Raw genomic sequence first — 112,623 nt, 5'->3', positions numbered from 1 at the left:
GCATTTACTTATCCTGTTTACGAGAGCGGTCGGGAGCTCGAATCAGTCGGACCAGACGCAACCCTTGGAGCGCATCATCTCATAGCGGTCCTCGATCGACATTTGACCCTTACGGTGCATCTCGATCAACTGGCTTTCGGTATCCTCGCGATCCTGGCAGGCCTTGGCCAGCTTGGCGACATTGTCGGTCCGCACTACCACGACGCCATCGTCATCGCCGACAATGATGTCGCCCGGACGGATCAGTTCACCGCCGACAACCACCGGATTGTTGATGGTGCCCAGCGTGTCCTTGGAGGTGCCCTTGATGCACAGGCCCAGCGAGAACACCGGGAAGCCGATGGCGCGCAGGCCAACGCCATCGCGCACGCCGGCGTCGATCACCAGACCGGCAATGCCCTTGCCGATGCAGGCCGCCGCCAGCACGTCGCCAAAGCCCCCCTGATTGGGATTGTTGCCGGCGCTGAGCACCAGAATGTCGCCGGGCTGGGCCAGGTTGATGGCCTCGAAGATCATCAGATTGTCGCCGATATGGCACTGCGCGGTTATCGCGGGGCCACAGAATTTCAGGCCCGGCTTGATCGGCTTGATCTGCGGATCGAGCGCACCCAGCTTGCCCTGCGCTTCGTGAATCGTCGCCGGGCTGAACTTGCCGATGGCTTCGAGGTCGGCTTTGGCGGGGCGCTCGAAATTACGGATGACATGGGCCATTTGGAAAACCTTGGGGTTGGATTGGGGGAGGCAGGAACGAGCGCAGGACAGGGAGACGACGCGATGGTCGCGACGGCCTGATTGCGCCGGTTTCGCCCCCATTTCGGTGTTGGTATTGAGCGAAGTCTGGCGGGATCGCAGGAGGCTGACCAATACCGAATGTCCAATCGGGCTATAGAAAACGGCTATGGCTTGGCCGCCCCTATCGCTGGTCCTTATGGCCTAAGAACAAGACGCGCTTGGCCGTGCCCGCCGTTCATTCCTAAATTGCGGGCCACTTCCCCAGAGATGAAAACCGTTGAGCATGGACGCCACGACAATCGCCCCGCCCGCGACCCATGCAGCAGAAAGCGGGCTGACGCTGAGCTTTGTCGGCTCGCGCGCCCTCATGCTGGATGCGCCGGGCGACTTCGAGATCACCGTGCAGCAGCGCGTCTGGGGCCTGGCCGAACATCTGGCCGATTGGAGCGAGGTCGCCGAAGTGGTCATCGGCGTCACCAATCTGCTGGTTATCCTGACGCGCAGCGGCTGCGCCGATATCGAGGCGGTCAGCCAGCGGGTTCGCCACGCCTGGGCCAATCTGCCGCCGACCCGGATCGCGGGCCGCTGCATTGAAATTCCGGTCACCTATGGCGGGGAGCTTGCCATCGACCTGCTGGCCGTCGCCAAACGCGCCGGCCTGACGCCGCGCGAGGTCATCGAAATTCATGGCGCGGGCCACTATACCGTGGTCACCGTCGCCAGCTCGCCCGGCTTTGGCTATCTGCATGGGCTGGACCCGCGCATTCACATGCCGCGCAAGACCACCCCCTCGCTGAGCATGCCGACCGGCTCGGTGACCATTGGCGGCATGCTGACCGGCGTTGCCGTCACCACCGGGCCCAATGGCTGGAACGCCATCGGCCATTCCGAGATGAAGCTGTTCGACGCCACCCTGGCCGAGCCTGCCGTGCTGCGCTCCGGCGACCGGGTGCGGTTCCGCGCCGAGAGGATTTTGCTGTGATTGAGATCGTCGACTGCGGCACGCTCAATACCGTGCAGGATCTGGGCCGCTTCGGCCGCCGCTCCATCGGCATCGGCACCTCCGGCGCCATGGATGAGCTGGCCCTGCGGGTCGGCAATATCCTCGTCGGCAATGAGGAAGGCGCCGCCGGCATCGAGCTGCAGACCTTCCCGTTCCGCCTGCGCTTTACCCGGACCACCCGCTTTGCCGTGACCGGCACCGACGCGCCGGCCCAGCTCGACGGCACCCCCCTGCCGCCCTGGTGGACGAGCCAGGCGCAGGCCGGCCAGGAATTGCTCATCGCGGCGCCCGAACGCGGCGCGCGGGTCTATGTCACCATCGCCGGCGGGCTGGCCGTGCCGCTGGTGATGGAGTCGCGCAGCACCCATCTGCGCGGCGGTTTTGGCGGCCTCGACGGCCGGGCCTTGCGGGCGGGCGATCACCTGCCGCTCGGTCCGGCGGCGGCGTCATCGGCCTGGGAGATCGGCGCCTTGCCACCGGCCTATGCTGCCGGCCCGGTGCAACAGGTTCGTGCGATTGTCGGCGCCGAATTCACCCTGCTGCCGCTGGCGCTACAGGCCGAATTCTGGTCGGCAGACTGGACCATCTCGGCGCAAAGCGACCGGGCCGGTTATCGGCTGCGCGGGCCGGAGCTGAAATTGCCCAAGCCGGTGGAAATGCGCTCCTATGGCGTGGTGGCCGGCATCGTGCAGTTGCCCCCCTCGGGCCAGCCCATCGTGCAGTTGAGCGACGCCAATACCGCCGGCGGCTATCTCCGGCTGGCCGGCATCATCGAAGCCGACCTGCCCCGGATCGGCCAGGCCCGGCTCGGCAGCCGCATCCAATTTGTCGAAGTCGACTTCGCCACCGCCCAGCAGGCCATGGCCGACATCGACGATTATCTGACCGACCTGCGCCAGACCCTTGGCGCGCTGCACATTGCCCACACTCGATAGACGGAGACACCAGTGAAGCTCGATATCAATTCGGACATGGGCGAAGGCTTCGGCAATTATTCGGTCGGCGATGACGCCGCCATTCTCGGCTCGGTGACCTCGGCCAATGTCGCCTGCGGCTTTCATGCCGGCGACCCCAGCATCATGGCGCATACCGTTGCCATGGCCAAACAGGGCGGCATCGGCATTGGCGCCCATCCCGGCCTGCCCGATCTACTGGGCTTTGGCCGCCGCACTATGGCGGTCGACCCCAAGGACATGCGCAACATGCTGATCTACCAGATCGGCGCGCTGCAAGGCTTTGCCGCCGCTGCTGGCCATGAGGTGACCCATGTCAGCTATCACGCCGCCTTCGGCAATATGGCGACCGCCAACCGCGAGCTGGCAGATGTGATGACCCAAGCCATCGCGGCGGTCGATCGCGATCTGATCGTGTTTTCCATGCCCGACACCGAGGTCGAATTCTCGGCCCGGGCAGCCGGGCTGCGCACCATCCAGATGTTCCTCGCCGACCGCGGCTATCGCGAGGATGGCTCGCTGGTGCCGCGCGGCCAGTCCGGCGCGCTGATCACCGAGATCGACAGCGTCAAGGCGCGCATCCACCGCTTCGTCGAATCCGGCACCGTGCTCACCGCCGACGGCCAGTCCATCGGCATGCGCGCCCAATCCATCCTGATCCACAGCGACACGCCGGGGGCCGCGCAGATCGCTGCGGCGGTGCGCCAAGCCATCGTGGAGGCCGGCGGCGCAGTAGCCCCGGCGACCGAGATTGCCGCCTGAGGCCGATATCTTCATTTGGTACTCAGCGGACCGCGCATGATACAGCACGCTGGACTAAAAAATGGGGATCGTCATGGACATCCGTCGCCTTAACGCCTTTGTCAAAGTCGTGGATCTGGGCAGCGTGACGCGGGCCGCTGGCGTGCTGCGCCTGGCCCAGCCGGCGTTGAGCCAGCAGATCGCCGGTCTCGAACTCGAATTCGGGGTCAAGCTGCTGGTGCGCAGCCCGCGCGGCGTGACGCCGACCCCGGCCGGCATGGTGCTGTATCGCTATGCCAGCGCCATCCACCGCCAGCTCGAAGAAGCCCGCCGCAACGTCAAGGACACGGCGGGGGGCCTGTCGGGCAATGTCACCGTGGGGCTGGCGCCATGGAGTTCGGCCTCGCTGCTCGGGCCGGCTTTGCTGCGCGCGGTGCGGCGCGAGCATCCCGGCATCCTGCTGCATATCTTCGATATTTTCGGCATGGCCTTCAGCGAAATGCTGCTGCGCGGCCGGATGGATCTGGGACTGCTCTATGGCGATTCCGCGCCCCGGGGCCTGCACTACAAGACGCTGTACCAGGAAGAATTCTGCCTGATGGCGTCGGAAACGCTGCTGCCGGCGGAGCCCGGTCCCATCGACCTGCAAACGCTGGCGAGGCTGCCGATGATCCTGCCGACCGAGGAATCCTTCCTGCGCCAGATGGTGGACCGCCACTGCCGCAGCGCCGGGCTGACCCCGACCATCGTCGCCGAAGTGCAGTCGCGCCACGTGCTGGCGGCGGCGCTGTCGGATGGGCTGGGCGCGGCGGTGCTGCCGGCCAGCGTCGCCCGCTCGATGGTGACCGGCGACAGCGTCACCCTGCGCCCGCTCGCGCCGGCCATGAGCATGCCGGTCTCGCTGGCGATCCCCGACAGCACCGGGCTGAGCGATGCCGCCTATGCGGTGCATGAATTGCTGGTCGGGCTGATGCGGGACAACTCATCCTTGCTGCTCGACGCCCGCCTCTAGCAGCGTCTGGACCACCCACCATCAGCGGGTGGTCCATTTTGGCGCTTAATGCATGCCCTTGCAGAAGCTGATGATCCGCTCGCAGGCCAGTTCCAGCGAGGCGGTGTCGGTGGCGTAAGAGATGCGGAAATACGGGCTCGTGCCATAGGCCGTGCCCTGCACGGTCGCCACGTGATGTTCCGCCAGCAGCGCAAACACGAAATCGGTATCGCTATCGATCTTGCGCCCGCCCGCCGTGGTCTTGCCGATCAGGCCGGCAATATTGGCGAACACGTAAAACGCGCCGGATGGCTTGTGGCAGGTGATGCCGGGCGCCAGCCGCAACTGCTCGACCACCATGTCGCGGCGGGTGCGGTAGATTTCGGCCTGCTCGGCCAGCAAGTCCTGCGGACCGTTCAGCACCGCCACCGACGCGGCCTGCGCCGGGGTGCAGATGCCGCCGGTTGCCTGCAACTGGATGGCGTTCATAGCGGCAATCAGCTCCCGCGGACCACCGGCATAGCCGACGCGCCAGCCGGTCATGGCATAGGCCTTGGAGACGCCATTGACGGTCAGCGTCCGCTCCTTGAGGCGGGGCTCCACCTGGGCGATGGTGGCGAATTCGGCGCCGTCATAGATCAGATGCTCATAGATGTCGTCGGTCAGCACCCAGACATGGGGATGCTCCAGCAGCACTTCCGCAATGGCCTCCAGATCCGCGCGCGGGCCGGCGGCGCCGCTGGGATTGTTGGGGAAATTGATGATCAGCCAACGCGTCTTGGGGGTGATCGCCGCGCGCAGATCCTCGGGACGGAGCCGGAACAGCGTCTCTTCCGGGCACGCCACCGCCACCGGGGTGGCGCCCGACAGATGCACGATATCGGCATAGGTGATCCAGCCCGGCGACGGGATGATCACTTCATCGCCCGGATTGCAGGTGCCCATGATGGCGTCGAAGATGATCTGCTTGCCGCCATTGCCGGTGAGGATTTCATCCAGAGCGTAATCGAGCTGGTTGTCGCGCTTGAACTTGGCCTGGATAGCCTTGAGCAGCGCCACGGTGCCGGTCTGGGGCGGATATTTGGTGTCGCCGGCCAGCGCCGCCTGATGCGCCGCCTCGATGGCGTGGGCCGGAGTCGGGAAATCGGGTTCACCGGCGGCCAGGGAGATGACTTTCACCCCGGCGGCGCGCAGTTCGCGGGCCTTGTCGGCCATGGCGGCCGAAGCTGAAATGGTGACGGACTTAAGGCGGTCGGCGGGTCTGAACATTTCGGGAAAGCACTCGCGGTTGAAGGAGCTATCCGGGTAAAGCGGGGATAGCGGGCCAGGGCGGCCGGCTCATAATGCCATGGCGGGAGGCCGGTCCCGGTAGCCCCGGAATTGCTCTCCCGCCATAAGCCAGAGCGATGGATGAAAAGAGCCAGCGATATGACTGAAGCAAATCGCCGGCTCTCATTCTCGTCGGAAGAGTAGTCGCCTAGCCGCCGAACAGCGTGTTGGGTAGCCACAGCGCGACCTGGGGGAACCAGACCAGCAGGGCGACCGCGACCACCATCAGCAACAGGAAGGGGATGGTGACCTTGGCGATATAGGACAGCTTGTCGCCGGTCAGTCCGTTGATGACGAAGAGGTTGAACCCGACAGGCGGCGTGACCTGGGACATTTCCACCGCGATGATGATGAAGATGCCGAACCAGACCTTGTCGAAGCCAGCAGCCAGCGCCAGCGGCAGAAACACCGGCAGGGTGGTGACGATCATGGAGAAGCCATCCATGAAGCAGCCCAGCACGAGATAGACCAGCAGCATCATGGCAATCAGCATGAAGGGCGACAGGTTCATGGTCTCGACCCAGCCATTGATGGCCTGGGGATAGCCCATGATGGTGCTGACCGTGCTCAGCACCGTGGCGCCGATCATGATCAGACCGATCATGGCGCAGGTCTGGATCGAGCCATAGGCCACCTCCTTGATCGCCTGCCAGCTCAGCGTGCGATCGATGGCCGCGACGATGGCCGCACCGATGACGCCGATGGCGGCAGCTTCGGTGGGGGTGGCGATGCCGGCATACATGGTGCCCAGAATAAGCAGGATCAGGCTGAACACCGGCACCAGATGCTTGGTGGCGGCCAGTCGCTCACGCATGGGCATCTTGCTGAGGGCGCGTTCCGATTCCGGCACCAGTGAGGGATTGAGCAGTGTCTTGATGATGATCAGGCTGCTGAACAGCATGGCCAGCATCACGCCCGGCACAACGCCGGCCGCAAACAGGCGCAGCACCGATTCCTGGGCCAGCACGCCATAGATGATCATGATGGTGCTGGGCGGGATCAGGAAGCCGAGCGTGCCGGCACCAGCCAGGCTGCCGATGGCGATATCGCGGTTATAGCCGCGCTTCAGCAGCTCGGTCAGCGACATGCGACCGACCACCTGGGTAGTTGCTGCCGACGAGCCCGAAATCGCGGCAAAGATGGTGCAGGCGATAATATTGACATGCAGCAGGCGGCCCGGCAGCAGGCCGGCCCAGGGCGCCAAGCCCGAGAATAGCGACTGCGACAGCTTGGTGCGGAACAGGAACTCGCCCATGATGATGAACAGCGGGAGCGCGACCAGATCGGGCGTGGTCAGGATGTTCAGCGAGTACTGTGCCAACAACCCGCCAAGCGGAATGCTGGTGAACAGCACGACCATGGCCGCCGCGGTGATCAGCAGGGCCAGCCCGACCCACACGCCGAGCGCCAGGCTGGCAAACAGCATACTTACGAATACGATAGATGACAGCGCCATGAGACGTCCTCGTCGACTTGCCCTGGCCAGCGCCCGGCAGCCTCGGTTCGATTTGCAGTAGGGGTTTATTCGCTCGGGGCGCCGACGAAACTCTTGTGTCGCTCCGGGGGCAGGCCAGCGATCAGCGCGATGATCCGCGCCAGCAATTGCAGGCTGAACAGACACGCCGAGAAGGCAAAGGCGCCCTCTGGTATCCACATCGGGGTCAGGCTCGCCGTGGACAGGCTGTTGCCGATGATCGACCGATAGGTCATCACCACCAGCGCCTGCGCCAGCAAGGTCACGATCGACAGCGCGATCAGCGACGCCAGCACGTCAAGCCAGCGCTTGTAGCGGTGTGGCACGTTGTCGAAGATGAGATTGACCCGGATATGCCCGCCCTGGAACAGGGTATAGGGCATGGCCAGCATGAAGGCAGCGCCCATCAGGTAACCGGCATATTCCCACGATACCGACATCGCGCCGCTGGCCGCCGGAAAGGTCCGGCTCAGCATGCCTGCCAGCGTCTGCGCCAGCACCAGGCCCAACAGGGCCACCAGACAGATGATGGCCAGCAGTCCGGCAAAGTCGGAGAGCCGCGCCGCCATCGCTACGAGGGTTTTCGCCAATCGCTGGAACGGTGTCGACTCGAGGGTCGACACGTCCTGATAGCTGTCGGCAACCCGGCTCTCCTGGCTCATTTTTAGCGTCCCATTTCCGTGAGGTATTCGCCAACCAGGGCCTGCGCACCCGGCATCTGGGCCAGCTTGCTATCGAGCAGCGGGCGGGTTCTGGCCAGCATGTCGTCGCGCATCGCCTGCGGATAGTCGACAACGATCATGCCGTTTTCGACAAGCGTCTTGAGCGCTGCCTCACCCTGAGCGGCCGACAGGCCCCAGAATTCCGGCTCAAGCCGGGCGGCGATCTCTTCGATCTTGGCCTGGTTCTCGGGCGAGATCTGGTTCCAGGTATCGAGATTGATGCTGACGATATGGCTGAGGCCGGTGCCGTTCACCAGATAGACGTATTTGACGAATTCCCAGAAGCGGCCATCGACCGCCGAAGTCGCCGAGGTCACCACCGCGTCGACACGATTGGAGGCCAGGGCCGGGATCAGCTCACCCCAGGGCAGAAAAATGCCAGACATGCCGAGCGCGGTGACCACGTCCACGCCGCTCTTGTCGCCGGCACGGGTCTTGAGGCCAGCGAGCGCGTCCAGATTGTCGACCTCGACCTTGGTGTAGAGGTACTGGGAGGGCGTCGGCACCATATAGAGAAACTTCTGGTTGAACTCGGCCGCGACGGCGTCGAGTTCAGGGCGCAGATAGCCATGCAGGGTGCGCAGCTCGTCCTGGTTGTTGACCAGGAAGGGCAGGCCCTCGGTATCGAACAGCGAGTTTTCGCCATTCTGCTGCACGCCGGGGATATTGGCCATCGGCACCAGACCGTCGCGCACCGCGCGGAGCAGTTCGGGGCCCTTGAAGCCGAGCGAACCACCGGCCTGAACCGTGATCTTGACGTCGCCAGCAGTGGCGACGGCCACTTCCTCGGCAAACTGGTTGGCGGCGGCCACCATGAAATTGCCGTCCGGCAGGATGTCGGCTAGGTTGATCTGTACTTGTTGGGCACTTGCAGGGGTGAGGCTCGTCGCCAGCATCGCGCCGGCCGCCATCAGACCCAGAATATGTCTGCGGGAAATCGTCATAGTTCAACTCCAGATGCGGGGTATGGCCCCAGTCGTTATGGTGAAAATCGCTACGATTGTCTGGCATGCCGGTGGGCCGGCAAATTCGTCATTCCTCCGTCAAGACCTGACGCTATTGTTCGCGGACGCCTTGCACCAAGAGCAATTCACACTTGGGGCATAAGCTGGGCCGCTGAATGACAGCGGCCCGCGCCATCACAGCATGGGCTCGTATTGGCAGTGCACCAGCAGCTCCGATACCGCAGCATTGTTCGGCAGGTTGATGGCCATTTCCACCAGGGCCGCAATGTCCTCGGGCTGGCTCATTTCGTGGCGGGCGATTTCGGTTTCGCCGATGGTCATATCAGTGGCGACATAGCCCGGACAGATCACCGTCGCGCGGATGCCGGCGTCACGGCCCTCGCGGCGAATGCCATGGGTCAAGGCGAGTACGGCAAATTTGCTCATGGCATAGCCGACATTGGACGCCACGCGCTTGGCCGATAGCGAACCCAAATTGATCACCCGGCCATAACCGCTTGCCGCCAGATGCGGGAAGGCGGCGCGAACAACCCGCAGCGGGCCCTTCACATTGACGCGCCACATCTGATCCAGCTCGTCTTCGCCATCATCGGTGACGCGGACTTTTGGGTTGATCCCGGCCGCATTGACCACCGCATCGATGCGCCCGAACCGCTCCATCGTCGCGGCCACCCAGGCTTCCGCCGAATTCTGCTCTTCCGCATCGAAGCGGCAGGAGAGGACGTTGTCACTCTCGGGCAGCTTTGAGGGATCGCGCATCCCGCCCGACACGCGAAAGCCGGAGGCCACCAGACGGTCGGCGACCGCCCTGCCCATCCCGCGCGATGCGCCAGAAATCATTACCACACGCCCGTCTGCGCTCAGCATTGTCGCCGTCCTCCATGTTCGCGTGGCCGCCAGGGGCCACTTGGCTGCCGTAAGCTAACCAGCCGGCCGCCAAAGCAGACAGACGAACTCGGTCTCCGGGCATAAGCCATGCCAATGGCCTCAGGCGAGCGCGACCAAAGCCTGACCAAAGCCGATCATCCCGCCCTCCTCCGCCAGGATCGCCACCACGCGCCCCCCCGCCGTCGCCCGCACCGCCGTCAACACCGGCCCGGCCGCCAGCATGGCGACGATCTGGTCGGGCTCCACCGTATCGCCGGGCCGAATATAGGGCTCGCCACCCGCCGGATGGCTCAGCAGCAGGCGACCGAAGCCCGAACTGACAATATTGCTGGTCGGCAGCGGCTGCTCATCCAACGTCAGCGCCAGCCTCTGCCCCTCAGACTCAAACGCGAGCTGGGCAAAGCCCCCCTCCCGCATCCATTGCAGAATGGTCTCGATCTCCCCGAGTTCGGGCGGCAGGTTCGTCACACTCATGATTGGGACTCCGCAGTCGCTGCGGCGCGCCGGGCGAGCCAGTGGCCGAGATAATGGATATCCTGGCTGCCCGCAGCAAAACCGGGATCGGCAATCAGATCGGCATGCAACGGGATATTGGTCAGGATGCCCAAGATTTCAGTGGCCTGCAGCGCTTCAGCCATGCGGGCAATGGCAGCCGAACGCGTCGGCGCATGCACGATCAGTTTGGCGATCAGCGAGTCATAATTGGGCGGCACCCGCTTGCCATTGCGCAGATGGGTATCCAGCCGAACCCCCTCCCCGCCCGGCGCCGTCAACGTCTCGACTATCCCAGGCGCCGGGGCGAAGCTGAACGGATGCTCGGCATTGATGCGGCATTCGATGGCGTGGCCGCTCACCACGATATCGGCCTGCTTGATGTCCAGCGCCTCGCCCAGCGCCACGCGCAGTTGCAGATCGACAATATCGAGCCCGGTGACCATTTCGGTGACTGGATGCTCCACCTGCAGCCGCGTATTCATCTCGATGAAATAGAACTCGCCCTTCTCATAGAGGAACTCGAAGGTCCCGGCCCCGACATAGCCAATGCGTCGGCAGGCCTCGGCGCAGCTCTCGCCGATAGCGGCGATGGCCGCCCGATCGATGCCGGGCGCCGGGGATTCTTCCAGCACCTTCTGGTGCCGCCGCTGCATCGAGCAGTCGCGGTCGCCGAGCCACAGCGCATTGCCGTGTTCATCGCACAGCACCTGGATTTCGACATGGCGCGGCTGCAACAGGAATTTTTCGAGATAGACCTCGGCATTGCCGAAAAACCGGTCGGCCTCCTCGCGCGCCGCCGCGACGGCGTCGGCCAGTTCACCCGGCGCTTGCACCACCCGCATGCCGCGACCACCACCACCGCCGGCCGCCTTGATCAGCACCGGATAGCCGACGGCCTCGGCCATCGCCGCCACCGCAGCGTGATCGTCCGGCAGCGCACCGGGCGAGCCGGGCACGCAGGGAATGCCGGCCGCCTGCATCGACAGCTTGGCCGCCACCTTGTCGCCCATGGTCTCGATGGCCGAGACCGGCGGGCCGACAAATACCAGGCCGGCGGCGGCGACGGCTTTGGCAAAGCGGGCGCTTTCGGACAGAAAGCCATAGCCCGGGTGAATGGCCCCGGCCCCGCTGGCCTTGGCCGCCAGAATGAGTTTGGCGGCATCGAGATAGGATTGCTCGGGCGACGCCGCGCCGATGCAGATCGCCTGATCGGCCTCGGCGACATAGGCGGCATCGGCATCGGCGGTAGAATGCACCACCACAGCTTTCAGCCCGAGCTTGTGGCAACTCGCCAAAATCCGGGCGGCGATTTCGCCGCGATTGGCAATGAGGACCGTATCAAAGCGAGGCCGCGTGCTCATTGGCCGGCCTGCCCGATGCTGAACAGCGGCTGGCCCACGGCGACTTCATCGCCGGCCACCGCCAGGATGGCGTCGATGGTGCCATCGCAGGCGGCTTCGACCTTGTGGAACATTTTCATCGCCTCGATGACGCAAAGCGTCTCGCCGGCCCGGACCTGTTGGCCGAGGCTGACATAAGGCGGCGCGCCGGGGGCGGGCCCGACATGGAAAATGCCATAAAGCGGCGACACCGCCTGCTCGCCACTGGCCGCTGCTGCGGGACTTGGACTCGGGGCGACGGCTTGCGCCCCCACGCCTGCAGCGGCTTTGCGCAGGTGAATCCGTGTGGTGCCATCCGACCACTCGAACTCCAGCAACGGACTCGCCGCAACCCAGTCCATGACGGTCTTCAAAGTCACCAAATCCACAGTTGCACCGCCGTGTTCGAGAGAGAATTCCGGCGCGTTTGCCGTCTCTCGGCGATATCATGGGCCGGGCCCGAACAGCCCAGAGCAACTGGCTATGGCCTAACAGGCCGGGCCAATGGCGCCCGGCCCCTGCTCAATCCTCGCCCTGGAACACCACGTCGCGGCGCTTGCTGATCGCCGGCAGCGCCATGGCGATCACGACGATAGCCGATACCGCCAGCAGCACCCCACTGATCGGGTTGGTCAGGAAGGTCAGGAAATTGCCCTGCGAGATCAGCAGGCTCAGCCGCAGATTCTGTTCCAGCAGCGGCCCCAGCACGAAGCCCAGCACCAGCGGCGCCGGCTCGCAGCCGATCTTGCGCAGGAAGAAGCCCAGAATGCCGAACATGCCGCAGAACAACACGTCGACGACGCTATAGGACAGCCCATAGGCGCCGATGGCACAGAACATCAGGATGGCCGGGCATAGATATTTATAGGGCACCTTGAGCAGCCGCACCCAGATGCCGATCAGCGGCAGGTTGAGCACCAGCAGCATCAGATTGCCGACCCACATGCTGACGATCAGCCCCCAGAACAGGTCCGGGCGGGTGTTGATGACTTCGGGGCCGGGCGTGATGCCCTGGATCATCATGGCGCCGACCATCAGCGCCATCAGCCCATTGGCCGGAATGCCCAGCGTCAGCAGCGGAATGAACGAGGTCTGCGCGCCGGCATTATTGGCGCTTTCCGGGCCGGCGAGGCCTTCGATGGCGCCATGGCCGAATTCCTCGGGGTGCTTGGAAATCTTGCGCTCGAGCGCATAGCTGGCGAACGAACTCATGATCGCGCCGCCACCCGGCAGCACGCCGAGGAACGACCCCAGCGCCGTGCCGCGCAACACCGCCGGAAATGCCCGCCGCAAATCCAGCCAGCTCGGCAGCAAGCGGCCGGTGGTCTGGGTGCGGATGTCGCGTTCGGCGCCCTGCTGCAGATTGATCAGCAATTCACTGACGCCGAGCAGGCCGATGGCCAGCACCACAAAGTCGATGCCGTCGAACAATTCGGCCTGGCCGAAGGTAAAGCGCTGTTCGCCCGAAGTGGGATCGATCCCCACGAGGCTCAGGCCAATGCCCAGCACCACCATCGCCACAGCCTTGACGGCGGAGCCGCTCGACAGCAGCACGGCAAACAGCAGACCGAACACCACGAGACTGAAATAATCGGCCGGCCCGAAGGCCAGCGCCACCAGCGATAGCGGCTGCGCCACCAGCACGATCAGCACCGTAGCTACGGTGCCGGCAAAGAACGAGCCGAGCGCCGCGATGGACAGCGCCACCCCGGCACGGCCCTGACGCGCCATGGCGTGACCATCCAGACACGTGACCACCGACGATGACTCGCCCGGCAGATTGACCAGAATGGCGGTGGTCGAGCCGCCATATTGGGCGCCGTAGAAGATGCCCGCCAGCATGATCAGGGCGGCCGTATCGGGCATGGTGTAGGTGATGGGCAGCAGCAGGGCCACGGTGGCTGAGGGGCCAATGCCCGGCAGGATGCCGATCATGGTGCCCAGGGTAACGCCGACCAGGCAATAGAGCAGGTTGACCGGCGTGACGGCGACCTGCAGGCCCAGGATGAGATTTGCGAACAGATCAATCATGGCAATAGGGGGATGCGCTGGCCGAGGCCGACGATGAAGATGAGGATGCAGGCCACGACCAGCACCAGTGACAACAGGGCCAGCTCCAGCAGCCGCACGCGGCCATAAGCGGCAAAGGCCGGGGTGATCAGCACCAATGCGGCCAGGATGAAGCCCAGCGGCTTGATCAGCAGGCCAAAGGCCAGAATGCCGAGCACGGCCAGGAACGGCCGCATCTTGGGCGCGGTAAACGCCAGCCCCCGCGTGCGGTCGAGCAGGTCAGGCCCGGCGATGATCAGCCCCAGCACCAGCAGCAGCGCGGCTATGCCGGTGGGCAGATAGCCGGCGCCGGGCTGGAAGCTGTTGCCGAGCGTCAGATTGCGGGAGAAGACGAAGATGGCCACCGCACACAGCACGAAGAAGCCGCCGGCGAGCATGTCTTCAGTGATCGGACGGCGTGGTGTTTGGCTGGCCATCGCTTCTCTCTCCCTTAAAAATTAAGCCTGGTCGGCCCAGACACAGCCCTTGGCCCGCATCATCTCGTAGCGGTCCTCGATATCCATCTTGCCCTGGCGATGCAGCGCCATCATGTGGTTCTCGAAAGCGTCCCGCTCATCGCAGGCCTTGGCCAGTTTGGCGATGTCTTTTTCGCGCACCACGACAATGCCGTCATCATCGCCCGAGAGGATATCGCCCGGCGCGATGGCCTGACCGCCGATGACGACGGGATGGTTGATGGTGCCCAGCGTGTCCTTGGAGGTGCCGGTCATGCACAGGCCGAGCGAAAACACCGGGAAGCCGATGGCGCGCAGGCCGGCGCCGTCGCGCACGCCGGCATCAACCACCAGCCCGACAATGCCGCGACCGATACAGGCTGCCGCCAGCACGTCGCCAAAGCCGCCCTGATTGGGGTTATTGCCACCGCTGACCACCAGAACGTCGCCGGGCTGGGCCAGGTTGATGGCTTCGAAGATCATCAGATTGTCGCCGATATGGCAGTGGGCGGTGATCGCCGGACCGCAGATCTTGAGACCGGGCTGGATTGGCTTGATGCGATAATCGACCGCGCCGAGCTTGCCCTGGGCTTCATGAATGGTTGCGGGGCTGTATTTGCTCAGGGTCTGGACGACGTCCTTGGAGGGACGTTCGAAGCTGCGATAGACATGCGCCATGGTCTGACTTTCCGGTCATGGGGCCGCGACCGGACACCGGTCCAGTTGGACCGGCGCCCGAGTTGCGAGCAGGGAGGAGAGGGTTGGAGGTTAGGCGGGACCTATTTGGTCCAGGGCTTGGTTTCCCAAAGCACCTTGAGTTCGGCAAAGCCCTTGTCGAGGGCCGCGGCATACTCGGCCTGCGTCATCGGCTGGGTGATCAGTTCGCGCTTGGTGGCGTCGGCGATATAGGCCGGGTCATTGAGCGCCGTCTGGAAAGCCTCGACCAGCGTGGCCTCGACATCAGCGGGCAGACCGGCCGGGGCGCCGAAGCCGGAGAGCAGGTTGAACTGCACATCATAACCCAGTTCCTTGAAGGTCGGCACATCGGGAACCAGCGGCGAGCGCGCGGTGCCGGAGGTGGCCAGCACGCGCAATTCGCCGGAGCGATGATCGGCGAACACTTCGTTCAAATTCATGAAGCCGAGCGAGACGTGATTGCCCAGCATGGCGATACGCGCCGGGCCACCGCCGTTGAACGGCACGAAGTTGAGATCGACATCGGCTGCGGTTTCAAACAGCAGCGCGGTGATCTGGCTGGGATGGCCAACGCCGGTAACGGCGACGACGATCGGGGTTTCCTTGGCCAGGGCGATGAACTCATCGACCGTAGTGATCGGCGAATTCTTGTTGACCGTCAGCACCAGGTCGCCACCGATCTGGTTGGCCAGCGGGGTGAAGGCGTCGAAATCATAATTGGCCGCGCCCTGCGCGATCGGCGCATACATGGACGGGAAGTTCAGCGCGCCAATGGTGTAGCCATCCGGGGTCGAGCCGGCGATATAGGTCGCGCCGATCAAGCCACTGGCGCCTTCGCGGTTTTCCACGATCACCGAGGTGCCAAGGGCCTTTTCGAGATAGGGCACCAGCGCGCGCGCCTGGATATCGGTGCCGCCGCCGGCGGGATAACCGATGACCAGCGTGATGGGGCGCTCTGGATAGGCCTGGGCCCAGGCTGGCATAGCCGACAGCATGGCCACGGCCGACAGCGAAGCTGCGACGAGATACGACAAACGCATATGGTTTTCCTCCCCTAACGTCTTTTTAACTGCCCCCACACTGGCGAGGCTGTGGGGCCATAACAAATACCGATTGTTGAGATGATCCATAATGGATCGCTATAGGTCACCGCTATCCGGCATGGCCGGCGGTGACGTCGCGCAGCATGTCCCGGAAGAAATCGAACAGGGCATCATCGGCCTCGGCGCTGCGGCGCAGGAAGACGGCACGATGGATTTCCGGCGCCACGATGCGAGAGACGAACAGGCTGCCCTTGGCGCATTCGTTGCGCACCGCATTCCACGACAAGATCGACATGCCGATGCCGGCCTCGACGGCGCGCTTGATGGTGTCCTGGCCTTCGATTTCCATGCCGACCTGCAAGGTCACGCCGGCTTGCAGCGCCGCGTCATCAATGGTGACGCGCAGCGGGTTGCTGCGCGATGGCAGCAGCAGCTTGGCGTGGGCCAGCTCGGAAAAATTGATCTGCTCTGGGCCGCTGGTGCCCGAGAGCGCATACAGCGCCTCTTGCAGGATCAGCTCGCGGGCCGGCTCATTGCCGGGCTCCAGCGTTACCGCCAGATCGACCTCGCCGGCCTCGACCATGCGCACCGCTTCGTCGTTGCGGGCCTCGAGAATATTCAGCGTGACGCCGGGCAGGTTCTCATGCACGGCGCGCACGATGGCCGGGGTAAAAATGCTGGCCCAGGACGGGATCAGCGCCAGCCGCACGGCGCGCGGGGCCATCGCCTCGCCGCGCTGCTCGCGCATCACGCGCTCGGCCTCTTCGACCTCGCGGACAATCCGCTGCGCATGGGCATAGAGCAGCGCCCCGCGTTCGGTCGGTCGCACACCCCGGGGCAGCCGGTCGAGCAAGGCAAAGCCGACCAGGCGTTCCAGTTCGGCCATGTGATGGCTCAGCGCCGGCTGCGCGATATGCAATTTGCGGGAGGCAGCCGACATGGAGCCGCTATCCACGATGCTGACAAAGTAGCGAACGCGTCTGAGATCGAGCATGTTACCTGCGATGACCGGGGCAAGCGGAGCGCACCCCACGTCGCAGAGTTAGTCCCCGCGCGAGACAACAGCAAGAAACTTGGCAGCATGCTGCCAGCAAAAGGGCCAAATCTGCCTTCAGATGACGGTCACGCTGGCGCCAGCCTCGACCCGCTCGTACAGGTCGATAACATCCTCATTCAACATGCGAATACAGCCCGAGGAGGCCTCGGTGCCGATGGTCCAGGGCTCGGAGGTGCCGTGGATGCGATACAGCGTGTCGCGACCACCCTGGAACAGATAAAGTGCTCGCGCGCCCAATGGGTTATGGGTTCCCGGCGCGATGCGCTGCGGCAGCCCCGGCGTCTGGTTGCGCATGTCATCAGTGGGAAACCAGGCCGGCCAACTGGCCTTGCGCTCGACCCGCGCGGTGCCTGACCAGGCATGGCCTGACGCCCCAACGGCGATGCCATAGCGCCGCGCCTGACCATCGGCTTCGTAGAAATAAAGATAGCGGTTTTTGGTGTCGACCAGGATCGATCCCGCCGGTCGCGGCTGCGGAGGCTGGACCAAACTCGGCCAGAAGCGCTGGTCGAACTTGTTGCGATCCACCAGAAAAACCTCATACGGCTCAGTGGCATAGGCCTGTTTGAGCTGCGTAAGCGACGGGGTGACGCTGCTGCAAGCCGCCAGCAGCACCAGGCTCGCCGCCATCAGGAGGCCCCTCACGGCGCGAGCAGTTCCCGCGTCCGCTCCAGCGCCTGGGTAAAGCCCTGCAGCGAGACCGGCAACACCATGGCGCCACCATCGACGGCCTGCAGATGCACATTCAGCGTGGTCCCGCCACGCAGACTGGAGAGGGTTTCCGCATCGAAGGCTAGTGGCGCGATACAGCCATCAGGCAGGCAGGTGGAGAAGCGGCGGGCGGCGCCGGCGGCGCCTTCATCGACCTGCAGTATCACCCCAGCATCCAGCAGGAGGCCGAAAGGCAGCACCAGATTGCCGGCAATGTCGGTGCCATTGGCCGCGGGCATCAGCTCAAGCGCCAGCACCCGCTGGCCATTCTGGTTGGCCTGCATCTGCGAAAATGTGCAAATCAGGCTGGCGCTGTCCGGCCGGGCGCAGAGCACCCGCCAGTCCTGATAAGTCTCCTGCAAGGAGGAGGCGCCGCCCGGCAGGCCGGCCCCCAGCGCCGGGCCGCCGATCAACATGGATAGGAGCAGACCAAAACCCGCAACGCGCCGTCTTACCATTTAACCCGCAACCCCACGGTGCCACCAAACTCGACGCTGTCGCCAAAACGCTCCAGACCGGTATTGGCCGAGACCTCGCCATAGATGGAATATTTGTCGTCGTTCCAATTATAGGTGCCGCCGAGCCCAAGGCCACCCCAGAGCCCGTTATCGCGGCTGACGAGTTCAAAGCCCGAAACGCTGACCCGGGTGCCGTCGAGCAAATCCTTTTCCAGATTGGCAATGCCGTAGGTGCTGACGCGCGACACGCTGCCGTCTTCGGCCTTCCAGCTCGACTGATATTCAGCAGCAAGGCCAAGCCGACCCCGCAGGCTCTGGCCCTGCAGCAGCGCCACAGTGGTGCCGAACGGATCGGTGAAGCTGTCGAAATTGACGTTGGAATAGGTCAGTTGCGCTTGCGGCGTCAGCGTCCAGTGTTCGCCCAGCGCCAGGCGCTGACCGGCCTCGACACTGAAAGCATAGCCGAAGCCCTTATTGCCATCGACCAGCGAGCGCCCTGTCGTCACCGACGACAAATGGCTATCCAGCCAGGTGAGCTGGGCCTGGCCATCGGCATAAAAGCCGTTGGCGCCATACCAGGTCAGCGTCCCGCCGAGGCCGTAAGCGCTGCTGGTGATATTGCCGGCACTGCCGGGAGCGGTGATGTCGGCGGAAGAGCGGCCGTAATTGACCGTCAAACCGGCGATCAGCGTGCCGGCCTCACCATCGGCGAGCAGCGCGTCCAAGCCCGCCTGCAACTGCCAGATATTGGTATCGTAGCGCGCGCCGCTGGTGGACACCGGCGGGATGTAGCGGCCGATTTCACCCTCGATACGGCCCCAAATGCCATGGGTTTCCGAGACAATCGTGCCGGATTCATCGAGGTAGTAGCTGGCCTGTGCGTCAGTGACCACGCATTGGTAGTTCTGCGACGGGTCCTTGCAGAACACCGTCTGCGGCAGGCGCGGCGTGGCCGCTTCGTTCCAGTGCCGATTGCCGACGCGCTGCTGCAGGGTCGGAAGATCGATCAGCGGCAGCAACACTTTGGGGTATTCTTCATAGATCGGCACAATCGGCGACAGGCCCAGATTGCGCAGATACCAATTGCCGTCGGCAATATCGCCAGCGACGCCGTTATGCAGCAAATTATAGTAATGCGCGCCCCGGATCAGGGCTGGGGCACCATTGGCAACAAAGTCGCCATTCAGGACGAAGACGCCGGGGGCGGATGCCGCCTTGTTGCGCACCTCGACCAGCAGAATGCCATTGCCCGGCGTGGCGGCGCCAGCGCCCTCGCGACGGTCGATGGTGATGGTGGTCGCGCCGGTGCCCATTTGCGTGCTGTCGACGACCAGAACGTCGGAGAATGAGCCAGTCTGGCCGCCCGCCGCCACGCCTTCATTCAGAACGCTATTGAGCAGTAACTGGCCGCCATCGGAGATGAACACACCGGTGCCAGCGGCCCCACCTGCTGCGGCATTGCCGGTCATGACCAGCGTATTGCCGGTGGCCGAACCCCGCAAATCGAGAAGGCCCGCGTGGTGGAAGCTGCCCAGATTGGTGAACTGCCCCTGCACGACGCCGGCCCGGCCCAGCGCGTAGTAGCTGGCTTCGAGCGGGCGGCTATCAATGCCGGTGGTTGGAACATAGTAGCCGGCCGGGTCGACACTGGCTTCGCCGACGACTGGAGCCAGCCGCACCGTGGCGCCCGCCGCATTGTTGAAACGGCTGGTCGGCGCGCCGAAATCGGAGATCGACACCCGCTTGGTATCGGGCACGCCATCGCCATTGGTATCGGCAAAGTGGCGCACGTCGAACAGAGCGGCGTTGTTGAAAATATTGCTGCCGCCAGCGGCGAGTTCGACAAAGCCGGTGATCCGACCGGCATTGCCGACGGTCAAATTGCCGGCAGTCAGGGTCTGCCGGCCAATATCGGCAATAGCGCGATCAGAAAGAGCGCTGATAGTGCCCAGATTGCTCAATTGGCTCGACAGGGCCGAGCCGATAAGAACGCCCGCCGATGGGCGGTCCGTCGTGGCGCCGCGCAGGGCAATATCGGCCTGCCAGCCGCCGCCGACGGTTGCGTTCGTGGCAATAGCAATATTGGCGCGGCCCGTGGCTCCGGCATAGGAGGATACACCGACGCCAAATTGGCCGGTGGCGGCAACTGCCCCGCCGACATTGGCAGTGGCCAGCGTCGGTAGCAGCGCATCGACCGCGGCCAGACTGACGCCGAACGCTTCCGCCCCTGACACCGTTATGGTGGTGCCGGCCGCCTGGTCGAGCGTCACAGTCCCCCTGCTCGTCCCCAAGACCCCGTTGGCCAGGCTGCCGGCCGTCGAGACCGCGCTACCCGGATCCATCGTCACGACAACGGCGCCGGTGCCCCAATGGTCGGACATGATGCCATGCGCCAATTCGCCTCTGGTGACGATACTGCCCGTGCCTTGCAGATGAGCCAGCGTGTTGGCTGTGCTGCCAAAATTGCGAATGTCGGCAGCGATACCGATGCCCCGGGCACCTTGGGTATCAATTTTCGCAGCAGAAGTGAGCGAGGCGTTGCCAAGCCCCCAAGTCAGCGCCCACCCGCCGCGCCCGCCGAGAGCGCTCGTCTGGATGGTAGCGGTGTCCGACAGGACGACCAGAGCATTGCCAACCGATGTCGCGTTGTCGATGTCCGCCAGCACGCCATAGGACCACTCGCCCAGGGTCGTGATATCGCCGCTAGCCGAAACAGTCGCGTCTCCGGTCCCGTAGTTCAGGCTATAGCCGCCAGCCGACCATGTGCCCTTGGTGAGGATGACGCTTTCTGCGCCCAGAATGACCATCGTGTTTTTGCCGTTGGTATTCCCATTGGTGGCAAGAACGGCATCTCCATTCTCACCGTCGGTGATGACGGTCCCCGATGAATTCATCAGGACGGAGCCAAGGCCATAATTGAGGCCATACATGCCGCCGCCGTCTTCACCTGTGACAGTGATGGTGCTGTTGGCCGCCTGGGTAATGGCGATATCGCCCGTTCCAGTGCCGAGGGTACTGTTCCAGGCGAGCAGGCCACTGGTGCCATTTTCTGGCCCTGGCGGGACCAGGGGCGTTGGAACAGCAAGAGTGATATTGGCCGCGGAATTAATGGTGAGAGCTCCGTCGCCGTATAATTCGACGCCGTCGGAATCCAGTCCACTGGCGGTGATGGTAACGCCCGTGGCAAGGTTGGCCGTGAGCGCACCAGTTCCGTCGAGGCGGATCGCATTATGGTTGGGCCCGTCATCCCGGGTGATGATGATGCCGGTGCCGACATTCAAAACAAGACCGCCAACCGGGTTGTAGAGGATGCCAGTGGTGTAGGGATTGCCGCCGGGCGCCACGCAGTTGGCAACGCCAGCAATCGCGACGCCGCAATCGGCTGCTACAGCCGCACTCCCCAGCCCGGCCCAGCCGAATAGCGGCATCATCACCGTCGCGGCCAGCCAAAGGCCGCCCGGCACTGTCACCGCACCGCGCATCGCCCGCTGCTTGTGACCAGTCCTGCCTCGTAGGAGTGCGTATTGATGTTGCATGGGGCGTTTTTGGGCCGAAATGTCCGCCGGACACCCGCATACCAATCGCAATTCCAGCACGAGGCATCTCCACAAACGAAACGGGATTAGCCAGAAAAAAGCTTTGGCAAGTATAATTTGATGAAAAACATTCTTAAGTGATGTGATTCTCGCTCATTAGACGGGAGCAATTCAGTTTTGTAAATTCGTAATAACACTGAAGCAAAGAGCAGCCGAAGCCAGCAAAAATATTCATGTGCCCTGCCAGACCGGAGCGTGATGCTGCCAGCCGCTTCGACCACGCCTAGCGGCCGAGCGTCAGACTGCCGGGCGCCCTGCCCGCTGTATGGCAAACCGCAACGGTGACTATCGGCCTGCCCGGCCAAGCGGGCCGAGGCAGGCTGGCGGCGCGCAGGGCGCGCCGCTTAATAGCTGGCGACGACGTTGAGGAACACGCCCTGATCGTCATAGCTCAAATCTGTCAAATCGTCGGTGAAGCGGCCGAAATTGTAGCCGAGGCCGACTTTGACGTTACTGCCGACATCGCGGTAGAGCGCGGCCAGCGCACCCCAATCGGTGTTGCCAGCTTCGGGCAGATAGAGCGCGCGGCCTTCAAGCAGCACCGCCCAATCATCGAGAATGTCGATATCGGCGCGGATGATGCCCAGATGCGCCGAAGACGCCTTGAAATCCTGCTCCAGCCGCGTCGTCGATACCGCCCCGAAGCGGAAGCCGTATTTGGCGCCGATGGTGATGAACTCGTTGATGTCGTAATTGGCATCGACGCTCAGCACATGGCTGCGCTGGGCCGGCCCCATGGACGCGCCAGCCGCATTGACCTGCCGGGGCCCGGGCAGATCGTGCAGATAGGTGTAGCGGAACAGCGCTTCGAGCCGCTCATTGTTGGTCGGGCGGTAAGCGTAGCCGAGATTGGCTTCGACATAGTCGCCATCGAGAATGACCGCCTGACCGGAGCGGGAAATCACCCCATCCAGATTGGCCTGTAGCCGCCAATCGGGATCGGCCTGCCAGTTGATGCCGGCGGCCAGCAGATAGCTCTGGCGGTCGCGGCTATCGTCGAGCGAGTCCTCGAAACGGACTTCGCCGCGCAGATGGGCCTGCACGTCCTTGTCGGCATAGCGGGTGCCCAGCGACACCGCCTGGCGATCGAAATCGCTGGCGTCGGGATCAAAGACCCGTCCGGTTTCCACGGTGCCGCTGATGGTCCACTGGCTGTCGGGGGTCAGGGTGACGCCGTAGCTGTTGATCAAGGTCTGCTTGCGGGTGAAGATCGAATAGGTGTTTTCGGCGTGGATCGAGACTGCCTCGCTGAGGCGTTGCTCGGTGCCGACCACCAGCCCGCTAAGGGCGGTATTGCCGGGTACGCCGAACTCGACCTGCTGCTCGGGCGTCAGGCGATAGCCGAAATAGCTGCGCTTGTCGGGGCCGTCCTGATGGCTGACCGAGACGAGGCCACCCAGGCCGGTGGTGCCATAGGACAATTCGGCCCCCAGCATCACCGCTTCGCTGAGCTGCCAATCGAGGCCGCCGCCCACCCGGTCATTGCGACCAAAGCCGGCACTGGCATGCAGGCTTGCTTGGGCAAAGCCATAGAGGCTGAGGTCTTCGCTGGCCTGATGGGTGATGCGCAGGCCGACATCGCTGCGTTCGCCATTCCAGGCGGCACCGCGCGCCGGATCATGCTGCACCAGATAGTCGACGCCGAGAGCGATTTCCCAGAACGGATCCAGTTCGTAGCGCCACTCGGCGGCGGCCAGTTGCTGGCGCCGACCGGCGCCGTCGTTCAGATGGGCATAGGACAGGTCGAGAGCGGCCGCACCCAGTTCCAGATTGGCAAAGCTGCGCCAGACCAGCTGATCAAATTCGTGGCGGCGCGACGCGGTGGCAAAGCCGGCCTCCTGATATTCGAGCGTGGTGCCGGCGGTGCCGGCCAAGCCGTCGTGACCGAAATCGGCCAGATCCAACTGGGCGTTCAGGCGATAGGCCGAAGCCACGCCGCCCGGCGCGCCCGCCTGCTGGACATAGCTGAGGCCGCCATCGGTCGAGACCCAGGCCGCTTGGCCGGTGCCCTGGCTACGCATGATCTCGGCTTCGACAAAGCTGGTCGGGGTGGCCTGCACCCGGATATTGGCGCCCAGCAGGGTCTGCTCGTCGCGCGCATCCTTTTCGCCCTGCGCGGTGGCGCCGATCATCACGTGATCGTTGAGCCAGACCGCACCATTGCCGCCCAGCGCATAGTCGTTGAGGTCGGGATTGATCGGGATATATTCGTACTGCACCACCAGTTCGACGCGCTGCTCGCCCTGCGCGCCCTGCACGGCGCCGGAGCCGCTGACGCTGGAATTGAGCGGCGCATTAAGAATGATGACGCCCTGCATCGGGTTGATGCGATAGTCCACGCCAGCCCGCAAATTGCGGCGCGAGACGACGAGGCCGGTGGTGGCGTCACGCAGTTCGACGGTGACGGTTTCCGAGCCGGGCGCAATGTCCTGGCGATGCAGGAAATAGGCCGAGCCGCCGGTGCCGCGCAGCACGTCACGCTGGGTCAGCGTGCCCGGATGAGCTGCATAGGCCGAGGCGCTGGCCTGATGGGCGCCATCAGTGGTGACAGCATCGGATTTGTAGACCGCCGACGCGCCATAAAGCGAACGCCCACCCTGCACGAAGGCGCTGTGGCCGGTTTCGGTGCGGAACTGACCCCACATCACATGGCTGGCGCCACGCTCGAGCCGGACATACAGCTTGCCGCGGGTCGGGGCGTCTTCCACGGCGGTCGAATCGTCGCCATAGACCGGATAATATTGGTTCGGATCGATGCGGCGCAGCAGCGCCTGCGGGTCCTTGGACAGGAGGCCGGTGAACATCTGGTCGAGCGGACCTTCGCCGGTATCGGCGGAGGCGGTGAGCAGATATTCGCCCTTGATCTTGCCCTTGAGATAGAAGGCGAGCTGCCCCTTGGCGTAGATGCCGTCGAACGCCGACGGATCGGCGGCGACAACCCGGCCACTGCCGAAGCGCCGACCCAGCGTCAGGTCGGCCATCGCCACATAGAACCAGTCGCTGTCGGGAATATTGATCGCCCGGCTGAACGCCATAGCGGCGCCGCCCGTTTCGGCCACCAGCACGTCGACCGCATGGTCGCCGGCCGGCAGGATGCGTTGTACCACGAAGGCACGTTCGCCATCGACGGGAATGGTCTCGCCCAAAGCTTGTACCGAGGCGCCGGCGGGCACCTTGGTGCCGTAAACCGTCACCGCACCACCCACCAGGGGAATGGTGCGGCTGCGGGTGCGGTCTTCGCCCCAGCCGGCCGCGACGGTTTCGGTTTCGGTTTCGTCCAGATCGCGCGAAGTGCGGCGCAGCGCCAGGGGCATGGTTTCGTCGAACCGCCCCTTCGCGTCATAGACGCGAGCGACATAGGCGAATTCGCCGTCGCCATCGGTCGGCATGGTCCAGCCGGAGACGCCATTGAGTGAAGCCGGCACGATAGCCAGAGGCGGGCCCGCGATATCCTGGCCAGCGGCAAAGATGCGCAATTCGGCCTTGGCAATGAAGGCTGGGTAGTTGGTGGTGAGCAGGAAGGGCACCATTTCGCCAGCGCGGCGATTGCTGCGCTGATCGGCCGGCAGCACGTTGAGCGTCGGCCGGATTTCGAGGCCATCGAATTTGACCTGGATATCGGTGCGCTGCAGTTCGACGTCGGTGCGGCGGATCAGGTCCGGCGCAATCGGATCGCCGCTGACATGCTCACCATCGACGCTGACCGAGAACCCCAGGGGCTCGGCCATGGCCGGGCTAGCCAATAGGGCCAGCGCAGTGCCGGTCAGCAGCAGGGCACGACGCAATGCGCCTTGGCGCGGGGACAGGTTCAATACCGAGGTCATTGCTGGCCTCCCTGGTTACCGGTGGTCTGGCGCGTAACGACCAGTTCATAGGGGGCGCCAGCACGACGCCACAGATCACGGATATGGCGTTCGACAGCGTCGAGCCGGACGAGGCCTGCCTCCAGCGCGGCCGGACCATCGCCATAGGTCAGCACCAGCGTGGCCTTGTCCGCTTCCAGCAGTTCGATCACCCCATCGAGGGCCGTCACCAGTTCGGGATGCAGTGCATCCGAGCCAGCGATGAAGGCCGTTGCATTGAGGTCGAGCCGCACCTGACGGCCGATTGAGGCACCGAAATTGACGTCGGTCATCTTGCCGGCGGTCAGCCGGGCGACAGCCGGATTGTCAGTGGTCAGGCCATAGCCGGTCGGCAGGGTGCGGGTATCGAGCTTCAACACGAAGTTGGAGGCGATCTCGCTATTGGGCAGCGCGGCGCAGGGGATGCTGAAGCGGCCATGCGCATCGGTGGTGATCAACACCCCGCGCACCGTGGCCAGACGCACGCCGGGCAGGCCGGGCTCGCCTTCATCCTGATAGCCGTCACGATCAAGGTCATCGAACACCTTGCCGACGATCTCGCTGCAATCGAGCATGGCCTCGGTCAACACCTCGAACATGGCGACGGCCTCGGGCGCCAGCGGCGTGCCGCTGGGGTCGAGCACGTTGGCGCGGTTCAGGTGGCGGCCGGGACTGGCGGTGGCCAGGGCCAGCAGATTGAGGCGGATCTCGAGCTGCGAGCTGGGTCCGAGCGGAAGACCGGCAAAGCGGATCTCCGAACCGGACAGGCTTGGCGTGGCAGCCGCACCATTGACCGTGGCCGACCCATCTACAAAGCGGAAGCCGGGCGGGATGGTGTCAACGACATCGATCACCCCAGCATTGGTCAGGGCCGTATTGGCCACGAGAATGGTGAAGTCGATGGTCTCGCCGCGCCAGATCTGGCTCCTGCCGGCCTGCTTGGAGATGGTGATGGCGGTCGGCGGCAACACGGGCAGCGGCACTGCCGCCAGTGCCAGCGGCGAGACAACCGGACGACCGTTTGGCCCAGTGCCGGTGGCGTCAGCAAAATTGTCCACCTGATTGCCGGCCTTGGCGGCGTTGTCGATATCGACCTGCGCCATGGCATAGGTGGCGGTGAACAACTGCTGAGCGCCCGGGAGCAGTGAGACCGGGGCGGGTGCGATGGCCGTCAGGGTATTGGCACCTGCTACGCCACCAAAGCGGGGGCCAGCATCACGCGGAGTTACACCGGTCAGTGTCACCGCGCCGCTATTGGTCACGAGGAACTGATATTCGATGATCTCCCCGACTTCGGGCACGCCATTGCTATTGGCGTCGGTCAGCGATGCGGTCTTTTGCACCTTGAGGCCCGGCGTCATGTTGGGCGGCACGATGACGGTGTCGGGCGGGCTCTCAATCGGCGGGCCAACAGGCGGCACGCCGGTCGCCGTTGCGGTATTTTCGACATAGCCGGCGTCGATGTCAGCCTGCACCGCCGTATAGCGCGCGGTGAAGGTGAAGCTGCCGCCGGGCGCCAGGGTCTGGGGCAGTTCGACGACGGTGACCAGCGGATCGTTGATCGTCACGCCGGTCAGCGTCACCATGCCGGTATTGGTCACCAGGAACTGGTAATCCACCGATTCACCGATATCGAGCAGCTTGTTGCCATCATTGTCGTTGAGCGTACCGGTCTTGATGATGCGGAGGCCCGACAAAGCGCCGGCCGGCACCTGGACGGTGTCGGGCGGGCTGATGACCGGCGGCCCACTGGGCGGCTGCCCAGTCGCGGTCGCGGTGTTGGTCACGCTGCCGGCATCGATATTGGCCTGGGTCGGGGTGTAGACGGCGGTGAAGGTGAAGCTGGCGCCGGGTGCCAGCGTCTGCGGTGCTTCGTTGACGGTCACCAGCTTGTCGATGACTGTCACGCCAGTCAGCGTCACCATGCCGGTATTGGTCACGAGGAAGCTGTAGGCAATGTTTTCGCCGCGATCGATCAGACCATCGCCGTTGCGATCATTGAGCGAGCCGGTCTTGACGATGCTGAGGCCCGGCACAGCGCCGGCTGGAACCTGAACGGTGTCGGGTGGGCTCGAAATCCGCCCACCGACCGGCGGCTTGCCGGTGGCGTGCGCCGTGTTGGTGACCTTAGTGGCGTCAATGTCGGTCTGGATCGGGGTGTAGAGCGCGGTGAAGGTGAAGCTACCACCGGGCGCCAGGGTCTGGGGCGGCTCGAGCACGGCCACCAAAGCGTCGACCACCGTCACGCCGGTCAGCGTGACCTTGCCGGTATTGGTCACCACGAAGCGATAACCGATGGTTTCGCCCAGATCGATCAGGCCATCGCCATTGCGGTCATTGAGCGTGCCGAACTTGTCGATAGCCAGCGCCGGTCCGTTTTCCGGCGGCACGGTGACGCTGTCCGGCGGGCTGTCAATCGGCGGGCCAGCCGGCGGCGTGCCGGTGGCATGGGCGATATTGGTAACCTGCCCAGCGTCGATATCGGCCTGGATCGGGGTGTAAATGGCGGTGAACTTGTAGGTACCACCGGGCTCCAGCGTCTGGGCCGGCTCGACAATGGTCACCAGCGGATCAACCACAGTGACACCCGTCAGCGTAACGCCGCCGGTATTGGTCACCTGGAAGCTGTAGCGAATGGTTTCGCCAAGATTGATCAGACCATTGCCGTTGAGGTCATCCAGCAGTCCGGTTTTGACGATGCTGAGGCCAGGCGTGACATTGGGCGGCACGGTGACCGTATCGGGCGGGCTTTCGATTTCAGGCTGGCCGGGCGGGGTGCCCTTGGCGGTGGCCGTATTGGTCACCGAGCCGGAATCGACCTGGGCCTGGGTCGGGGTGTAGGTCGCTGAAAAGGTGACGCTGGTCGTCGGCAGCAGGATTTGTGCACCGGGCGTGATCGCAACGCCGGCGTCAGCCAGCATCGGGTCGGCGACCACGACATTGCTCAAGGTCACCTGACCGACATTGGTCACCACGAAATCGTAAGTGACGGTTTCGCCGGCATCCAGCAGGTCGTTGTTGTTCAGGTCGTTGAGCGTGCCGGTTTTGACGATGCTGAGGCCGGGCGTCAGATTGGGCGGCACGGTGACCGTGTCAGGTGGGCTGAACACTTCGGGGCCGCTCGGTGGCGTGCCGCGCGCCGTCGCGATATTGGTGACGGTGCCGGTATCAATGTCGGCCTGCACCGGCGTATAGAGCGCCGAAAAGGTCACAGTCGCGCCGGGCGCGAGCGTCTGCGGACCGGGGCTGACCGCCACCGGAGGGACCGCTGCACTCAGCAATGCGTCGTCGATACCGACATTGGTCAGCGTCACCATGCCGGTATTGGTCACGGTGAAGTCGTAGCGGATGGTTTCGCCCAGCTCGATCAGGCCATTGCCGTTCAAATCGTTGAGCTTGCCGGTCTTGAGCAAGGTGAGTGCCGGGGTGGCGTCGATAGTCACGCTATGGCTGGCGCAGTGATCGGCATCGCCGCAAAGCGCGCCCGGCTTGGGCGGCACGCCGCCATTGTGCGGATCAAACCCGCCACCAATGCTCGCATGGTTCAGCACCGGCCCGGCCGGAACCGTCTCGGGAATGCTGACCGGCAGGGTGATGGTCGAGCTGGCACCGGCAGCCAGCACCTGCGTGCTGACGCAGGCGACGTTGATGCCGGCGAAGGTGCAGGACCAGCCATTGCTAACATGGGTGCCGGTCCATTTCGGCAGCAGCCCGCCGGGCAGCGTATCGAGCACGGTGATCGGGGCGCCCGGGATGGCCGGCAGGCGGCCAGTGGGTTGGGGGCCGATATTGGCCACGGAAAGCTGATAGCTGGCAGCAGGCTCGTTCACCGTCCAGGTGCCACCAACGGCATTGCTGGACTTGGTGATGCGCAGGCTGGGCGCCAGCACGGTCAGCAGATGGTCTTCGACCTCGCCCATGGTGGCGACGCCGGTGGGGCTGATGAGTTCGGCGGGGTCGGCGGCATAGCGCAGGCGCGCGAAAACCGTGCCCGGCGTCATACTGGCAGGCATGGTCCAGCTCAGAGGAGCCGAGCCTGCGGTGCAAACTGCCTCGGCACGCTCGTGAGCGTCAAAGGCACCGCTGCGGTCAAAATCGATCCAGCCCGCCACCGTACCCGCGCCGGCGCAAAGCGGCGCGTGGGTGATGACCCGCCCCGCATCAAGCACAGAAAGCGTGCTGCCGGCCGGCCATGCGTCCTCTTCGCGCGGGTTTGCCAGTGGAGAATTGTCGTCGCCCAGCGCATCGGCGCTGAAGCGGGTCGAAGGCTCGGTGTCCGGACCCTGCGTACCGAGATAGTTGGAGCCCGGCGGCAGCAATGCGCCCGATGTGTAGCCCGCGGCATTCAGGTTGAGATTGGTGTTGAAAGGGATGTTGTCCGACGCAAAATTCATGTCGGCAATGACATGCATGGCTTCGCCATAGCTGGCCGGAGCGTCACCAAAATCGGCATAAGGGGCGAGCAGGCCAATGGCGATTGCCGTGGTGCCGCCACCGTTGATCTTAAAATCCATGCTGACGGACGGCGCCGGCGTGTTGAAGGTCAGAAAGCTGATCGCCGCCGTGTTGTTGTCATTGCCCGGCCCGAAGCGGACCGTCTGGTTGGCGCCGTTCTGGGTCTTTCGCGCCGTATAGCTCCCGACGCCCAAGTTCTTCTGCAGTTCAACGACGGTCCAGGTTCCCTGGGCAGTCGCTTCGACATACTCGACACCAGTATTGATGGATTCAGCGTCGGCCATCACCAGACCGCGAATGGCGTAGGGCTTGCCGGCAAGTGTCGCCGAGCAATTGACGGTGAACTCCGCGAGGCCTCCCGTGCGGGCAATACCAGCGATCAATAGGTTAGAGCCGCCCGTACCGCCGATATTGTAGAGGTCGTCGAAGACGTCACCGCTCCAGTTACCGGGACGGTAGCTCAACAGGCTCTTGCCGCTGGCATTCGCCAGCGAACAGGTTACTTCCATGGTCTGGCCGGCAGCCACCGGAACAGACGCTGTGGTGCTGGAGCCCGTCGTTAGCGCTACACCGGGGGTTCCATTGGCACCGCCGCCGCCCCAGGTCAGCCAGAGGACCTGGTCGCGGTAAATGCTGTTGCCGCCGGTGGCGTAGGCGGCTGCGTAGGCATCACTGATCAGGAGGGGCGCACTGAGCGCCGCTAGCCCAATAAGGCGGGTCGCCGACCGCATGACTTGAGTGAATCCATGACGCAGCTGCGCTGCCCGCCCGAAGCATGGAGCCAAAATCTAATCCTCAAACAAACAATCGCTTAAAATATACGAATCGTAAGTATCTGATTCCGCTCAATTTACAAGCCTACCACCCTCGTACGCAAAAACGAGTATCCGCGCCGCCGGCCGACTTATGGGGCGTTGCTCGCGCACACTGGCTGTACCGTGGACAGCTTCAGGTCTTCACGATGCTCGTGCTGCAGGTGTTCAAATGAGTTGCTTGCCACTCGACCTGCAGCGTTGCTCAAAACAGAGCTTGGTCTAACGCCTGACCATCGCGGCGTATTGGGCACGGCTGGTGACACCAGATTTTTTCAGTATTCGCCGCACGTGAACCTTGACCGTTGAGGGCTCGATGCCGAGCCTGTCGGCGATGACTTTGTCCGAATGGCCTTGGGCCAATAACAGGGCCGCCTGTGCCTCGCGTTCGGACAGTCCCTGTTGAGGCCCCTCCTTTAGAAGTTCCGGTGGCACGAACCGTTGCCCATCGGCCATCAAGCGCAAAGCGTGGATCAGCGCTGCCGGCGGCAGGGTTTTGGGGATCCATCCCACGGCACCTTTGGCCAATGCGACGCGGACCAGCAACGGGTCAGTGGTACCTGACAGCATCGCAACATTGGCGTTGCCGTGCCGGGCGCGGATCAGCTCGAGCCCCTGCAAGCCATCGATGTCGGGCATGGCATAATCAAGCAGGACGAGGTCCGGTGCACCGTGCTGCTCCATATTGTCCAGCGCTTCGGCGACCGAGTTGACCGGATCAACCTCGATGCCCACGTCAGCAGATTTCAACAGATAGTGGAGTGCTGCGGCGAACATTGCATGGTCATCAGCGACCAAAATGCGCATCATCGGCTTGCTCTGCTCCCCAAAAACATCAAGACCATGGGATGCTTGGGGGACCATGTCAGCATGTTACGGGCAATACTCACAAACAAAGCCGTCCAGTTCGTCCTGATCATGGCGTTATGGCTGGCTGGTTACAAGCTTGCAACTCTGCTGGATGTCTTTCGCCCCTATTCGAGCCTGTGGTTCCTGCCAGCCGGCATTACCCTGTCGATTTTCCTGGCGGCACCGGGGGTGCTCAAGCTAGCGCCGCTGGCGGCAAATCTGCTGCTGGTTTCGCCCGAAATCAGCCCGTTCTTCATTGAAAATAACGGTGGCGCGCTGGCGCAGGCGCTCCATGCCATCCGCCATTGCGGCATCTATGGCCTGGTCGCCTATACACTGATCGGCTTTTCTGGCCCCACCCAGCAACCCCTGACGCTCAGAGCCACACTGGTCTTTGTGTCATCGGTCTTGCTGGCGTCTTGCGTTGCCGCAATTTCGGGCGTTTCGCTGCATGCCTGGGCGGGCAATATGAGCTGGGCTGAGGGCTGGGGCATCGTCTTTCAATGGGCCACCGGCGACGCCATCGCGGCGCTGGTTTTGCCACCCATTCTGGTGCCGTTGCTCCGCGCCGCTTTTGCCGAGCCCATAGCTGAATGGCGCTGGCCCAGGGCATCGAGCTGGCTGGTACAGATTGGCTTCATCACCCTGGCCCTGCTCATCGGTTCTCAGGCAGTGCGGCTCAATCCGCAATTGGGGAGCCTGTGGTATCTGATGCTCATCCCGCCCATCATTGCCGGCGTGACGGGCGGCCTGCCCACCGCAGCCATCAGTGTCTTCTTCACCAGCCTGGCGACACCATTGGCCGCCTATCTGCTGGCCTATGATGGCGAAATGCTGGCGCTTTCCCTGCTGCTCGCCATCGGCGCCATCGCCGCCCTGTTGATCGGCGCGGCGGTATCCGATCAGCGTCGCGCACTAGCCCAAGTCGAGGGGCAGCGTCAGTTTCTTGAGCAGACCGTCGCAGAACGCACAGTCGCGCTGACCGATGCCCATGCCTTCCAGAGCCATTTGGTGCGCTCGCTCGGGCATGATCTGCGGCAACCACTGCAGACCATCACCATGCTGCTCGATGGCATGGCGATGGGTTCGACCGCCGACCAAGCGGCACTCGTCCAGACCCGCAAAATCAGCGGCACTATGACGGATTTTCTCGACGGCATCCTCAATTACGCCCGGCACGATACCGGCGTAATCTCGCCCGTCTTGTCAGTCTTTCCGGTCAGCCGGGTATTTGCCAAGCTGAACGCGGTCTATGAGCCCATTGCGGCCAGCCGCTCGATTGATCTGGTAACCACCCCCTCCGATGCCCTGCTCGTCTCGGACGAAATGCTGCTCTCGCAGGCCCTGTCCAACGATCTGGACAACGCCATACGCCTGAGCCAATCCGGCATGGCGGTTACCTTGCTGCATGAGGTGCGAGACGGCCGGGATGCGATCGTGGTGGTTGATCAACTGCCGACAACCACGGCAAAGCTGCCCGGCTCTGCAGGCTTCGGTCAGGGTATCGTCAACCGCATCAGTGTAATTCTGGGTGCGGCACGCATCGAAAACCACAACGAATACGGGCTATCGCTGCCACCGTCCCTGCCCATCCCTACCCCCAAAGCGTCAGTGCATACGCCCAATTCGTAGGCCGTAAGGCCGGCAAATCACGTCACCCTGACGCACCGCCGTGTTTTCGCGTGGGTTTCAGCCGCTATCAGGCGGAGGCCCCGCCCATCATGGCTGCTATGGGGGCAAATGGCGTGGGTATTTACGGGGCTCTTTCCAGTGCAGTGACCGGTCTTCGGGCGCAGGCGCACGCGCTGGAGAACATTTCGGGCAATATCGCGAACTCGCAGACCACCGGCTACAAGCGCATCGAGACCGATTTCCTTGATCTGATCGCCGATGCGCCGATTTCGCGCCAAGTGCCCGGCGCCGTGCTGGCCCAGTCGCGCGGCACCAATGATATTGGTGGCGACATCAAGACGGTGTCGAACGAGACCTTCATCGCGCTCAACTCCAACGGCTTCTTCGTCGTCGAGCCCAAGATCGGCCAGTCGGACGGCAAGCCGATCTTTGCCGATACCAACTTCTTCACCCGTCGCGGCGATTTCGAAATCGACAAGGACGGCATGCTGGTCAATGGCGCCGGCTACTATCTCAAGGGCCTGCCGGTTGATCCAGCCACGAACAATATCTCCGGCTCGGTGCCCGAAGTGATCCGGCTGTCGAACAGTTTCCTGAAGGCCAATATCACCAAGGCAATCAACTACCAGACCAACCTGCCGCAGCTCCCCAAGCCGACCGCCTACAAGCCCAACATCCCGAATAGCGAGCTGATCAAACCCTGGACCTATGCCAATCCGTCACCGACGCCGGTGGTGCCCGGCGCCTTGGGCATAGAATTGCCGAACAGCGACCTTCAGCTGGTCCCCGCGCGCGCCATTGGTGCGGGCTCCTACTTAGGCACGCAATCGGCTGCACCACTGGTCAACGACGGCGATAGGCTGACGGTCACAGTCAACGGACAGAGCTATAATATATGGTTTGATACCAACGGTGTCCCGAGCTCAGCCGTCGAATTCGCCGGAGCAACTCCAGGCACGGACGCAGCCAAAGCCTATAGGGAAATTGTCATTGCCGACCTCACCGCGTTGCAGGCTGCGGGAGATCTGGAGATTGGCGGGGAGCCCATATCATTTGCCAACCCGACGAAAGGTGATCTGGAAGCGGCAATCCACGCCAAATTTCCGGGTACAACAGCACTCTATGACCCAGGCACCGGCGTCCTGAAGATCGAATACGACACCGCCGGGTATCAGGGTTTTGACACGATGCTTGACGGGCTTGGCGTCAGCAATGGCGGTTTGTCCCATGGCGCAGATGCCACATCCGCGAAAACGTTCATCACCATCGACGCGGGTGACGTTGCGGGGCTGATCCAAACTGGGCAGTTTGATATCAACGGCACAGACATTGTGTTCCCTGCCGTACCGGCGCCTGCAACACCAGCGGCGTTGAAAACCGCCTTGGAGACTGCTGTGCAGGACGCTTTTCCTGGCGCCACCGCAAGTTACAACGGCATTACGCTCCTGGTTACTTACCCCGCCGGCCTTCGCACCCCGATAGACGCCACCGCAAGCGGCGTCAGCACGTCGATTTCCGCCAGTGGCGACATCGATAGCGCGCTCGCCGCCATGCAGAACAATCTGCGCAGCCTGGCCGGCGATGACACGCTTTTCGTCAAGCTCAAGAACGGCAAGATTACCGTCTCCGCCGGGACAAACGACCCAAACCCGCTTGAGTTCTCCAGTTTGCGCGCTCCAGGCGCCATCACCGGAGACATATTGGGGCTTGGCGCCGGGCCCTACGACCCGATCCCCGGCAGCGCTATGATCGCGGGCAACACCTATGCCGACCTGATCCTCAATGACAGTGACGAGCTGGTCGTCAGCGTTGGCGGCACCAAGCGCAGCTACAGCTTCGATACCGACGGCAGGCAAACGCCGACCGCCGACCACATCGAAATCAACGCCACCGGATCGCTGGCCGATATGCTCGCGGCAATCCAGGCCGATCTGCGCGCCCATGGCGGCCCAGCGGCGACCAATGCGATCGTCACCTATGCCGGCGGCAACGTCCGTGTCGAGTTCCCCGGTAACTACTACTATGACGCCACCATTTCCGGGTCGGCGGCGGACAAGCTGAACATTGCCGGCATCCACAAGGCAGACACAGGCGGCCTAACCACAATCAGTGCCGCCGATTCCGACCGCTTCGTCTCCGAATCCATCTCTGGCGGCGCCATCACCGTATACGCCGAGAATGGCGCGCCGGCGAACGTGCAACTGCGCTGGGCCAAGATCGACAGCGACGCCGCCGAAGGGCAGGATACCTGGAACCTGTTCTACCTCTCCGATAGTACCGCCCAGGGCGGAGCAGCGATGTGGACCAATATTGGCCAGCGCTATGTGTTCGGCGCCGATGGCTCCCTGATGCCCCCCGGCGTATCGGCCACCACCATCAGCAATTTGACGGTCAACGGCGTCAGTATCGGCGACGTGCAGCTTCGCCATGACGTCAACGGCGTATCGCAATTCGCCGACGTCAACGGCACGGCCAATGTGTCGGCTCTCAGCCAGAACGGCTATGGCGCGGGTGAGTTCGTGTCCGTGGCCATCAACGATAACGGGCGCGTCGTCGCCACCTATTCCAATGGCGAGCGCCTTGATGTCGCGCAGGTCGTGACCGCGGAGTTCAAAGCTATCAACCAGCTCAAGCGGCTTGACGGCGGCGTGTTCAGCGCCACCTCCGAATCCGGCGAAGCAATTTTCGACATGGCGGGCGGCGGCATCATCGGCGGCGCGCTCGAAGCCTCCAATACCGACATTTCCGACGAGTTCACCAAGCTGATCGTGACGCAGCAGGCCTACGCCGCAGGTACAAGAATTGTCTCGGTGGCCGACGAAATGTTGCAGGAATCGTTGAATATGATCCGCTAAAAGGCGGCTCGGGACAGCAATCTTTGAGTGCCTCCTCAAGGGCCGATCCCGGCCGGCCAGTCCAGACCACGCCGAGGAGCTGGTCGGTTGGTACCAGCTCATGTGCTACCGGTTGGCGGCGGCCGCTGACTCTAAAAGTGTGTGTTCGCGGCGTGCTAGCGCAGGAACGTACTAGTCCCGCCCATCGAACTTGAAACTCCACGCAGTATAGCAGGATGCCATTGCGCATCATCAACTTCCGCCGCACGAGCGGCGTGGGTAGCCTGTTGCGAGTTTCGACCTTGAGGCAACGCCCGACATCACCCTCAACGATTGGCAATGCTGATATCTGAGCGAAATATGAAGCACATCAGTACTGTAACATTTTTTTCATAGCGCCAAATTTCCCGACGGCCATGGCTCTCGCTTCGTGCGAGTACTCGTCAGGTAGGCTGGCTGCCGGCCATTGCCTAAAAATAATTATCCATCAACCTATGAAACATCCAGAAGTTCTATTTTCTGTTATAAATCAATATATTACTGACGAAATAAGCTTATATCGGGATGCGCGATAATTATCCGATTTGCCAAAATTTCTCGTCAAAAATACGCAAATCGTGAATCCTGACCGATTTCGGACGCTTGCCGGGACGTTGCAAATTAAATTTCACCCGATAATCTCAAGTAGGTTTTAGCCTGCTGGATTGATGAAAAATGACCCTATCGCGGCCCGTCTTGGGTTCAGCCGTTTCGCCCGCATCAGATCGCCGATTTGAATCGTTGCTGGAAGGCTTTGAGCCGACATTCACTTTCGAGCCGGTCAATCCATTGCCGAGTTCGGAATTTGAGGAACGGCTGCGCAAGATACGCCGTGAGGCTACTGTTGCCGGGCACGACGTTATCCTGGTGCATGCCGACACCATCGGCTGGTATCACACCTCCAATTCCTATCTGCGCTATATCTGCGACTGGGAGCGCGAAGGCGTGCTCGTCATCCCCACCGATGACAAACCATTGGCGCTGTTCTCGTTCTTCAGCAGTTCCGTGCTGCTGCCGCCGAGCGGTGAGCCGCTGCTGGTCGATGACATCTGGCAAATCGGCACCTGGGGCCGCGAAACCTATGATCGCCCGGGCAAGGCCGTCGACAAGGTGGTCGAGGCCGTCACCCAGCATCTGATCAATCGGGGTTTGGCGTCTTCCCAGATCGGGCTGATGGGCGATGCCACCTCCGCCCCCTATTGGGCCGGCCTGCGGGCTGAGCTGAGCCGCTCGTCATTTGTGCAGGCCGAAGCCATCGTTGACCGGATGCAGCGCCGACGCTCCAAGGGCGAGCAGGCACTGGTGCGTGCGGCGGCCCAACTGGCCGATATCGGCATCCAGGCGGCGTATCACGTCACCCGTCCTGGCGTGACCGACTATGAAATCTATGCGGCCTTCACCTATGCCCAGATGTCGCGCGGCGGAGAAACTGGGGACGGCTACCAGATCGGTATCAATCGCTATGGCACCCATTGCGGGAAGCCTTATGGTCACGTCGTTCGCAATGGCGATCTGATCAATCTCTATATCTCCAACACGACCTATCGTGGTTACAACGCCCAGATTGCCCGGATGATTGCGGTCGGCGACATTACGGACAAGCAGGAAGACGTGCTCAACATGTGCGTGGAGGGCGTCAAGAACGCAGCCGCGCAGGTCAAGCCCGGCGTGCTGGTGTCCGAGGTCGCCAATGCCTCCTTCGAGCCCTATATAAAGCGCGGCTATCTGACGTCGGCCGATGGCCGGACCATGCCCTATAATTGGGAAGCTGGCGCCGATGGCGGCCCAAGGCTCATTCCGCAGCGCCATGTCTATGACGAGGATTGGGAACGGCAGGGCCGCAAGCTGATGCATGTCTATCCGGCGACGCTGGGGCCGCATAATCCAAACGTGGGCCACTCGGTGTCGATGGCCAAATTCGCCAACTACAACATTGCCTCGAACAATCATGACCGGCTCGAAGAGGGCATGACATTCGTGCTGCATTCGCAGTGGCTTGAACCCGAAGTTGCCGGCTGCAATGTCGGCGATTGCTATCTGGTGACCGAGACAGGGGCTGAAAATCTCAGCGCCAATACGCCTCTGGAGCCCCATCGCGTCAAAGTGTGAGTTGATCCCAAGGCGGCCGGCACCCTAGGGAAAGCTGCCGGACGCCTGGGTCTATTGCGTTTCATCTATCAAAAAGTGGAGGACTTTCTGATGTTTCTACGCCAACGACGTCTGTTTCTGGCCGGCGCCACCGCGCTCGCCACCCTGGTTGGGGCCGGCACAATTCCGATGGTCGGCGCTTATGCGCAAGCCAGCGGGGAACCGGTGACCCTGGTCATCGCCAACTCGCAATGGGTGGATGCGCTGCGCGGCGCCAATCTGTGGAACGCCATGCTGAAATACCAGGAAGTGGCGCCCAACGTCACCCTGGTGCAAGAAGCCATCCCCTCGGCTGAAATCGCCGACAAGCTGACCACCGAAATGGGTGCCGGACAGGGCCCCGACATCGCCATCATTCAGGAAGGCCTGTTCTATTCCCTCGCCGATGCCGGCTTTCTGGTCGATATCGACAAGGCTGCCGAGGGTGTGGCGCTCAACACTACCAACGCCAATGGCCTGGTCGACGGCAAGCGGCTGGGCCTTGCCTGGCAGCGTGCGGCCTATGCGCTGATCTACAATAGGCCGCTGGCCGATGCCGGCAAGGCCGAGGTGCCTACCGATGTCGACTCGCTGATCGCGTCGGCGCAGGCCGTCAATGCCGCCACCGGTGCCGTTGGCTTCACCGCGCGCCACCAGATGGCGGACTACACCAACTGGTTCATGGATTTCCAGAACTGGGCCTATGGCTATGGCACCAATTGGGTCGATGGCTCGGGCAAGCTGACCGTCAACACGCCCGAGGCGGTTGCCGCGGTAACCGCCTTCAAGAAGGTCTATGACGCCAATGTGCTGCCCATCGGCGACAGCATGCCGACGATGCGCACGCGCTTCAAGGAACTCGGCGTTGGCTACAGCTTTGACAATAGCGGTGGCACTTTGAACATCGTGTCGGGCGGCGCCCTGGCCAAGTCGGACCTTTACGCAGCCAAGCTGCCGTTTGTGAACCCCGGCGCCCACCAGCAGATTTTCCTCGCCGTCAGCACCCACAGCAAGCAGCAGGAAGCCGCCACCGCCTTTATCGCCTGGGTCGTCAGCCCCGAAGGTCAGATTGCGCTGCGCGAAGCCTCGGGTCCGGATGCGCTGGCCACTGATGTGCCGCTCACCGAAGCGTTCCGCGCCGAAAACCCCTGGGCCGACACCTTTGCCGAGGTGGCGCCTGCGTCCCGCAGCACGCTGATCCCGGGCTATGAAGTCGAAACCGCCCAGATCATGCGCTTCGTGATGGAAGCCATCGAACGGGTACTGGTCGCCAATGAAGATCCGCAGGCCGCCCTCGATGCGGCGCAGATCGAAGTCGACGAACAAAGCTTCTAAAAACTGACCGACAAAAACTGGACGCTGGGAGGGATAGCCATGAGCATATTATCGTCGAAACGGCTCGTGGGTGCGGGCAAGGCACTGGTGCCATACGCCTTCATCCTCCCTCCCATCGTCTATCTCTGCTTTTTCATGTTTGGCCCGCTGGCGCGCCAGGTGTGGATGAGCCTGACGGCAACCAAGCTGACCAACCCCAATGGCGGCTTGTTCATCGGCCTGACCAATTACGCCAAGCTCTTCGATCAGCCCGCTTTCTACAACACGATCTGGGTGACGGTGATCTACACCGTCTGCTCGGTGGTGCTGGCGGTGCTGCTCGGGGTGATTTCCGCATTGGCGCTGGATCGGCCGTTTCCCGGCCGCGACATCGCCCGTGGCATTCTGCTGTTCGGATGGGCCGTACCCAACGCGGCAGCGGCGCTAATCTGGCACTGGATGTATAATCAGCAGTCGGGCGTCTTCAACAAAATCATGCTGGGGATGGGATTTGATCCCCAGCGCTGGCTGACCACTGTCGATCTGGCACTTCCTGCCCTGATCGTCGTGACCGTCTGGCAGGCTGCCCCCTTTGTGATGCTGGTCGTGTTGGCCGCATTGCAGCTGGTGCCTGAAGAAGTGCGCGAAGCCGCGCGGATCGATGGCGCCGACCCGCTCAATATATTCCGGCTGGTTACCCTGCCGCACATCATGCCGGCCACCCAGCTTGCAGCCTTGCTGGTGACTGTCTGGTCGATCCGCCGCTTCGATATCATCTACCTGCTCACCGGAGGTGGCCCGTTGGGCAGTACCGGGACGCTAGTGGTCAAAATCCGGCAGATCGCCTTCGAAAATTATGATCTCGGAATGGCAAGCGCCTATGGCGTCGTCGGCCTCGGTCTTGCCCTCCTGGTCGCCCTCATTCACTTCCTGGCGGAGCGCCGCCGATTGAAAGCGATGGCCCTGTGATGATCCAGAGCAAAATTGCCTCAAAAATCGCCCACTATCTCTTCGTCTGCCTGCTGATCGTGGTGGCGGGGTTCCCGATCTACTGGATGGTCAACACCGCCCTGTCGCTGAATTCCCAGCTCTATGGCAGCGGCCAAGTGGCCTGGCTGCAACTGCAGAACCTGCCGAACCTGCTGGGCGAAGTTATGCAGGTGCCGATCGGCCTGTGGCTGTTCAACACGCTGTTGATTGCCACCGGCACCACGGTTCTCAGCCTGCTACTGGGCTCGCTGGCCGGCTACGCGCTCAGCCGCTTCCGCTTTCACGGCAAGGGGCTGGTGGGGTTCCTGCTGTTCATGACCCAGGTCGTACCCGAGGCGCTGATCCTGATCCCGCTCTACGGCATGTTCATCACGCTGGGTCTGCTCAACAATCTGTTCGGCCTGGTCCTCGCCAATGTCGGTTTCTCACTGCCCGTCGCCGCCTTCATCCTGAAGAACGCCATGGACGGCATTCCCTACGAAATCGAGGAATCTGCGATTATCGACAATTGCCCCCGCTTCAGCATCCTCACCATGATCCTGCTACCGCTGATCATGCCCAGCGTTGCGGCCGCTGCAGTCATCGCTTTCTTTGCCGGGTGGAACGAGTTTTTGTTCGCCTCCACCTTCCTGATGGACCGCGCGCTGTGGCCGGCCAGTGTCGGGCTCGCCTCGTTCATCGGGCAGTACGAAACCCCGCTGGCGGGTGTCATGGGGGCCGCGTTCATCTTCAGCCTGCCGGCGGTGGGCTTCTTCCTTCTCATTCAACGCAACATCGTTGCCGGACTGACTGCTGGTGCGGTTAAGGGGTAGGCCATGCCTAAACTAAGTTTCAAAGACGTCTCCAAATCGTTTGGCGCTCACCAGGTAATCAAGGCCTTCAGCACGGATATCGAGGATGGCGAATTCCTCGTGCTGCTCGGGCCCTCCGGGTGCGGCAAATCCACCTTGCTGCGCATGATTGCCGGGCTCAGCGAAACCAGCTCGGGCCAGGTGCTGTTCGATGGCGAAGTCGCCAATGAATGGGAGCCGCGCCGCCGCAATGTGGCGTTCGTGTTCCAGTCCTATGCGCTCTATCCGCATATGACCGTGCGCGCCAATATCGCGTTTCCGCTGGTCATGGATGCCTTCAAGAAATGGTATCACCTGCCCATCGTCAGCTCGATTGCCCGCAAGCGATTGATGCGCAGCCCCGATATCAGCGCCCGCACCAACCGCATCGCCGTCCAGCTCGAACTCGAGCATTTGCTGGATCGGCGGCCGGCGCATCTGTCCGGCGGGCAGCGTCAGCGCGTCGCCCTGGCGCGCGCTCTGGTGCGCAACCCGTCGCTCTATCTGCTCGACGAGCCGCTCTCGAACCTCGACGCCAAGCTGCGGGTGCAGATGCGCGCCGAAATCTCGGCCCTGCACAACAAGGTCGGCAAGACCTTTGTCTATGTGACCCACGATCAGGTCGAGGCCATGACCATGGCCACGCGCATCATCGTCATGGACAAGGGCGTCGTGCAGCAGATCGACACGCCCGAGGGGATCTACAACAACCCCAAAAACGCGTTCATCGCCCGTTTCGTCGGCTCGCCGCCGATGAATCTGGTGCCGGTCAACCACACCGGCCAGCGGCTTGCCGTCTCCGACACGCTGTCCTGGCAGCATGATGGCGACATCCCGACGACCGGATCGGTGATCTTCGGCATTCGCCCGGAAAAGCTGCAGTTCCAGCCCGAGGGCAAGGGCGCCATCCCCGCCCGGGTCGCCGTCATCGAGCGGTTGGGGGCCGAAACCGTCATCGGTTGCCGCCTTGCCAGCGACGAAAACGACACCCGCCTGCTCGACAGCAATCTGGTGTTTGTGCGCATCCCCGGCACACCCAAGGTGTCGATCGGCGAGCTGTGTTCGCTCGACTACGCCGTCGAGGACGTGTTCTGGTTTGACGCCGTCACCGAAGAACGCATTCCGACGCATAGCCGGAACCCCGCCTTGGCCCCCGTTCTGGTAGGTTGATATGCAGAAGTTTCACATTTCGGCCACCGGCCACAGCGTCAACTATCTCCCCGAATATGTGGCCACCTGGCAGGGCTTCTTTGCCGCCGAGGGGCTCACCATCTCGGCCGATGTGCCCAATCCCTGGGACGTCGTGCTCGATGATCTAGCTTCGGGCAAAGCCCAGGCGGCACTGGGCGGCATCTGGGTGCCGGCCATGCATTTTGGCCGGGGCGTCCGCTACACGCCCTTCGCCCAGATTTCGTTGCGCGCTCCATTGGCGCTGGTCGGGCGTGAGCGCGCCGACGAGTTCCGCTGGGAGAATACGCGCGGCAAGGTGATCTCGATGAAGGGCAGCAATGGCGCCAGCGTCGGGCTGTTCACCAAGCTGCTGCTCAAGGAAAACGGCGTCGATCCGCAGGCGGTCAACTTTATCCAGGACCTTGATGGCGGTTTGCTGTCGCGCACCTTTATGGGCGGCATGGGCGATTATCTGGTCATCGACCTCCCCTCCGCTCTGGCGCTGGAGGCCGCTGGCGGCGCGCATGTCGTCATGCGTTACGCCGTCGATGGCGGCGATGTGCCCTGGAGCGTCTATTACGGTCAGGGCGAGCCCGACAGCGACCAGCTCGACGCGCAACAGCGCTTTTCCCGCGCGCTTGCCCGCGCCATGGACTGGATAAACGCGCATGAAGCCGCGAAGTATCGTGATTTCCTGGCCAGCACCTTCGTGCGCTTCGATCCCGACATGCTGGTCGATCTGGTCGATCTCTACCGTGCCAATGGCATGTGGACGACGCCACAAATCGACAAACCCGCTTATGATCGCTGGCAAAATGGGATCGCCGATGGCTTTCTCACCGCAGGTCCGATCGCCTATGTCGATCTCGTGGACCCCCGCCCCACCATGGGGATGACAGCCGCCTGAAGTGCGGCCGCCCCTCCCCATCACTATGAGGCTGGCTGAGCCATGCGCATCTCCGTAATCAATCCCAACACCACCGCGTCGATGACGGCGCGTATTGCTGCGGCAGCGCGCGCCATTGCCCGCAGCGGCACCGAGATCGTCGGCAGCCAGCCCGATCGGGGTCCCGAGGCCATCGAGGGGCCGTTCGATGGCGCCATGTCGGTGCCGGGCCTGCTCCGGAAAATCGCCGCCAACGACGCTGACGGCGCCGATGCGCATATCATCGCCTGCTTTGACGATACCGGCCTCGACGCTGCCCGCGCCCTCTCATCGAAGCCGGTGATCGGCATCGGCGAGGCGGCCTATCAACTGGCCAGCCTCGTCGGCCACAGTTTTTGCGTCATCACCACGCTGTCGCGCTCGGCGCCGATCATCGAGGACAATATCCGGCGCTATGGTTTTGCCCATCGCTGCCGGCGCGTTTTTTCCAGCGACATCCCGGTGCTGGAACTGGAAAACCCGCAAAGCGGCGCGCTGGAGCGGATTTCCGATTTCATCATCCAGGGCCGCGCCCTGGGTGCCGAGGCCGTCGTCCTCGGCTGCGCCGGCATGGCCGAATTCGCCGCTGATTTGCAGCGCCAGCATGGCATTCCGGTCATCGAAGGCGTCGGTGCCGCTGTCGGTCTGGCCGAAGCCTTGGTGTCCTGCGGGCTGTCGACCTCCAAGACCGGTGTCTGGGCGCCGCCGACCCGGCTGCACACCCTGAACTAGCCGCAACGCCCCACGCCCAGGGGCTGGCCGCTCCGGTGGACGTGAACTACTATCGCCGGTGACGAACTCAAGGAGACCTCAGCGTGCCCTCCGGTCCAAACTCCCGAACCGAGCAGCGGCCACGCTCGCTTGAAGCGCGTATTTATGCGGTCTATTCCACCCTTTCGCCGTCCGGAAAACGCCTGGCCGACGTGCTGCTGCAGCATCAGATGGATCTGCCCAGCTACACCGCCAGCGAGCTGTCGGAAAAAGCCGACGTCTCCAAAGCCACTGCCGCCCGCCTGTTTCGCACGCTTGGCTATGACACCTATCCGGAGGCGAAACGGCAGATCAGGTCGGAGCAACATTGGGGCTCGCCCCGGGCAGGCCTGGAAAATCCTGACCAGGCGCCCACCGCCGCCGTTTCCCTGCGCCAGATGGTGAAGGTCGATCTCGACAATATCGCCACCACCTGCGAGAGCATCTCGGAAAAGACCCTTGCGGAAATCACCCAGGCCATCGTCGGCGCGCGCCGGGTCTGGATCATGGGCTTGCGCAGCGGCTACGGTCTGGCCCACCACGCCGCGCATTATCTGACCTTGATCAAGAATGACGTTCAGGTGCTGCCCAGCGGCGGCGGCAGCTATTCCCACGACATCGCATCCATTGCCGAAGGGGACGTCTTTCTCGTCATCGCCTTTCGCCGACGGCCGCGGCGGCTGGCTGACATTCTCAGGGAAGCGCGCGCCGGTGGGGCGACGACCGTGTTGATCACCGACATCAGCGCCGCCGCCAGTGCAAAAGCCGCTGAGTATGTGTTGCGCTGCCGCTGCCAATCGCCGTCGCCGTTCAATTCCTTCGCCGCGGCCGTCACCATCATCAACTATCTGGCGTGGAGCGTCGCCACCGCCATGAGCTACGAAAGCCTCGCCCGATTCCAAAAAATCGACCGCCTCGTCGACCTCCTTGATGATGTCTCCACGCCGCCGGCCTCTAATCGCCGCTAGAACGGCGATTAGAGACGCTGCCTGTCAGATATACTTCAGGCCCTTTTCGGCGAGACGCTCGCGCATGCCGTAAATGTCAAGGCCCAGCGTACCGGCGGCCAGGCGTTGGCGCTTGGTTTCTTCATTGGCAACACGTTGGCGCGAGGCCTCCAGCACCTCGACCGCTTCTTCGCGCCGCACCACGCACACGCCGTCATCGTCGGCGACGATGATGTCGCCGGGATTGATCAGAGCGCCGGCGCAGACGATCGGCACATTGACCGAGCCCAGCGTCTCCTTGACCGTGCCCTGCGCGGAAATGGCCTTGGACCAGACAGGGAAACCCATCGCGGTCAGGTCCACCACGTCGCGCACGCCGGCGTCGATGATCAGGCCACGACAGCCGCGTGCCTGAGCGGAGGTGGCCAGCAGGTCGCCGAAATAGCCCGCGTCGGAAGGCGAGGTCGGCGCCAGCACCAGAATGTCGCCGGCACGCAGTTGCTCGATGGCGACATGCACCATCCAGTTGTCGCAAGGCGGCGCCGAGATGGTGACCGCAGAGGCGGCCAGCCGGGCGCCCGAATAGATGGGCCGCATATAGGCGGCCAGTAGCCCCTTGCGCCCCTGCGACTCATGCACGGTGGCAACGCCGCATTCGGCGAGGCCGGCGATGATGGCGGGATCAGCCCGTTCGATGTTCTGGACGACCACAGCCATCAGAGTTCATCCACGGTGCGCGGGAAGATCGACTGGAAGCCTTCGGCATATTTGGCCGGACGTCCGCCAGACCGCCCGCCGGAATTGCGGGTGAAATGGTTGGCGCGGTTCTCGGCCAGGTTACGGTAATAGTGCCAAAGATGCTCCTGGCCTTCCATGCACTGGATGGCGGCCCATTTCTTGTCCCACACCTCGGTGATGTCGAGGAACACGTCGGGCTTCCAGTCCATCTGCTCGGTCTGGTGCGGTTCGAACAGATAGACCTGCGGCGCGCCAAGGATCTTCTGTTCTGGATTGTGCCCCCAGGCCTGCGCGATGGCGCGGCATTCCAGCGTCCACTGCGACACATACATGTGGTCGGTGTTGTAGGGGTCGTATTTGGAGTGGGTCATCATGAAGGCCGGTTGCACCGCGCGCATTACGTCGACCAGCCGGTCCTTGGCTTCTCGCGTCATCTCCAACGGATAGTCGCCCAGATCGAAGAACTGGATGTCATGCACGCCCAGCGCCGTGGCGGCGGCCTCGGCCTCGCGGCGGCGCTCGGTCTTAACCTTGTCCAGGGTCATGCCCGGTAGCTTCCACAGCTTGGCGCTTTCTCCGCGCTCACCATAGGACAGGCAGGCCACCGTAACGTCGTAACCCTTTTCGACATGGGCAGCGATGGCGCCGCCGCAGCGCCAGACGAAGTCGGCCGAATGGGCGCTCACAATGAGAGCGGTCTTTTGGGTCATTTCGAGAGTTCCGGACTGGATAGAATTTACAGGGACCCTGACCGATCAGCCCGATCGGTCAGAGCAGTGTATTTTGCCGGGATCAATCCTCGGCAAAGGCGGTGCGGCGGGCGCGCCGCAGCTTGGGCAAGGCGGCAAAGACCAGCATGCCGAAGGCGATGGCGAGCAGCGTGGCCGAGATCGGCCGGAGGATGAACACCGAGAAGTCCCCCTGCGACAGCACCAGGGCGCGGCGGAAATACTCTTCCACCATGGGGCCGAGCACGAAGCCGAGCAGCAGTGGGGCGGGTTCGCAGTTCAGCTTGGACAGGACGTATCCGGCCGCACCCAACCCAGCCACCATGTAGACATCGAGCAGCGAGTAGGAACTGGCGTAAACGCCAATGCAGCAGAACATCAGGATCGCTGGGAACAGCATGGTGTAGGGGATACGCAGCAGGCGGACCCACATGCCGATGAGCGGCAGGTTGAGCACCACGAGGAACAGGTTGCCGATCCACATGGAGACGATGAGCCCCCAGAACAGATCGGGGTTGTTGGTCACCACGCCTGGGCCAGGCTGGATATTGTGGATCACCATCGCCCCGAGCATCAGCGCCATGGTCGCCGACCCCGGAATGCCCAGCGTCAGTGTCGGGATGAAGGAGGTCTGAGCAGCCGCATTATTGGCGGACTCAGGCCCGGCGACACCCTCGATGGCGCCCTTGCCAAACTCGTGCTTGTACTTGGAGGTGCGCTTTTCGAGGCTATAGGCGAAGAACGAAGCCAGCGACACGCCAGCCCCGGGCAGCACGCCCAGAAACGAGCCCAGCGCAGTGCCGCGCAGGATGGCGGGCGTCATGCGCCTTATGTCCTCGCGGGTCGGCATGATGGAGGTGATCGGCGCGACCTCCGCGGCGCCATCCTTGTTCCGCTCCAGCGTGCTGACGATCTCGGAGAAGGCAAAGATACCGATCGAAATCACGATGAAGTCGATGCCCTCCCAGAGGGCCGGATTGCCGAACGAGAAACGGACCACGCCCGAATTGATGTCCATCCCCACTAGGCCGATTAGCAGCCCCAGCAGAATCATGCAGAGCGACTTCAGCAGTGGGCCGGAGGTGAGCGACACGGCGCCGACCAGCCCGAGGAACATCAGGGAGAAATACTCGGCCGGGCCGAAGCTGAACGCCACCTTGGCGATGGGGCCGGAGAACATGGCCAGGGCCAGCACGCCGACGCTGCCGGCGAAAAACGAGCCGATGGCCGCCGCCGCCAAAGCCGGGCCGGCACGCCCCTGCTTGGCCATCTGATGGCCATCAATCGTGGTGACGACGGAGGAGGCTTCGCCCGGCAGGTTGACGAGGATGGCGGTGGTGGATCCGCCATAGGCCGCGCCGTAGTAAATGCCGGACAGCATGATCAGCGAGCCGATCGGGGTGAGTCCAAAGGTGAAGGGCAGCAGCATCGAGATGGTGGTCAGCGGACCGAGGCCCGGTAACACGCCAATCAGCGTGCCGAGAAAGCAGCCGATGGCGGCGTAGATCAGGTTCTCGAAGGTCAGCGCTACCTGCAGGCCCAGAGCGAGATTTGAAACGAAATCCATGGTCTTGCTTTGCCCTAGAAGCCGAAGATCGTCGGCAGGAGTGGGATCTGCAGCTTGAGCAGAAGGTGGAAAATGCCCAGCCCGATGACCAATTGCACCGCGATGTTGGCCATAACGGTGCGGGGCCGGGCCGCGGGCGCGGCAAAGGTGGTGATGGCCGCGCAGGCCGCCAGGGTAAACAGCAGGCCCATGGGCTGGATCAACAGCGCGAAGGCACAGGTCGCCGCGACGATCAGAAACAGCCCCCGCAGGTTCAGGGCCTCCAGCTTGCCGTCCTCAACCGGCTCGCCCCGGCAGGCGCCGAGCATGACGCCGGCGCCCAGCAGGCCCAGCGCGCTACCCAGGATCAACGGGAAAAATCCGGGGCCCATGCGGCCCGGGGTGCCCAGCCGATACTGCGCCGATGCGTAGGCAAAGCAGACGCCGATAACGAGAAAGATCGTCCCGGCGAGGAAGTCCTTTTGACTTTTGATGGTCATGCTCCCTCCTCCTGTAATTGGCGAGCGGGCCGCCCGTTGCGTGGGCAGCCCACTGCTCAGTCGTGGTTTCTGTTGTTATTCGGGCTGGATGCCCTGTTCCTCGGCGACCTGGCGCCAGCGCGCATATTCGCTCTTGACCTGCGCGGTGAACTCTTCCGGCGTGCCCCAGATCGGGCGGCCGCCATCACGCTGCAGGAACTCGGCCATTTCGGGCGTCTGCAGCACGCTGTTGAGATCGGCATTGATCTGCGCGACCAGGTCGGCATCCATGTCCTTGGGGCCAAACAGTCCCCACCAGTTTTCGATGACAGCGTCCTCAAGCCCGAGTTCACCAAGCGCGGGCAGATCGGGCATGGCGTCGGAACGTTCGAGGCTGGACACCAGAATGCCGGTCATCAAGCCTTCGCGCACGTGCGGGATGACCTGGGTAATGCTGCCGTAGAACATGTCCGAATGGCCGCCGATCACGTCGGTCATTGCCGGCGAGCCGCCATTGTAGTGAACCGGCGACATCTGCAGCTCGGCGGCGGAGCGCAGGATTTCAGACGCGAACTGGTTCAGCGAACCCAGACCGACGGTCGCATAGTTCAGCTGGCGTTCCTTGGCCAGTGCCGCGAACTCTGCGTAATTGGTGACGCCCAGCGATGGGCTGACGGCCAGCAGCAGCGGCGTGGCGCCGATGCGGCCGATATGGGTCAGCTCGTCGGCCGGGTTGACCAGCGGCTGTTCCTGAATGGCAGCGCTCATGGTGACGGTCGCCGAGTTCACCAGCAGCGTGTAGCCATCTGGACGGGCATTGGCGACCTGGCCGGTTGCCAGCAGCGTGCCGGCGCCGGGGATGTTTTCGACCACGACGGTCTGCCCCCAGATGGCGCTGAGCTTGTCCCCGAGAAAACGGCCGACAAGATCCACCGCGCCGCCCGGAGCGAATGGCACGACCAGCGTCACCGGCTTGTCGGGATAGGTCTGCGCGACGGCCGTACCGCTTGCGGCTGCAAGCATCAGAGCCGAGGCGAAAAGGGCTTTGGACAGTTTCATGGTTTTCCTCCCAGTGATTGTAAAAATTCGGGGCCAGTCGACCCCAGGTGGCTAGACGAACAGGCTTTCGAGGCTGATCGATGCGGGCAGAATCTGCTGTTCGATCGAATAGTCGACGAGCATCTGCATCGAACTGCGGTTGGCTTCGAGGCCGATGCGGTAAAGGTCCAGCCCAGGCGGCAGCCCGTGCCTGGTGCTGTCAAGATCGCCACGCCGCCGGGCGATGTCGGCGGCCTTGGTGAAGACATCGGTGATGGCTTCTGGAAGCCATTGATTGGCTGCGAGCACGTCACGGCGCAGGCAAATGACATGATTGACCGGGAAAATCCCCGTGCGCTCATACCAGGCAGCGGCGGCTTCCCGGGCATTGTCGATCACCGGGCGGGTGCCCTCGGGAATGCCGTGCAACCCGGTAATCGCATCCACTTTCCCGGTGCGAAGCAGATCAAGCAAGCTCTCGTCGCTTTCCTCCAGCGTCACGAAGTCGGGATCGGCGAATTGGGGGACGTGCGGACCTTCCTGAATGATCCACTGCACCTGGCGCAGATCAATGCCGTATTCATGTTGCAGAATTCCCCGGATCCAGATGCCGCTAGTCTGCGGCCAGGAGCGCGCGGCAACGCGGCGACCGATGAGGTCCTGCGGTCCGCCGATGTCGGAGTCGATGCGGCAGAGGATCGAGGTGTGGTGCATGCGACGCGAGGCCGGGATCGGCAGACCGACGATGGGCACGCCCGCCGACAGCGCCTGGCCGAGTGTGGCAATGGGCATCTCGGACAGCTCAAATTCCAGGTCTCGCACCATGCGCCGAAAGGCCAGATGGAACGGCTCCACGGCAACGAGATCCAGCCCGACACGCTCGGAGAGCTGCGCGCCTTCGTGCAGCGACTGGACCTGAACCATATTGCCTATGGCACTTTTGAGATGCGGGACGGTCGACACCTGGTTTCCTTGCTTCCGGTTTGTGAGCTCCCGTGGAGCCCTTCAACTCGGCGCCAATCTTTAGCTTGCCGCCCATGCGGTCAAATGCGATGATTCTCTAATCCTATAACCAAACTGCATAGATACGCATGGCGTGGCGCTTCAAACTCCGGCACATGGAAGTCTTCCGGGCCATGATGCTCACGGGCAGTACGATCGAAGCCGGTCGCACCCTCAACATCAGCCAGCCGGCCGTCAGCCGAACCCTGGCTGAACTGGAGGGGCAGTTGGGGACGGTGTTGTTCCTGCGCACCGGTGGTCGGCTGGTGCCGACGTCAAAAGCGGAATGGCTGTTTGATGCGTCGCAAGAGACGCTGGCCCGCGTCGACTATCTCGATGCGGTACTGCGGGAAATCGACCGCATGCCGCAGCGCCCGATTCACGTCTTTGCCAACTCGGCCATGGCCCATTCCATCTTGCCCGACGCCATATTGCGCTTCCGGCGCCTATTTCCCGATATCAGCATCTCGACCGACGTGATCGCGCGCCGAGACAATCGCCGCTGGCTCAACGAGCAGGAGTTCGATGTGGCGCTGACCATGTTGCCGGTTGAGTATCCGGCGGATCTGATCACCACGCTCCCAGTCGTCGAGGGGGTGTGCATTCTGCCGCCCGGTCATCACCTCTGCAACGAACCCGCCATCGACCTTGCCATGCTGGACGACGAGCCGCTGGTGGTCCTGCAGAGCCACAATCTCACTCGCTACAAGGTCGAACAGGCCTTCGACAGCCTGGGGCTACGCTGCCGGATAGCCGTGGAAACCGCGACCGCCGCATCGCTGGTCATGTTCGTCACCGCCGGCTTGGGATGCGGGATCATTGATCCCTTTACCGCCTTGAAGCTCAAGCCCATGGGCTACATACGCAAACCGTTGCGGCCAAGCATAGAATTTTCATTCGGCATTATTCACCCCGTCCGAGTGCAAACAAGGCCCGAACTATCTGAGTTGGATCAGTGCCTGACATCAGCCTATCTGGAGGCTATGCACGAATCGAAGTTGTTCGATAGTTGACTTGCTTTTCGAGGACGCAAAGTATTTTGGCTTCAGCAGAACGCCGTTGCGCGCGAGCGCGCACTGCTCTTGCCAGATATCTTCAGCCATAGACTTGGCCGCCTGCTCATCTCGCGTCTTCAACGAAAACGAAGTTGGCTAGTCCCTTGACGGAGAACCGCTGGCGGCTTTGACTGCCTGTCCCATGCACGCATCATAGTTTCGATGGGCATCAAAAAAGCTGTGCGAATTTTGTGCAGACCAAACTCGGCAAGCTTTGGCACAGCAGGGTCACCACTGTTTCTTGTCAATCATTGATTTTAAATGAGAAAAAATGGTGCCCGGGACCGGAATCGAACCAGTGACACGCGGATTTTCAATCCGCTGCTCTACCAACTGAGCTACCCGGGCAACGGGGCGGAAGGGTCCGCCCGGCTGAAAGCCATCGGCCTTATAGGTGATGGTTTTTGAGGGTGCAAGCGGGAAAAGCGTATGTGGAAAAGGAGTTTGGGATCATGCACAGGGTTCGCTCGGTCCAAGCGAGCAGCGCGCGTGCCAAGGCGGGAGCAATCTGGCGTAAAACGCCGAGAACGCGGCGGTGACAGCAGCGAGGATGCCAGAAATAGCTGGGGCGCATAGTGCGACATCGCTACTGCGCATGTGGAAAATCCCTGCTGCTTGCGGCGCGACGGGCGGTAGCGACCGGGACGGCGTTGCCGCGATACAGGCAGTATGCGGGAGTGCGGCGGGGCGGGAATTAGAATTCGTCGTCGTCGCCTGAGTCGGCGTTGTTGTCGCCGACCATGGGCTCGTCATCGCGGGCCGGAATGACGTAGGCGCCGGTGAGCCAGCGGTTGAGATCGACGTCGGCGCAGCGCTTGGAGCAGAAGGGGCGGAAGGCTTCCACCGCCGCCTTGCCGCAGATCGGACATTTCTTCTCGGGTGCCATCAGACGCCCGACAGGGTGGATTGGTTGAGCCAGTTGAAATGCACCGGATAGCCCTCGCCGGCGAGCAGTTGCGCGGTTTCCATCAGCGGCAGGCCGACGACGCCGGTGTAGGAACCGGAGAGCTTGACCACGAAGGCCCCGGCAATGCCCTGGATGGCGTAGCCGCCGGCCTTGTCGCGCCATTCGGCGCTGGCCAGATAGGCTTCCATCTCGCGGGTCGAGAGGCGCTTGAAGCGCAGGCGGGTCTCGGTGAGGCGCTGCCGCTTGGCGCCGGAGGGCGTCAGCACGGTCAGCGCGGTATAGACGCGGTGGGAGCGGCCCGAGAGCAGGCGGAGGCACTCGGTGGCCTCTTCCATAGTCTCGGCCTTGGGCAGGATGCGGCGGCCGACGGCGACCACCGTATCGGCGGCCAGCACCAGCGCGCCCTGGCCAAAGCCGGCAGAGCGGGCCTTGTGCTGGGCGGTCAATGCCTTGAGGTCGGCGAGGCGAATCGCCAGCTTGCGCGGCAGCTCGCCCTTTTCGGGTGTTTCATCGACATGAGCCGGCACCAGATGCTCGGGCTCAATGCCGATCTGATTGAGCAGCGCCAGCCGGCGCGGCGAGGCCGAGGCCAGAATCAGGTCCGGGCGGCTGGCCATCAGTGGCTCACTTGAATCGGTAGGTGATACGGCCCTTGGTCAGGTCGTATGGCGTCATTTCGCACAGGACCTTATCGCCCGCCAGCACGCGGATGCGGTTCTTGCGCATGCGGCCTGCAGTGTGGGCAATGATCTCGTGCTCATTCTCCAATTTGACGCGAAACGTCGCATTGGGAAGCAATTCAACCACTACGCCCGGAAATTCGAGCACTTCTTCCTTCGCCATTCTGTCTCCTGAAAGGACCATGGAGCCTAAGGCGATTTGACAGATTCAAATCGCCGGCTCCAGTGTTTATTACCGCAAGGGGGTTTCCGAAAAGCCGGTTCCCAGTTTTTCGCCCCTTGCTCTAGGCATTGATTTGCCGACCGAAGGTCGGAATTTGGCCGGAACCTACTTCAATTCAACGGATTTGTGAACCACCGGAAACCAAGGGCTCCAGCCGCTCGCGGACGCGCTGGCGCAGACTGTCGCGCAAGGCGCGATAGGCGCTCAGCACCACCTCGCGATTACCCTCGACCAGCGAGGGGTCCGGCACGTCCCAGGACTCGATAGCGCCGGCCTCCAGCTCCTTGCGGGACACGGCCTCCAAGGCGTCGTCGGACAGGGTAATCACCAGGTCAAAGCGGTTGGCGACCAGCTCGTCGAGGATATGGGGGGTATGGACGCTCATATCAATGCCGATCTCTTCCATCACCTCATAGACGAATTGATCGGCCTTGCCGCCATGCACGCCCACCGAGCGGGCGATGATGCGACCGGGGAAGGCCTGCCGCGCCAGCGCGGCGGCAATGGGCGAGCGCACCGAATTCATCGAGCAGACGAACAGCACCGTGGGCAGCTCGCTGGTGGCCTCGTCAATGCGGCTGGCATAGGGCTGCACGGCGCAGATCAGGGTGAACAGGCGCCTTGCGGTGTTGAGATCGATCACCAGCTTGTTGTCGAGCCTTGTGCGCAGCAGTTCGGCGGCTTCGTTATGCATGCCGCGCCGCGCCATATCGACGGTTTCGATCTGGAACGGCATGGCCGAACGGATCGCCTCGTAATAGGCGTCGCGAATGCGGAAATAATCTCGGATCAGCCGGCGGAACGGGGTCAGCGACAGATAATGCGCCGCGATCGGCTGGAAGGTTTCGGGATGGCGCACGTCGAGCACGATGTAATTGCCGACAATCGACATATGCAGGGCGAACGGCCCCTTGGCCGTGACCCGCGCCGGGCGGAAACTATTGTCTTCGAGCAGGTCGAAAATGGCGATGCGCCACTCATGCACCTCGTCGGGATTGATCGAGGTGATGGTGTTGGGATCGAGCGTGACGGTGACCAGGCGATCGGTAGCAGTCGGTTTCGCCTGATTGTCCATCGCGATGCTCAATGGTTGAGCCTGATGGAAACCGAGCGACCGTGGCCGTCGAGCCCTTCGACCTCGGCCAGAATCACCGCCGCCTCGCTGAGCGCGGCCAGAGAGGTGGGGTCGCAGCCCAGAATGGAAGTGCGCTTGACGAAATCGAGCACGCCGAGCCCGGAGGCGAAGCGGGCGGTGCCGGCGGTGGGCAGCACGTGATTGGAGCCGCCGACATAGTCGCCAATGGCTTCGGGCGTGTGGTGGCCGAGGAAGATCGCGCCGGCATGGCGGATCAAGGGCAGGATGGATTGCGGGTCATCCAGCGCCAGTTCGACATGCTCGGAGGCAATGCGGTTGGCCAGGGCGACGGCCTCGGTGAGCGAGGCGACGGTGATGATGGCGCTGTGCTCGTCCCAGCCTTCGCGGGCATTGGCCGGATTGGGCAAGGCGTTGATCTGGCGATCGACCTCGGCGGCCACGGCGTCAGCCAGACCCTTTTCGGTGGTGACCAGGATCGAGCGGGCGCCGGAGCCATGTTCGGCCTGGGCAATCAGATCGGCCGCGACCCAGGCGGTGTTGGCCGAGCCATCGGCAATGACCAGCACTTCAGAGGGGCCGGCGATCATGTCGATGCCGACCTTGCCAAACACCTGGCGCTTGGCGGCGGCAACATAGGCATTGCCGGGGCCGACAATCTTGTCGACCGGCGCAATGGTGGCGGTGCCATAAGCCAGAGCGGCCACGGCCTGCGCGCCACCAACGCGATAGATCTCGGTGACGCCGGCAATCTTGGCGGCGAGCAGAATGGCCGGCGCAATCTGGCCATCGGGGGTCGGCACCACCATGGCGATGCGCTCGACACCCGCGACCTTGGCGGGCACGGCGTTCATCAGAACCGAGGAGGGATAGGTGGCCAGACCGCCCGGGACATAGATGCCCACGGCATCGACCGGGGTCCAGCGGGTGCCCAGGGTCACGCCCAAGGCATCGGTATAGATCTGATCCTGCGGCTGCTGCTTTTCGTGATGCGCCCAGATGCGGTCATGCGCGGTCTGCAAGGCGCCGCGCACGGCGTCGTTGACCTGCGCGGCGGCGGCGTCGATCTCGTCGGTGCCGATTCGCAAATCGGCGGCGGTATAGCTGGTGCGGTCAAACCGGTTGGTCAGCTCGACCAGCGCAACGTCGCCCCGCGCCTGCACGTCGGCGATGATGCCGGCGACCACATCATTGACGTCCCGGCTGGACTCGCGCTTGCCATCCAGCAGGTCCTGGAACCGCTGTTCAAAATCACTATCGGCGCTATCGAGGCGAATCGGCATGCAAGAACTTCCTGTAAATTTTCACCGGCCGGGGCCGGCTGCGCAAAGCAGCTGGGTTCAATCCAGCGCGTGAGCGGGCTTGGCAGTGGCGGCCCAGGTGGCGCCGAGATCCGACAGGCGGGCTTCGAGACATTCGACGCCGAGCCGCACCGTGCCGCCGCCGGCAAAACTGAGTTCGATAATGCCGGCCGGGCCATCGATGGGCATGAAGGTGATGGCGAGCAGGTTGAGCACGCCTTCGGGCGCCGCCGGATCAAAGCCATTGCTGACCACCGACTGCACCGCATCGAAATGCAGCGCGGCGCGCTTGCGCACGCCCTTGTCGCGCCGGCCGGAGCCCGATTCCCAATCGAAGCGGTTCATCAGCAGGGCAAAGCGGCGGTCGCCGCGCGCATAGCCCATGTCAGCCACCCGCACCACGGCGTCCTGCACATGGGTTGAGATGACTTCAAGGTCCTCGGTATCAAGCGCCAGCAGCTTGAGATCGCTCATGGATGGTCGGCCCTTTTTTGGCGTGCAAACGACCCTATCTGGTCACGCCCTTCCCGATCTACAAGTTTGAGCTGATAGGGGCAATGCGGCGGCGCAGAAAAGGCGTGCCAAAGCGCCGCCTGTGTGCGGTTTTCGAGCGATGATGGCGAGGCGATTGCCTCCATGGATAGTTAGATAGTGAGACAGCCGCCTCGCCATCATGCCGGGATTTTCGCAGGTTGGTTCAGGTACGCCAATGTTGCAGACGCAGCTGCCGGTTTCCTCTGCCCAATGGGAGCGACCTCCCATCCCCGACCGTCCCCACGCTCATCACTCGTCATGATCGCGCTCTGGCGTGGGCGATGAGGGGAGTATGCGGGAGGAATTGGGGGCGGGGATAAGATGGATAAGTCATCCAATCCACCGCGCGTCACCCTCGGGCCTGACCCGCGGGGACTGTACTTGCCGCACGCTCAACAAGTGAAGAGCCCTCGGGTCAAGCCCGAGGGTGACGGCTGGGGTGGTGGAAGGCGCACAGCCTTCTCAGTCGACACCCTCCCCCTTGCGGGGAGGGATCAAGGGTGGGGGTGGTTGGCCACGTTCATCGGGGCTCTCGCCCCCCTCCCGGCTCGATGACGGAGTTAGCAAGGGCTAACTCCTATCTCGCTCTCCCTCCCCGCAAGGGGGAGGGTGAAACCGGTGGGTGGGCGATACTTTCCATCCACCGTGTCCCCGTTTGTGGAAAGCTTTAGGGCGGCGACCGCCGCCCTACCCGGCCAGCCGTTCGATCTCGGCGCCGCAGCGGCTGAGTTTGTCTTCCAGGCGTTCAAAGCCTCGATCGAGGTGATAGATGCGGGTGACGATGGTTTCGCCCTGGGCGGCGAGGCCGGCGATGACCAGCGACACCGAGGCCCGCAGATCGGTCGCCATCACTTGCGCGCCCTTGAGGCGGGTCCTGCCGTGGACGGTGGCCAATTGGCCATCGACCGAAATATCGGCGCCGAAGCGGGCCAGTTCGGCCACATGCATGTAGCGATTCTCGAAAATGGTTTCGCGAATCTGGCTGGTGCCCGAGGCCATGGTCATCAGCGCCATGAACTGGGCCTGCAGATCAGTCGGGAAGCCGGGGAACGGGTCGGTTTCAACATCGACCGGCAACACACCATTGCCATTGCGCTGGACGCGCAGGCCCTCGGGCTCAACGGTCAGCTGGACGCCGGTGCGGGCCAGAATATCCAGCGCTGACTGCAAATGCTCGGGGCGAGCGCCCTTGAGCAGCACATTGCCGCCGGTCATGGCCGCGGCCATGGCGAAGGTGCCGGTTTCGATGCGGTCGGGAATCACGTCGACGGTGGCGCCATGCAGCTTTTCCACGCCCTCAATGGTGAGGGTGCGGGTGCCGATGCCGGTGATTTTCGCACCCATCGCCACGAGACACTCGGCGACATTGGTGATTTCGGGCTCCTGCGCCACATTCTCCAGCACCGTGACGCCCTTGGCCAGGGTGGCGGCCATCAGAATGGTGTGGGTGGCGCCCACCGAGACTTTTGGGAACACGATATGCGCGCCGATCAGGCCGCCCTTGGGCGCCTTGGCGACGACATAGCCCTCATCGATGTCGATTTCGGCACCCAGCGCCTTGAGGCCAAAAAGGAACAGATCGACCGGTCGAGTGCCGATGGCGCAGCCGCCAGGCAGCGAGACGCGGGCCTCGTGGCAACGAGCCAGCAGCGGGCCGATGACCCAGAAGCTGGCGCGCATCTTGGAGACCAGCTCGTAGGGCGCGGTGGTGTCGACGATATCGGCGGCAAGAAAGGTCATGCGCTGGCCGACGCCCTCCTCCTCACCGCGACGGCGGCCATGCACGGCGATATCGACGCCGTGATTCTCGAGGATGCGTTCGAGTTGCTTGACGTCGGCGAGGCGCGGCACATTCTGCAGCACCAGCGGCTCATCGGTCAGCAACGAGGCGATCATCAGCGGCAAAGCGGCATTCTTGGCGCCCGAAATCGGGATTTCGCCATTGAGTTCGTTGCCACCGATCAAACGGATACGGTCCATAGTCTTGTCCTATATGGCGGGCACAGATGCCCATCTACCTGGAAGGGGAGGTAGGCCAAGTCCTAGTTGCCACGTAAGCCAGACTCGCCGCACTCAGCGTCGATATGGGCATATTCACGTGAGGACGGCCTGCAACTCGTTGCTCTCTGCGCTTCCGGTGCTCACGTACTGCTGTACGCTCCGCTCCGGTTCTCGAAAGCCACGCCTTTCGTCTCGTCCTGACGTGAATCTTCTCCACATCGCAGTTCACTATCATCATAGTCGCCCGAAACTGGTTTACGGTTTATTGACCGTATCGGTTCCGGGGGGCGATTGGGGATCGGGCGCTTGCTGCTCGGATTGCTCGCGCGCCTTGGTCTGCCCCTTTCGCCGCTTGAGGTTTTCACGGAGCTTTGCGGCCAATCTTTGCTCACGTTGGGCGGCTTGTTGGGTTTTGGTCATCGCTGTGGGGAATCGTGTTGGCCGTTGAGATGGTTGATAGGCGTTTTTTGGCCTTGCGTCGAGGTTGGGCCTATGGCAAAGGAGCCCCGTCGCGCCGGGTAGCCCTACCCAACACCGCGCCGATGCTGCCGTAGCTCAGTGGTAGAGCACCCCCTTGGTAAGGGGGAGGCCGACAGTTCAATCCTGTCCGGCAGCACCAGTTTTCCCTTTGAAATCCTAGAGCTATCTGGTTTTACCAGGCAATCTGAAGCCGCCAGTGATTACACACGGGCGGTCCGCATGGGCCTTTCCATGCCTTGTCCTTTCAAGCATCGCAGCGCACTCCCTACGCGCTGGCTGAATTGGCACTTCCGGGCCTGCGGCCTATTGCTGGTCTTGGCGGGAGCGTGTCTAAGCCATGGCACAATGTAAGGGCTTGCCAATGCTTGATTCTTTCCTGCCGCGTGCGGCGCTTGGTGCTGGGTTGCTCGCCCTTGGCATGGTCGGTGGGCTTGCCCTGACCTCACCGGCATGGGCTGCGCCCGCAGTGAGCGGATGTTATGCCGGCAGCGAGGGCAACAGCGGGTTTGCTTACGGCGGGAACGCCTGTTCGGCGCCGACCGGATCGGCCGGTTCGGATCGGTGGGACACCACCGGCTTTATCGGGCTCAGCTTTTCCATCGGCGACGGCTTCAATCCCCATCTCGCCGTCGGCCTGCGCCACACCAACGTCAATCCCAGCAATTTCGTCTATGGCGGTGAAATCAACGCCTCGGTCTCCCTGATCAAGGGGCTCGAGGACATGCAAGTTCGTCTGCTCGGCATCGCCGGCGACGCCGGCACGCTCGGCGTCGGCCTGCTCGGGAATGCCGGCATCGGCTGGGATTTTGGCGCAAATTCGCTGTTGTTGAACGCCGGCCTGCAGGTGCCGTATGCGCGCTTCTTCATCGACTATACCGTTGATGACAGCGCGCTGCGCGCCTTCCTCGAGGCCAACTCCTACGGCAGAATCGAAACCGTGCAGAACACGCTGACCTGCGGCAGTGGCACGGTGCTGGCCAATGGCGCCGAAATGCTCCAGCAATGGGCAAGCGTCCTGCCCTCTACGGGCGTGTCGGGCGATATTTTCGCCGGATCTATCTTGTTTCCTGGCGCCTTCACCGAAGCCTTTGCCGGCGCCCCGTCGACTGCCTTCGTCAACGGTCAGTCCTGCTTCGAGGTGGGGCAGATACTTAACTAGCAGCAGTCCTGCGCCATATTGTACGCCTTGCGCCAGCGGCGGGGCGCACACTTACGCTTGCCCGGTTTTTGAACAGGCCGGCTGAGGCGTGGGCGCGGGCAACCCTAAATATGCCAACCCCTTGAATTCCCAAATTTATCCACCATGTATATTGGGCGGGGTCGCCCGCACCTCAATATAATAAAATATTTGGAGCACATGATGGGAAGAAAACCATTCATGCGGCCCGTTTTTCTTCGGCTAAAACAAAGCCGGACTGGAAACTATCAGGCTCGCAACGCCTCTGAGGCAATGGAATACTTGAAGCTTTTTTGGCCTGGCGCCAGAACCGGCGAGTACAGGCGTGCAAAAGCCATGTGTCGCAGCGCCTTGGACAACCTCGTATCGGCCGAGTCCGCGCGCAACTATTTGATTGCGGCAGCGGAGCGCGCCGGCATTCTCGACCGCGTCGTCAACCAGAGCAGCGTGCCGCCCGCACATGCGGCCGCATAGCACTGCCGGCGCATCACGCATATGCGCTCCCGGCATTTGAGGAACCTACCCCACCCAGCTAGAAGGAAATGAACATGACCAACATCAACTATTCCGCCCCCGCCGAACTTTTTCCCGGCAGGAACGCGAAAACATCGCGCCAGATCGGCTATCGGCGCTTCGCCTCGGTTGCTGAGGCTGTCCGCTTCGCCGTCGAGGATATGCCGGCCATCTTGCTGCGCGGGGCTTACCTCGAAGTGGAAGAGAAGCGTTTCGACGGCTCGCAAATCCGCACCCTCTACAACGCTGAAACCTTCCCACTGGCGCGTGCTGCGTAAGCTTGGAGCGAAACGCCGCAGGCTTTCGCCGAACGGTTGCATCCATGCCGGCAGAGCCTGGTGACTGAAAGACAGACCGCCCCGCAATGCAGCGGGCCGGTCCTTTCGCCGTTGGATAACAGACAACAACAACTCTGCCTTGCGGCTCAGGCCAGGATGGCGGTGCCGTTGGTCTTGTTGGCAGGCCTGGGGCTGTAGGAGCGGATGGCGGCGGCCGGTGTCACGTCGGCGGGAACGGCAGGGCGTGGCGCCAGGGCCTTGGTCTTGGGGACGCTTGCCGGCTTGGGTTTTGCAGCCGGGTTCATCGCGCGACTGGCGGCGGCGAAGCGGCGTTTCTGGCTGGGAGACATGTCGGCAAGCAGGCTGGTGATCAGCGGCAGCACCCGCTCGTCAAAATAGTCACGGGTAACGCTAGCCCCGACACTGATCCCTTTATTGGTAATATTGAAGTCGATGCGGTCTTTCACTCGTCCGCACCTTTTAAATATTGCCCATAGCAGTGTGATGACATGGCTCTGCCGTCAAATCATTGGCGAAATTCGATTCCCCGGCCGGTGTGCGTTCATTAGAATCGCGCCTTCGGCCGGCTCGACCAATTCATACAACTGAACCGCAGACGTTAACGACGACGGCGAGTTTGTGGTTAATATTTGGTTAATGAAATTGGTAAAGTTTTAGGCTTTTTGTCTGCTTTTCGACGGCTCCAGCAGGCCAGATCCCTTCCCCCAAACGGCGTGCCGTGCAGTAGCCACGAGAAAAATAGCTCGCCTCTAAATTCTGTAGGCCCTTATTTTTACTCAGCTAATTTCCTACACGCAGATTCACCCGCCGCGTTTTCCTGGTGCAGATGGCCAATGTGGTTTGGCCGCTAGCTCTGCGGCGGCGGCGTGTGATTGCGGCGGGCAGCGCTGTTAATAAGGGGTGATAACCACCCGCGGCGGTGGATGGCGGGCGTGAGATATGGCATGCCATGCTTAACGCTGGTAGTTAATGACTCCTTAACGGGGCCTATCGAGGTCGGCAGGGCGAAGGCTGAGGCGGGTACGGCACACGAAGATGCCGCGCTATTGCCGCCCAATATATCGAGGGGAATCGCCGAATGGTTGCGGCATGGGTTGAGACGCTGGCCGACAGGGTTGGGCTGAAGCCGAAGCGCGTGGCCCCGAGCCGGCGCCCGGTACCGCGCGCGCCGGCGGAGCGTCCACGCGGCGATGTGTTCGAACAGCGATTAGAGGCCATTTTCGAGGGCACGCGCCCGGTGGCGGGTCGCGTGGTCGGCGGCAGCCTGGAATTCGCTGGCCTGAGCGAGATCCGCTCCGCGCTGGGCGTGACCTGGGACCTGGTGCGCGAGCGCGTGCGCCAGATTACGGAAACGGAACTGCAGCGGCAGCTGCGGCCGCTCGACCTCTACCGCATCTACAGTAATTCAACCTATCTGCTGTGCCTGTTCGACCTGTCCGAGGCCGAAGCGCGCAGCAGAATCGGCCTGATTTCCCAGAGCATCTGCGACGCGCTGGTGACGGAAATTCCCTTCATTCGTGGCCGCATCCGGCCGGAACATTTCGTCGGCACCCTCAATGGCGGAGCCCTGCATGGCGTTGAGGGGACGCTGATCGACCGGCTGTTCAATTACACGCGGACGATCAAGGCCGAAGCCCAACGCAAGACCGCCGGCAGCACGCGCTCCCTGGTGGACCGTTCAAGAGTGCTGTTTTCGCCGTGCTGGAAGCGCTCCAAGAATGTCGTGGCGCTCAACCGCTGCATTCTGGATGCCAGAGGGCGCGGCCATGGGCAAAGCCGATTGGCCTATGGGGACTATGACGAAGCCGCCGCCAATCTGGACTTTCTCATGCTGTCACGGGCGGCAAAGTCGCTCTACGAGATGAAGCCGTCCGGACGCGCCGCGCCGGTGCTGATCCCGGTGCAATATGAGACGCTGAGCAATTCGCGCAGTTTTGCCACCTACGCGGCGCTGCTGGCCGCAATTCGCGGGCCATACCGGCGGCTGATTGCCCTGCAAATCGTGGATATCGACAGTTCGCATACGCCGCAGGCCATATTGGAGGTGGTGAACAGACTGTCGCCACAGGTCAAATGGCTGTCGCTGACCTTCGACCTGTCCGATCTGCGGATTGCCGAAGCCGCGCAGCTGCCGGTCTGGGCGCTGGCGACCGATCTCAGCAATTGGCGCAGCACCGACGGTTCGGTGTATCAAAAGCTGTGCCAGCTTCGCGCCGTCGCCTCCGCCGCCGGGCTGAACACGATTGCGCGCGGCGTCGACTCCGTCGGCCTGGCGCAATTGGGGGTCAAGGCCGGCATCACCTATATGGACGGCTCAGCGATCCAGCCGCTCTCCTATAGTCCACGCCCCATCAGCCCGCTAACGGCAACGCCGTTCGGCTTTTCGTCGGGCGATTTCATGAAGCGCTGGCATACCTGACGGCATTAGCCGTGGCTCGGGGTCAGCGTCGGGTCAGCTCGACCACTGGAATGACGTCGCGGGTGGTGGTCTCTGCATATTTGGCGAATTGCGGAAACAGGCTCGCCTGTTTGGCATAGACGCTGTCGCGCTCGGCCCCGTCCAGCACGCGGGCGCGCACCGGAATGCGCTCGATCGTGGTGCCATCGCCCACTGAGATATCAAACTCGGGCTGAGCGACAACATTGTGAAACCACGCCGGGTCCTTCGGGCCGCCGCCATAGGAGGCGAAGACATACCAGGGGCCGGCTGCCTCTTGCAGGAACATCAGCGGCTGAGTCCGTTCCAGGCCGGATTTCGCCCCGCTAGCGTGCAACAGCAGCACCGGGGCGTCCTTGAAATGGCCGCCGGGGTGGCCGCCATGGCGATTGAAGTCGGCGATAACCTGCTCGTTAAAATTGCTCATGCTGCCAACCTCATCTGCCTTGGGAAACAAGCCTTACAACTATCCGCCGGCCTGTCGAGGACGAAAGCGCGTCCCCTCTCTGAGCGGAGAGGGGACGCAGGCGCCTAGATCCAATAAGGCGGGACGCCATAATGGTCATAGACCTTGCGGCCATTTTCGGCGGTCCAATAATCGTCGTCTTCATCCTCATATTTCGGCGCGTTGGTGAGCTGCTCCTTGGTCACGTCGACCCGGTAGCCGCCCAGGCTCTCGTCGTAATTGAGCTTGGACCAGGGCAGCGGATAATGCTCGTTGCCGATGCCGAGGAAGCCGCCGAAGCTGAGCACGGCATAGGAGACCTTGCCGCTGCGCTTTTCCACCAGGATGCGCTCGATCGAGCCGATATGCTCGCCCCGCGGATCATAAACCTTGGTGCCTTCAACCTTGTCAGAGGCGATGAGATCGTGGGTTTCCTTGACGGTGCCGTCGCCAGCGCGAATGTCTTCGTAAGCCATCTCGTTCTCCTGTGTTGGGTGTGCTGGGTCAACGTCGCCCCGGCGCAGGGGTTCCGACAAAGAACGGGGGAACTCCCGGCGCAGCGGCGCATTTGATCTCTGAGCAGTCCTCAACCCCATATGCCAAGGAGAAGTGCCATGGTTTTTGACAGCCTCCGCGACCGCATCGGTGGGCACGACAAGATTACGCCGATGGGTATCGCCCATAACAGCCTATTCACCGCCAAGGAGAAGATCGACCTGCTGCAACAGCTCAAGGCGGATGTGACCGGCGCCAGCCATGAGGGCGAGGATTTCGGCTTCGACGCCGACGAGATCGATCGCGCCATCGCCGAAATTCGCGAAGGCGTGCAGAACGGCGTCGGCACTCAAACGGTCTTCAAGGGAGATTTCTGATGGCAACTGTCCCCAAACAACCCCTGCCCAATGTGGCGCGGGTCGATGCGCTGGTCGACGAAAATGGCTCGCGCATTGACGTGCCGGAAAATTCGCCCCTGCGGGTGGCCGGTGAGCATGACGCATCGGTTGGCGGCACCAGCCCGACCAATTGGTGGCTCTATGGGCTGATCGGCCTCGCCATCATCATCGCCGTGCTGCTGGTGATGCAGATGCTGCAGGGCGCGCCGGCCACCGATATGCAGCCGGGCACCCCGACCTCGGAAAGCGTGGTCACGCCGGCGACCGATCCGGCCATGCCGGTGGCCCAGTAAACCCACCGCACCACGAAAAAAGGCGCGACCCGGAGGTCGCGCCTTTTGTTGGTCTAGCGTCGCGATCAGCCGTTGATCGGGGCGATCTGGATTTCGACGCGGCGGTTCTGCGCGCGGCCCTGCTCGGTAGCGTTGGACGCGATCGGGCTCGTTTCGCCCTTGCCTTCGATATAGAAGCGGCGCTGATCGATGCCCTGATTGGCCAGAATGGTGGCCACGGAAACGGCGCGGCGCTGGCTGAGGCTGAGATTGTAATTATCGTCGCCCTGGCTGTCGGTGTGGCCATAGACGTCGACAATCGACTTATCAAACTTCTTGAGCACCAGCGCGACCGAGACCAGCGTCTGGTTGAAGCCGGGGTTCACCGTCGACTGATCGGTGGCGAAGGTGATGTTGGACGGCATGTTGAGCACGATGTTCTGGCCGACACGGGTCACCGAAACGCCGGTGCCCTGCAGCTGTGCGCGCAGCTCGGATTCCTGCTGGTCCATATAGGCGCCGATGCCGGCGCCGGTCAGGCCACCCACGCCAGCGCCGATCAGCGCGCCGACGCGCGGATCACCACCGACCGCCGCGCCGACCAGAGCACCAGCCACCGCGCCACCACCGGCACCGAGCAGGCCGCCGCCGGCGGTGTTGGAAAGCTGCTGCTGGCCAGTATAGGCGTTGGTCGTGCAGGCAGAGAGTGCCATGGCGGCCGCGAAAGCGACCAGAATCTTCGACTTCATCAAGAATCCCCCTGAAGGATTGGTATATGGCCAGTTGGTGACCACTGAATACGGCAGCATGGTGGTGAACGATAGCGCCTGAACGGCAGATGAACCAGTCTTGGCGATAATCAGCTATTCGCCCAGCCGCCATCGACCAGAAATTGCTGGGCCGAGATCATGGCGCTGTCTTCTGCGGCCAGAAACAGCGCCATGCGCGCCACGTCCTGCGGATGAGCGTGACCGGCCAGCGCCTGCTCGGCCTCGATGCTGCGCAAAGCCGCCTCGTCGATCCACAGCGCCAGCTGGCGCTCGGTGATGACCGCGCCGGGCACCAGCGAATTGACGCGAATGCCGGATTTGCCCAGCTCGCGCGCCATGGAACGGGTCAGGCCATGGATCGCCGCCTTGGCGGTTTCATAGATGGGAATGCCGGGCGACATGATCATCCAGCTGATCGAGCCGGTATTGATGATCGAGCCGCGCCCGGCCTTGATCATGCCCGGCGCCACGGCCTGGATGGCAAAGAACGCATGCTTGAGATTGACCGCCATATTGTCATCCCAATAGGCGGGCGTGACCTGACGCCAGTCATGGCGCTGGTCATGGGCAGCATTATTGACCAGCACCAGCGCATCGCCATGGGCTTCGGCAAAGCCGGCAATGGCGGCCTGATAGGCCGTGGTGTCGGTGATATCGCAGGCGGTGAAGCGCACGCTGTGGCCGGCTTGGGTCAGCTCGGCCGCCAGTTTTTTGCCCTCGGTTTTGGCGATATCGACAAAGCCGACCTTGGCGCCCTGCGCGGCAAAGTGGCGGACAAGACTTTCCCCAATGCCCGAGGCACCGCCTGAAATAACGACGGGCGTGCTGGACAGACTGGGATAATGCGCAAATTCGATCATGAAGCCTCCGGTTGACCGCGTGGGTAGCGCGGGCATGCCGGGGGAGCAAGTCTAGCGTTCCCTCTCCTCGGGGGAGAGCGGGAAGAGGGCTCGCGCTACCCGCGCGGGGCGACGTCGCGCGCCTCCATCGCCTCGAGCAGCGCCACCACCTTGTCGACATTGGCCAGATGCCGGGTCTCCATGGAGAAATTCAGCGTCACATGCTCGCGACCGGGGCAAAAGGTGACGATATTGGTGGCCGGGTGCCAGGCGCCGCAATAGATCGGCTCGATCAACCCATGGGTCATCGGGCCATAGGTGCGGTGCGGCGGCACCAGCGTCAGCACCACATGGATGCCGCCATTGAAGCGCCAGAAGCGTTTGCCCGGCAGCGCGGGCAGCACGCGGTTGAAGCCGCGCAGCGCCTTGAACATGGCGTTCATCATCACCTGGAATTTGGTGATGTCCTTCTGCTCGATGCTGGCCACGGTAGCGTCGACGGCGTGGACGTAATCGACGAAATCCTCGAGCACGGTGAATTTGGCTTCCAGCGCCCGCACCCGGAAAAACTCGTCATCGGCGTCGTTCCGCCGGGTATCGAGCATGGTATAGGCGGCGGCGATCACCTTCTTGCTCATCGCCTTTTCGGCGCCGGTGCCATTGAGCGCGTGGGTCACCAGCGCAAACAGCAAGGAGCGCTGCCGCACGCCGAGCTTGTTGGCCAATTGGCGCAGTCGGTGGCGCTGCAGCGCCAGGGTGCGGAAGCCCCAGGGCTGTTCCGCCGGTGCCAGCACGCTGGCGATGGCGATATAGAGTACCGCCATGAACCCACCCTGCAGCGCCCCCTTGCAGCGGGCGCGCCAACCCAGCCGATTAGAACGATCCGACATGGTGCCGTGGCTGGCCGATTGCGAGCGGGTCAGCAGCGCCGAATCCGAACCTTCAAGCAGCGCATGGCTGGAGCGGATCTGGATGATCGACGCCCGCCCCGCCGCATCCGGCCCGCCCCGGCGCACCGCCGCCATGACGCGGAATAGCGGCAGATCCTTGTGCTCGAAGATATCCAGCGATTTGCCGAGCCAGCGGTCGGGATAACCATCCAGTTCATCCACCAGCTCGACAGTGGTGATGGCATCGAGAATATGTTTGGGAAAGGGTTGGCCGGGGCGCGCGCCGGCAAAGCCATGCGTCAGCTGCGGCGCCAGCGCCACCATTTCGGCCACCAGATTGCCCAGCCGGTCCTGATCGAAGCTCTGGGTGGAAAAGGCGGTGAAAAACACCGTGTCCTTGCCCTCGAACAGGAACCACTGGAAATCGGTGAACAGGGCCTGCGGATGGCGGCGCACCGCGGCCTGGGCCAGGTCGAGAATCTCGGCCGGCTGACCAGCAAAGCTGGTCGACGAAAAACTCTTCACGGAACTCACCCCCTCATGAGACCCACGCAGCTTTCACGTGATGGTAATCCGGGAGCTGTTCGGCTTCAACTGGGCGCAACGCCGTCCGTTAACGCGCCGATAGCGCGGCGAACTGCTCTGGCAGACCCAGCCAGACAATCGACACAGACGCATTGGCAGATGGGTCGCTTCACCTTAGAATGACTCTGATGTTTCGTGCAGCCACCTGTTGCTTGAACGCGTTAGCAGGTCGCGCGGCGAATTGACCTATGTCAATGCGGTCGCCGCCAACCTAGATATTGCTCTCCTCGAAGCAGGGTTTTCGGCCCGGCAGCAGCGGGGCACGGAAGGATTTTTCGATGGATTATCGCGGCATATTCGAAGAGGCAGTCGACACGCTGCGGGCGGAAAAGCGCTATCGCGTGTTCGCCGATATCGAGCGTATTGCCGGCCGGTTCCCGCGCGCCATCTACCGTGATGACGCCGACAACCAGCGCGAACTAACCATCTGGTGCTCCAATGACTATCTGGGCATGGGCCAGCACCCCAAGGTGATTGCGGCGATGCAGGATACGGCCGGCCGCCTCGGCGTCGGCTCGGGCGGCACCCGTAATATCTCGGGCACCAACCGCCCGCTGGTCGAGCTGGAGCGTTCGCTCGCCGATTTGCACCGCAAGGAAGCCGCGCTGATCTTCACCTCGGGCTTTGTTTCCAATGAAGCCTCGATCGCCACCATTGCGCGGCTGCTGCCCGATTGCATGATTTTCTCCGACCAGCTCAACCACGCCTCGATGATCCAGGGCGTGCGCCAGTCGGGCATGGAGAAGAAGATTTTCCGCCATAACGATGTGGCCCATCTGCGCGAATTGCTCGCCGCCACTGACCGCAAGCGGCCCAAGCTGATCGTGTTTGAATCGGTTTACTCGATGGATGGCGACATCGCCCCGATCAAGGAAATCTGCGATCTGGCCGAGGAATTCGGCGCGCTGACCTATATCGATGAAGTCCATGCCGTGGGCATGTATGGCCCGCGCGGCGGCGGCATTGCCGAGCGCGACGGCCTGATGGATCGTATCGACGTCATCGAAGGCACGCTGGCCAAGGGTTTTGGCGCGATGGGCGGCTATATCGCCGCCAACAAGGCGATCGTTGACGCGGTGCGCTCCTATGCGCCCGAATTCATCTTCACCACCTCCCTGCCCCCGGCGCTCTGCGCAGCGGCCCACGCTTCGATCGAGCATCTCAAAACCTCGACCCATGAGCGCGTCATGCATCAGCGCCAGGCGCGGCTGACCAAGGCGATCCTGGCCGATGCCGGCCTGCCGGTGATGGACACCGAAACCCATATCGTGCCGCTGATCGTCGGCGATGCCCGCGCCGTCAAGGCCGCCAGCGACATGCTGCTCGACAAGCACAATATCTATGTGCAGCCGATCAACTACCCCACCGTGCCCAAGGGCACCGAGCGCCTGCGCATCACGCCGACGCCGCTGCATACCGACGAAATGATCTTCGCCCTGCGCCACGCGCTGGTCAGCGTCTGGACCAGCCTCGAACTGCCGCGCGAAGCCGCCGACGCCAAGATCACGGCGCGTAAGCTGACCTCGGGTGATCTGACGCTGCCGACCAGCGGCGGCTGAAGGAACGGGCAAACCGGCCCGCTATTATTGGGGCCGGTGCCCAATTCCAACATCGCAAACGCGGTGTCATCCCCCGCCTTGAGCCGGGACCCATCCTGAGATGGGTGTGCCGACTTGATCGGGGGATGGGCCCCGGCTCAAGGCCGGGGTGACATCGTGGGTGGGGCGTACCGCAACACACACACTGGCGAGCGCACGCCCCGTTCTTTCGTCATTGCCGGGCTGGTCTCGGCAATCCAGCGATGGATGCGCGCCCCCATGGACCACCCGGACAAGCCGGGTGGTGACGGTGGGGAGAACGGGTGTTGACGGCGTGTGGAATTGACGGCGAGCGAACGCCCTAGCTCGTCAGCACGATCCGCATCAAATCGGCGGTGTTCCTGGCGCCCAGTTTTTCCATCACTCGCGCCCGATGCACTTCGATGGTGCGGGGGGAGATGCCCAGTTCGCGGCCAGCTTCCTTGTTGGACTGGCCGTTGGTGATCAGCTGCAGCACTTCGCGCTCGCGCGGGGTGAGTTGGGAGAAGCCGCGCACCTCCACCGGACGCCGCCCGCCCTGCATCGCTCCCAGATGCACGTCGCGGCGGAGCGCGTCGCGGATGACGGTCAGCAGATGCTCGGTATCGATCGGCTTGGAGATGACGTCGGACGCCCCCAGCTTCATCGCCGTCACCGCCGCCTCGACCTGCGGCGCGTCGGCCAGCATGAAGACCGGCGTGCCGGTGCGCATCGATTTGACCCGGCGCAGCAGGCCCAGCCCACTCTCCTCGCCGACCCGCAGATTGAGCACGACGATGTCGGGTCGCCGTCGCTCCAGGCTGACGATGAAATGCGCCGCCTCCAGCGAAAAAATCGTCTGGAAACCTTCGAGGCGGAACAAAATGCTCAGGGCCTCGCAGGTGGCCGGGTCCGCATCGACAATGTGGATCATCCGGTCGCGGTTCAGGAAGGAATGGTAATAGATGCCGTCGCTCATGTTGCCCTCTGCCCAGTTCAAATTCACGCTGATCGTGACCACCCGGTTCGAGGCGTTGTCGGCGAGGCCTACCGAGGCAGGTCCGCTGGCGCGGCCAGCAGGTGAATCGCTAAGGTAGTTTGCGCTAAGTGTTCCTGCCGTCGACAAGGACAACGCGTAGGATAGACCAGGCGATTATATACTTCACACACCCATACCGAATCAGTGGGAGTGGTGATAAGAAGAATCGATGGACGCGATCAATTTCGCTAAAGAGAACTGGGCCGTGATTGAGCAAGCGCCGTGGGCGTTTGTGGTGTGCGCCGCGCTATTCCTAGGGATCGGCTTCGCTGTCTCTAGTCGTCTGACATCCGAACGATTGGCTTTAGCCGAGGATCGCGTAACCGACTACAAGGAAAAGCTTGAGGGTAAGTCCCCGGAAGAAGCGGCGCAGCTGATTGGCGCTCTCGAAAAGAGATTGTCTGCGATAGAACCCCTCACGCTCAGCGGGAGGCAAATGGACGAGTTGGCTGTTGCACTTAGCAAAGCCCCGGCGACCGTTGACGTTGTTCATGATGGAATTAGCGCTGGCTCAAAGAAATTACATGGGCAGTTAATGGCCGTTTTTCAGAAAAGCGGATGGGCTGTCGATCAAGGTATGATTGTGGGTATGGGCATGCAGCCTAAGTCGGCGATAGCAATTTTCGCCAGAAATGGCACCCCCGGTCTCCAGACGATGATTTCAACTTTCCACGAAGTCGGTTTGCAGTTTGAATATCAAGACGAAGAAAGAATCATAAGCGGGCGTCCCAACGCCATTTACCTGCTGGTCACTTCTCCGACTTCTTAGCCTCTGGCTTTGCCTTCGCCACTTTCTTCAACGCACGGTCAAAAGCCGCCTCGTCCTCGTTCGTTTCGAGTTCGCGGGCGGCTTCTTTGAATTTGTCGATCTGCGACTTATTGGGGTTCGAAAAGGCTGTTTTGGCGGTACTCACCGGGCAAGTTCCTCGTATCTCTGACCGCCCGTAGATCGCATTGTCCGATCTTTGAGCGGTCGAATTTCTTCTTCAGTCTACCGTCCACCGAAAGCATCTCATCGCACCCTAAATCGAGAGCCGTGGCGACATGAATGCGGTCTGCTGCCTTTTCGGAAAACCCTTCATTCCAATAAAGGTCACGCGCACGTATGGCCACGAAGGGCGACATGCCATGTACTTGCACACCGTCTTTGCCAGATAGAAGCAATCGCTCAATCCGGTTTTTCAACGCCTCGTCCGGCTCTTGCATTCGGTCCACGCGCAGCACTTCCGCAACGGTCATCATCGAGGTCCAGACCTCGATTTTTCCATCCCGGCTGGCGTTGAGAAGGCGCTTGGTCATATCTGCGTCTTCTGGATGATCTAGAGGGAGCTTCCGCTCCTCCTTCAACATCTCGATAAAACAGCAGGCGTCTAGGTAAACCCTAGTCATCGCCCCTCGTTCTGTCCAAAAAGGAAACTACGTCTTCGTCGCCAATCATGTCTTTGACGCTGCCTGGTAGGGCAGAAAACTCTGCGTCACTCAGGCGAGGATAAACCAGAACGTCACTCACCGTCATTTCCGTTGGGGAGCCAGTGAGGCGATCTGCCGTGATCATTCCGCCAAGGTGTACAACTGCGTCCTTGTCTTCGAATGCCGCATAGACCTTTGCGTAAAGACCCGCCGCGTATGCGCACTTCACCGTCGCAGCGGACGCGAAGTCCTTCAAATTGAAGTACCCATTTTCCTTATACCAAGTCGCGGGTCGCCCTTGGAGCGACCCTTGGTAGGTGAACGGCTCCTCTAGGGCTTCCTTCATCAGCACCGCTGCCGACTTGGTCAGTTTCTCCCACCTCGGCTCATCATCAGCGCCGGTCAGCAAGCCAATGCGAATTGCTTCGTCATTGTCCATTTCAGCGCCTAGCGCGACGAAGCTTTGGATGGTCTTCTTGGTGAAGTTGGAGGGAACCCGTTGCGGCGCCTTCGTCAGACCATAGGACGAGAAAAACTCAATACCCGCGTCAAATCCGGCAACTGCTGCAGTATCAAATTCACTGTAGCTCTCAACGGTGCTGCCAAAGGAGCTATCGTAGAAATCGGAGGCGACCAGATCGCCAATCGATATTTTCGCGCCAGCATCGTCAGCCAAGTTACGGAGAAACCGCTCCACGGAGCCCGACAGTTTTCCAAGCTTATCCAGTCGGACGCCATGGCCTCCGGGATTAATTTCTAGCTTGAATCGCAAACGGGCCATCTTCCGGCCTACTCGATACGCGCCATGTAAACGGGCCCCCTTACCTACCAACTGTTTGATAGGTCAACCGCTTGCCGACGATAGCACGGAGGGCGTGACCGGCGCGAGCCTGATCATCAACCCCAAGGGCAATACGGTTATTGTACCGGAAATCGAACTCAGCCAGATACCGGTGCAGGTGCTTTTCAGAACAGTGCTGGTACACGCCTTTCATCCCCCTCTTGAAGATGCTGAATACGCCTTCGATGGTATTCGTGTAGGCCTCGCCGCGAACGTATTCCTCAGCGCCGTGGTTGACCGTCTCGTGGCCAAGGAACTCGCGGGCAATCTTGGTGTAGAGGCGGCTTTCGTCGGTGTTCAGAATCGTCTCGCGGTTGACGTTGGCAGCGACGATGTTTCCCACGGTGGTTACGTCCGCACGGTCAACGTGGAAGGAACGGACAGAGCCGCCGCGCTCAACCAGAGCGACAACCGCGCGCTTGCCAGAAGGGCCGCGACGGGTCTTGGACTTGAATGGCTGGCCGCTGGTGCGAGTGGTCGGCTGTTCTTCGGTCTTGCCGAAGTAGGTTTCATCCGCCTCAACCACGGAACCGTTGCCGCCCATCGGGGACAGGTCGCCAGCGCGCATTGCTTCGCGGATGCGGTGCGCAAGGAACCAAGCGGTCTTGTAGGTGACTTCAAGCGTCCGGTGAATCTGGTGGGCAGAGACGCCCTTCTTGCTCGACACCATCAGGTGAATGGCCTGCAACCACTTGTGCAGTTCTAGGTGGCTTTCCTCAAAGATGGTGCCGATGCGAACCGTGAACTGGCTACGGCACTGGCCGCACTTCTTGAGGCCGTGGCGGATAACGCCTTCCGGGTTCTTCTTGGAAGGCTTGGTACGGACGTTGTTTAGGACATAAATCCGCTCGACACCCCCGCAATGCGGGCACACAGGACCATTTTCCCAAAGCGTTGCTTCAACATGAGCAAGAGCAGCGGCTTCATCGTGGAAATAGGGCTTGGAAAGAACGGACATAGAGGTAACTCCTTGAGATCATTAGACCTCAAGTACATGGGTTTGTCAAATACATAATCGCCATAGACCACCTATATATTAGGTTTATTTGCCTATCGCGCAAATGTTAACGGAATTCAATCCTATATTTTTGGCAAAGGAAAGGCCGGCGACCAGGGATCGCCGGCCGGTCTGGTTTAGCGCGGGCTGGCGCGCAGCGCGTCGCGAATTTCGGTGAGCAGCACTTCTTCCTTGCTCGGCGCGGGGGCTTCGACCACGGGCTCGGCAGCGGCCTGGCGCTTGAGCTTGTTGATGCCCTTGACCACCATGAACAGCACGAAGGCGATGATGGTGAATTTCACCACGGCGTTGATGAACAACCCGATATTGAGGGTGGCGATACCGGCATCCTTGGCGGCGGCGAGCGAGGGCACCGCAATGTTGTCGGGGTTGGACAGGACGATGAACAGATTGGAAAAATCGATGCCACCGATGATCAACCCGATCAGCGGCATGAACACGTCGTCGACGATGGAGGAAACGATGGCGCCGAAGGCAGCACCAATGATCACGCCGATCGCCAAGTCAATCATATTGCCTTTGATGGCGAAGTCCCTGAATTCCTTGAACATTGCTGGCTCTCTAGTTTGGTGTCCGTCCCTACCCAAGACGGCCGCACGATATGCGGGGATTAAGAATTCCTTAGCTGACGGCTAAATGCAATGGGTCCACAGTAGGTCTTGCGCAGGTTTCATGGCGAGCCGATAGTCCGGCCGCACCCCGACAGCCCAGGACTGCCACCAAAATGCCCGCTCACAAAGGCGATGAAGCAGCCCGTCTCAGACAGGCGCTCGACCATATTCCGCAAGGCGTTGCGGTGTTTGACGCCGCCCTGCGATTGGCCACGTCCAATAGCCGCTACAACACGCTGCTGGCGCTGCCGCCCGAGCTGATCAAAATCGGCACGCCGCTATTCGACATCGCGCTGTTTCTGGCCGACCGGGGCGATCTGGGCGTCGGCGACGCGGCGCGGCTGGCCATTGAGCGCATCAATGTGCTGACCGCGATGCCCAGCACGGTGACGCAGCGGCTGGGTAATGCCGGGCAGATGCTCGAATTTCATTCCAGTCGCCTGCCCGATGGCGGCCTGGTGGTCAGCTTTTCCGACGTGACGGCGCGGGTGCGGGCCGAGCGGGAACTGGCGGGGATGAACCAGTCGCTGGAAGAACGGGTGGCCGAACGCACGGCGGCGCTGACCAGGGTCAATGCCGAGCTTGAAACCGCCCGCGCCAAGGCCGATGCCGCCAATCACGACAAAACGCGGTTTCTCGCCGCGGCCAGCCATGACCTGCTGCAGCCGCTCAACGCGGCGCGGCTCTATACCTCGACGCTGATCGAGCGCTCCAAATCGACCGGGCTGGCCGATCTGGCCAATTCCATCGAGGCGTCCCTGACGGCGGTCGAGGAAATCATGGGCGCGCTGCTCGATATTTCGCGCATCGACAGCGGTGCGCTCAAGCCGATGCTGGCGCCAGTGGCCGGGCGCGATGTGCTCAAAAAGATCGAGCTGGAATTCGGGCCTATGGCGCGGGCGCGCAATATTACCCTGCGCGTTGTCGGCACCGATGGCTCGGTGCTGGCAGACCGGGCCTTGATCGGCCGCATCGTGCAAAATCTGGTGTCCAACGCCATCAAATATACCCCATCCGGCGGCAAGGTGCTGGTCGGCTTCCGACGGCGCGGCAGCCGCTTGCGGCTCGACGTGGTCGATACCGGCATCGGTTTCAATCGCGACCAGCACAAGCTGCTGTTCGCTGAATTCTCCCGGCTCGAACGCGGCGCCCGCATGGCGCAGGGACTGGGGCTGGGCCTATCCATCGTGCAGCGTCTGGTGACTGCGCTGGGGCTGACGCTCGAACTCGACAGCACCGAAGGTCGCGGCTCGCGCTTCTCGCTGTTCCTGCCGTCGACGCGCACCGTCCGCGCCACCGAGGAAGCCAGCATCGCGCCCACCGAAATCAGCTTCGGCACGCTGGGGCTGAAGATCCTCTGCGTCGACAATGAGCGGGCCATCATCGAGGCGATGGAGGGGCTGCTGCGGCATTGGGGCTGCGATGTGCGCAGCGCTCTGTCGCTCAAGCAGATCGACCGCGAGGGGCTGCTCGAAGGCTGGTATCCCGATCTGGTGCTGATGGATTACCATCTCGACCAAACTTCTGGCCTCGATGCCATCGAATGGCTGCGGCACAATCTGGGTGGCCATCTGCCGGCGGCGCTGGTCACTGCCGACCGCAGTCCGGCGGTGCGGGCGCTGGCCGAAGAGCGCGGCATTGCCGTGGTCAACAAGCCGGTCAAACCCGCCGCGCTACGCGCCGCGATCAGCGGGCTGGCCAATCAGAGCCGCACCACGGTCAAGCGCACCGGCTAGCCGTTGCGCCTCAGGCTATAGCGGTGAACAGCCCTGCCTTGCGCCGCTCCAGCGCCCACCAATAGATCGCGCCGCGCGCCACGAACCAGCAATGCATGGCGGCCCACAGCCCCCAATTGCCCAGCACCGGCTCCAGCGCCAGCGCCGCCACCAGGAACACCACTAGCGAAATCACCATGCCATTGCGCATGGTGGCATTGAGCGTGGTGCCCACCAGAATGCCGTCATAGACAAAGGCCGGCATGAAGGTGACGGTGCACAGCGCCGCGATCGGCAGATAGGTCAGCGCATAGGCCTGCACTTCGGCATTGGTGGTCATCAACCCGATCACCAATGGCCCGGCCAGATACCAGGCCACACCCAAGGTCAGCGTCAGGATCAGGCCCCACAGCATGCTCAGCCCATAGGCCTGATCGAAGGCCGGTCGCCAATTGGCGCCCACGGCCTTGCCGGTCAGTTGCTCGGCCGCCTGGGCGATGCCGTCGAGGAAATAGGCAATGATCATCAGCAGGTTGAGCAGCACCGCATTGGCCGACAGCGCCACCTCGCCCATGCGCGAGCCCTGTGCTGCGAACCAGCCATAGGCGCCCATCAGCGCTGCCGAACGGATCATCAGATCGCGGCTGAGCCCGAACATGCGCTTGAGCGCGACGGCGTCGAGCAATTCGCCCGGCGCGATCTTGCCGAGCACGGCGCGCAGCCCGCCATAGTGCCGCAGCAGCACGGCAAGCCCGACAATGCTGGCCACCACCTGCCCCAGCACCGTGCCCGCCGCTGCGCCGGCCACGCCCCAGCCCAGCCAATAGACAAAGCCGATGCTGAAAATGATGTTGATGCCATGCAGCAGCATCTGCAGCGCCATGCCGGTCTTGGCCGAGGCCCGGCCATAGAACCAGCCGAGCAGCGCGTAATTGACCAGCGAGAACGGCGCCGACCAGATGCGGACGTTGAAATACTCCGCCAGCGCGGTACTCGCCCCGGACTCAGGCGCCAGGGCAAGCGTCGCCAGCCATAAGGTCGGCGCAGCCAGCGCGATCATCAACACGCCGATGCCGACACCGAGCAGGATGGCGCGGCTGACATGCAGCAGCCCGTCACGCGGGTCGCGCGCACCAACCGCCTGCGCCGTCAGCCCGGCAGTGCCGATGCGCAGGAAATAGGCCAGCGAAAAAATGATGTCGAACAGCAGCGCGCCGAGCACCAGCCCGCCCAGCATGCCGGCATCGCCCAGCCGGCCGATGACGGCGATATCGACAATGCCCACCAGTGGCTCGGTGATGAAGGCCACCGAGGCCGGCAGCGCAATTTTCCACACATCGGCGTGGCGCACGTCGAACGGATGCTGCGGGCGGGGATTGGTGGGCATGGGAAAAACTCGGAGGGATCAGCGTTTCCTAGCACAGGATCGCCGCCGCCTCCCACAGCGGCATTGCAGCGCAGGGATCGTTCAAGTATCGCCCCTCATCCGCCCTTGGGCACCTTCCCCCAGGAGGGAGAAGGGAAAGGCGCTTTCAGCCGCGCCCCTTGCTGAGGCGGATGAGCAACCAGATCGGGACCACTAGCGCCGCGCCGGTGGCGATATAGCCGCCCAGATTGCGGAACAGACCGGCGCCATCGCGCAACGCCTCGCGCACCAGATCGATGGCCCCATTGACCACGCCCTGCACGTCGACGCCAAACACGCTCATGGCAAAGCCGACCAGCAGCGAGATGAACGCCAGCTTGAGCATGACATTGATGGGATGCCCGCCAAAGAAGCGCTCGATCGGGGAACGCCGCGTCTCGGTCTGGGGTTGATCGCTCATGCTGGCCTCGCCCTATTGTGGTGCTGGGGGATCATATAGGGTGTTTCTCGATTTGCAGAAGGTGTGACTTGCCAAGTTTGTGCTCAACCCACACCCCCTCCCGGCCTCCCCCATCAAGGGGGAGGTGCTGGGCCGGTGGGTTTGGTGAGATCGTGCCGCCATCACGGAACGACACCTCCCCCCTTGCGGGGGAGGCTGGAAGGGGGGATTTTTGACCCCGGTATTGCCCCCCATCATCGCCGACTGGTTCGCCCGCAAAGGCTGGTCCCCGCGGGCGCATCAGCTCGACGTTCTCGCCAGCTGGCAGGACGATGCCTCGGCGCTGCTGATCGCCCCGACCGGCGCCGGCAAAACCTTGGCCGGGTTCCTGCCGACGCTGGTCGATCTGGCGGAGGGCAAGTTCGAGGGGCTGCACACGCTCTATATTTCCCCGCTCAAAGCGCTGGCGGTCGACGTACAGCGCAATCTCAATACGCCCATTCTGGAAATGGGCCTCAACATCACCGCCGAAACCCGCACCGGCGACACGCCGCAATCGCGCCGCGCCCGGCAGCGGCAAAAGCCGCCGCATATTCTGCTGACCACGCCCGAGCAGCTCTGCCTGCTGATCAGCCATCCGCATGCCGATCTGTTCTTCGGCTCACTCAAGCGCATCGTGCTGGATGAATTGCACGCGCTGGTCACCTCCAAGCGCGGCGAATTGTTGTCGCTGGCGCTGGCCCGCATCGCCAAACTGGCGCCCGATCTGCATATCACCGCGCTCAGCGCCACGGTGGCGCGGCCCGATCTGCTGCGCGACTGGATTGCCCAGCCGGTGCCGCAGCGGCCAACCCATCTGCTCACCGCCACGGGCGGCGCGCCGCCGGTGCTGTCCATACTCGCCACCGAGGAGCGCCTGCCCTGGGCCGGGCATTCGGGCCGTTATGCCCATCGTGAGCTGTACGAAACCATCAAGCAGCACCGCACCACGCTGCTCTTCGTCAACACCCGCAGCCAGGCCGAAATGCTGTTTCAGGGGCTGTGGGCGATCAATGACGACATGCTGCCGATTGCGCTGCATCATGGCTCGCTCTCGGTGGAACAGCGCCGCAAGGTGGAAAGCGCCATGGTCTCGGGCAAGCTCAAGGCCGTGGTTTGCACCTCGACGCTCGATCTGGGCATCGACTGGGGCGATGTGGATCTTGTGGTACAGGTCGGTGCACCCAAAGGGTCTTCGCGCATGCTGCAGCGCATCGGCCGCGCCAATCACCGGCTCGACGAGGCGTCCAAGGCCGTGCTGGTGCCGTCCAATCGTTTCGAAGTGCTCGAATGCGAGGCGGCGGTGGAAGCCGTGGCCGAGAACCATCAGGATAGCGAAGACCCAGTGTCGGGCGGTTATGACGTGCTGGCCCAGCATATTCTGGGCATGGCCTGCGCCGCCCCCTTTGCCGCCAACGCGCTTTACGACGAAATCCGCCGCGCCTGGCCCTATCGCGACCTGCCGCGGGGCCAGTTCGACCGGGTGCTGGATTTCGTCGCCACTGGCGGCTACGCGCTGCGCGCCTATGAGCGCTATGCCCGCCTCAAGCTGACCGACGATGGCCACTGGCGCATCGCCAATCCGCAGGTGGCGCAGCAATATCGGCTCAATATCGGCACCATCATCGAGGAACCGATGGTGCGGGTTCGGCTGGTGCGAGCGCGCGGCGTCAAGAAGGGCCAAAGCAATAGCCCCATAGGCGCTGGCGGGCGGGTGCTGGGGGAAATGGAGGAATATTTCTTCGGCACGCTGCTGATCGGCGACACTTTTATGTTCGGCGGCGAAATCGTCGCCTTCGAGGGCATGCGCGACAACGAGGCCTTCGTGTCGCGCGCCCAGTCGGCCAACCCGAAAATTCCCAGCTACATGGGTGGCAAGTTCCCGCTCTCAACCTATCTGGCCGAGCGGGTGCGCAAGCTGCTCGATACGCCCGAAAGCTGGTCGGTGCTGCCGGATCAGGTGAGCGACTGGCTGCGCCTGCAGCGCGATATTTCGGTGCTGCCCAAGCGCGATAGCCTGCTGGTGGAAACCTTCCCCCATGGCACGCAGAACTATTTGGTGTGCTACCCCTTCGAAGGCCGCCTGGCGCACCAAACCCTGGGCATGCTGCTGACCCGACGGCTGGAACGCGCCCGCGCCCGGCCACTGGGTTTTGTCGCATCCGAATATGCGCTGGCCATCTGGGGGCTGGGCGATTTGTCCGGGCTGATCCGCAGCAAGCGGCTATCGCTGGATGAATTGTTTGCCGAAGACATGCTGGGCGACGATCTGGAAGCCTGGCTCGATGAATCGGCGCTGATGGAGCGCACTTTCCGCAACTGCGCCATCATCTCCGGGCTGATCGAGCGCCGTCATCCCGGCAAGGAGAAATCGGGCCGCCAGATCACCATGAGTTCGGACCTGATCTATGACGTGCTGTATCAGCACGAGCCCGATCACATTCTCATTCAGGCCACCCGCCGCGACGCCGCGCGCGGGTTGCTCGATATCGAGCGGCTGGGCACCATGCTGGCCCGCATTCGCAGCCACATCGTGCACAAGCCGCTGGCGCGCGTCTCGCCTCTCGCCGTGCCGCTGCTGCTCGATATCGGCAAGGAACCCATTTTCGGGGAAGGCCGCGAATCTGCTATGGCGGAAGCAGCCGACGAATTGCTGAAAGAGGCGATGGGCCAGAGTTGAATCAGCCCCAATATCAAGCCGAGGTCACGGAGACGCCGATCTTGCGCTTTGCCGGACATAATTTTGAGCCGCTGCCTTCGGGTGCCCTCTATTGGCACGCCGAGCGCACCCTGCTGGTCGCCGATCTGCATTTTGAAAAAATGGCCAGCTTTGCCCGGCGCGGCCAGTTGCTGCCGCCCTATGATACCGGCCTGACGTTGGCGCGGCTCGAAGCCGATCTGCGGCGCACTCATGCGCAGCGTCTGGTGTCGCTCGGCGACAGTTTTCATCGCGCTGATGCGAGCAAGCTGCTGACCAATGCGGACCGGATGCGGCTCGATGCGGTGACCGAAATGGTCGAGTGCATCTGGCTGTCGGGCAATCACGATCCGGCCCCGCACGCCATCGGCGGCATTTGCCTGCCGGAGCTCGAACTGGCCGGATTGACCCTGGCGCATGAACCGCAACGCGGTGCCAATGGGGTAATCAGCGGACATTTGCACCCCGCCGCGCATGTGCTGATGCAGGGCCGCTCGACCCGCCGCCCCTGCTTTGTCCACGACAACCGGCTCATGATCCTGCCCGCCTATGGATCGTCGACCGGCTCGATCAATATCCTGTCGCCGGCCTTTGTCGGCCTGTTCCACTGGCCGGCGCTGGAAGTCACCATGCTGGGCAAGGACCGGACGTATCCGGTCAGCCCCAAGCGGCTGGTGCGCGGTTAGCGCCGGAACACCACGCCACCGAGCCAGCCGGTGAACAGCGCCAGCAGCACGCAGACCAGGCCGTAGAGAAATGGCTGCTGCACCGAGGTCAGCGCCAGGAAACGCTCGAAGCCGATCTTGCGCACGGCAAAGCCTTCCGACTTGCGGGCGATGATCTCGCCATTCTTGAACACATAGGTCAGGGCGATATAGGGACCGGGGGGCGCGTTGCTGGGCAGGGTCAGGCGCGCCGAATAGAAATTGTCGGCGAGGAAATTGACGGCGTTCTCCTGCACCCCGAACAGGCCCTCTTCAGTCATCAGCCGCACCAGTTCGCGGCCGAAGATTGCGGTCTTCCACCAATCGGCGCTGGTGGTCGACAGCGTATAGGCCTCGGGCAGGATGGCGTTGGCGGTCAGGGTGGTGACATCGGTGATGTCGGTCAGCCGGCTGCTCGACAGCACGTGGAAATAGCTTGGGAAATTGCGGAACTCGACCTGATCGGTGTTGATCCAGGCGCCGAAATTATTGGTCATCTGGCGGGCGACGCGGTTCTGCGTCGGGCCCACCACCACCACCACGACATGGAACGGCCCCTGCACGAATTTCTGCTCGGAGCCGGCATCGGGGGCGATGGTGCCGAAGAACGTCATCCGCTCGCCATCAAAGCTCGAGGTGATTTCGACATTGTCGTTGGACAGCTGCGACACCAGCCGCTCGGCCTGGGCCGGCACGGTAAACAGCAGCGCGAGCAGCAGAACAAAACACCGGATCATCGGCTGATCCCCAGCACCGCCATGCTGAACGGATCGCTCGGCGCCAGCACCAGGGTCAGGCCGAAGCGGATGGCGACAGCCAGCACCAGCAAGGCCAACAGGCCCCGCAATTGTTCACCGCGCAGATATTTGCCGGCCGAGGCGCCGAACTGGGCGCCGACGGTGCCGCCCACCATCAGGCAGAAGGCCAGCATCATGTCGACGCTCTGGCTCTGCACCGCATGCAGGATGGTGGTCGCCGCCATCATCGCCACCACCTGGGCCAATGAGGTGCCGATGACGACATTGCCCGGCACCCGCAGCAGATAGACCAGCGCCGGCACCATGATGAAGCCGCCACCGACGCCGAGCAGCGAACCGACAAAGCCGATGAACAACCCGATCACCAGCACCGGCAGCACGCTGATATAGAGCCGGGATTTCTTGAACCGGACCCGCAGCGGCAGTCCATGCATCCAGTTATGCTGGTTGGGCAGGCGCTCGCGCACCACGACGCCCTGACGCTGCTTGAGAATGGCGCGGGTGGATTCGACCAGCATCAGAGAGCCGACCGAGCCGAGCAGAATGAGAAAGCCGAGCGAGATGACCAGATCGAGCTGGCCGGCGTCGCGCAGCACGGCAAACACCGCCACGCCGCCAAAGGCGCCGAGCACCCCGGACAGCACCAGATACAGCGCCAGATGCAGATCGACGGCACCGCGCCGGTAATGCGCCAACGCCCCCGAGGTCGAGGCCGCCACCACCTGGCCGGTGACCGAGGCCACCGCCACCGGAGCCGGCACGCCGGAGAAAATCAGCAGGGGCGTCAGCAGGAAGCCGCCGCCAACCCCGAACAGGCCCGACAAAAAACCGACCGCCCCTCCGATCCCCACGAGAAAGAAGAGGTTCACGGACAGCTCGGCGATCGGCAGATAGATCTGCAAGTCCCTGATCCGTTTCGAAAATCACTACGCCGCACGACCTTACAGGATCGTACGTCAACAATAGGTCAAAGGTTTCCGCCACAGGGTGGAAACTGGTGTTTTTGTGATCGGACGCTGAGAACCGGGTCCGGACGGTGTCAGATCTGGATTGGTGCTAGACCGGCTGGCTGCCCAGAACGGCCAGCAGACGGGGATTGATCGCACCGCTTTCACTCATGCCCGCGCCGCGCTCGAAGGCTTTGATGGCTTCGGCCGTCTTGGGTCCGGCCAGGCCATCGGGAACCCCGACATCAAAGCCCAGCTTGCCTAAAGCCAGTTGCACCTTGGAGACCACGTCCCGCGTGGAGATGGACTGGCCCGGATCGAAACTGCTCGACCAGGTGCCGATCGGCGCGAAATTGGCGGCCAGATCGATCGGCTCGGCCGTCCAGCCCGCCAACTCGCCGGTGACGCGACTCACCGCTTCGGCACTGAGCGACTTGGCAATATCGTCGCGCGCCTTGCCGGCATCGGCGTCGCCATTGTCGGCGGCCAGTGAGAACCATTTGTAGGACTGCTCGAAATCCTGCTCGACGCCCAGCCCGCGGGCATAGAGCATGCCCAGATTGAACTGGCTGTCGGTCATGCCGCGTGCGGCGGCCTGGGCGAACCATTCGGCAGCGGTTTCGAATTCCTGCTCGCCCAGCAGGCCCCCGGCATAGAGCGCCGCCAGATTATGCATGGCCATACGGTTGCCCGCCTCGGCGCCGCGCTGGTACCAGAGCTTGGCGATCTCCAGATCTTTTTCGACGCCCTGCCCGGCTTCATAGAGATTGCCGAGGCGATATTGCGCCGGCACGAAGCCCTGCGCAGCGGAGCGCTCATACCATTTGGCGGCCTCGGCATAGTCCTGGGTGACGGCGCGGCCTTCGGTGTAGATGGCTGCGACTTCGAACTGGGCGCGGGCGTCGCCATCGGCGGCGGCCTGGCGCAATTCGAGCGGTCCGGCGCCTTCGACCGGCAGCTCGAAGGTTTCGACGGCGGCGACAGCGGAAATGCTGCCGGTGACGTCGGGCGCAATGTCGGTCGGAACATCGTCGACCGCGTCGTTTGCCGACAGGGCGAGCAGCGATGCCGGCATCGGCGTGGTAGCGACCGGCACGGTGAAGCTCATGGTCTGGCGGGGACTGATCGAGGCCGTCGCGGTGTCATCGACCATGTCGATCACGCGCGGCTCGGGCAGCACCAGTGACACGTCATCGGTGGCGGACGGCGTGGCCGACGGCATCTCGATCCCGGTATCGATGGGCGGGGGGGCCGGCTGCGGCACTGCCCCCATGCGCTGGATCACCAGATTCAGCGCGAGCATCGAAACCGCCACCAGAGTGGCGGCGAGCAGCAGCGGACGGCGGTGGCGGGTGAGGAAGCTCGGCTGGTCGGCCAAAGCGGCACTATCGGTGTCGCGGCCAAGTGCCGGTGCCGCGACGGGCTCCTCGGCCTTCTGTACCTTCTTTTCCTTGACCGGCTTGGCGGGCTTTTCGGCCTTTTTCGGCGCGGCCGCCTCACCGGTCACCGGTTCGGCAGGGGTCGGGCTGGGCATGACCCGGGCCAACGCGCGGCTGATCAGCGAATTGCTGCTGACGGTAGCGGGCTCAGCTTCCTGGCGGGCACGCTGGGCGCGACGCGCGGCGGCGACGAAGGTGCTGGTGCTGTTCTGGCCCAGAGGCAGATCAACCTGCGGGGCAGTTGCCTGCGCAGCGGCGGTCGGGGCAAACGGATCGGCGTCGGACTGGGCAAAGCTCGACTGCGGCCGCGCCGGACGTTCGACACTGGCCGGATCGAAGGCCGGTCGGGGCGAGGCTTCGGGTGCGGACGTCGATGGGCGCGTGGCGGCCTTGGCGTCGAGCGCGCTCCGCACCGGACCGGCATTCTTGAAACCGGGATCGACCAGCGGCGCGTCATCGCCCGGATTGGCCGGCATCAGATCGCTTTTGGCGGGCTGCGGGCTGGCCAGAGCCGAGAGCATGGCGTCGATACGGGACTGCTCGCCGTCAGCTGCGTCGGAGCGGGCCGGCGCTGGCGTGGCAACCGGCGCAGCAGCACGATCCTGCCGCTCGCCCAAGGCGGCTTCAAGCCGGGTCAGCCGCTCGGCGGTATCCTTGCCGGCGGTATTGAACAGCGCCGCCATGCGCTTTTCGAGCGCCGTCATGCTGGCTTCGCTGGAACCGCTATCGGCTCCGGCGGGGTTGGCGCGGGCAAAGGCTTCCGAGGTGCGCTCGGCCACCAGGGCGGCCAACGTCTCGTAATCGGGCGTCTTGCCGGCCGATTTGATCAGGCCGGTGATGCGGTCTTCGATGCTTTTGAGGCTATCGGGGCCGAACATGGCCACCGGCGCTGGCGCCTTGCGGGTCAGCGCGTCGCTGGTGCGCTCCGCCACCAGGGTGGCGATGGCTTCCATCTCAGCCGGATCGGACGGATTGGCATAGAGCTTGGCTAGGCCATTGAGCTGGACGCCGGTTTCATCCATGCGCGCCATCAACAGCTTGAGCTGGCTTTCGACCTGGGCGGTGTCGCCACCGGGCGCCATGCGGTCGGACAGGGCTTCGAGCTGGCTTTCAATGCGCAGGAAGCGCGGCTCCATGCCGGCCATCACCGCATCGCGCAGAGCCGCGATATCCTGCTTAAGCCCGGCCACGTCACCATTGGCGGTATCGAGACCGCCGATCTGGGAGGCCAGCGCCTCGACCTTGGCCACCAGCTTGGCGGGCGCGGTTTCGCTATTTTTCATAGCCTGGGTAAAGGCGGCCATTTCGCTGGTCAGCCGCTCGAAATCGCCGGCCGACAGCGTGACATTCTTTTCGATGGAGTCGATGCGGTCATAGACATTGCGCACGCTTGTTTCGATGGCGTGCATGGCCGGCTCAAGCGCCGCGCCAGTGTTCATCGCCGCCTCGGCGCTGCGGTCCTCGCGCGCAATCTCGCGCTCCATCTGCTGGGCCTGCAATTCGGCCAGCTTGCCCACGGTGGCCGAAACATCGTCCAGCCGGCCATTGATCGCCGACAAATCGACGCGCGGCCCGCTTTCGATCAGCGCGGCCAACGCCCCGATCTGCGCTTCAAGGCGCTTGACCTGGCCGGTCTCGCCAACGGCACCGGCCAGCAATTCCACCACATGGGTCAGTTGTTCGACCTGGTCGGCGACCTCGCGCACGCTGCCATTGCTGGCGCGCTGCGACTTGAGTTCGCCTTCGAGCCGTTCGAGGCGGCCGGACAGCCCACCAACCAGCGCACTCAGTTCGCGGAACTCGGGCAGGTCGGTGGCGCGGCGGCCCAATGCGGCGGCGGGCGCAGACAGCTGCCGGCCGCGGATTTCGGCAATGGCGCTGGTCAGCTCATCCTGCTGGTCGAGGTGATGTTCAAGTTCGTCGCGCTCGCTGAAGCGATCAACCGCGCGCTTGACGGTGCGCAGCGCCTCGCGGCGGCGCACGGCCGGCTCGGGACGTTCCACCTGATCGCGCAGATTGCGCACGCGGCGGCTGAGGCCGGTCAGCGCCGGCTCGGGACGTTCGACGCGGGCATAGCGCCCCTCGACCTGATCCAGCAGGGCGACGAGTTCACCACGCAGAGCGTGCCACTCTCCGGGCTGCGGCTCTGAGGCCAACTCGGACATATCCTGGATGGGGTGGGCGCGGGCCATGGTCAGTCCCTGTCATGAAGCGGCGGACCCCTCGCGATTCAACACGAAGGTATGACGGTTACTCTTGAGAAAACATGGTAAAGAACCCGTTAAGTATTGCTGCAATATGCAAGAGCCAGAGGCCTTAGGACCTGATTTCCTCAGAAATCGAGATCACCGATTCGGGATCGACACATCCCAGGCCACGCCCAGAGGAGCCATTGCCCGCCATGACCCGCCGCCGCATCATCATCGTCGACGATCACCCCTTGTTCCGGGCGGCGCTGCGGCAGACCCTGTCAGGGGGTGACGCCACCGTCACCGTCGAGGAATCCGGCGATCTCAACGGGCTCAGCGCCGCGCTCGACGCCGACCGCGATTGCGACCTGGTGCTGCTCGATCTCAACATGCCCGGCGTCAGAGGCTTTTCCGGCCTGCTGCTGCTGCGCGCACAATATCCCGACATTCCGGTGATGATTATCTCGGCGGTCGAGGACAACACCGTGATCCGCCGCGCCTTCGAGCTGGGCGCTGCCGGTTATCTTCATAAATCCGTCGGTCCGACCGAAATCCGCCGCGCCATCGAAACCGTGCTGTCGGGTGAGGTCTTTGTGCCGGAAGGCACCACTTTGGGTGGCGATGACGCCCACACCGCGCTGATGCGCCGGCTCGCGACCCTCACCCCGCAACAGGTGCGAGTGCTGATGATGCTCAGCGACGGGCTGATGAACAAGCAGATCGCCTATGAACTGTCGATCTCGGAAGCCACCGTCAAGGCGCATGTCTCGGCGATCCTGCAAAAGCTCGACGTCGATAGCCGCACCCAGGCAGTGATCGCCGCCGCCCGTATCGAAGACGGCCAGTTCGAAGCGCTATTCTCGATCGGCGCGGAAAAGAGCTGAAGGCAACGTCGGGGCGGATTGCCTAAATCTGCCCCCGACCTGCGGCCCAATCATCGGTCTTGGTTCCCACCAACTGGCTGATATTGGTCTTGCCCTCAGCCCGCACGGCCGCCACCAGGCCGCGCTTGAGCCGGTCGAGCATGTCCAGGCCGCCAAATACCAGCGCCGAATAAAGCTGGATGGCATTGGCACCGGCTTCCAGCTTGGCCAGAGCCGATTGCGGCGAATGGATGCCGCCAACGCCAATGATCGGCAGAGCACCGACGCGCTGGCGCATCTGCGCCAGCCGCTGGGTGGACATCGCGAATAGCGGCTTGCCGGACAGTCCCCCGGCTTCACTGGCGTTCTCGAGGCCCGCCACGGCGTCCCGGGTGACGGTGGTGTTGGAGATGATCAAGCCATCAAGATCGGTGGCCAACACCACCGAGGCGATAACGTCGAGCGCCGCTTCATCGAGATCGGGGGCAATCTTGAGCAGGACCGGCACGCGCGTCTTGGCCTTGGCGCGGGCGGCGAGCACTTCGCCCAGCAGTCGGCGCAGGGCCTCGTCGGCCTGCAGATTGCGCAGGCCGGGCGTATTGGGCGAGGAAACATTGACCGTCAGATAATCGGCCAGATCAGCAAACCGCTGCACCCCCAGCACATAATCGGCGACGAAATCGTCGCTGTCCTTGTTGGCGCCGATATTGACGCCGAGCGCCGCCGGAATCCGCAGCCCGCGCAGGCGGGCAAAGGCGGCGTCGTGGCCTTCATTGTTGAAGCCCATGCGGTTGATGACGCCTTCGGCGCCGCTGATGCGGAACAGGCGCGGCTTGGGATTGCCCGCCTGCGGGCGCGGGGTCAGCGTACCGATTTCGACCATGCCGAAACCCATCTTGGCCAGCGGCCGCGCCACTTCGGCATTCTTGTCGAAGCCGGCCGCCATGCCCACCGGATTGGTCAGCTCGAGCCCGCACAGACTGGTGCGCAGCTCGGCGCCATCGGCATGGGACTGCTCCGGCGCCAGGCCCATCCGCAGCGCCGTGATGGTGGCGCCATGGGCGGTTTCCGGGTCCATTTTGAGCAGCGCTTCGCGGGTCAGGCCCGCCAGGGCCGGCAGGCGCAGCAGCGGCGACAGGGCAGAAAAAATCATCGGAGAGCCTCGGGCAGCGAACAGGAACCATCGGCAGCGACGCTGAGCGGCGCCTCCCAGGCGATGGCGGCAATGGGCAGGGGCCCGCCATAAAGATGGGGGAATAGCGCGCCACCGCGCGATGGCTCCCACACCAGATCAGCGCCCAGATCGGCGCTGCGCACCGCCAGCAGCACCAATCCGGCCTGCCCGGCAAAATGCAGGCGCAGCGTTTCGGCAAGCTGTGCGGCGGTGGAAAAATGCATATAGCCATCCGCGGCATCGATCGGCATGCCGGCAAAAGCAGTGCCGGTACGGGCGGGCGCGAAGGCGGCTTCGGTGGCAATCTTATAGACGAAATCGGGGGTGTTCATGCGCGCGAACCTAAAGCCGGCGGCGCGACGCTGCAAGCCGCAGACGCACCTCTTTACAACTACGCTCGCGGGCAGTAGAAATAGGACTTAATTCCATTAATAAGACATGTTTCCTGCACTGGAAAAGCTGCCATGCTGTCACACAGCAATGTCTGGGACGGAATCGATGCGCTGGCGCGTCGGCATGGCCTGTCCGTTTCGGCGCTGGCCAAGCTCGCCGGGCTCGACGCCACCGCCTTTAACGTCTCCAAGCGCGTCAGCAAGGATGGCCGTGAACGCTGGCCGTCAACCGAGAGCATCGCCAAGATCCTCGAAGCGACGGGAGAGAGCTTTGACGCCTTCCTCACCGGCACCGGCGCATTTTTGCAGCTGAATGACAATCAGCCCAGCCGCAGCGTGCCCCTGCTCGGTCTGGCTCAAGCGGGCGCGGGCGGATTTTTCGACAGCGCCGGCTTTCCGGCCGGCCAGGGCTGGGACGAGATCGCCCTGCCCGCGCCGGGCGAAGGCGGGATTTATGCGCTTGAAGTGCAGGGCGATTCCATGGAGCCGCTGTATCGCGAGGGCGACCGCATCGTGGTGTCGCCCACCGAACAGGTGCGGCGCGGCGACCGGGTGGTGCTCAAGACCCATGATGGCGAGGTGATGGCCAAAATCCTTTACCGCCAGACCGGCAAGCAGATCGAGCTGCATTCCATCAACCCGGCCTATTCCCCCCGCATCATCGATCTGGTCGATGTGGAATGGGTCGCCCGGATCATCTGGGCCAGCCAGTGAATATCACCAAAGCCGTGCCGGCCGATGCCGAGGACTGGGCGATGATGCGGCATGCGCTGTGGCCGGATGGGGGCGACCGAGGCAGCCATGCGGACGACATCGCCCATCTTCTTGTCAATGCTGGCGACACCGTGAACCTGATCGCTCGAAGCGAAGACGGTCTGGCGCTGGGCTTTGCCGAAGCCGGCCTGCGGCGCGATTACGTGAATGGCTGCGACACGTCGCCAGTCGCCTTTCTGGAGGGCATCTACGTCATGCCCGAGGCCCGTAGCTGCGGCGTGGCGCGCGCTATGATCGATGTCCTGCAACGCTGGGCCATCGAACAAGGCGTGACCGAGTTCGCTTCAGACGCCGCCCTGGACAATGCGGCAAGCCTGGCCATGCATGGCGCGCTCGGCTTCAAGGAAACCCAGCGCGTCGTGTTTTTCAGGAAAGCGCTGACATAGCCTCAGGCGACCAACTTGCCCGCCAGAGCGTCGGCAATCAGTTTGCGGGTATTCTCGACACCGTAAAGCGCGACAAATGAACCGAAGCGCGGACCGCGCTCTTGCCCGATCAGCACCTGATAGAGCATCTGGAAAAAGTCACCAGAGACGCCGGGGCCGCCATGCGGGCCCGTTCGCTTGTGGTCCTGATACCGCTCGATCCCGCGGGCCACGTCGAGGACGGCATTTTGGATAGCCTCGTTATCGGAGCCGGCCGGGAGAGTGGCGAAAGCAGCCGAAACCGCCTCGAGCGCAGCGCGCTCAAGGTCATCGGGCGCCCGGTAGGTCTTCTGCACGAAGTCGCGGAAATAACGGACGGCATAGCCCACCAGAACATCCAGATGTGGATGCGTCTGCGGTGACACACCCGGCGCATAAGCCGAAATATAGCCCCACATGACTTCGGGGGTCTCGGGGTTCGAGGCTGTGGCGAGATTGAGCAGCAGGGCGAAGGTAACCGGCATGTCGACCTTCGGCACATTGCCAAAATGGACATGGAATGCTGGATTCTCTACGCGCTCAGCAGTCGTCTGGCGCTCGAAGGCGGCAACAAAGCTGTAATATTCATCGACGGCGCGCGGGATGACATCGAAATGCAGCCGCTTGGCGGTGCGCGGCTTCTGGAACATATAGAGTCCCAGGCTGTCATTGCTGGCGTAGGTCAGCCACTCATCGATGGTCAGGCCATTGCCCTTGGACTTGGAAATCTTCTGGCCCTCGGAATCGAGGAACAGCTCATAGACATAATGCTCGGGAGCCTTGCCGCCGAGGATTTCGCAGATCCGGTCATATATCGGCGCATTGGTCTGGTGGTCCTTGCCGAACATCTCGAAATCGACGCCCAAAGCCGCCCAGCGCATGCCGAAATCGGGCTTCCACTGCATCTTCACGTGGCCGCCGGTGACCGGCACCGTGGTGTCGCGGCCATCTTCGTCGGCGAAAGTGATGGTGCCGTTCTTGGCGTCGACTTCCTTCATCGGCACATAGAGCACGCGACCGCTGATCGGGGAGATCGGCAGGAAGGGCGAATAGGTAGCCTGCCGCTCGGCGCCCAGCGTCGGCAGCATCACCTTCATAATGTCGTCAAAGCGTTCGGCGGCACGCAGCAGCACGGCGTCGAACTTGCCCGAACGATAATAGTCGGTGGCGCTGGCGAATTCGTAGTCGAAGCCGAAGGTGTCGAGGAAGCGGCGCAGCATGGCGTTGTTGTGATCGCCGAAGCTGGGATATTCATTGGTCCAGGGATCGGGCACCGAGGTCAGCGGCTTCTGCAGATGCGGCTCCATCGCCTCCTTGGACGGCACATTCTCCGGAATCTTGCGCATGCCGTCGAGATCGTCGGAAAAGCAGATCAACCGGGTCGGCACCTGGTCGCGGGTCAGCAGGCGGAAGGCCGTACGCACCATGGTGGTGCGGGCCACTTCGCCAAAGGTGCCGATATGGGGCAGGCCCGAGGGGCCATAGCCGGTTTCGAACACAGCTTCGCCCTTGCCCGATTTCTCGATGCGCGCGACCAGTTTGCGTGCTTCCTCAAACGGCCAGGCACGGGCAGTCTGAGCGGCGTCAAAAAACGCAGGATCGAGAACGGGCAAAGGAACGGGCGACAAGGTTCAAGCCTTTCGGGGGAACTGGGAGTTTCGGTGTGTTGCATCCCCTAGCTCTTGCGTCAATGTCGCAGGCGCTTGCCAAGCTGTTGGGCTGCGCCTACCTGTTGGGCGCCAACCAGTAACGGGAACGCTCAATGTCCAACGCCGCCCATGACGCGCTCATCCACCTGATGATCCTCGCTGCCTCGTCCGACAGCGCCATGACGGACAAGGAACTGGTCCGCATCCAGGCCTTGATCGGCCGATTGCCGGTGTTTGACGGTTTCGACAAGAACCGGCTGGCCGCAGTGGCCAATGGCTGCGCCGACAAGCTCAACGGCCCCGGCGGGCTAGACCAGGTGATGGACGACGCCATCGCTGCCCTGCCCAAAAAACTGCAGGACACCGCCTATGCAGTGGCTGTGGAAGTGGCCTCGGTCGACCTCTATCTGGAGCAGGAAGAGCTGCGCTTCCTCGAATTGCTGCGCGACAAGCTCGAACTCGACCGCTTGGTCACCGCCGCCATCGAAACCGCCGCCCGCGCGCGGCATCGCCGCATGCCGACGGCCTAGTAAAATCCTACCGGGAACCAGCGCAGGTATAATTCGTCCAGCGCGCCATTGTCCTTGAGCCGCACCAGTGCCCAGTCGATGGCATGGCGCACCGCGTCATGTCCGGCTGGAATGGCCACGGCCATGCCCTCGCCGAACAGCTGCGGCCGGAAATAGGGTTCGCCGGCAAAGCCGCAGCAATCCAGATTTTCATTCAGCCAGAATGACGCGCGCATGGCGTCGCCGAAGAACGCATCGGCCTTGCTATCGCGCACAGCATCGAGCGCTTCGATCTCGCTATCGAACAGGGTGACACTGGCCTCTGGCAAATAGCGCGTGAGGAAGGTTTCATGCGTGCTGCCCCGCCGCGCGGCGATGGTCTTGCCTGCCAGCGCCTTGGCATCGAATACCCCGATATCGGCGTCCTTGGTGACGAAGCGACCCGGCAGCGCCAGATAGGTGGCGGAAAAATCGAACAACGCGCCATTCTCGTCACTCATCGCCAGTCCGGCGATCAGCGCGTCGCCCTGATCATCGCTCAGCGCATCGGCCGCCTGTTCCCAGGGCCACGCCTGGATGGTGCAGGCCACATTGACCTCGGCGCAGATGCGCTTGGCGAGATCGACATTGAAGCCGATCAACTCGCCGGTAGCGTCGCGGAAGTTGAAGGGTGGGAAATCGGCGGTGGTCAGGAAGCGGATCGCCGGCACCGGCGTCAGGCTGGGCAGGATTTCGCGGGCATCAGGATCGCTGTGATAGGGCAGCGCCTGGGCGAGTGCGGGGGTGGCGAGCAGTGCCAAAATTAGGGCACCGAGTGCTTTGCCCCACCTCAGCCTCCCAAAACGCGGTGTCATCCCGGCCTTGAGCCGGGATCCATCCCGAGATCTCAAGATGGGCCCCGGCTCAAGGCCGGGGTGACACCGTGGGTGGGAACGATGCACTGGATTCAAAACCAGCCTCAAATCTGATCCAGCCCATAGAGCAGATCGGTGATCAGATCCTCGCTCGCTTCCAGCCCGATCGACAGCCGCAGCAGCCCTGGGGTGACGCCGGTTTCGAGCCGCACCTCCTCGGTCAGGCGCATATGAGTGGTGGTGCGCGGATGGGTGATGATCGACTTGGCGTCGCCCAGATTGTTGGAAATCAGGATCACCGCCAGCGAGTCACACAGCTTGAACGCCGCTTCCTGCCCGCCCTTGACCTCCAGCGCCATCAGCGTCGAGCCGCGCTCCATCTGCCGCTTGGCCAGCTCATATTGCGGATGGCTGGGATGATGCGGATAAATCACCCGTTCGATCTTTGGGTGATCGGCCAGCACATCGGCAACGCGCGTGGCGCTATCGGTCATGTGGCGGACGCGCAGCGGCAGGGTTTCGAGGCCCTTGAGCAGCACCCAGGCATTGAACGGGCTGAGCGACGGACCGGTCTGGCGCAGCAGGGTATGCACATCGCCCTCGATCAGCGCCTTGCTGCCGAGCACGACGCCGCCGAGCACCCGACCCTGCCCGTCAATATGCTTGGTGGCCGAATAGGTGACGAGATCCGCCCCCAGTTCCAGCGGCTTCTGCCACAGCGGGGTGGCGAACACATTGTCGACGATCAGCTTGGCACCATGGGCGTGGGCGATGTCGGCGACGGCCTTGATGTCGACCAGTTCCAGCGTCGGATTGGTCGGCGTTTCGATGAACACCAGCTTGGTATTGGGCTGCATGGCCCTGGCGAAATTCTCCGGGTCGCGGCCATCGACCAGCGTCGAGGTGACGCCCCAGCGCGGCATGAAATCTTCCACCACGAAGCGACAACCGCCAAACAGCGCCCGGCTGGCGACGATATGGTCGCCGGCCCGCACCTGGCTCATCACCGCATTGGTGACGGCGGACATGCCGGTGGCAAAGCCGCGCGCCGCTTCGGCGCCTTCGAGCAGCGCCATGCGGGTCTGGAACACATCAATGGTGGGATTGGCGAAGCGCGAGTAGTTATGCCCGCCCGGAATTTCATTATTGAACAGCCGCTCGGCATGTTCGGAGCTGGGATAGGAATAGCCCGAGGTGAGATACAGCGCCTCGCTGGTCTCGTTGAATTCCGAGCGATGCGTGCCCCCGTGAACCAACCGTGTATCGGGTGCCCGGCGGGCCGGATCGTTGAGGGGGTTGTTCGCTTTGGACATGGGTCACGCCTTCAAAAACAAAAAAACCGGCACGCAAACAGGCGGCCGGTTCCCTAACGGTCTTTAGCGATTTGTTTTAAGTGGCTGCAAGCGACCGGCCAAATCACCACTGGCTGTGATCTAAAGCCAATTGCCTGTTGGCGTCAATTGCATGGGTTGATAGGGAACAGCAACAAGAAAATTCTGGGAAACGCAACAGCATGGACAAGCAACAGGTCTGGCCGCAGGGGGTTTTTCCCGCGCGACTGATCGAGCGCCTGCATCAGCAGGGCGCCATTCTGGCCAACCGCCCCTTTGATGGCGATCAGGTGCAGCCGGCCAGCCTCGATTTGCGGCTGGGCGACGTGGCGTTCCGCGTGCGCTCCAGCTTCCTGCCCGGCCCCAGCCATTCGGTGGCCGAGCGCATTGAAGCGCTCAAGCTACATGAAATCGACCTGACCAGGGGCGCGGTGCTGGAACGCGGCTGCGTCTATCTGGTGCCGCTGCAGGAAAGCCTGGCTTTGCCCGACAAGGTCAGCGCCTCGGCCAATCCCAAAAGCTCGACCGGGCGGCTCGACGTCTTCACCCGCGTCATCGGCGATCGGGCCCGCGGCTTTGACCAGATGCCGGAAGGCTATCGCGGCCCGCTCTATCTCGAAGTCAGCCCCCGCACCTTCCCCATCCTGGTGCGCACCGGCTCACGGCTCAGCCAGATGCGGTTCCGCTCCGGCGACAATCGCCTCACCGTGGCCGAGCATCAGGCGCTACATGAAAGCGACACGCTGGTATTCAACAATGATGTGCCGGTGGGTGAAGGGGTGGCGCTGTCGATCGACCTCAAGGGCGAAGGCCGCAACGGGCTGATCGGATTTCGCTCGCGCCGCCATACCGCCGTGGTCGATGTCGACAAGAAGGCCGCGCTCGACGTGCTGGATTTCTGGGACCCGCTGGTGCTGCGCGGCCGCGCCGAGCTGACGCTGGACCCCGACGAATTCTATATTCTGGTCAGCGACGAAGCGGTGCATGTGCCGCCCACCCACGCCGCCGAAATGGTGCCGTTCGATCCGCTGGTCGGTGAGTTCCGGGTCCACTATGCCGGTTTCTTCGATCCCGGCTTCGGCCATTCGGCCGCAGGTGGCACCGGCAGCCGCGCCGTGCTCGAAGTGCGCAGCCGCGAAGTACCGTTCCTGCTCGGCCACGGCCAAACCATTGGCCGCCTGATCTACGAACGCCTCGCCGAAGCCCCGGATCGGCTCTATGGCACGGCGCTGGGTTCCAACTATCAGGCCCAGACGCTGAAACTGTCCAAGCACTTCAAGCCGTATTCGGGGTAGGTCACCGCGTGGTTGCCCTCATCTTGAGGTCCGTCGAACCACACCCTCCCGCCATCGTCATTGCCCGGCTTGTCCGGGCAATCCAGCTTTACCGCCGCATCGCATGGACCACCCGGACAAGCCGGGTGGTGACGGGGTGGATGGATCGATTTTGGTCCAGCAAGCAGCGACCCTAAAAGAAGATATCGTCGACCTCGGCCTCAACCACTTCCTCGGCCTTCGCCGACCCGAACATCTCGGTGTGAATGCGGCGCTCGGAGTCCATGGTGTAGCGCTTGCGCTGGCCGTCCAGTGCCTCGGCAATCGCCGCTGATGGCGCCATCGCCATATCAGGACATTCCGCGACCAGCTGCAATTCCAGGTCGCGCATGGTTTCCGAAATGCTGGCCTGACTGGTGAAGGTCATGGCCGCCGTGCCCAACAGCCCAATGACGTTCGGCCCGTCGCGATTGAGCGTCGCCAGCGCCTCGGCGAGGCCCTTGTCCACCGCCTGCAGCAACACCAGCGCTGCGGTGGCTTCCTGTTCGAGCTGGCCGACCCGGCCGGCAGCATCGCCATTGGCGGCGGCGCCGAAGGATTGCGCCAGCCCGGCGGCTTCGTGCAGGCCTGCCATGGCGCCTTCGGCAGCGGCCACGGTTTCCCCGGTCAGCTCGCGCAACTGGCTGGCGATAACGTTGAGCGCCGCGCCGCGCGGGCCGAGCTGGGCGCATTTGACCGCAGCGTTGAGGCTGACGAGGCGCATATTGGCCTCGATCTCCTGCACTGCCTCGACATGGCTGAGCAACACCCCCACCGTGCCAAGCACCGCGCTGGCGACCAGTTCGAGCTTGCTGCGTTCGGTCTCGCAGTCGCGCAACACTGCTGCGGCATGGCGGACCGACTGGCTGAGCGTGGCTAGTGAGGAGGCCTCGGCGCCATTGCCCTGTCCGTAGATCGCCTGGCTCTGTTCCATGATGATGCGCGCATCGGCGGCCAGGTCGCGCAGCGCCTCGCCGGCTTCGGCCACATCATCCTCAAAGGCATCGGTAGCGGCCGAAAGCTGGGCCACTTGCAGCCCGCCAAGAATGGCAGCGGCCGCCGCTTGCTCGGCTTCGCCCAGACTACCGTCTTCGAGCATCCGGCACAGTTCGGCGAGACCAGCTTCGACATGCTCGATGCGCTGCCTTGTGGCATCACCGACCTGCAAGGCCATGACGGCATTGGCGATGCGGCCAAAAATCTGACGCGAGACGCGGCCGGTTTCGGCGCTGCTATCGACCGAGATGGCGCGCTGCCGCGCCAGTTCGGCCAAAGCGGCGTCCATATCGTCGGCCAGCTCGCTCAGCGAGTCGGCATGCAGGTTTTCAAACTGCCCGCGCTGGCGGGCCGCCTGCCCGACCTCGTCGGTCAGCTGCCGATAAGCGGCGGTGAATTGCTGGATGGTGGAATTGGCGCTCTCGGAGAGCTGGGCGATATCGGTGGTGAACACCTCGAAATCATCGCCCTTGCCGACCACGCCGGCGGCGACGACGCGGGCATTGATGGCGACGATGCCCATCATCTTGACGGTGCGGCGCAGCTCGGCCACCGGATGCGCGGCAGCGGCCACGACGGTGACCAGCCGGGCAAGATCGGCCTGTTCGCTGGCGAACAGCGCAGAGATCGCCTGCGCTTCATGGCCCACTTCGGCCAGACGCGTCGAGGCTTCGCCCAGTTCGGGGCTCTGCAATTCGGCCGGCAGCGCCTCGAACACCTTGGTGATGGTGTTGAGCATGGTGGCGCCTTCGGCCAGCCTGGCGCCCACGGTGACGAAGGTGGTTTCGATTCTGTCGCGTGGCGTTGCCAAGCCATGCGCGACACTGCGCAGGGCATCGACATTGACGGACGCAGAAGTGGCAGCTTGGTGCTGGGCAGACGCGGTCATGATGGTGTTCCCAACCGATGCGGAACACGCGCATAGGTTTCTATTTCGGCGGCGACACGGCTCAACGGTACGATCTTGACCGCCGCGCCGCGTTGAATGGCTTCCTTGGGCATGCCGAAGACCACGCAGCTGTCCTCGTCCTGCGCCAGCGTATGACTACCGGCCTCCCGCATTTCGAGCAGCCCGCGTGCGCCATCGTCGCCCATGCCGGTGAGGATAATGCCCATGGCATTGCGGCCGGCGACCTGCGAGGCCGAACGGAACAACACGTCCACCGAGGGGCGATGCCGCGAGACATGCGGGCCTTCGACGATATGCACGGTGTAGCGGCTACCGGCGCGGTGCAGCACGATATGCTGGTTGCCCGGCGCGATCAGCGCCAGTCCCGGCTGCAACACATCGCCATCCGCGGCTTCGCGCACTTCGATGGCGCAGAGGCCATTGAGCCGGCGGGCAAAGGCATTGGTGAAATTTTCCGGCATGTGCTGGACGATGACAATGGCCGGGCTATTGGCCGGCAGCTTTTCCAGCACGTCTCGCAGCGCTTCGGTGCCGCCGGTCGAGGCGCCGATGCAGATGATCGGATCGGTATCGGGCTGCTTGGCCCGCACCGAGGCGGCCCGCGTCGCTGAATGCGGCGGAATGATCGCGTCGGCATTGAGCTTGGTTTCCACCGTCAGCGGTGGCGCCACCTTGGCCACACCACGGAACTTGGCATGGGCCGCCGCCTTGACGGCGTCGCAGATGCGCATCCGCGATTCCTGCAGGAACTGCGCGGTGTCGATACGCGGCTTGGTCACCACTTCGACCGCCCCAGCTTCCAGCGCCTGCAGCAGCGTGTCCGAGCCGGCTTCGGCAATGCTGGAACAGATCACCACCGGAATCGGCCGCTGGCTCATGATCTTGCGCAGGAAGGTCAGCCCATCCATGCGCGGCATTTCGATATCGAGGATCATCACGTCGGGCACTTCCTGACGGATGCGCTCGACCGCGACATAGGGGTCGGCCGCCGTCGCCATCACCTCAAGCTCGGGATCGCTGGCGATGATTTCGCTCAAGGTCATCCGCACCGAGGCGCTGTCGTCGACGATAAGCACCCGGATTTTGCGACGGCGATCAGTCATGGACATACTCAGGGCTTCTGAAACACGGCAGGCGCGACCTGGCGCATGGTCACGGCCGTGCCGATCATGGATTCGGAATGCCCAAGAATGAGATAACCGCCGGGTCGCAAATGATCGATCAGCCGCAGGATCACCTTGTCCTGGTCGGCCTTCTCGAAATAGATCAGCACATTGCGCAAGAAGATCACGTCGACGTCGCGGTCATAGGGATAGCTGGCATCCATCAGATTGAGCCGGGCGAAGCGCACCAGCCGGCGCAGCTCGGGCACGATACGCACCTCCGGCCGGACGCCCGGCTTGCGCCCATACATCAGATAGCGCTGCTGCTTGAGCTGGGGCACCGGCGCCGCCAGTTCAGTGGGGTAGATCGCCCGCACGGCCTGCTGCAGCACCGAGGTCGAAATATCGGTGCCCAGAATGGCGAAACGGAAATCATGGCGTTGCGCCGCCAGGTCAGCCAGCACCATGGCCAGCGTATAGGCCTCCGCGCCGGTGGAGCTGGCAGCGCTCCAGATCTTGAGCAGCGGCTGGCGCTCGCTGCGGCGCAGGTTGAGCAGCGCCGGCACCAGCTGGCTTTCGAGCAGGTCGAAATGCTCGGCCTCGCGGAAGAAATCGGTTTTGTTGGTGGTCACCGCATCGATCAGATGCGGCAGCTCGGCCGCCAGCCCGTCGCCCTGGAACAGCCGGGCGCTATAGGCGTCGAGCCCCGACAGCCCCAGCGCGCGCACGCGTTTGCGCAGGCGACCTTCCACCATCAGGCGCTTGCCCGGCGGCAATTTGATGCCAACCTGATCGCCGATGAGATCGGCGATCCGCTTGAAATCGCGCGGCGACAAATGGTCGTCATCAATCCCATCGGGACGGGTGACGAACTGGCGTTGGGGTAACGACACGGGGGCAGTCTCCAGCCGAAAAGCGGCACGCGATCGGGGTTGATCGCGTGCCGAAGACTTGATTCAGGCGGCGCGGGTGACCGTCTCGAAGGCGCCGAGCAGGCTTTCCAGATCGAGCACGGTGACAAAACGGCCGTTGCGGCGGCCGATGCCGGCAATGCAGTGCCCCGACCAGGTCCCGCTCACCACCGGCGGCGGATCCAGTTCGGCCTCATCGAGCACACTGACCTCGAACACCCGGTCAGCCCGCAGGCCAAGCCGGAGAGCGCCGTGCTGACCGGCCAGGGTCAGCACGATGATCCGCGTGTTCTCGGTATCGGTCGCCGGCGGCAGGCCGAGCGTCAGGCGCAGATCGAGCACCGGCACGCCCTGCCCGCGCACGTCGATCATGCCGAGCAGGTTGTCCGGGGCCTGGGGCAGCCGGGCGATCGACCGCATGTCCAGGATTTCCTGCACCTTCTCCACCGGGGCCGCGAAGAGTTCCTCCGCGACGCCAAGGGTGACGTATTGCGCCCGTTCGGTCATGACCTGACCTCAGGCTACGGTGCGGCGGCTGAACTCGCCGTCGAGCGCATCATGGCCGTCGTCAAGGTTCAGGTCGAAGCCGCCATTATTGGCCGCTTTGCCCGGCTTGCGCGCTGCGATATGGGGCGCCTTGGCCAGGATCGCCTCACGCATCGCGGCGTTGGACTTCTGCCCCGACGTCACCGACTTGTGGCTGGCGCGCTCGTCGCGACCATCAATGCGGAAGTAGCTGATGGCGGCCTGCAACTGCTCGGCCTGGCTGGCCAGTTCCTCGGAGGTCGCCGACATTTCTTCGGCGGCCGAGGTGTTCTGCTGGGTCACCTTGTCGAGCTGCTGGATGGCGGTGTTGATCTGGGCCGCACCGGCATTCTGCTCGCGGCTACCAGCGGAGATTTCTTCCACCAGTTCGGCCGTGCGCTGGATATCGGGCACCAGCTTGCCGAGCATTTCGCCGGCCGACTGGGCCGCCTTGACCGTGGTGCCGGAGAGCGTCGAGATTTCGGCGGCGGCAGCCTGGCTGCGTTCGGCGAGCTTGCGCACTTCGGAGGCCACGACCGCAAAGCCCCGGCCATGTTCGCCGGCGCGGGCGGCTTCCACCGCCGCGTTGAGGGCGAGCAGATCGGTCTGGCGGGCGATTTCCTGCACCACCATGATCTTTTCGGCGATGGTCTGCATCGCAGCGACGGCATTGTTGACCGCTTCGCCCGAGGCGATGGCATCGGCCGCCGACTGACGGGCGATCTTTTCGGTCTGGCTGGCGTTGTCGGCGCTCTGCTTGATGGTGGCGGCCATTTCTTCCATCGAGGCAGACGCCTCTTCGGTCGAGGAGGCCTGTTCGGTGGCGCCCTGGCTCAGCTGTTCGGCGGTGGCCGACATTTCCTGGCTGCCGGCGGCAACATTGCGGGTCGCGGTGGTCACTTCGCCCACCACTTCGCGCAGCTTGCCGGTCATGGCATTGAGGGCGTCGATCAGATCCTTGACTTCGTCATTGGAATTGACCGATGCGGTCGCACTGAGATTGCCATCGGCAACTTCATTGGCCAGGCGCAGGGCGCTGCTGAGGGCACGGCTGATCGAGAGCACGATCCAGGTTGCGGCAATGGCGGCGACGAGAGCCGAGCCGAGCAGGATGGCGACCAGCAGAATGCGGCTGTTATTGTAGAGATCGGCGGCGTCGGTAACGGCCTGCCGGAACAGATCATTGTTGCGGGCGATCATGCCATGCAGCAAAGCAGTGGCTTCGGTCCGGGTGGCAAAGCTCTCGCTCTGCTTTTCGACGGCCTGCAGATCCGAACGCTGAATGCTGATGTTGACGGCCTTGTCCATCGCCGCGCTCATTTCAGCAAAGCCGGCTGCGGCCGTTGCCACCAGGCCTGCATCAGGTCCGGTAACGATGCGGCTCAGCGCCGGGAACAGCTGGGATGCGGTTTCGAGGCCGGCAACATAGTCGGCATGCCAACGGTCCTGCAGTTCCGGATTGCCGGAGGCCAGCAGCACGTTGCGCTGCTGCCGGAACAGATCGCTCAGGTTGAGGAAGGTCCTTGAGGCGGTCTCGTAGCCGGCAAAAGCGTTGACATCGCCCATCGATGCACGCGCCGACAGCGAGTTCATGAGCGCGGTCATCGCGTCCTCGACCTTGCCCAGGGCCGCGCTGCCTTCGCTGGAGCTGATCTCGAGCGCCCGGACGTCACTGACTTCGGCGGCCAGAGCTTTGATCTCCACGACCTGCGTCCAATAATGCTCGAGCGCGGTGCCGAGCTGGACCAGGTTTTCCCGGTTCTGCGGATCGGCGATACGGGTGTTCAGGTCGGCCTCAAGCGAATTGAGCCGGTCATGCGTCCCATCGATCTGGGTGGCGATCTCGTTGATCGTCTCGATATCATCGAACAGCACGATGGCGTTGACCTGAGAACCCAAATTCTCGAGCAGGGTCTCCATGGAGGCCATCTGCAGCGAGTTGGTCGCCTGCACGTTCACGATGGTGTCGAGGGAGTCGTTGATCTGCCCCAAATTCTGGATGGACAGCGCCATGGCGCCGGCCGACATGGCTACCACCACGGCGAATGTCGCCGCCAGTTTCGTCTTGATAGTCAGTCTCACGATGCAGACCTTTCTTCTGATGCTGCCAAGGGCGCGCTTCTGCTGCCCTGCGTTTCGAAAATTCGCCCCAGATCGGGGATGATGATGAAGCCGCCATTGCGCTTGCCGATGCCGCGAATAAATTCGGGCCGCCAGCGCATGCCGACCTTGGGTGCTTCCTCGATGGAAGCGGCTTCGATATCGGTGACGTCATGGACCTTGTCGGCGAGGATGCCGGCCACAGTGGGCTCGCCATCGATGTCGATTTCCATCACCACGATACGGGTGTCCTCGTCCGGCTCGGGCCGGTCCATGCCGAACATCACGCGCAGATCGGCGAGCGGCACGACGCGGCCGCGCACATTGATCAGCCCGTTGACGAAGGGCGAGGCATTGGGAACTTCGGTGATCGGCACGAGATCGAGAATCTCGCGCACGCTGCCCGCCTCGACGGCGAACAACTCATCCTGCAGGCGCAAGGTCAGCGCCGTCATTGATCCGGTCATGAGGGCGCTCATGCGGCTCTCCCCTGGTCGACATAGCCCTGGCCGAAAGTGACCAGATGAGCGGTGTCGAGAATGAGTGCCACCGTGCCGTCGCCCAGAATGGTCGCGCCGGAGAATGACTTGATCGAGGAATGCAGTTTGCTCAGCTGCTTGATCACCGTCTGGTTGTTGCCGATGATCTGATCGACCACGAGGCCGACCCTTCCTTCGCCCGACGAGACGATCACCACCTTCTGGTGCGGCTCGATGGGCGTTTTGGTGCCGAACACTTCGCGCAGCCGCAGGAACGGTACGAGACTGCCGCGAATATCGAGGAAATTGCGGCCCCGGGCATTGGCTTCGATGCCCTCGGGCAGTTCGACGCATTCCTCGACCGCGGTCAGCGGAATGGTGTAGCGCTCCTTGCCTACCCGCACGAGCATGCCATCGATGATGGCCAGAGTCAGCGGCAGGCGCAGGGTCATGGTCGAGCCCTGCCCCTGGGTGGTGGTGACGTCGATGCTGCCGCGCAGCCCGTCAATGGTGCGCTTGACCACATCCATGCCGACGCCGCGCCCCGACAGCGAGGTGACCTCGCTGGCGGTGGAAAAGCCCGGCGCAAAGATCATCTGCCACAAATCGGCATCGGCGATCTTGGATTCGGGCGTGAGCAGTCCGGCCTCTTCGGCCTTGGCGCGAATGCGAACCGCGTCGAGCCCTGCCCCGTCATCGGTCACCGAAATGGCGACTTCCGCTCCGGCATAAACCGCCGACAGGCGCACCGTCCCCTTGGCCGACTTGCCGGCCTTGAGGCGGCGCTCGGCATCTTCAAGCCCGTGATCGACCGAATTGCGGATCAGGTGGACCAGCGGGTCGGCGAGACGCTCGATCATGGTCTTGTCGAGCTCGGTTTCTTCACCAGTGGTGATGAACTCGATTTCCTTGCCGAGATCGCGCGACAGATCGTGTATCAGCCGGCGGAAGCGGCTGAACAGCGTGCCGATCGGCACCATGCGGATGCCCATAGTGGTGTCGCGCAGGCCCGAACTCAGGCGTTCCAGCTCTTCGGCGATGGTCTTGAGATTGCCGTCGCTGCTCGTCGCCGCGATCTGGGTCAAGCGGGCCTGGGCAATCACCAGCTCGCCGACGCGATCCATCAATTCATCGAGCCGTTCGGCATCGACCCGCATCGAAGCCGACACAATGCGCTCCGGCGTGGGGGCGACGTCCTTGTCGACGCCAGCAATGCGGGCCGGCACGGCCGGCTTGGCCACAACTGGCACGGGCACGGGCGCGGGTGCGATAGTTTCGGGCAGCACCAAAGCCTCGGCCTCGTCCAGCGGCTCGACCGACAATTCCATGCCGTCCTTGAGGAACAGGAAGACATCGTCAATGGCAGCGCGCGGATCGTCGGCCGTCAGGTCGATCTCCCAGCCCAGATAGGGCACTTCGGGATCGATCAGATCGAGCGGCGGAATCGTGTCGGTCAGCGCCAGCACCGTGCAGGGCCCGATGGCCCTAATTTCCTCGAGCAGCAAAAGCGGGTTGGTGCCATAGATCAGCGCATCGCCCGGCAGGCGGAAGCGGATGCGCCAGCGACCGGAGGTGGCTGGGGCGGGCGCCGCCACCTCACCCGGTGCCGCGGCATCGGCAGCCGCGATCACCACATGCAGCGCTTCGAGAATGGCCTCGCCGCCGACATGCGACGCATCGGGCTGTTCGATCAGCTTGTGGATATGGTCCTTGGCGTCGAGCGCCACCGCGATCAGCGCGGGTGTGGCCTTGGTCTGGCCCTTGCGCACCTGGTCGAAGGCGGTCTCGAACTCATGCACGAAGGCGGCGACGGCGGTAAAGCCGAACATGGCGCCGGAGCCCTTGATGGTGTGCAGGGCGCGAAAGGTGGAGTTGATCAAATCGTCATTGGCCGGGTTCTGCTCGAGGTCGAGCAGGCCCAGTTCGAGCTGTTCCAGCAGCTCGCGGGCTTCCTGGCGGAAGGTTTCGGCGGGATCAGGAAAACTCATGCGCCGGTGACCTTCTTGATGACGGCCAGCAGCTGGTCCTGCTTGAACGGCTTGACGATCCAGCCCGTGGCGCCGGCCTCCTTGGCCTGGCGCTTGAGGTCTTCATCGGATTCGGTGGTCAGCAGGATGATGGGCACGCCCTTGCTGGAGGGGTGCTGGCGGTATTTGCGGATGAATTCGATGCCGTTCATCACCGGCATGTTGAGGTCGGTGATGACGGCATGCACCGTCTGGCTGGTGGCCTTGGTATAGCCGTCGGCGCCATTGATGGCCTCGATGACGTCGAGGCCGGCCGCCGACAATGTCATGGCCACCATCTGCCGAATGGATGCAGAATCGTCGATGGTCAGGATGGTCTTGCTCATGCGGGTACGCTCTGCCGTGTTGGTTGAATCCAGAAATCGCCATCTTGCGTCAGCGGGCGGCCAGCGGCATCAAGACAGCCGGTCTCGATCAGCAGCGCGCGCAAGACGCCCGTGGGCGGTGCCGCCAGGGTCAACGACTTGGCGGAAGCCAGCGCCTGTTTGCGGGCAGCCAGCAGCAATTGAATGGTGGTGATATCGGCGCCGGTGATCGCCTCGGTGGCGATGGCGATATTGTCAAAACTGGCGAGCGCCTCGCGCAATATGACTGCGGTATCCTGCGCCACGCGCAGCCCCGCATCGCCGGAGATTTCGATCAGGTGAACACTATCCTTGGTCATGACGCTGACCGGGGCGTGGAGCACAAAACGCAATACATACTTGAACCACCGCACGAAGGGTCGAACGCGGCCGGAAATCAGTAGATTACCAGTTTCTTAAGATACGCAGGAACGACTTCCTTAACTACATTTCACACACCGTACTCCCATCCGATGCAATACAGAGCCTATGTGAAGTTGATTAAGAGCGCCTTACTCGCCTCTACTTTGATCAACCAATTTTCTCTGCAGATATAGAAACAAATATTTCCCGATTGATTCTGAATCATTAGCCTGGATTCAGGCCTCGGGAGGTGTCTCGACTCTGATGTTGCGAGTCCTCGATTCAGCGCCGCGAGTCGGCGGCGAGTCAGCCGGCGCGTAATACTTGCAATAATTCCAAATATTGCTCACCCGACGCCTCGGCGTTCCGGCTCGACATCTTGTGTTCCGCGCGACCGCAGCACAGCCGACTGGCCAAGCCTGTCACCTTTTAAGACCAGTGGCGAAAACAAGGCACCGCCGCAGACGCGGACAGCAGCGCCCAGCCCGACGCGCGGCCTGGTGATCATCGACAATGGCAGAGGAACAGTTGCGTCTAGGCGCTGGCAGCCAGCGGGTCGGCGCCGCTCATGATGGCCTCGATCTCGCTCCAGCTGGCGCAGAAGGCCGCGACACAGGCCGGGTCGAAATGGCTGCCGCTGCTGGCGACGATCTCGGCATAGGCCTTTTCAATCGGCCAAGCCGCCTTGTAGGGCCGCTTCGCGCACAAGGCGTCGAACACGTCGGCGATGGCCACGACCCGCGCTTCAATCGGAATATCGGTGCCCGACAGCCGGTCGGGATAGCCGGCCCCGTCCCAGCGCTCATGATGGCTCTGGGCGATCAGCTCGGCGGTGCGGATCAGGTCGGACGAGGCGCCTTCGAGAATGCGGGCGCCGATGGTCACATGCTCGCGCATGATGCTCATTTCATCCGGCGTCAGCTTGCCGGGCTTGCCCAGAATGGCGTCGGCAATGCCGATCTTGCCGATATCGTGCAGCGGCGCCGCCAGATAGATGGTGCGGCAGCGCTCGGGGCTGAGCCCGATGCGGTGGGCGATCAGCTGGCTGATCTGGGCGACACGCGAGACATGCTCGCCGGTGTCGCCGTCGCGATATTCGATGGCGCGGGCCAGCCGCCAGATGATTTCTTCCTCACGCGCCAGCAGATGCGCGGTGGCCAGTTCCACCTCGCGCGCCAGCCAGTTGGCGCGGTCCGCCAACTCGACCTGCGCCGCGCGCAAGGTCAGCAGATTGGCGACGCGCGCCTGCAATTCGGTCGGATCGAACGGCTTGTTGACGAAATCGGTGGCCCCGGCCTGGATCGCCTCGATGCGGGTGTTACGGTCCATATCCGAGGTGACCATGACGATGGGCACCAGCCGATAGGGCTCCCGGGCCCGCAGCGCGCTGGTAAACTGCACGCCGTCCATTTCAGGCATCACGTGATCGACCAGCACCAGATCATATTGCGTGGCTTTGCTGCGCTCCAGCGCCTCGAATGGGTGCAGGCAGCTATCGATGTCTGCATTGGTCGCCGTCTTGACGATCGATCCGATCATGGCAAGGCTCGATCGGCTGTCGTCCACTATAAGCACGCGCATTGTCCGCCCCCGGAAACTGGCGCAAGCATAGAGTCACAGCCGTTATGCGACTCTTAATCGAGCCGCCTTGACGCCTCGGCTGTCCGGACGAAGCGCGCGACCGGCTGCATAAGGCTACCAGGTGCCGACGCTCAAGCAGCCGCCGTCCGTGAGCGCACCCAGTTTTCGCCACATTCGCCGGTTTGAGCGGCAAAATCGCGCCAGCGCTCCACAGACTGCGCAAAAATCGCGGCTTTGTTTCTCTCTACGCAGGAGAGGTTTAGACTAGCGAGCACCCGAAGAGGCCATGGAAGCACAGCCGTAATCATAAATTGGCCGCGTTCTCACATTTAATTCATCTAACGCCAAATCAACCAAACAATTGACAGATACTCCTCATCGACGGAGTGGACACTCCGTCGATATTTGGATGAACAAGTCCATATTTTCGCAAAACTACTAAAGCTTGACCGGCCGCAGAGCAAAACTGCACGGCGCATCTTTCCTCTGTAGACGGATTCCAGCATGGATACTGCAGCCCTTCTGGCCGAACCGAGCTTCCTCAAGGGCGGCATCAGGATCGTCCACTTCATCGGCCTCGCCCTTGGGCTGGGTACCGCCACCTTTCTCGACCTGCTGATGTTGCGCTTCATGGTGTGGGGCAAAATTCGCCCCAGCCATGTCCAGGCCTTCAACTTCGGGACCAAGATCGTGACGGCAGGGCTGGTGATGCTGTGGATTAGCGGCCTCGGATTTCTCGGCTATTACGGTCTGTTCGAACCAGACAAGCTGGCCAATCCCAAGATCTGGGCCAAGGTCAGCGTGGTTGGCGTGCTGACGGCGAACGCCGTCTACCTGCACAAAGTGGTGCTGCCCATGGTTGAGCGGCAGGTATCCCGCCCCCTGTTCGCCGGGCTAAGCACGCAGCAACGCCTGTTAATGGTGGTGGGCGGCGCCACTTCGGCTACCTGCTGGTATGTGCCGGTTGCCCTGGGCGCCATACCGCAATTTAACAATTCGATCCCGGCCAACCAGCTCTGGGCCAGTTTTTGCGTGCTGTTGCTGGTGACCAATGCCGTTGCTATCGCTGGACTGTTCACCGGCCAGCTGGTTTCGAACCGGCGTCGGCCCGCCGACCTGGGCGGCCTCATGGCCGATGAGTTTCGGTAAAGGCAGCATCTGCCTGCCCCTCGTCCCCGCTTGACGCCTCGCGCAAATTCCCGCATCTATCGGCGCGCCGCGGGTGTAGCTCAATGGTAGAGCAGAAGCTTCCCAAGCTTACGACGAGGGTTCGATTCCCTTCACCCGCTCCATTTTCCCTACATGAAAATTATCTACAGCCCTGAAAGCACTGCAGCTTTCTACAGTGGGCGAGCAGGAATTTGCGCACACCCCCTAGTATTGTGCTACAAAACGAGCCACGAAGTGCGATACACGCAGTCGCGGCGGGGTAGAAATTGGGCAGGCTGGATGATCTCGATCGCTATCTGAAACGCCGTGGACACAGCTGGGTCTACTACCGGCGGGTCCCCACCGCGCTGGCGGCGCTTGACTCACGGGCACCCTTTATCCGGCACGCACTCGGCACACGCGATCTTGCGATTGCCCGCCGGGCCCGAGACGTCCTTGCCGCTGCCGACGATGAGCTCTGGGCCTCGCTGACCCTTAGTGAAAACGTCGACCGATCCCGGAGCCGGTACGCCGCCGCTCTGAAACGGGTCAAGGCCATGGGCTTCGGCTATATCTCGGCCGAGGATCTGGGGCGCTCCGCCAGCTGGAACGAGCTCTCCAGCCGTCTGGAGGCCATCCTGCCTGCCTCGACTCCACGGGAGGTGGAGCAGGCCGTTTTGGGCGCCGTTCTCCAACCGCAAGACCGGTTTGACGACGCCCTCAAAACCTATATCGAAGGTCCCGGCAAGCTCGTTCTGGCCAACAAGAGCCCCAACCAACTGCGCCTTTGGAAAAATATCCCCAAGCGCGCCATCCGGCGCTTTGTCGAAGTCGTCGGGGACAAACCCCTTGCCACGATCACCCGTGACGATGCCGTCCGTTTCTATCGGTTCTGGTTGAACCGGATCATGCCGGACGACGATGCCGAGCCAATGCATCCAAGTTCAGCCAACCGCGAGATCGGCGAACTGCGCAAGCTGTACCGCGAGTATTTCTCCTTCGAGCACAATGACAAGGAACGGTTGAACCCGTTTCTGGCCCTGGGCTTTCCCGACGACGGTTCGGATCCCAGACCCCCTTTCCCGGTTCCATGGATAGAGACAAAATTTCTGAAAGCGGGGCCTCTGGCCGGGCTGAATGCGGAAGCCCGGGGGGTCCTTCTCGCCATGATCGAGACGGGATGCCGCCCGTCCGAGATCTGCAATCTCACACCCAATGCAATCGTACTGGACGCCGAAGTGCCGCACATTTCGGTTCGTGCTCGGCGCGCCAACGATCGGAAAAACCTGGAAGTGAAGGAATTCGGGCCGCACGAGGTCAAGAGCGCCGCTTCGGTCCGGACCATACCGCTGGTGGGTGTTGCCCTGAAAGTCTTTGAGCGGTTTCCCGAGGGGTTTCCCCGCTACATGGACAAGACCGGGACGGCTTCGCAGACAATCAATACCTACCTCGAGGAGAACGCCCTGCTCCCCACGCAAGACCACACCCTCTATGGTCTGCGGCACGCGTTTGAAGACCGAATGAAACGGGCCAACATTGACTATGAAGTCCGCATGGGGCTGTTCGGGCATACCGTGTCGAGGCCCAGCTATGGCTCGGGTGGCGGACTGCCGTGGCAGCGCGATTTGCTCGGTGCCATGGCGCTGCGGTTCGACAACGATGTTGTTTGAACAAGTGTCTTAATCTCCAGGTCGCCCAAAATGAAACAAAGGGCCGCCCAGACGACTGGGGGCAGCGCTTGCCGTGACGACCGACCTAGGATCAACAAGCTTGATTGACACTAACCGCCTACGTCGGATTTGACGTGGCCCGCCTTCGCCCCACTTTGGGCCAAGAACGGCCATCTCGCAGGGGTCTTCGGCATGATCGAGTTGGGGGCCGGGAGCAGTCTGACCGGTTTTGGCACAAAAGGCATGATAGCAGCCCGCATCGGGTGACTTAGTCAGGCTGGGCCTCATCTATTGCCTATTTGTCGCGCCGGGGCTGCCCGTAAGCCCCGTCAACTGGCGTGCAGTGGGCAGCGGCCGGGGCGAGCTGCATTCACCCTGCTAGCCCGTGTCAAATCTCACGAGGACACTGCATGGGATCTAAGTTCCACCGGACCGCGAGGCGTCTACGTCTACCAATTCGTCAGCGAACCATCCTCGCGATAGAATATGGGTAGGCTGGCTTGCTCAAAGGGATACCGGCTGAGACCTTCCCAATCGACTTCCAGACCCAGGCCCGGCTCATCCGATGCGATCAGCCAGCCATTCTCCCAGCGATGGGAGCTAACGATCACATCGGATAGGCTTTCGCCCGGTCGACGCGGCAATTCCTGCACCAACATGTTGGGCGTCGCGAGATTGAGGTGAAGGCATGCTGCGGTAGAGACAGGTCCGATGGGATTGTGGACGGCCAGGTCGATCATGTGGGTTTCGCACCAGCCCGCGATCTTGCGGGATTCGGTGAAGCCAGCGGCGATGCACATGTCGATGCGGGCATAGTCGATCAGCTCTTCTTCGATCAGCGCCCGGAACTGCCATTTGGTGCCCAGCTGTTCACCCGCCGCGATTGGCACGGCTGTCTGGTCGCGCAAGCGGCGGTAGGATTCCGGGTTCTCGATACGTAGCGGATCCTCGATAAACATGGGCCGGTAGGGTTCAACACCGCGGCAGAGGCGCACCGCATCCGGCACGCTGGTCCTGGTATGGGCATCGAAGGCCAACTCGATGTTCGGTCCCAGTTCGCCGCGCAGCAACGCGAAGGCCTCAATAGTCCAGTCCACCGCGTGGCGAGGTTCGTAAAGGGTCGCCCCAAAGGGACCGCTGTCCCAGCGAATGCAGTTCCAGCCCTCTGCCACGCGTTGACGGGCAACACCCAGCAACTCTTCCGGCGTCGCTGCCGCCATATGGCAGTAGGTATCGACCTTGTCCCGAACCTTGCCGCCCAGGAGCTGATAGATCGGTGCGCCGAGCGCCTTGCCCTTGATGTCCCAGAGCGCGATATCGATGGCCGCCATGGCGGATGTCAGCACCTGATTGGAGGGGTGAAATCCGCTCCGCCACATCAATTGCCAGAGATGTTCCGACCGCATCGGATCTTCGCCGACAAGAAGGGGAGCGAGGGACTCGATCACCCCGGCCACACCCAGTTCGCGCGAGGTAAGCCCGCCTTCGCCAATACCGATGATGCCTTCGTCGGTCTCGATCTTGACGAACAGCATGGTCCGCCATTCCTTGACCAGGTAGGGGGTGATCGCAACGATCTTCATGGTAGTGAACTTTCCTCAGACGTAACGCAGCCCGTGGGCCTTACCAGTTGGTGACCGAGCCATCCCGGCGGCTTAGCATGGGCGCCTGCCAGAACCTGAATTCCTGCTTGCGCACCAGATCCTCGTTCACCTCGACGCCCAGTCCGGGCGCGTCGGGCACGGGGTAGCAGGCGCGTTCCAGCCGTGGCTGCATCGGGAAGAACTCCGAATTGTCGAAGCCCAGATGTGTCTCTGCCGGGGACGAGCGGGTTTCGAGCCACGAAAAATTGGAAACTGCCGCTGCAAAATGCACCGTCGCGGCAGTGCAGATCGGACCTAGGGGATTGTGCGGCATCATGTCGACGTAGTGGGCCTCGCTCCAGCCGGCGACTTTCATCGCCTCGGTCAGGCCACCGACATTGCAGACATCGATACGATTGAACTGGTGAATATCGCGCTCGATGAAAGGCAGGAACTGCCACTTGGAGGCAAACTCCTCGCCGATAGCGAAAGGAATGTCGGTCATGCGGCGAAGCGATTCGTAGGCCTCGGGCGTCTCATCGCGGATGTGAGAGCGGCGGTGCAAAATTAGTCCACGGTAGCGGCGGGATAGTCCCGCTTCGGGCGGCGTAAAAGTCGGCCACCTATCTTCCTTCTGCGACGCTTGCAGGAGGGTTGGGGATCTATACCGTG

General features: G+C 62.9%; 101 protein-coding genes, 3 tRNA genes, 1 pseudogene and 1 riboswitch (1 of these 106 only partly in view). Of the genes and pseudogenes, 35 read left to right on the top strand and 70 right to left on the bottom strand.

The window, feature by feature from the left end; all coding sequences use genetic code 11:
- On the bottom strand, positions 1-4 hold the 5' end (the start) of the coding sequence (gene denD / locus ACX3OZ_RS04070; RefSeq protein ID WP_459096503.1) for a D-erythronate dehydrogenase. 983 nt of this gene lie to the left of the window's left edge; only the first 4 of its 987 coding nucleotides appear in the window; the start codon lies at positions 2-4; its stop codon lies beyond the left edge, outside the window.
- 38 nt (positions 5-42) lie between these two features.
- Entirely contained in the window at positions 43-711 is a 669-nt protein-coding gene (locus tag ACX3OZ_RS04065; protein WP_459103890.1) for a 4-carboxy-4-hydroxy-2-oxoadipate aldolase/oxaloacetate decarboxylase, read from the bottom strand.
- Positions 712-1,015: 304 nt separating this feature from the next.
- Here ACX3OZ_RS04065 and pxpB point away from each other — a divergent pair, with 304 nt between their 5' ends.
- From pxpB to ACX3OZ_RS04045, 4 genes are all read left to right on the top strand, one after another.
- Entirely contained in the window at positions 1,016-1,714 is a 699-nt protein-coding gene (gene pxpB / locus ACX3OZ_RS04060) for a 5-oxoprolinase subunit PxpB (RefSeq protein WP_459103889.1), read from the top strand.
- Positions 1,711-2,670, top strand: a complete 960-nt coding sequence (locus ACX3OZ_RS04055) for a 5-oxoprolinase subunit C family protein (RefSeq protein WP_459096500.1) — start codon at positions 1,711-1,713, stop codon at positions 2,668-2,670. Before pxpB ends, ACX3OZ_RS04055 begins: the two co-directional genes overlap by 4 nt.
- 12 nt (positions 2,671-2,682) lie before the next feature.
- Entirely contained in the window at positions 2,683-3,450 is a 768-nt protein-coding gene (locus tag ACX3OZ_RS04050; protein ID WP_459096499.1) for a LamB/YcsF family protein, read from the top strand.
- 73 nt (positions 3,451-3,523) lie between these two features.
- Positions 3,524-4,441 (top strand): LysR substrate-binding domain-containing protein, encoded by a 918-nt coding sequence (locus ACX3OZ_RS04045; RefSeq protein WP_459103888.1) that lies wholly within the window; start codon positions 3,524-3,526, stop codon positions 4,439-4,441.
- Positions 4,442-4,486: 45 nt separating this feature from the next.
- Here ACX3OZ_RS04045 and ACX3OZ_RS04040 read toward each other — a convergent pair whose 3' ends face one another.
- From ACX3OZ_RS04040 to ACX3OZ_RS03950, 19 genes are all read right to left on the bottom strand, one after another.
- Positions 4,487-5,689, bottom strand: coding sequence for a pyridoxal phosphate-dependent aminotransferase (locus ACX3OZ_RS04040; RefSeq protein WP_459103887.1), 1,203 nt, complete (start codon positions 5,687-5,689; stop codon positions 4,487-4,489).
- Between the two features lie 208 nt (positions 5,690-5,897).
- Positions 5,898-7,205 carry a TRAP transporter large permease gene (locus tag ACX3OZ_RS04035; RefSeq protein WP_459103886.1) on the bottom strand — a complete coding sequence of 436 codons (1,308 nt, stop codon included), beginning with the start codon at positions 7,203-7,205 and terminating at the stop codon, positions 5,898-5,900.
- 65 nt (positions 7,206-7,270) lie between these two features.
- Positions 7,271-7,885, bottom strand: a complete 615-nt coding sequence (locus ACX3OZ_RS04030; RefSeq protein ID WP_459103885.1) for a TRAP transporter small permease subunit — start codon at positions 7,883-7,885, stop codon at positions 7,271-7,273.
- 2 nt (positions 7,886-7,887) lie between these two features.
- Entirely contained in the window at positions 7,888-8,889 is a 1,002-nt protein-coding gene (locus ACX3OZ_RS04025; RefSeq protein ID WP_459103884.1) for a TRAP transporter substrate-binding protein, read from the bottom strand.
- A 195-nt stretch (positions 8,890-9,084) separates the two neighbouring features.
- Complete coding sequence (locus ACX3OZ_RS04020) at positions 9,085-9,777, bottom strand: SDR family NAD(P)-dependent oxidoreductase (protein ID WP_459103883.1); 693 nt, start codon at positions 9,775-9,777, stop codon at positions 9,085-9,087.
- A 120-nt stretch (positions 9,778-9,897) separates the two neighbouring features.
- Positions 9,898-10,272 (bottom strand): acetyl-CoA carboxylase biotin carboxyl carrier protein, encoded by a 375-nt coding sequence (locus ACX3OZ_RS04015; RefSeq protein WP_459103882.1) that lies wholly within the window; start codon positions 10,270-10,272, stop codon positions 9,898-9,900.
- Positions 10,269-11,654 (bottom strand): acetyl-CoA carboxylase biotin carboxylase subunit, encoded by a 1,386-nt coding sequence (locus ACX3OZ_RS04010; protein ID WP_459103881.1) that lies wholly within the window; start codon positions 11,652-11,654, stop codon positions 10,269-10,271. The genes ACX3OZ_RS04015 and ACX3OZ_RS04010 overlap by 4 nt, the downstream gene beginning before the upstream one ends.
- On the bottom strand, positions 11,651-12,034 hold the full coding sequence (locus ACX3OZ_RS04005) for an acetyl-CoA carboxylase biotin carboxyl carrier protein (protein ID WP_459103880.1): 384 nt from the start codon (positions 12,032-12,034) through the stop codon (positions 11,651-11,653). The genes ACX3OZ_RS04010 and ACX3OZ_RS04005 overlap by 4 nt, the downstream gene beginning before the upstream one ends.
- Positions 12,035-12,194: 160 nt before the next feature.
- Entirely contained in the window at positions 12,195-13,703 is a 1,509-nt protein-coding gene (locus ACX3OZ_RS04000; RefSeq protein ID WP_459103879.1) for a tripartite tricarboxylate transporter permease, read from the bottom strand.
- Positions 13,700-14,158: a tripartite tricarboxylate transporter TctB family protein gene (locus ACX3OZ_RS03995; protein WP_459103878.1), complete on the bottom strand. Its 459-nt coding sequence runs from the start codon at positions 14,156-14,158 to the stop codon at positions 13,700-13,702. The genes ACX3OZ_RS04000 and ACX3OZ_RS03995 overlap by 4 nt, the downstream gene beginning before the upstream one ends.
- Positions 14,159-14,179: 21 nt before the next feature.
- Positions 14,180-14,854, bottom strand: a complete 675-nt coding sequence (locus ACX3OZ_RS03990) for a 4-carboxy-4-hydroxy-2-oxoadipate aldolase/oxaloacetate decarboxylase (protein WP_459103877.1) — start codon at positions 14,852-14,854, stop codon at positions 14,180-14,182.
- Positions 14,855-14,955: 101 nt separating this feature from the next.
- Positions 14,956-15,912, bottom strand: a complete 957-nt coding sequence (locus ACX3OZ_RS03985; protein WP_459103876.1) for a Bug family tripartite tricarboxylate transporter substrate binding protein — start codon at positions 15,910-15,912, stop codon at positions 14,956-14,958.
- A 112-nt stretch (positions 15,913-16,024) separates the two neighbouring features.
- The gene (locus tag ACX3OZ_RS03980) at positions 16,025-16,909 is read right to left on the bottom strand and encodes a LysR substrate-binding domain-containing protein (protein WP_459103875.1); all 885 of its coding nucleotides are present in this window, start codon (positions 16,907-16,909) and stop codon (positions 16,025-16,027) included.
- A gap of 117 nt (positions 16,910-17,026) precedes the next feature.
- Positions 17,027-17,602 (bottom strand): L,D-transpeptidase, encoded by a 576-nt coding sequence (locus ACX3OZ_RS03975; protein WP_459103874.1) that lies wholly within the window; start codon positions 17,600-17,602, stop codon positions 17,027-17,029.
- 11 nt (positions 17,603-17,613) lie between these two features.
- Complete coding sequence (locus ACX3OZ_RS03970) at positions 17,614-18,099, bottom strand: invasion associated locus B family protein (protein WP_459103873.1); 486 nt, start codon at positions 18,097-18,099, stop codon at positions 17,614-17,616.
- Between the two features lie 35 nt (positions 18,100-18,134).
- Positions 18,135-21,623, bottom strand: a complete 3,489-nt coding sequence (locus ACX3OZ_RS03965; protein ID WP_459103872.1) for an autotransporter outer membrane beta-barrel domain-containing protein — start codon at positions 21,621-21,623, stop codon at positions 18,135-18,137.
- A 458-nt stretch (positions 21,624-22,081) separates the two neighbouring features.
- A complete protein-coding gene (locus tag ACX3OZ_RS03960; protein ID WP_459103871.1) occupies positions 22,082-25,561 on the bottom strand; it encodes a TonB-dependent receptor in 3,480 nt (1,159 codons plus the stop codon).
- The gene (locus ACX3OZ_RS03955; protein WP_459103870.1) at positions 25,558-30,765 is read right to left on the bottom strand and encodes a CshA/CshB family fibrillar adhesin-related protein; all 5,208 of its coding nucleotides are present in this window, start codon (positions 30,763-30,765) and stop codon (positions 25,558-25,560) included. Before ACX3OZ_RS03955 ends, ACX3OZ_RS03960 begins: the two co-directional genes overlap by 4 nt.
- A gap of 303 nt (positions 30,766-31,068) precedes the next feature.
- Positions 31,069-31,656: a response regulator gene (locus ACX3OZ_RS03950; RefSeq protein ID WP_459103869.1), complete on the bottom strand. Its 588-nt coding sequence runs from the start codon at positions 31,654-31,656 to the stop codon at positions 31,069-31,071.
- Between the two features lie 108 nt (positions 31,657-31,764).
- Here ACX3OZ_RS03950 and ACX3OZ_RS03945 point away from each other — a divergent pair, with 108 nt between their 5' ends.
- The 10 genes from ACX3OZ_RS03945 (at position 31,765) to ACX3OZ_RS03900 (ending at position 45,274) form a co-directional block, all read left to right on the top strand.
- Entirely contained in the window at positions 31,765-33,327 is a 1,563-nt protein-coding gene (locus ACX3OZ_RS03945; RefSeq protein ID WP_459103868.1) for a sensor histidine kinase, read from the top strand.
- A gap of 50 nt (positions 33,328-33,377) precedes the next feature.
- Positions 33,378-36,182, top strand: a complete 2,805-nt coding sequence (locus ACX3OZ_RS03940; protein WP_459103867.1) for a flagellar hook-basal body complex protein — start codon at positions 33,378-33,380, stop codon at positions 36,180-36,182.
- 714 nt (positions 36,183-36,896) lie between these two features.
- Positions 36,897-38,309, top strand: coding sequence for a M24 family metallopeptidase (locus ACX3OZ_RS03935; RefSeq protein WP_459103966.1), 1,413 nt, complete (start codon positions 36,897-36,899; stop codon positions 38,307-38,309).
- Positions 38,310-38,399: 90 nt separating this feature from the next.
- Positions 38,400-39,662, top strand: a complete 1,263-nt coding sequence (locus tag ACX3OZ_RS03930; protein WP_459103866.1) for a sugar ABC transporter substrate-binding protein — start codon at positions 38,400-38,402, stop codon at positions 39,660-39,662.
- A 39-nt stretch (positions 39,663-39,701) separates the two neighbouring features.
- A complete protein-coding gene (locus ACX3OZ_RS03925) occupies positions 39,702-40,610 on the top strand; it encodes a carbohydrate ABC transporter permease (RefSeq protein ID WP_459103865.1) in 909 nt (302 codons plus the stop codon).
- On the top strand, positions 40,610-41,443 hold the full coding sequence (locus tag ACX3OZ_RS03920) for a carbohydrate ABC transporter permease (RefSeq protein WP_459103864.1): 834 nt from the start codon (positions 40,610-40,612) through the stop codon (positions 41,441-41,443). Before ACX3OZ_RS03925 ends, ACX3OZ_RS03920 begins: the two co-directional genes overlap by 1 nt.
- 3 nt (positions 41,444-41,446) lie before the next feature.
- The gene (locus ACX3OZ_RS03915) at positions 41,447-42,631 is read left to right on the top strand and encodes an ABC transporter ATP-binding protein (RefSeq protein ID WP_459103863.1); all 1,185 of its coding nucleotides are present in this window, start codon (positions 41,447-41,449) and stop codon (positions 42,629-42,631) included.
- A 1-nt stretch (position 42,632) separates the two neighbouring features.
- The gene (locus tag ACX3OZ_RS03910) at positions 42,633-43,538 is read left to right on the top strand and encodes an ABC transporter substrate-binding protein (protein WP_459103862.1); all 906 of its coding nucleotides are present in this window, start codon (positions 42,633-42,635) and stop codon (positions 43,536-43,538) included.
- Between the two features lie 42 nt (positions 43,539-43,580).
- On the top strand, positions 43,581-44,288 hold the full coding sequence (locus ACX3OZ_RS03905; RefSeq protein ID WP_459103861.1) for an aspartate/glutamate racemase family protein: 708 nt from the start codon (positions 43,581-43,583) through the stop codon (positions 44,286-44,288).
- Positions 44,289-44,371: 83 nt separating this feature from the next.
- Positions 44,372-45,274, top strand: coding sequence for a MurR/RpiR family transcriptional regulator (locus ACX3OZ_RS03900; RefSeq protein ID WP_459103860.1), 903 nt, complete (start codon positions 44,372-44,374; stop codon positions 45,272-45,274).
- 24 nt (positions 45,275-45,298) lie between these two features.
- On the opposite strand, the gene ACX3OZ_RS03895 is transcribed toward ACX3OZ_RS03900, so the two are convergent.
- From ACX3OZ_RS03895 to ACX3OZ_RS03870, 6 genes are all read right to left on the bottom strand, one after another.
- Positions 45,299-45,970 (bottom strand): 4-carboxy-4-hydroxy-2-oxoadipate aldolase/oxaloacetate decarboxylase, encoded by a 672-nt coding sequence (locus tag ACX3OZ_RS03895; protein ID WP_459103859.1) that lies wholly within the window; start codon positions 45,968-45,970, stop codon positions 45,299-45,301.
- Positions 45,970-46,701, bottom strand: coding sequence for a PIG-L deacetylase family protein (locus ACX3OZ_RS03890; RefSeq protein ID WP_459103858.1), 732 nt, complete (start codon positions 46,699-46,701; stop codon positions 45,970-45,972). The genes ACX3OZ_RS03895 and ACX3OZ_RS03890 overlap by 1 nt, the downstream gene beginning before the upstream one ends.
- 82 nt (positions 46,702-46,783) lie before the next feature.
- Complete coding sequence (locus tag ACX3OZ_RS03885; protein WP_459103857.1) at positions 46,784-48,286, bottom strand: tripartite tricarboxylate transporter permease; 1,503 nt, start codon at positions 48,284-48,286, stop codon at positions 46,784-46,786.
- A gap of 14 nt (positions 48,287-48,300) precedes the next feature.
- Positions 48,301-48,765, bottom strand: coding sequence for a tripartite tricarboxylate transporter TctB family protein (locus ACX3OZ_RS03880; protein ID WP_459103856.1), 465 nt, complete (start codon positions 48,763-48,765; stop codon positions 48,301-48,303).
- Between the two features lie 75 nt (positions 48,766-48,840).
- Positions 48,841-49,803 carry a Bug family tripartite tricarboxylate transporter substrate binding protein gene (locus ACX3OZ_RS03875; RefSeq protein ID WP_459103855.1) on the bottom strand — a complete coding sequence of 321 codons (963 nt, stop codon included), beginning with the start codon at positions 49,801-49,803 and terminating at the stop codon, positions 48,841-48,843.
- 51 nt (positions 49,804-49,854) lie between these two features.
- Positions 49,855-50,745, bottom strand: a complete 891-nt coding sequence (locus tag ACX3OZ_RS03870) for a substrate-binding domain-containing protein (protein ID WP_459103854.1) — start codon at positions 50,743-50,745, stop codon at positions 49,855-49,857.
- A gap of 128 nt (positions 50,746-50,873) precedes the next feature.
- Here ACX3OZ_RS03870 and ACX3OZ_RS03865 point away from each other — a divergent pair, with 128 nt between their 5' ends.
- The gene (locus ACX3OZ_RS03865; RefSeq protein ID WP_459103853.1) at positions 50,874-51,797 is read left to right on the top strand and encodes a LysR substrate-binding domain-containing protein; all 924 of its coding nucleotides are present in this window, start codon (positions 50,874-50,876) and stop codon (positions 51,795-51,797) included.
- 314 nt (positions 51,798-52,111) lie between these two features.
- On the opposite strand, the gene ACX3OZ_RS03860 is transcribed toward ACX3OZ_RS03865, so the two are convergent.
- From ACX3OZ_RS03860 to ACX3OZ_RS03820, 9 genes are all read right to left on the bottom strand, one after another.
- Positions 52,112-52,187, bottom strand: a tRNA-Phe gene (locus ACX3OZ_RS03860).
- A gap of 346 nt (positions 52,188-52,533) precedes the next feature.
- Positions 52,534-52,725 carry a DNA gyrase inhibitor YacG gene (gene yacG / locus ACX3OZ_RS03855; protein WP_459096493.1) on the bottom strand — a complete coding sequence of 64 codons (192 nt, stop codon included), beginning with the start codon at positions 52,723-52,725 and terminating at the stop codon, positions 52,534-52,536.
- Complete coding sequence (locus ACX3OZ_RS03850; protein ID WP_459096492.1) at positions 52,725-53,363, bottom strand: Maf-like protein; 639 nt, start codon at positions 53,361-53,363, stop codon at positions 52,725-52,727. Before ACX3OZ_RS03850 ends, yacG begins: the two co-directional genes overlap by 1 nt.
- Positions 53,364-53,370: 7 nt before the next feature.
- Positions 53,371-53,589, bottom strand: coding sequence for a translation initiation factor IF-1 (gene infA, locus ACX3OZ_RS03845; protein WP_046138947.1), 219 nt, complete (start codon positions 53,587-53,589; stop codon positions 53,371-53,373).
- Between the two features lie 175 nt (positions 53,590-53,764).
- Positions 53,765-54,724 carry a UPF0262 family protein gene (locus ACX3OZ_RS03840; protein ID WP_459096491.1) on the bottom strand — a complete coding sequence of 320 codons (960 nt, stop codon included), beginning with the start codon at positions 54,722-54,724 and terminating at the stop codon, positions 53,765-53,767.
- An 8-nt stretch (positions 54,725-54,732) separates the two neighbouring features.
- Positions 54,733-56,025, bottom strand: a complete 1,293-nt coding sequence (gene hisD / locus ACX3OZ_RS03835; RefSeq protein ID WP_459096490.1) for a histidinol dehydrogenase — start codon at positions 56,023-56,025, stop codon at positions 54,733-54,735.
- A 57-nt stretch (positions 56,026-56,082) separates the two neighbouring features.
- On the bottom strand, positions 56,083-56,517 hold the full coding sequence (locus ACX3OZ_RS03830; RefSeq protein ID WP_459096489.1) for a DUF2948 family protein: 435 nt from the start codon (positions 56,515-56,517) through the stop codon (positions 56,083-56,085).
- A 747-nt stretch (positions 56,518-57,264) separates the two neighbouring features.
- Positions 57,265-58,557 (bottom strand): UDP-N-acetylglucosamine 1-carboxyvinyltransferase, encoded by a 1,293-nt coding sequence (gene murA, locus ACX3OZ_RS03825; protein WP_459096488.1) that lies wholly within the window; start codon positions 58,555-58,557, stop codon positions 57,265-57,267.
- 276 nt (positions 58,558-58,833) lie between these two features.
- Entirely contained in the window at positions 58,834-58,998 is a 165-nt protein-coding gene (locus tag ACX3OZ_RS03820; RefSeq protein ID WP_459096487.1) for a hypothetical protein, read from the bottom strand.
- Between the two features lie 124 nt (positions 58,999-59,122).
- Between ACX3OZ_RS03820 and ACX3OZ_RS03815 the strand changes: the two genes are divergently transcribed.
- The 4 genes from ACX3OZ_RS03815 (at position 59,123) to ACX3OZ_RS03800 (ending at position 61,026) form a co-directional block, all read left to right on the top strand.
- A tRNA-Thr gene (locus tag ACX3OZ_RS03815) sits at positions 59,123-59,197 on the top strand.
- Between the two features lie 222 nt (positions 59,198-59,419).
- Positions 59,420-60,217, top strand: a complete 798-nt coding sequence (locus ACX3OZ_RS03810) for a hypothetical protein (RefSeq protein ID WP_459096486.1) — start codon at positions 59,420-59,422, stop codon at positions 60,215-60,217.
- A 219-nt stretch (positions 60,218-60,436) separates the two neighbouring features.
- The gene (locus ACX3OZ_RS03805) at positions 60,437-60,709 is read left to right on the top strand and encodes a DUF982 domain-containing protein (RefSeq protein WP_459096485.1); all 273 of its coding nucleotides are present in this window, start codon (positions 60,437-60,439) and stop codon (positions 60,707-60,709) included.
- A 74-nt stretch (positions 60,710-60,783) separates the two neighbouring features.
- Complete coding sequence (locus ACX3OZ_RS03800; protein WP_459096484.1) at positions 60,784-61,026, top strand: hypothetical protein; 243 nt, start codon at positions 60,784-60,786, stop codon at positions 61,024-61,026.
- A gap of 146 nt (positions 61,027-61,172) precedes the next feature.
- Here ACX3OZ_RS03800 and ACX3OZ_RS03795 read toward each other — a convergent pair whose 3' ends face one another.
- The gene (locus tag ACX3OZ_RS03795; protein WP_459096483.1) at positions 61,173-61,493 is read right to left on the bottom strand and encodes a hypothetical protein; all 321 of its coding nucleotides are present in this window, start codon (positions 61,491-61,493) and stop codon (positions 61,173-61,175) included.
- 632 nt (positions 61,494-62,125) lie between these two features.
- Here ACX3OZ_RS03795 and ACX3OZ_RS03790 point away from each other — a divergent pair.
- Entirely contained in the window at positions 62,126-63,466 is a 1,341-nt protein-coding gene (locus ACX3OZ_RS03790; RefSeq protein WP_459103852.1) for a hypothetical protein, read from the top strand.
- A 22-nt stretch (positions 63,467-63,488) separates the two neighbouring features.
- Here the strand turns inward: ACX3OZ_RS03790 and ACX3OZ_RS03785 are convergent, their stop codons facing one another.
- Complete coding sequence (locus ACX3OZ_RS03785) at positions 63,489-63,911, bottom strand: nitroreductase/quinone reductase family protein (RefSeq protein WP_459103851.1); 423 nt, start codon at positions 63,909-63,911, stop codon at positions 63,489-63,491.
- A 104-nt stretch (positions 63,912-64,015) separates the two neighbouring features.
- Complete coding sequence (locus ACX3OZ_RS03780) at positions 64,016-64,405, bottom strand: PRC-barrel domain-containing protein (RefSeq protein ID WP_459096480.1); 390 nt, start codon at positions 64,403-64,405, stop codon at positions 64,016-64,018.
- Between the two features lie 138 nt (positions 64,406-64,543).
- Here ACX3OZ_RS03780 and ACX3OZ_RS03775 point away from each other — a divergent pair, with 138 nt between their 5' ends.
- Both ACX3OZ_RS03775 and ACX3OZ_RS03770 read left to right on the top strand, forming a co-directional pair.
- Complete coding sequence (locus ACX3OZ_RS03775; protein WP_459096479.1) at positions 64,544-64,801, top strand: hypothetical protein; 258 nt, start codon at positions 64,544-64,546, stop codon at positions 64,799-64,801.
- The gene (locus ACX3OZ_RS03770) at positions 64,801-65,115 is read left to right on the top strand and encodes a hypothetical protein (protein ID WP_459096478.1); all 315 of its coding nucleotides are present in this window, start codon (positions 64,801-64,803) and stop codon (positions 65,113-65,115) included. Before ACX3OZ_RS03775 ends, ACX3OZ_RS03770 begins: the two co-directional genes overlap by 1 nt.
- 65 nt (positions 65,116-65,180) lie before the next feature.
- Here the strand turns inward: ACX3OZ_RS03770 and ACX3OZ_RS03765 are convergent, their stop codons facing one another.
- The 3 genes from ACX3OZ_RS03765 to ACX3OZ_RS03755 all read right to left on the bottom strand — a co-directional run bounded on the left by ACX3OZ_RS03765 (position 65,181) and on the right by ACX3OZ_RS03755 (position 68,118).
- The gene (locus ACX3OZ_RS03765; RefSeq protein WP_459096477.1) at positions 65,181-65,843 is read right to left on the bottom strand and encodes an OmpA family protein; all 663 of its coding nucleotides are present in this window, start codon (positions 65,841-65,843) and stop codon (positions 65,181-65,183) included.
- Positions 65,844-65,953: 110 nt separating this feature from the next.
- Positions 65,954-66,724 (bottom strand): SDR family NAD(P)-dependent oxidoreductase, encoded by a 771-nt coding sequence (locus ACX3OZ_RS03760; protein ID WP_459096476.1) that lies wholly within the window; start codon positions 66,722-66,724, stop codon positions 65,954-65,956.
- A 95-nt stretch (positions 66,725-66,819) separates the two neighbouring features.
- Positions 66,820-68,118 carry a hypothetical protein gene (locus ACX3OZ_RS03755; protein WP_459096475.1) on the bottom strand — a complete coding sequence of 433 codons (1,299 nt, stop codon included), beginning with the start codon at positions 68,116-68,118 and terminating at the stop codon, positions 66,820-66,822.
- A gap of 338 nt (positions 68,119-68,456) precedes the next feature.
- Between ACX3OZ_RS03755 and hemA the strand changes: the two genes are divergently transcribed.
- Positions 68,457-69,737, top strand: coding sequence for a 5-aminolevulinate synthase (gene hemA / locus ACX3OZ_RS03750; protein ID WP_459096474.1), 1,281 nt, complete (start codon positions 68,457-68,459; stop codon positions 69,735-69,737).
- A gap of 340 nt (positions 69,738-70,077) precedes the next feature.
- On the opposite strand, the gene ACX3OZ_RS03745 is transcribed toward hemA, so the two are convergent.
- Entirely contained in the window at positions 70,078-70,713 is a 636-nt protein-coding gene (locus tag ACX3OZ_RS03745) for a response regulator transcription factor (RefSeq protein ID WP_459103850.1), read from the bottom strand.
- 229 nt (positions 70,714-70,942) lie between these two features.
- Between ACX3OZ_RS03745 and ACX3OZ_RS03740 the strand changes: the two genes are divergently transcribed.
- Entirely contained in the window at positions 70,943-71,542 is a 600-nt protein-coding gene (locus ACX3OZ_RS03740; protein ID WP_459096441.1) for a hypothetical protein, read from the top strand.
- Here ACX3OZ_RS03740 and ACX3OZ_RS03735 read toward each other — a convergent pair.
- The 5 genes from ACX3OZ_RS03735 to mscL form a co-directional block, all read right to left on the bottom strand.
- Positions 71,523-71,687 (bottom strand): hypothetical protein, encoded by a 165-nt coding sequence (locus tag ACX3OZ_RS03735; protein WP_459096440.1) that lies wholly within the window; start codon positions 71,685-71,687, stop codon positions 71,523-71,525. The genes ACX3OZ_RS03740 and ACX3OZ_RS03735 overlap by 20 nt on opposite strands.
- Positions 71,650-72,162, bottom strand: a complete 513-nt coding sequence (locus tag ACX3OZ_RS03730) for a type II toxin-antitoxin system VapC family toxin (protein ID WP_459096439.1) — start codon at positions 72,160-72,162, stop codon at positions 71,650-71,652. The genes ACX3OZ_RS03735 and ACX3OZ_RS03730 overlap by 38 nt, the downstream gene beginning before the upstream one ends.
- Positions 72,155-72,964: a hypothetical protein gene (locus ACX3OZ_RS03725; RefSeq protein WP_459103849.1), complete on the bottom strand. Its 810-nt coding sequence runs from the start codon at positions 72,962-72,964 to the stop codon at positions 72,155-72,157. The genes ACX3OZ_RS03730 and ACX3OZ_RS03725 overlap by 8 nt, the downstream gene beginning before the upstream one ends.
- A gap of 40 nt (positions 72,965-73,004) precedes the next feature.
- On the bottom strand, positions 73,005-73,982 hold the full coding sequence (locus ACX3OZ_RS03720; RefSeq protein WP_459103848.1) for an IS1595 family transposase: 978 nt from the start codon (positions 73,980-73,982) through the stop codon (positions 73,005-73,007).
- A gap of 176 nt (positions 73,983-74,158) precedes the next feature.
- Positions 74,159-74,593, bottom strand: a complete 435-nt coding sequence (mscL, locus tag ACX3OZ_RS03715) for a large conductance mechanosensitive channel protein MscL (RefSeq protein WP_459096436.1) — start codon at positions 74,591-74,593, stop codon at positions 74,159-74,161.
- Between the two features lie 173 nt (positions 74,594-74,766).
- On the opposite strand from mscL, the gene ACX3OZ_RS03710 reads away from it, so the two are divergent.
- Positions 74,767-76,389 carry an ATP-binding response regulator gene (locus ACX3OZ_RS03710; RefSeq protein WP_459103847.1) on the top strand — a complete coding sequence of 541 codons (1,623 nt, stop codon included), beginning with the start codon at positions 74,767-74,769 and terminating at the stop codon, positions 76,387-76,389.
- Between the two features lie 10 nt (positions 76,390-76,399).
- On the opposite strand, the gene ACX3OZ_RS03705 is transcribed toward ACX3OZ_RS03710, so the two are convergent.
- Positions 76,400-77,755: an MATE family efflux transporter gene (locus ACX3OZ_RS03705; protein WP_459096434.1), complete on the bottom strand. Its 1,356-nt coding sequence runs from the start codon at positions 77,753-77,755 to the stop codon at positions 76,400-76,402.
- A 145-nt stretch (positions 77,756-77,900) separates the two neighbouring features.
- Entirely contained in the window at positions 77,901-78,194 is a 294-nt protein-coding gene (locus ACX3OZ_RS03700; RefSeq protein WP_459096433.1) for a DUF6460 domain-containing protein, read from the bottom strand.
- A 211-nt stretch (positions 78,195-78,405) separates the two neighbouring features.
- Between ACX3OZ_RS03700 and ACX3OZ_RS03695 the strand changes: the two genes are divergently transcribed.
- Positions 78,406-80,892, top strand: a complete 2,487-nt coding sequence (locus ACX3OZ_RS03695) for a ligase-associated DNA damage response DEXH box helicase (RefSeq protein ID WP_459103846.1) — start codon at positions 78,406-78,408, stop codon at positions 80,890-80,892.
- A 41-nt stretch (positions 80,893-80,933) separates the two neighbouring features.
- Positions 80,934-81,596 (top strand): ligase-associated DNA damage response endonuclease PdeM, encoded by a 663-nt coding sequence (pdeM, locus tag ACX3OZ_RS03690; protein ID WP_459096431.1) that lies wholly within the window; start codon positions 80,934-80,936, stop codon positions 81,594-81,596.
- Here pdeM and ACX3OZ_RS03685 read toward each other — a convergent pair.
- The 3 genes from ACX3OZ_RS03685 to ACX3OZ_RS03675 all read right to left on the bottom strand — a co-directional run bounded on the left by ACX3OZ_RS03685 (position 81,593) and on the right by ACX3OZ_RS03675 (position 86,950).
- Positions 81,593-82,351 (bottom strand): TIGR02186 family protein, encoded by a 759-nt coding sequence (locus tag ACX3OZ_RS03685; protein WP_459103845.1) that lies wholly within the window; start codon positions 82,349-82,351, stop codon positions 81,593-81,595. The genes pdeM and ACX3OZ_RS03685 overlap by 4 nt on opposite strands.
- Complete coding sequence (locus ACX3OZ_RS03680; RefSeq protein ID WP_459103844.1) at positions 82,348-83,274, bottom strand: sulfite exporter TauE/SafE family protein; 927 nt, start codon at positions 83,272-83,274, stop codon at positions 82,348-82,350. The genes ACX3OZ_RS03685 and ACX3OZ_RS03680 overlap by 4 nt, the downstream gene beginning before the upstream one ends.
- A 154-nt stretch (positions 83,275-83,428) precedes the next feature.
- The gene (locus tag ACX3OZ_RS03675; protein ID WP_459103843.1) at positions 83,429-86,950 is read right to left on the bottom strand and encodes a peptidoglycan-binding protein; all 3,522 of its coding nucleotides are present in this window, start codon (positions 86,948-86,950) and stop codon (positions 83,429-83,431) included.
- A gap of 209 nt (positions 86,951-87,159) precedes the next feature.
- Here ACX3OZ_RS03675 and ACX3OZ_RS03670 point away from each other — a divergent pair, with 209 nt between their 5' ends.
- Entirely contained in the window at positions 87,160-87,831 is a 672-nt protein-coding gene (locus tag ACX3OZ_RS03670) for a response regulator (protein WP_459097218.1), read from the top strand.
- A gap of 22 nt (positions 87,832-87,853) precedes the next feature.
- Here ACX3OZ_RS03670 and ACX3OZ_RS03665 read toward each other — a convergent pair whose 3' ends face one another.
- Both ACX3OZ_RS03665 and ACX3OZ_RS03660 read right to left on the bottom strand, forming a co-directional pair.
- Positions 87,854-88,963, bottom strand: coding sequence for a quinone-dependent dihydroorotate dehydrogenase (locus ACX3OZ_RS03665; protein ID WP_459103842.1), 1,110 nt, complete (start codon positions 88,961-88,963; stop codon positions 87,854-87,856).
- On the bottom strand, positions 88,960-89,316 hold the full coding sequence (locus ACX3OZ_RS03660; protein ID WP_459097220.1) for a DUF952 domain-containing protein: 357 nt from the start codon (positions 89,314-89,316) through the stop codon (positions 88,960-88,962). Before ACX3OZ_RS03660 ends, ACX3OZ_RS03665 begins: the two co-directional genes overlap by 4 nt.
- Positions 89,317-89,448: 132 nt before the next feature.
- On the opposite strand from ACX3OZ_RS03660, the gene ACX3OZ_RS03655 reads away from it, so the two are divergent.
- Positions 89,449-90,090, top strand: a complete 642-nt coding sequence (locus ACX3OZ_RS03655; RefSeq protein ID WP_459097221.1) for a S24 family peptidase — start codon at positions 89,449-89,451, stop codon at positions 90,088-90,090.
- 41 nt (positions 90,091-90,131) lie between these two features.
- Positions 90,132-90,536: an aminoglycoside 6'-N-acetyltransferase gene (gene aac(6'), locus ACX3OZ_RS03650; protein ID WP_459097375.1), complete on the top strand. Its 405-nt coding sequence runs from the start codon at positions 90,132-90,134 to the stop codon at positions 90,534-90,536.
- 2 nt (positions 90,537-90,538) lie between these two features.
- Here the strand turns inward: aac(6') and ACX3OZ_RS03645 are convergent, their stop codons facing one another.
- Complete coding sequence (locus ACX3OZ_RS03645) at positions 90,539-92,182, bottom strand: lysine--tRNA ligase (RefSeq protein WP_459097222.1); 1,644 nt, start codon at positions 92,180-92,182, stop codon at positions 90,539-90,541.
- A gap of 134 nt (positions 92,183-92,316) precedes the next feature.
- On the opposite strand from ACX3OZ_RS03645, the gene ACX3OZ_RS03640 reads away from it, so the two are divergent.
- The gene (locus ACX3OZ_RS03640; protein WP_459097223.1) at positions 92,317-92,733 is read left to right on the top strand and encodes a tellurite resistance TerB family protein; all 417 of its coding nucleotides are present in this window, start codon (positions 92,317-92,319) and stop codon (positions 92,731-92,733) included.
- On the opposite strand, the gene ACX3OZ_RS03635 is transcribed toward ACX3OZ_RS03640, so the two are convergent.
- Both ACX3OZ_RS03635 and metZ read right to left on the bottom strand, forming a co-directional pair.
- On the bottom strand, positions 92,730-93,512 hold the full coding sequence (locus tag ACX3OZ_RS03635) for a transporter substrate-binding domain-containing protein (protein WP_459097224.1): 783 nt from the start codon (positions 93,510-93,512) through the stop codon (positions 92,730-92,732). The genes ACX3OZ_RS03640 and ACX3OZ_RS03635 overlap by 4 nt on opposite strands.
- 158 nt (positions 93,513-93,670) lie before the next feature.
- Positions 93,671-94,879, bottom strand: a complete 1,209-nt coding sequence (gene metZ, locus ACX3OZ_RS03630; protein WP_459097225.1) for an O-succinylhomoserine sulfhydrylase — start codon at positions 94,877-94,879, stop codon at positions 93,671-93,673.
- A 44-nt stretch (positions 94,880-94,923) separates the two neighbouring features.
- Positions 94,924-94,999: riboswitch (SAM riboswitch) on the bottom strand.
- A gap of 80 nt (positions 95,000-95,079) precedes the next feature.
- On the opposite strand from metZ, the gene ACX3OZ_RS03625 reads away from it, so the two are divergent.
- Positions 95,080-96,192: a 2'-deoxycytidine 5'-triphosphate deaminase gene (locus ACX3OZ_RS03625; RefSeq protein WP_459097226.1), complete on the top strand. Its 1,113-nt coding sequence runs from the start codon at positions 95,080-95,082 to the stop codon at positions 96,190-96,192.
- A 172-nt stretch (positions 96,193-96,364) separates the two neighbouring features.
- On the opposite strand, the gene ACX3OZ_RS03620 is transcribed toward ACX3OZ_RS03625, so the two are convergent.
- The 10 genes from ACX3OZ_RS03620 to ACX3OZ_RS03575 all read right to left on the bottom strand — a co-directional run bounded on the left by ACX3OZ_RS03620 (position 96,365) and on the right by ACX3OZ_RS03575 (position 107,549).
- The gene (locus ACX3OZ_RS03620) at positions 96,365-98,095 is read right to left on the bottom strand and encodes a hypothetical protein (RefSeq protein WP_459103841.1); all 1,731 of its coding nucleotides are present in this window, start codon (positions 98,093-98,095) and stop codon (positions 96,365-96,367) included.
- Complete coding sequence (locus tag ACX3OZ_RS03615; protein ID WP_459103840.1) at positions 98,092-99,219, bottom strand: protein-glutamate methylesterase/protein-glutamine glutaminase; 1,128 nt, start codon at positions 99,217-99,219, stop codon at positions 98,092-98,094. Before ACX3OZ_RS03615 ends, ACX3OZ_RS03620 begins: the two co-directional genes overlap by 4 nt.
- Before the next feature lie 8 nt (positions 99,220-99,227).
- On the bottom strand, positions 99,228-100,112 hold the full coding sequence (locus ACX3OZ_RS03610) for a CheR family methyltransferase (RefSeq protein ID WP_459097229.1): 885 nt from the start codon (positions 100,110-100,112) through the stop codon (positions 99,228-99,230).
- Positions 100,113-100,175: 63 nt separating this feature from the next.
- The gene (locus ACX3OZ_RS03605; protein ID WP_459097230.1) at positions 100,176-100,637 is read right to left on the bottom strand and encodes a chemotaxis protein CheW; all 462 of its coding nucleotides are present in this window, start codon (positions 100,635-100,637) and stop codon (positions 100,176-100,178) included.
- A gap of 9 nt (positions 100,638-100,646) precedes the next feature.
- Positions 100,647-102,737, bottom strand: coding sequence for a methyl-accepting chemotaxis protein (locus ACX3OZ_RS03600; protein ID WP_459103839.1), 2,091 nt, complete (start codon positions 102,735-102,737; stop codon positions 100,647-100,649).
- Positions 102,734-103,234 (bottom strand): chemotaxis protein CheW, encoded by a 501-nt coding sequence (locus ACX3OZ_RS03595; protein ID WP_459097232.1) that lies wholly within the window; start codon positions 103,232-103,234, stop codon positions 102,734-102,736. The genes ACX3OZ_RS03600 and ACX3OZ_RS03595 overlap by 4 nt, the downstream gene beginning before the upstream one ends.
- Positions 103,231-105,222 carry a chemotaxis protein CheA gene (locus ACX3OZ_RS03590; RefSeq protein WP_459097233.1) on the bottom strand — a complete coding sequence of 664 codons (1,992 nt, stop codon included), beginning with the start codon at positions 105,220-105,222 and terminating at the stop codon, positions 103,231-103,233. Before ACX3OZ_RS03590 ends, ACX3OZ_RS03595 begins: the two co-directional genes overlap by 4 nt.
- Positions 105,219-105,587, bottom strand: coding sequence for a response regulator (locus tag ACX3OZ_RS03585; protein ID WP_459097234.1), 369 nt, complete (start codon positions 105,585-105,587; stop codon positions 105,219-105,221). The genes ACX3OZ_RS03590 and ACX3OZ_RS03585 overlap by 4 nt, the downstream gene beginning before the upstream one ends.
- Positions 105,584-105,925, bottom strand: coding sequence for an STAS domain-containing protein (locus tag ACX3OZ_RS03580; protein ID WP_459097235.1), 342 nt, complete (start codon positions 105,923-105,925; stop codon positions 105,584-105,586). Before ACX3OZ_RS03580 ends, ACX3OZ_RS03585 begins: the two co-directional genes overlap by 4 nt.
- Before the next feature lie 577 nt (positions 105,926-106,502).
- Entirely contained in the window at positions 106,503-107,549 is a 1,047-nt protein-coding gene (locus ACX3OZ_RS03575) for an HD domain-containing phosphohydrolase (protein WP_459097236.1), read from the bottom strand.
- A 504-nt stretch (positions 107,550-108,053) separates the two neighbouring features.
- Here ACX3OZ_RS03575 and ACX3OZ_RS03570 point away from each other — a divergent pair.
- The 3 genes from ACX3OZ_RS03570 (at position 108,054) to ACX3OZ_RS03560 (ending at position 110,368) form a co-directional block, all read left to right on the top strand.
- Entirely contained in the window at positions 108,054-108,698 is a 645-nt protein-coding gene (locus ACX3OZ_RS03570) for a hypothetical protein (RefSeq protein WP_459097237.1), read from the top strand.
- A gap of 69 nt (positions 108,699-108,767) precedes the next feature.
- Positions 108,768-108,841, top strand: a tRNA-Gly gene (locus ACX3OZ_RS03565).
- A 144-nt stretch (positions 108,842-108,985) separates the two neighbouring features.
- Positions 108,986-110,368, top strand: coding sequence for a DUF6538 domain-containing protein (locus ACX3OZ_RS03560; protein WP_459103838.1), 1,383 nt, complete (start codon positions 108,986-108,988; stop codon positions 110,366-110,368).
- 449 nt (positions 110,369-110,817) lie between these two features.
- On the opposite strand, the gene ACX3OZ_RS03555 is transcribed toward ACX3OZ_RS03560, so the two are convergent.
- Together ACX3OZ_RS03555 and ACX3OZ_RS03550 are read right to left on the bottom strand one after the other, a co-directional pair.
- Positions 110,818-111,951 (bottom strand): mandelate racemase/muconate lactonizing enzyme family protein, encoded by a 1,134-nt coding sequence (locus ACX3OZ_RS03555; protein ID WP_459103837.1) that lies wholly within the window; start codon positions 111,949-111,951, stop codon positions 110,818-110,820.
- A gap of 40 nt (positions 111,952-111,991) precedes the next feature.
- A pseudogene (locus ACX3OZ_RS03550) lies at positions 111,992-112,501 on the bottom strand (enolase C-terminal domain-like protein); the annotation flags it as partial.
- Positions 112,502-112,623: the final 122 nt, after the last annotated feature.

The sequence above is a fragment of the Devosia sp. A369 genome (assembly GCF_054489345.1).
Note: the sequence above shows the minus strand (reverse complement) of the source record. Positions and strands in the feature narration are given on the sequence as shown.

What these genes read in the sequence shown, in the direction of transcription:
- ACX3OZ_RS04065 (WP_459103890.1), bottom strand. Translation starts at nt 711, where the DNA reads ATGGCCCATGTCATCCGTAATTTCGAGCGCCCCGCCAAAGCCGACCTC.
- pxpB (WP_459103889.1), top strand. Translation starts at nt 1,016, where the DNA reads ATGGACGCCACGACAATCGCCCCGCCCGCGACCCATGCAGCAGAAAGC.
- ACX3OZ_RS04045 (WP_459103888.1), top strand. Translation starts at nt 3,524, where the DNA reads ATGGACATCCGTCGCCTTAACGCCTTTGTCAAAGTCGTGGATCTGGGC.
- ACX3OZ_RS04040 (WP_459103887.1), bottom strand. Translation starts at nt 5,689, where the DNA reads ATGTTCAGACCCGCCGACCGCCTTAAGTCCGTCACCATTTCAGCTTCG.
- ACX3OZ_RS04035 (WP_459103886.1), bottom strand. Translation starts at nt 7,205, where the DNA reads ATGGCGCTGTCATCTATCGTATTCGTAAGTATGCTGTTTGCCAGCCTG.
- ACX3OZ_RS04030 (WP_459103885.1), bottom strand. Translation starts at nt 7,885, where the DNA reads ATGAGCCAGGAGAGCCGGGTTGCCGACAGCTATCAGGACGTGTCGACC.
- ACX3OZ_RS04025 (WP_459103884.1), bottom strand. Translation starts at nt 8,889, where the DNA reads ATGACGATTTCCCGCAGACATATTCTGGGTCTGATGGCGGCCGGCGCG.
- ACX3OZ_RS04020 (WP_459103883.1), bottom strand. Translation starts at nt 9,777, where the DNA reads ATGCTGAGCGCAGACGGGCGTGTGGTAATGATTTCTGGCGCATCGCGC.
- ACX3OZ_RS04015 (WP_459103882.1), bottom strand. Translation starts at nt 10,272, where the DNA reads ATGAGTGTGACGAACCTGCCGCCCGAACTCGGGGAGATCGAGACCATT.
- ACX3OZ_RS04010 (WP_459103881.1), bottom strand. Translation starts at nt 11,654, where the DNA reads ATGAGCACGCGGCCTCGCTTTGATACGGTCCTCATTGCCAATCGCGGC.
- ACX3OZ_RS04005 (WP_459103880.1), bottom strand. Translation starts at nt 12,034, where the DNA reads ATGGACTGGGTTGCGGCGAGTCCGTTGCTGGAGTTCGAGTGGTCGGAT.
- ACX3OZ_RS04000 (WP_459103879.1), bottom strand. Translation starts at nt 13,703, where the DNA reads ATGATTGATCTGTTCGCAAATCTCATCCTGGGCCTGCAGGTCGCCGTC.
- ACX3OZ_RS03995 (WP_459103878.1), bottom strand. Translation starts at nt 14,158, where the DNA reads ATGGCCAGCCAAACACCACGCCGTCCGATCACTGAAGACATGCTCGCC.
- ACX3OZ_RS03990 (WP_459103877.1), bottom strand. Translation starts at nt 14,854, where the DNA reads ATGGCGCATGTCTATCGCAGCTTCGAACGTCCCTCCAAGGACGTCGTC.
- ACX3OZ_RS03985 (WP_459103876.1), bottom strand. Translation starts at nt 15,912, where the DNA reads ATGCGTTTGTCGTATCTCGTCGCAGCTTCGCTGTCGGCCGTGGCCATG.
- ACX3OZ_RS03980 (WP_459103875.1), bottom strand. Translation starts at nt 16,909, where the DNA reads ATGCTCGATCTCAGACGCGTTCGCTACTTTGTCAGCATCGTGGATAGC.
- ACX3OZ_RS03975 (WP_459103874.1), bottom strand. Translation starts at nt 17,602, where the DNA reads ATGGCGGCGAGCCTGGTGCTGCTGGCGGCTTGCAGCAGCGTCACCCCG.
- ACX3OZ_RS03970 (WP_459103873.1), bottom strand. Translation starts at nt 18,099, where the DNA reads ATGTTGATCGGCGGCCCGGCGCTGGGGGCCGGCCTGCCGGGCGGCGCC.
- ACX3OZ_RS03965 (WP_459103872.1), bottom strand. Translation starts at nt 21,623, where the DNA reads ATGCGCGGTGCGGTGACAGTGCCGGGCGGCCTTTGGCTGGCCGCGACG.
- ACX3OZ_RS03960 (WP_459103871.1), bottom strand. Translation starts at nt 25,561, where the DNA reads ATGACCTCGGTATTGAACCTGTCCCCGCGCCAAGGCGCATTGCGTCGT.
- ACX3OZ_RS03955 (WP_459103870.1), bottom strand. Translation starts at nt 30,765, where the DNA reads ATGCGGTCGGCGACCCGCCTTATTGGGCTAGCGGCGCTCAGTGCGCCC.
- ACX3OZ_RS03950 (WP_459103869.1), bottom strand. Translation starts at nt 31,656, where the DNA reads ATGATGCGCATTTTGGTCGCTGATGACCATGCAATGTTCGCCGCAGCA.
- ACX3OZ_RS03945 (WP_459103868.1), top strand. Translation starts at nt 31,765, where the DNA reads ATGGCGTTATGGCTGGCTGGTTACAAGCTTGCAACTCTGCTGGATGTC.
- ACX3OZ_RS03930 (WP_459103866.1), top strand. Translation starts at nt 38,400, where the DNA reads ATGTTTCTACGCCAACGACGTCTGTTTCTGGCCGGCGCCACCGCGCTC.
- ACX3OZ_RS03925 (WP_459103865.1), top strand. Translation starts at nt 39,702, where the DNA reads ATGAGCATATTATCGTCGAAACGGCTCGTGGGTGCGGGCAAGGCACTG.
- ACX3OZ_RS03920 (WP_459103864.1), top strand. Translation starts at nt 40,610, where the DNA reads ATGATCCAGAGCAAAATTGCCTCAAAAATCGCCCACTATCTCTTCGTC.
- ACX3OZ_RS03915 (WP_459103863.1), top strand. Translation starts at nt 41,447, where the DNA reads ATGCCTAAACTAAGTTTCAAAGACGTCTCCAAATCGTTTGGCGCTCAC.
- ACX3OZ_RS03910 (WP_459103862.1), top strand. Translation starts at nt 42,633, where the DNA reads ATGCAGAAGTTTCACATTTCGGCCACCGGCCACAGCGTCAACTATCTC.
- ACX3OZ_RS03905 (WP_459103861.1), top strand. Translation starts at nt 43,581, where the DNA reads ATGCGCATCTCCGTAATCAATCCCAACACCACCGCGTCGATGACGGCG.
- ACX3OZ_RS03895 (WP_459103859.1), bottom strand. Translation starts at nt 45,970, where the DNA reads ATGGCTGTGGTCGTCCAGAACATCGAACGGGCTGATCCCGCCATCATC.
- ACX3OZ_RS03890 (WP_459103858.1), bottom strand. Translation starts at nt 46,701, where the DNA reads ATGACCCAAAAGACCGCTCTCATTGTGAGCGCCCATTCGGCCGACTTC.
- ACX3OZ_RS03885 (WP_459103857.1), bottom strand. Translation starts at nt 48,286, where the DNA reads ATGGATTTCGTTTCAAATCTCGCTCTGGGCCTGCAGGTAGCGCTGACC.
- ACX3OZ_RS03880 (WP_459103856.1), bottom strand. Translation starts at nt 48,765, where the DNA reads ATGACCATCAAAAGTCAAAAGGACTTCCTCGCCGGGACGATCTTTCTC.
- ACX3OZ_RS03875 (WP_459103855.1), bottom strand. Translation starts at nt 49,803, where the DNA reads ATGAAACTGTCCAAAGCCCTTTTCGCCTCGGCTCTGATGCTTGCAGCC.
- ACX3OZ_RS03865 (WP_459103853.1), top strand. Translation starts at nt 50,874, where the DNA reads ATGGCGTGGCGCTTCAAACTCCGGCACATGGAAGTCTTCCGGGCCATG.
- yacG (WP_459096493.1), bottom strand. Translation starts at nt 52,725, where the DNA reads ATGGCACCCGAGAAGAAATGTCCGATCTGCGGCAAGGCGGCGGTGGAA.
- ACX3OZ_RS03850 (WP_459096492.1), bottom strand. Translation starts at nt 53,363, where the DNA reads ATGGCCAGCCGCCCGGACCTGATTCTGGCCTCGGCCTCGCCGCGCCGG.
- infA (WP_046138947.1), bottom strand. Translation starts at nt 53,589, where the DNA reads ATGGCGAAGGAAGAAGTGCTCGAATTTCCGGGCGTAGTGGTTGAATTG.
- ACX3OZ_RS03840 (WP_459096491.1), bottom strand. Translation starts at nt 54,724, where the DNA reads ATGGACAATCAGGCGAAACCGACTGCTACCGATCGCCTGGTCACCGTC.
- hisD (WP_459096490.1), bottom strand. Translation starts at nt 56,025, where the DNA reads ATGCCGATTCGCCTCGATAGCGCCGATAGTGATTTTGAACAGCGGTTC.
- ACX3OZ_RS03830 (WP_459096489.1), bottom strand. Translation starts at nt 56,517, where the DNA reads ATGAGCGATCTCAAGCTGCTGGCGCTTGATACCGAGGACCTTGAAGTC.
- murA (WP_459096488.1), bottom strand. Translation starts at nt 58,557, where the DNA reads ATGGACCGTATCCGTTTGATCGGTGGCAACGAACTCAATGGCGAAATC.
- ACX3OZ_RS03820 (WP_459096487.1), bottom strand. Translation starts at nt 58,998, where the DNA reads ATGACCAAAACCCAACAAGCCGCCCAACGTGAGCAAAGATTGGCCGCA.
- ACX3OZ_RS03810 (WP_459096486.1), top strand. Translation starts at nt 59,420, where the DNA reads ATGCTTGATTCTTTCCTGCCGCGTGCGGCGCTTGGTGCTGGGTTGCTC.
- ACX3OZ_RS03805 (WP_459096485.1), top strand. Translation starts at nt 60,437, where the DNA reads ATGCGGCCCGTTTTTCTTCGGCTAAAACAAAGCCGGACTGGAAACTAT.
- ACX3OZ_RS03800 (WP_459096484.1), top strand. Translation starts at nt 60,784, where the DNA reads ATGACCAACATCAACTATTCCGCCCCCGCCGAACTTTTTCCCGGCAGG.
- ACX3OZ_RS03790 (WP_459103852.1), top strand. Translation starts at nt 62,126, where the DNA reads ATGGTTGCGGCATGGGTTGAGACGCTGGCCGACAGGGTTGGGCTGAAG.
- ACX3OZ_RS03785 (WP_459103851.1), bottom strand. Translation starts at nt 63,911, where the DNA reads ATGAGCAATTTTAACGAGCAGGTTATCGCCGACTTCAATCGCCATGGC.
- ACX3OZ_RS03780 (WP_459096480.1), bottom strand. Translation starts at nt 64,405, where the DNA reads ATGGCTTACGAAGACATTCGCGCTGGCGACGGCACCGTCAAGGAAACC.
- ACX3OZ_RS03775 (WP_459096479.1), top strand. Translation starts at nt 64,544, where the DNA reads ATGGTTTTTGACAGCCTCCGCGACCGCATCGGTGGGCACGACAAGATT.
- ACX3OZ_RS03770 (WP_459096478.1), top strand. Translation starts at nt 64,801, where the DNA reads ATGGCAACTGTCCCCAAACAACCCCTGCCCAATGTGGCGCGGGTCGAT.
- ACX3OZ_RS03765 (WP_459096477.1), bottom strand. Translation starts at nt 65,843, where the DNA reads ATGAAGTCGAAGATTCTGGTCGCTTTCGCGGCCGCCATGGCACTCTCT.
- ACX3OZ_RS03760 (WP_459096476.1), bottom strand. Translation starts at nt 66,724, where the DNA reads ATGATCGAATTTGCGCATTATCCCAGTCTGTCCAGCACGCCCGTCGTT.
- hemA (WP_459096474.1), top strand. Translation starts at nt 68,457, where the DNA reads ATGGATTATCGCGGCATATTCGAAGAGGCAGTCGACACGCTGCGGGCG.
- ACX3OZ_RS03745 (WP_459103850.1), bottom strand. Translation starts at nt 70,713, where the DNA reads ATGAGCGACGGCATCTATTACCATTCCTTCCTGAACCGCGACCGGATG.
- ACX3OZ_RS03740 (WP_459096441.1), top strand. Translation starts at nt 70,943, where the DNA reads ATGGACGCGATCAATTTCGCTAAAGAGAACTGGGCCGTGATTGAGCAA.
- ACX3OZ_RS03730 (WP_459096439.1), bottom strand. Translation starts at nt 72,162, where the DNA reads ATGACTAGGGTTTACCTAGACGCCTGCTGTTTTATCGAGATGTTGAAG.
- ACX3OZ_RS03725 (WP_459103849.1), bottom strand. Translation starts at nt 72,964, where the DNA reads ATGGCCCGTTTGCGATTCAAGCTAGAAATTAATCCCGGAGGCCATGGC.
- ACX3OZ_RS03720 (WP_459103848.1), bottom strand. Translation starts at nt 73,982, where the DNA reads ATGTCCGTTCTTTCCAAGCCCTATTTCCACGATGAAGCCGCTGCTCTT.
- mscL (WP_459096436.1), bottom strand. Translation starts at nt 74,593, where the DNA reads ATGTTCAAGGAATTCAGGGACTTCGCCATCAAAGGCAATATGATTGAC.
- ACX3OZ_RS03710 (WP_459103847.1), top strand. Translation starts at nt 74,767, where the DNA reads ATGCCCGCTCACAAAGGCGATGAAGCAGCCCGTCTCAGACAGGCGCTC.
- ACX3OZ_RS03705 (WP_459096434.1), bottom strand. Translation starts at nt 77,755, where the DNA reads ATGCCCACCAATCCCCGCCCGCAGCATCCGTTCGACGTGCGCCACGCC.
- ACX3OZ_RS03700 (WP_459096433.1), bottom strand. Translation starts at nt 78,194, where the DNA reads ATGAGCGATCAACCCCAGACCGAGACGCGGCGTTCCCCGATCGAGCGC.
- ACX3OZ_RS03685 (WP_459103845.1), bottom strand. Translation starts at nt 82,351, where the DNA reads ATGATCCGGTGTTTTGTTCTGCTGCTCGCGCTGCTGTTTACCGTGCCG.
- ACX3OZ_RS03675 (WP_459103843.1), bottom strand. Translation starts at nt 86,950, where the DNA reads ATGGCCCGCGCCCACCCCATCCAGGATATGTCCGAGTTGGCCTCAGAG.
- ACX3OZ_RS03670 (WP_459097218.1), top strand. Translation starts at nt 87,160, where the DNA reads ATGACCCGCCGCCGCATCATCATCGTCGACGATCACCCCTTGTTCCGG.
- ACX3OZ_RS03665 (WP_459103842.1), bottom strand. Translation starts at nt 88,963, where the DNA reads ATGATTTTTTCTGCCCTGTCGCCGCTGCTGCGCCTGCCGGCCCTGGCG.
- ACX3OZ_RS03660 (WP_459097220.1), bottom strand. Translation starts at nt 89,316, where the DNA reads ATGAACACCCCCGATTTCGTCTATAAGATTGCCACCGAAGCCGCCTTC.
- ACX3OZ_RS03655 (WP_459097221.1), top strand. Translation starts at nt 89,449, where the DNA reads ATGCTGTCACACAGCAATGTCTGGGACGGAATCGATGCGCTGGCGCGT.
- ACX3OZ_RS03640 (WP_459097223.1), top strand. Translation starts at nt 92,317, where the DNA reads ATGTCCAACGCCGCCCATGACGCGCTCATCCACCTGATGATCCTCGCT.
- metZ (WP_459097225.1), bottom strand. Translation starts at nt 94,879, where the DNA reads ATGTCCAAAGCGAACAACCCCCTCAACGATCCGGCCCGCCGGGCACCC.
- ACX3OZ_RS03625 (WP_459097226.1), top strand. Translation starts at nt 95,080, where the DNA reads ATGGACAAGCAACAGGTCTGGCCGCAGGGGGTTTTTCCCGCGCGACTG.
- ACX3OZ_RS03620 (WP_459103841.1), bottom strand. Translation starts at nt 98,095, where the DNA reads ATGACCGCGTCTGCCCAGCACCAAGCTGCCACTTCTGCGTCCGTCAAT.
- ACX3OZ_RS03615 (WP_459103840.1), bottom strand. Translation starts at nt 99,219, where the DNA reads ATGACTGATCGCCGTCGCAAAATCCGGGTGCTTATCGTCGACGACAGC.
- ACX3OZ_RS03605 (WP_459097230.1), bottom strand. Translation starts at nt 100,637, where the DNA reads ATGACCGAACGGGCGCAATACGTCACCCTTGGCGTCGCGGAGGAACTC.
- ACX3OZ_RS03595 (WP_459097232.1), bottom strand. Translation starts at nt 103,234, where the DNA reads ATGAGCGCCCTCATGACCGGATCAATGACGGCGCTGACCTTGCGCCTG.
- ACX3OZ_RS03590 (WP_459097233.1), bottom strand. Translation starts at nt 105,222, where the DNA reads ATGAGTTTTCCTGATCCCGCCGAAACCTTCCGCCAGGAAGCCCGCGAG.
- ACX3OZ_RS03585 (WP_459097234.1), bottom strand. Translation starts at nt 105,587, where the DNA reads ATGAGCAAGACCATCCTGACCATCGACGATTCTGCATCCATTCGGCAG.
- ACX3OZ_RS03580 (WP_459097235.1), bottom strand. Translation starts at nt 105,925, where the DNA reads ATGACCAAGGATAGTGTTCACCTGATCGAAATCTCCGGCGATGCGGGG.
- ACX3OZ_RS03575 (WP_459097236.1), bottom strand. Translation starts at nt 107,549, where the DNA reads ATGCGCGTGCTTATAGTGGACGACAGCCGATCGAGCCTTGCCATGATC.
- ACX3OZ_RS03570 (WP_459097237.1), top strand. Translation starts at nt 108,054, where the DNA reads ATGGATACTGCAGCCCTTCTGGCCGAACCGAGCTTCCTCAAGGGCGGC.
- ACX3OZ_RS03555 (WP_459103837.1), bottom strand. Translation starts at nt 111,951, where the DNA reads ATGAAGATCGTTGCGATCACCCCCTACCTGGTCAAGGAATGGCGGACC.